98 protein-coding genes and 1 pseudogene (1 of these 99 running past the window's edge) are annotated in these 115,343 nt (G+C 65.5%); 44 read left to right on the forward strand and 55 right to left on the reverse strand.

Annotation, left to right across the window (positions count from 1 at the left end; genetic code table 11):
• Positions 1 to 186: 186 nt before the first annotated feature.
• Positions 187 to 597, reverse strand: coding sequence for an ArsR/SmtB family transcription factor (locus tag VYJ16_RS17810; RefSeq protein ID WP_336351667.1), 411 nt, complete (start codon positions 595 to 597; stop codon positions 187 to 189).
• Positions 598 to 816: 219 nt separating this feature from the next.
• Here VYJ16_RS17810 and VYJ16_RS17815 point away from each other — a divergent pair, with 219 nt between their 5' ends.
• The 3 genes from VYJ16_RS17815 (at position 817) to VYJ16_RS17825 (ending at position 3,768) form a co-directional block, all read left to right on the forward strand.
• A complete protein-coding gene (locus tag VYJ16_RS17815) occupies positions 817 to 1,713 on the forward strand; it encodes a metallophosphoesterase family protein (protein ID WP_336351668.1) in 897 nt (298 codons plus the stop codon).
• Positions 1,714 to 2,269: 556 nt separating this feature from the next.
• Entirely contained in the window at positions 2,270 to 3,163 is an 894-nt protein-coding gene (locus VYJ16_RS17820; RefSeq protein ID WP_336351669.1) for a ParA family protein, read from the forward strand.
• 2 nt (positions 3,164 to 3,165) lie between these two features.
• Positions 3,166 to 3,768 (forward strand): DUF7970 domain-containing protein, encoded by a 603-nt coding sequence (locus VYJ16_RS17825; protein ID WP_336351670.1) that lies wholly within the window; start codon positions 3,166 to 3,168, stop codon positions 3,766 to 3,768.
• Positions 3,769 to 3,910: 142 nt separating this feature from the next.
• Here the strand turns inward: VYJ16_RS17825 and VYJ16_RS17830 are convergent, their stop codons facing one another.
• The gene (locus VYJ16_RS17830; protein ID WP_336351671.1) at positions 3,911 to 4,675 is read right to left on the reverse strand and encodes a pirin family protein; all 765 of its coding nucleotides are present in this window, start codon (positions 4,673 to 4,675) and stop codon (positions 3,911 to 3,913) included.
• A 176-nt stretch (positions 4,676 to 4,851) separates the two neighbouring features.
• On the opposite strand from VYJ16_RS17830, the gene VYJ16_RS17835 reads away from it, so the two are divergent.
• Positions 4,852 to 5,997, forward strand: coding sequence for an oxidoreductase (locus tag VYJ16_RS17835; protein WP_379762807.1), 1,146 nt, complete (start codon positions 4,852 to 4,854; stop codon positions 5,995 to 5,997).
• A 701-nt stretch (positions 5,998 to 6,698) separates the two neighbouring features.
• Here VYJ16_RS17835 and VYJ16_RS17840 read toward each other — a convergent pair.
• The 5 genes from VYJ16_RS17840 to VYJ16_RS17860 form a co-directional block, all read right to left on the reverse strand.
• Positions 6,699 to 8,366, reverse strand: coding sequence for a thiamine pyrophosphate-binding protein (locus tag VYJ16_RS17840; protein ID WP_336351673.1), 1,668 nt, complete (start codon positions 8,364 to 8,366; stop codon positions 6,699 to 6,701).
• Between the two features lie 137 nt (positions 8,367 to 8,503).
• On the reverse strand, positions 8,504 to 8,986 hold the full coding sequence (locus tag VYJ16_RS17845; RefSeq protein ID WP_336351674.1) for a metal-sulfur cluster assembly factor: 483 nt from the start codon (positions 8,984 to 8,986) through the stop codon (positions 8,504 to 8,506).
• Complete coding sequence (locus tag VYJ16_RS17850) at positions 8,983 to 10,056, reverse strand: amidohydrolase family protein (RefSeq protein ID WP_336351675.1); 1,074 nt, start codon at positions 10,054 to 10,056, stop codon at positions 8,983 to 8,985. Before VYJ16_RS17850 ends, VYJ16_RS17845 begins: the two co-directional genes overlap by 4 nt.
• A 137-nt stretch (positions 10,057 to 10,193) precedes the next feature.
• A complete protein-coding gene (locus tag VYJ16_RS17855; protein ID WP_336351676.1) occupies positions 10,194 to 11,015 on the reverse strand; it encodes an enoyl-CoA hydratase/isomerase family protein in 822 nt (273 codons plus the stop codon).
• A 60-nt stretch (positions 11,016 to 11,075) separates the two neighbouring features.
• Positions 11,076 to 12,359, reverse strand: a complete 1,284-nt coding sequence (locus VYJ16_RS17860) for an MFS transporter (RefSeq protein ID WP_336351677.1) — start codon at positions 12,357 to 12,359, stop codon at positions 11,076 to 11,078.
• Positions 12,360 to 12,580: 221 nt separating this feature from the next.
• Between VYJ16_RS17860 and VYJ16_RS17865 the strand changes: the two genes are divergently transcribed.
• Complete coding sequence (locus tag VYJ16_RS17865) at positions 12,581 to 13,366, forward strand: IclR family transcriptional regulator (RefSeq protein WP_336351678.1); 786 nt, start codon at positions 12,581 to 12,583, stop codon at positions 13,364 to 13,366.
• A 36-nt stretch (positions 13,367 to 13,402) separates the two neighbouring features.
• Here VYJ16_RS17865 and VYJ16_RS17870 read toward each other — a convergent pair whose 3' ends face one another.
• The 5 genes from VYJ16_RS17870 to VYJ16_RS17890 form a co-directional block, all read right to left on the reverse strand.
• Positions 13,403 to 14,128, reverse strand: a complete 726-nt coding sequence (locus VYJ16_RS17870; RefSeq protein WP_336351679.1) for an ABC transporter ATP-binding protein — start codon at positions 14,126 to 14,128, stop codon at positions 13,403 to 13,405.
• Positions 14,128 to 14,835, reverse strand: coding sequence for an ABC transporter ATP-binding protein (locus VYJ16_RS17875; protein ID WP_336351680.1), 708 nt, complete (start codon positions 14,833 to 14,835; stop codon positions 14,128 to 14,130). Before VYJ16_RS17875 ends, VYJ16_RS17870 begins: the two co-directional genes overlap by 1 nt.
• Positions 14,836 to 15,073: 238 nt before the next feature.
• Positions 15,074 to 16,045: a branched-chain amino acid ABC transporter permease gene (locus VYJ16_RS17880; protein WP_336351681.1), complete on the reverse strand. Its 972-nt coding sequence runs from the start codon at positions 16,043 to 16,045 to the stop codon at positions 15,074 to 15,076.
• Positions 16,038 to 16,916 carry a branched-chain amino acid ABC transporter permease gene (locus VYJ16_RS17885; RefSeq protein ID WP_336351682.1) on the reverse strand — a complete coding sequence of 293 codons (879 nt, stop codon included), beginning with the start codon at positions 16,914 to 16,916 and terminating at the stop codon, positions 16,038 to 16,040. The genes VYJ16_RS17880 and VYJ16_RS17885 overlap by 8 nt, the downstream gene beginning before the upstream one ends.
• A gap of 10 nt (positions 16,917 to 16,926) precedes the next feature.
• Entirely contained in the window at positions 16,927 to 18,237 is a 1,311-nt protein-coding gene (locus VYJ16_RS17890) for an ABC transporter substrate-binding protein (protein ID WP_336351683.1), read from the reverse strand.
• Positions 18,238 to 19,164: 927 nt separating this feature from the next.
• Between VYJ16_RS17890 and VYJ16_RS17895 the strand changes: the two genes are divergently transcribed.
• From VYJ16_RS17895 to VYJ16_RS17920, 6 genes are all read left to right on the forward strand, one after another.
• Positions 19,165 to 20,196 carry an NAD(P)-dependent oxidoreductase gene (locus VYJ16_RS17895; RefSeq protein ID WP_336351684.1) on the forward strand — a complete coding sequence of 344 codons (1,032 nt, stop codon included), beginning with the start codon at positions 19,165 to 19,167 and terminating at the stop codon, positions 20,194 to 20,196.
• Positions 20,197 to 20,253: 57 nt separating this feature from the next.
• Positions 20,254 to 21,957 (forward strand): AMP-binding protein, encoded by a 1,704-nt coding sequence (locus VYJ16_RS17900; RefSeq protein WP_336351685.1) that lies wholly within the window; start codon positions 20,254 to 20,256, stop codon positions 21,955 to 21,957.
• A gap of 201 nt (positions 21,958 to 22,158) precedes the next feature.
• Positions 22,159 to 23,412, forward strand: a complete 1,254-nt coding sequence (locus VYJ16_RS17905) for an acyl-CoA dehydrogenase family protein (RefSeq protein ID WP_336351686.1) — start codon at positions 22,159 to 22,161, stop codon at positions 23,410 to 23,412.
• Between the two features lie 134 nt (positions 23,413 to 23,546).
• A complete protein-coding gene (locus tag VYJ16_RS17910) occupies positions 23,547 to 24,341 on the forward strand; it encodes an electron transfer flavoprotein subunit beta/FixA family protein (RefSeq protein WP_336351687.1) in 795 nt (264 codons plus the stop codon).
• A complete protein-coding gene (locus VYJ16_RS17915; RefSeq protein ID WP_336351688.1) occupies positions 24,338 to 25,294 on the forward strand; it encodes an electron transfer flavoprotein subunit alpha/FixB family protein in 957 nt (318 codons plus the stop codon). The genes VYJ16_RS17910 and VYJ16_RS17915 overlap by 4 nt, the downstream gene beginning before the upstream one ends.
• A gap of 78 nt (positions 25,295 to 25,372) precedes the next feature.
• Complete coding sequence (locus VYJ16_RS17920) at positions 25,373 to 25,786, forward strand: acyl-CoA thioesterase (protein WP_336351689.1); 414 nt, start codon at positions 25,373 to 25,375, stop codon at positions 25,784 to 25,786.
• 18 nt (positions 25,787 to 25,804) lie between these two features.
• On the opposite strand, the gene VYJ16_RS17925 is transcribed toward VYJ16_RS17920, so the two are convergent.
• The 9 genes from VYJ16_RS17925 to VYJ16_RS17965 form a co-directional block, all read right to left on the reverse strand.
• A complete protein-coding gene (locus tag VYJ16_RS17925) occupies positions 25,805 to 26,584 on the reverse strand; it encodes an enoyl-CoA hydratase/isomerase family protein (RefSeq protein ID WP_336351690.1) in 780 nt (259 codons plus the stop codon).
• A 66-nt stretch (positions 26,585 to 26,650) separates the two neighbouring features.
• On the reverse strand, positions 26,651 to 27,010 hold the full coding sequence (locus tag VYJ16_RS17930; RefSeq protein WP_336351691.1) for a nuclear transport factor 2 family protein: 360 nt from the start codon (positions 27,008 to 27,010) through the stop codon (positions 26,651 to 26,653).
• Between the two features lie 777 nt (positions 27,011 to 27,787).
• Positions 27,788 to 28,435, reverse strand: coding sequence for a helix-turn-helix domain-containing protein (locus VYJ16_RS17935; protein ID WP_336351692.1), 648 nt, complete (start codon positions 28,433 to 28,435; stop codon positions 27,788 to 27,790).
• An 85-nt stretch (positions 28,436 to 28,520) separates the two neighbouring features.
• Positions 28,521 to 28,775, reverse strand: a complete 255-nt coding sequence (locus tag VYJ16_RS17940) for a hypothetical protein (protein WP_336351693.1) — start codon at positions 28,773 to 28,775, stop codon at positions 28,521 to 28,523.
• Between the two features lie 338 nt (positions 28,776 to 29,113).
• On the reverse strand, positions 29,114 to 36,178 hold the full coding sequence (locus VYJ16_RS17945) for a 3-keto-alpha-glucoside-1,2-lyase-like domain-containing protein (RefSeq protein WP_336351694.1): 7,065 nt from the start codon (positions 36,176 to 36,178) through the stop codon (positions 29,114 to 29,116).
• Between the two features lie 2 nt (positions 36,179 to 36,180).
• A complete protein-coding gene (locus tag VYJ16_RS17950; RefSeq protein ID WP_336351695.1) occupies positions 36,181 to 38,271 on the reverse strand; it encodes a hypothetical protein in 2,091 nt (696 codons plus the stop codon).
• 1 nt (position 38,272) lies between these two features.
• Positions 38,273 to 43,021: a fibronectin type III domain-containing protein gene (locus tag VYJ16_RS17955; protein WP_336351696.1), complete on the reverse strand. Its 4,749-nt coding sequence runs from the start codon at positions 43,019 to 43,021 to the stop codon at positions 38,273 to 38,275.
• An 805-nt stretch (positions 43,022 to 43,826) separates the two neighbouring features.
• Positions 43,827 to 44,471, reverse strand: coding sequence for a helix-turn-helix domain-containing protein (locus tag VYJ16_RS17960; protein WP_336351697.1), 645 nt, complete (start codon positions 44,469 to 44,471; stop codon positions 43,827 to 43,829).
• 85 nt (positions 44,472 to 44,556) lie between these two features.
• Positions 44,557 to 45,021 (reverse strand): hypothetical protein, encoded by a 465-nt coding sequence (locus tag VYJ16_RS17965; protein WP_336351698.1) that lies wholly within the window; start codon positions 45,019 to 45,021, stop codon positions 44,557 to 44,559.
• A 428-nt stretch (positions 45,022 to 45,449) separates the two neighbouring features.
• On the opposite strand from VYJ16_RS17965, the gene VYJ16_RS17970 reads away from it, so the two are divergent.
• Positions 45,450 to 46,127, forward strand: coding sequence for a hypothetical protein (locus VYJ16_RS17970; protein ID WP_336351699.1), 678 nt, complete (start codon positions 45,450 to 45,452; stop codon positions 46,125 to 46,127).
• A gap of 158 nt (positions 46,128 to 46,285) precedes the next feature.
• Here the strand turns inward: VYJ16_RS17970 and VYJ16_RS17975 are convergent, their stop codons facing one another.
• On the reverse strand, positions 46,286 to 47,407 hold the full coding sequence (locus VYJ16_RS17975; RefSeq protein ID WP_336351700.1) for a PQQ-binding-like beta-propeller repeat protein: 1,122 nt from the start codon (positions 47,405 to 47,407) through the stop codon (positions 46,286 to 46,288).
• A 395-nt stretch (positions 47,408 to 47,802) separates the two neighbouring features.
• Between VYJ16_RS17975 and VYJ16_RS17980 the strand changes: the two genes are divergently transcribed.
• From VYJ16_RS17980 to VYJ16_RS17990, 3 genes are all read left to right on the forward strand, one after another.
• Entirely contained in the window at positions 47,803 to 48,324 is a 522-nt protein-coding gene (locus VYJ16_RS17980; RefSeq protein WP_336351701.1) for a DUF4188 domain-containing protein, read from the forward strand.
• A gap of 119 nt (positions 48,325 to 48,443) precedes the next feature.
• Positions 48,444 to 48,845, forward strand: coding sequence for an SHOCT domain-containing protein (locus tag VYJ16_RS17985; RefSeq protein ID WP_336351702.1), 402 nt, complete (start codon positions 48,444 to 48,446; stop codon positions 48,843 to 48,845).
• An 88-nt stretch (positions 48,846 to 48,933) separates the two neighbouring features.
• On the forward strand, positions 48,934 to 50,307 hold the full coding sequence (locus tag VYJ16_RS17990) for a restriction endonuclease (RefSeq protein WP_336351703.1): 1,374 nt from the start codon (positions 48,934 to 48,936) through the stop codon (positions 50,305 to 50,307).
• A 350-nt stretch (positions 50,308 to 50,657) separates the two neighbouring features.
• On the opposite strand, the gene VYJ16_RS17995 is transcribed toward VYJ16_RS17990, so the two are convergent.
• Complete coding sequence (locus VYJ16_RS17995) at positions 50,658 to 51,623, reverse strand: hypothetical protein (protein ID WP_336351704.1); 966 nt, start codon at positions 51,621 to 51,623, stop codon at positions 50,658 to 50,660.
• On the reverse strand, positions 51,620 to 51,970 hold the full coding sequence (locus VYJ16_RS18000; protein ID WP_336351705.1) for a hypothetical protein: 351 nt from the start codon (positions 51,968 to 51,970) through the stop codon (positions 51,620 to 51,622). Before VYJ16_RS18000 ends, VYJ16_RS17995 begins: the two co-directional genes overlap by 4 nt.
• Before the next feature lie 236 nt (positions 51,971 to 52,206).
• Here VYJ16_RS18000 and VYJ16_RS18005 point away from each other — a divergent pair, with 236 nt between their 5' ends.
• Positions 52,207 to 52,482 carry a winged helix-turn-helix domain-containing protein gene (locus tag VYJ16_RS18005; protein ID WP_336351706.1) on the forward strand — a complete coding sequence of 92 codons (276 nt, stop codon included), beginning with the start codon at positions 52,207 to 52,209 and terminating at the stop codon, positions 52,480 to 52,482.
• 8 nt (positions 52,483 to 52,490) lie between these two features.
• Here the strand turns inward: VYJ16_RS18005 and VYJ16_RS18010 are convergent, their stop codons facing one another.
• The gene (locus VYJ16_RS18010) at positions 52,491 to 52,616 is read right to left on the reverse strand and encodes a hypothetical protein (RefSeq protein WP_336351707.1); all 126 of its coding nucleotides are present in this window, start codon (positions 52,614 to 52,616) and stop codon (positions 52,491 to 52,493) included.
• Between the two features lie 385 nt (positions 52,617 to 53,001).
• Here VYJ16_RS18010 and VYJ16_RS18015 point away from each other — a divergent pair, with 385 nt between their 5' ends.
• On the forward strand, positions 53,002 to 53,409 hold the full coding sequence (locus VYJ16_RS18015) for a hypothetical protein (RefSeq protein WP_336351708.1): 408 nt from the start codon (positions 53,002 to 53,004) through the stop codon (positions 53,407 to 53,409).
• A gap of 50 nt (positions 53,410 to 53,459) precedes the next feature.
• On the opposite strand, the gene VYJ16_RS18020 is transcribed toward VYJ16_RS18015, so the two are convergent.
• Entirely contained in the window at positions 53,460 to 56,042 is a 2,583-nt protein-coding gene (locus VYJ16_RS18020; protein ID WP_336351709.1) for a DEAD/DEAH box helicase, read from the reverse strand.
• Positions 56,042 to 57,016 (reverse strand): HamA C-terminal domain-containing protein, encoded by a 975-nt coding sequence (locus tag VYJ16_RS18025; RefSeq protein ID WP_336351710.1) that lies wholly within the window; start codon positions 57,014 to 57,016, stop codon positions 56,042 to 56,044. Before VYJ16_RS18025 ends, VYJ16_RS18020 begins: the two co-directional genes overlap by 1 nt.
• Positions 57,017 to 57,297: 281 nt before the next feature.
• On the opposite strand from VYJ16_RS18025, the gene VYJ16_RS18030 reads away from it, so the two are divergent.
• Entirely contained in the window at positions 57,298 to 57,567 is a 270-nt protein-coding gene (locus VYJ16_RS18030; RefSeq protein WP_336351711.1) for a DUF7692 domain-containing protein, read from the forward strand.
• A 247-nt stretch (positions 57,568 to 57,814) separates the two neighbouring features.
• On the opposite strand, the gene VYJ16_RS18035 is transcribed toward VYJ16_RS18030, so the two are convergent.
• Together VYJ16_RS18035 and VYJ16_RS18040 are read right to left on the reverse strand one after the other, a co-directional pair.
• Complete coding sequence (locus VYJ16_RS18035) at positions 57,815 to 58,378, reverse strand: GIY-YIG nuclease family protein (protein WP_336351712.1); 564 nt, start codon at positions 58,376 to 58,378, stop codon at positions 57,815 to 57,817.
• Positions 58,379 to 58,562: 184 nt separating this feature from the next.
• On the reverse strand, positions 58,563 to 58,928 hold the full coding sequence (locus VYJ16_RS18040) for a PD-(D/E)XK family putative nuclease (RefSeq protein WP_336351713.1): 366 nt from the start codon (positions 58,926 to 58,928) through the stop codon (positions 58,563 to 58,565).
• A 270-nt stretch (positions 58,929 to 59,198) separates the two neighbouring features.
• Here VYJ16_RS18040 and VYJ16_RS18045 point away from each other — a divergent pair, with 270 nt between their 5' ends.
• A complete protein-coding gene (locus VYJ16_RS18045; RefSeq protein WP_336351714.1) occupies positions 59,199 to 59,732 on the forward strand; it encodes a hypothetical protein in 534 nt (177 codons plus the stop codon).
• A gap of 169 nt (positions 59,733 to 59,901) precedes the next feature.
• Here the strand turns inward: VYJ16_RS18045 and VYJ16_RS18050 are convergent, their stop codons facing one another.
• The gene (locus VYJ16_RS18050; RefSeq protein ID WP_336351715.1) at positions 59,902 to 61,182 is read right to left on the reverse strand and encodes an outer membrane protein assembly factor BamB family protein; all 1,281 of its coding nucleotides are present in this window, start codon (positions 61,180 to 61,182) and stop codon (positions 59,902 to 59,904) included.
• Positions 61,175 to 62,347, reverse strand: a complete 1,173-nt coding sequence (locus tag VYJ16_RS18055) for an outer membrane protein assembly factor BamB family protein (protein WP_336351716.1) — start codon at positions 62,345 to 62,347, stop codon at positions 61,175 to 61,177. The genes VYJ16_RS18050 and VYJ16_RS18055 overlap by 8 nt, the downstream gene beginning before the upstream one ends.
• 427 nt (positions 62,348 to 62,774) lie before the next feature.
• Between VYJ16_RS18055 and VYJ16_RS18060 the strand changes: the two genes are divergently transcribed.
• The 3 genes and pseudogenes from VYJ16_RS18060 (at position 62,775) to VYJ16_RS18070 (ending at position 64,038) form a co-directional block, all read left to right on the forward strand.
• Complete coding sequence (locus VYJ16_RS18060; RefSeq protein ID WP_336351717.1) at positions 62,775 to 63,086, forward strand: hypothetical protein; 312 nt, start codon at positions 62,775 to 62,777, stop codon at positions 63,084 to 63,086.
• Positions 63,087 to 63,248: 162 nt separating this feature from the next.
• Positions 63,249 to 63,392 (forward strand): annotated as a pseudogene (locus VYJ16_RS18065) (IS5/IS1182 family transposase); the annotation flags it as partial.
• A gap of 148 nt (positions 63,393 to 63,540) precedes the next feature.
• A complete protein-coding gene (locus VYJ16_RS18070; protein ID WP_336351718.1) occupies positions 63,541 to 64,038 on the forward strand; it encodes a hypothetical protein in 498 nt (165 codons plus the stop codon).
• A gap of 797 nt (positions 64,039 to 64,835) precedes the next feature.
• Here the strand turns inward: VYJ16_RS18070 and VYJ16_RS18075 are convergent.
• A complete protein-coding gene (locus VYJ16_RS18075) occupies positions 64,836 to 65,138 on the reverse strand; it encodes a hypothetical protein (RefSeq protein WP_336351719.1) in 303 nt (100 codons plus the stop codon).
• Positions 65,139 to 65,368: 230 nt separating this feature from the next.
• On the opposite strand from VYJ16_RS18075, the gene VYJ16_RS18080 reads away from it, so the two are divergent.
• On the forward strand, positions 65,369 to 65,518 hold the full coding sequence (locus tag VYJ16_RS18080) for a hypothetical protein (protein WP_336351720.1): 150 nt from the start codon (positions 65,369 to 65,371) through the stop codon (positions 65,516 to 65,518).
• A 153-nt stretch (positions 65,519 to 65,671) separates the two neighbouring features.
• On the opposite strand, the gene VYJ16_RS18085 is transcribed toward VYJ16_RS18080, so the two are convergent.
• From VYJ16_RS18085 to VYJ16_RS18105, 5 genes are all read right to left on the reverse strand, one after another.
• Positions 65,672 to 66,940: an outer membrane protein assembly factor BamB family protein gene (locus tag VYJ16_RS18085; RefSeq protein WP_336351721.1), complete on the reverse strand. Its 1,269-nt coding sequence runs from the start codon at positions 66,938 to 66,940 to the stop codon at positions 65,672 to 65,674.
• A 252-nt stretch (positions 66,941 to 67,192) separates the two neighbouring features.
• A complete protein-coding gene (locus VYJ16_RS18090) occupies positions 67,193 to 67,510 on the reverse strand; it encodes an RPA12/RPB9/RPC11 RNA polymerase family protein (protein WP_336351722.1) in 318 nt (105 codons plus the stop codon).
• A 54-nt stretch (positions 67,511 to 67,564) separates the two neighbouring features.
• Positions 67,565 to 68,881, reverse strand: a complete 1,317-nt coding sequence (locus tag VYJ16_RS18095) for a transposase (protein WP_336351723.1) — start codon at positions 68,879 to 68,881, stop codon at positions 67,565 to 67,567.
• 1 nt (position 68,882) lies between these two features.
• Positions 68,883 to 69,275 carry an IS200/IS605 family transposase gene (gene tnpA, locus VYJ16_RS18100; RefSeq protein ID WP_336351724.1) on the reverse strand — a complete coding sequence of 131 codons (393 nt, stop codon included), beginning with the start codon at positions 69,273 to 69,275 and terminating at the stop codon, positions 68,883 to 68,885.
• 332 nt (positions 69,276 to 69,607) lie between these two features.
• Complete coding sequence (locus tag VYJ16_RS18105) at positions 69,608 to 70,549, reverse strand: hypothetical protein (protein ID WP_336351725.1); 942 nt, start codon at positions 70,547 to 70,549, stop codon at positions 69,608 to 69,610.
• Between the two features lie 188 nt (positions 70,550 to 70,737).
• Here VYJ16_RS18105 and VYJ16_RS18110 point away from each other — a divergent pair, with 188 nt between their 5' ends.
• The 11 genes from VYJ16_RS18110 (at position 70,738) to VYJ16_RS18160 (ending at position 84,951) form a co-directional block, all read left to right on the forward strand.
• Positions 70,738 to 72,900 carry an ABC transporter ATP-binding protein gene (locus tag VYJ16_RS18110; protein WP_336351726.1) on the forward strand — a complete coding sequence of 721 codons (2,163 nt, stop codon included), beginning with the start codon at positions 70,738 to 70,740 and terminating at the stop codon, positions 72,898 to 72,900.
• A 222-nt stretch (positions 72,901 to 73,122) separates the two neighbouring features.
• Positions 73,123 to 75,360, forward strand: a complete 2,238-nt coding sequence (locus tag VYJ16_RS18115; protein WP_336351727.1) for an acetate--CoA ligase family protein — start codon at positions 73,123 to 73,125, stop codon at positions 75,358 to 75,360.
• A gap of 202 nt (positions 75,361 to 75,562) precedes the next feature.
• Entirely contained in the window at positions 75,563 to 76,249 is a 687-nt protein-coding gene (locus tag VYJ16_RS18120; RefSeq protein ID WP_336351728.1) for a helix-turn-helix domain-containing protein, read from the forward strand.
• 208 nt (positions 76,250 to 76,457) lie between these two features.
• The gene (locus VYJ16_RS18125; protein ID WP_336351729.1) at positions 76,458 to 78,374 is read left to right on the forward strand and encodes an ABC transporter substrate-binding protein; all 1,917 of its coding nucleotides are present in this window, start codon (positions 76,458 to 76,460) and stop codon (positions 78,372 to 78,374) included.
• A gap of 3 nt (positions 78,375 to 78,377) precedes the next feature.
• Complete coding sequence (locus VYJ16_RS18130; RefSeq protein WP_379762809.1) at positions 78,378 to 79,364, forward strand: ABC transporter permease; 987 nt, start codon at positions 78,378 to 78,380, stop codon at positions 79,362 to 79,364.
• Positions 79,364 to 80,284, forward strand: coding sequence for an ABC transporter permease (locus VYJ16_RS18135; protein ID WP_336351731.1), 921 nt, complete (start codon positions 79,364 to 79,366; stop codon positions 80,282 to 80,284). Before VYJ16_RS18130 ends, VYJ16_RS18135 begins: the two co-directional genes overlap by 1 nt.
• Positions 80,281 to 82,374, forward strand: a complete 2,094-nt coding sequence (locus tag VYJ16_RS18140) for an ABC transporter ATP-binding protein (RefSeq protein WP_336351732.1) — start codon at positions 80,281 to 80,283, stop codon at positions 82,372 to 82,374. The genes VYJ16_RS18135 and VYJ16_RS18140 overlap by 4 nt, the downstream gene beginning before the upstream one ends.
• A gap of 3 nt (positions 82,375 to 82,377) precedes the next feature.
• The gene (locus VYJ16_RS18145) at positions 82,378 to 82,683 is read left to right on the forward strand and encodes a hypothetical protein (protein ID WP_336351733.1); all 306 of its coding nucleotides are present in this window, start codon (positions 82,378 to 82,380) and stop codon (positions 82,681 to 82,683) included.
• A gap of 42 nt (positions 82,684 to 82,725) precedes the next feature.
• Positions 82,726 to 83,178, forward strand: a complete 453-nt coding sequence (locus tag VYJ16_RS18150) for a universal stress protein (RefSeq protein ID WP_336351734.1) — start codon at positions 82,726 to 82,728, stop codon at positions 83,176 to 83,178.
• A gap of 151 nt (positions 83,179 to 83,329) precedes the next feature.
• Positions 83,330 to 84,250: an AEC family transporter gene (locus VYJ16_RS18155; protein WP_336351735.1), complete on the forward strand. Its 921-nt coding sequence runs from the start codon at positions 83,330 to 83,332 to the stop codon at positions 84,248 to 84,250.
• 101 nt (positions 84,251 to 84,351) lie between these two features.
• Positions 84,352 to 84,951, forward strand: coding sequence for a hypothetical protein (locus VYJ16_RS18160; protein WP_336351736.1), 600 nt, complete (start codon positions 84,352 to 84,354; stop codon positions 84,949 to 84,951).
• Between the two features lie 9 nt (positions 84,952 to 84,960).
• On the opposite strand, the gene VYJ16_RS18165 is transcribed toward VYJ16_RS18160, so the two are convergent.
• The gene (locus tag VYJ16_RS18165; protein ID WP_336351737.1) at positions 84,961 to 85,116 is read right to left on the reverse strand and encodes a hypothetical protein; all 156 of its coding nucleotides are present in this window, start codon (positions 85,114 to 85,116) and stop codon (positions 84,961 to 84,963) included.
• A gap of 385 nt (positions 85,117 to 85,501) precedes the next feature.
• On the opposite strand from VYJ16_RS18165, the gene VYJ16_RS18170 reads away from it, so the two are divergent.
• The gene (locus tag VYJ16_RS18170; protein ID WP_336351738.1) at positions 85,502 to 85,990 is read left to right on the forward strand and encodes a cupin domain-containing protein; all 489 of its coding nucleotides are present in this window, start codon (positions 85,502 to 85,504) and stop codon (positions 85,988 to 85,990) included.
• A 99-nt stretch (positions 85,991 to 86,089) separates the two neighbouring features.
• On the opposite strand, the gene VYJ16_RS18175 is transcribed toward VYJ16_RS18170, so the two are convergent.
• The 9 genes from VYJ16_RS18175 to VYJ16_RS18215 all read right to left on the reverse strand — a co-directional run bounded on the left by VYJ16_RS18175 (position 86,090) and on the right by VYJ16_RS18215 (position 93,176).
• Positions 86,090 to 87,412 (reverse strand): YcaO-like family protein, encoded by a 1,323-nt coding sequence (locus tag VYJ16_RS18175; protein ID WP_336351739.1) that lies wholly within the window; start codon positions 87,410 to 87,412, stop codon positions 86,090 to 86,092.
• The gene (locus VYJ16_RS18180) at positions 87,409 to 88,548 is read right to left on the reverse strand and encodes a TOMM precursor leader peptide-binding protein (RefSeq protein WP_336351740.1); all 1,140 of its coding nucleotides are present in this window, start codon (positions 88,546 to 88,548) and stop codon (positions 87,409 to 87,411) included. The genes VYJ16_RS18175 and VYJ16_RS18180 overlap by 4 nt, the downstream gene beginning before the upstream one ends.
• Positions 88,545 to 89,561: a SagB/ThcOx family dehydrogenase gene (locus VYJ16_RS18185; protein ID WP_336351741.1), complete on the reverse strand. Its 1,017-nt coding sequence runs from the start codon at positions 89,559 to 89,561 to the stop codon at positions 88,545 to 88,547. Before VYJ16_RS18185 ends, VYJ16_RS18180 begins: the two co-directional genes overlap by 4 nt.
• Positions 89,558 to 90,460 carry a phytanoyl-CoA dioxygenase family protein gene (locus VYJ16_RS18190; RefSeq protein WP_336351742.1) on the reverse strand — a complete coding sequence of 301 codons (903 nt, stop codon included), beginning with the start codon at positions 90,458 to 90,460 and terminating at the stop codon, positions 89,558 to 89,560. The genes VYJ16_RS18185 and VYJ16_RS18190 overlap by 4 nt, the downstream gene beginning before the upstream one ends.
• A 145-nt stretch (positions 90,461 to 90,605) precedes the next feature.
• The gene (locus VYJ16_RS18195; protein ID WP_336351743.1) at positions 90,606 to 91,100 is read right to left on the reverse strand and encodes a DUF8154 family protein; all 495 of its coding nucleotides are present in this window, start codon (positions 91,098 to 91,100) and stop codon (positions 90,606 to 90,608) included.
• Between the two features lie 3 nt (positions 91,101 to 91,103).
• Positions 91,104 to 91,799, reverse strand: coding sequence for a nucleotidyltransferase domain-containing protein (locus VYJ16_RS18200; RefSeq protein ID WP_336351744.1), 696 nt, complete (start codon positions 91,797 to 91,799; stop codon positions 91,104 to 91,106).
• Between the two features lie 77 nt (positions 91,800 to 91,876).
• Positions 91,877 to 92,773, reverse strand: coding sequence for a radical SAM protein (locus tag VYJ16_RS18205; protein WP_336351745.1), 897 nt, complete (start codon positions 92,771 to 92,773; stop codon positions 91,877 to 91,879).
• Entirely contained in the window at positions 92,770 to 92,916 is a 147-nt protein-coding gene (locus VYJ16_RS18210; RefSeq protein ID WP_336351746.1) for a hypothetical protein, read from the reverse strand. The genes VYJ16_RS18205 and VYJ16_RS18210 overlap by 4 nt, the downstream gene beginning before the upstream one ends.
• 113 nt (positions 92,917 to 93,029) lie before the next feature.
• Positions 93,030 to 93,176: a hypothetical protein gene (locus VYJ16_RS18215; protein WP_336351747.1), complete on the reverse strand. Its 147-nt coding sequence runs from the start codon at positions 93,174 to 93,176 to the stop codon at positions 93,030 to 93,032.
• A 98-nt stretch (positions 93,177 to 93,274) separates the two neighbouring features.
• Between VYJ16_RS18215 and VYJ16_RS18220 the strand changes: the two genes are divergently transcribed.
• The 3 genes from VYJ16_RS18220 (at position 93,275) to VYJ16_RS18230 (ending at position 97,676) form a co-directional block, all read left to right on the forward strand.
• Positions 93,275 to 95,755 (forward strand): hypothetical protein, encoded by a 2,481-nt coding sequence (locus VYJ16_RS18220; RefSeq protein WP_336351748.1) that lies wholly within the window; start codon positions 93,275 to 93,277, stop codon positions 95,753 to 95,755.
• Between the two features lie 156 nt (positions 95,756 to 95,911).
• On the forward strand, positions 95,912 to 96,880 hold the full coding sequence (locus VYJ16_RS18225; RefSeq protein WP_336351749.1) for a biotin synthase BioB: 969 nt from the start codon (positions 95,912 to 95,914) through the stop codon (positions 96,878 to 96,880).
• A gap of 88 nt (positions 96,881 to 96,968) precedes the next feature.
• Complete coding sequence (locus tag VYJ16_RS18230; protein WP_336351750.1) at positions 96,969 to 97,676, forward strand: hypothetical protein; 708 nt, start codon at positions 96,969 to 96,971, stop codon at positions 97,674 to 97,676.
• Positions 97,677 to 97,743: 67 nt separating this feature from the next.
• On the opposite strand, the gene VYJ16_RS18235 is transcribed toward VYJ16_RS18230, so the two are convergent.
• Complete coding sequence (locus VYJ16_RS18235) at positions 97,744 to 98,514, reverse strand: creatininase family protein (RefSeq protein ID WP_336351751.1); 771 nt, start codon at positions 98,512 to 98,514, stop codon at positions 97,744 to 97,746.
• A 109-nt stretch (positions 98,515 to 98,623) separates the two neighbouring features.
• Between VYJ16_RS18235 and VYJ16_RS18240 the strand changes: the two genes are divergently transcribed.
• The 4 genes from VYJ16_RS18240 (at position 98,624) to VYJ16_RS18255 (ending at position 101,317) form a co-directional block, all read left to right on the forward strand.
• A complete protein-coding gene (locus tag VYJ16_RS18240) occupies positions 98,624 to 99,736 on the forward strand; it encodes an aminotransferase class V-fold PLP-dependent enzyme (RefSeq protein WP_336351752.1) in 1,113 nt (370 codons plus the stop codon).
• A gap of 120 nt (positions 99,737 to 99,856) precedes the next feature.
• Positions 99,857 to 100,429: a hypothetical protein gene (locus VYJ16_RS18245; protein ID WP_336351753.1), complete on the forward strand. Its 573-nt coding sequence runs from the start codon at positions 99,857 to 99,859 to the stop codon at positions 100,427 to 100,429.
• A 5-nt stretch (positions 100,430 to 100,434) separates the two neighbouring features.
• Positions 100,435 to 100,587: a hypothetical protein gene (locus VYJ16_RS18250; protein WP_336351754.1), complete on the forward strand. Its 153-nt coding sequence runs from the start codon at positions 100,435 to 100,437 to the stop codon at positions 100,585 to 100,587.
• Positions 100,588 to 100,657: 70 nt separating this feature from the next.
• A complete protein-coding gene (locus VYJ16_RS18255; protein WP_336351755.1) occupies positions 100,658 to 101,317 on the forward strand; it encodes a hypothetical protein in 660 nt (219 codons plus the stop codon).
• Between the two features lie 39 nt (positions 101,318 to 101,356).
• On the opposite strand, the gene VYJ16_RS18260 is transcribed toward VYJ16_RS18255, so the two are convergent.
• The 4 genes from VYJ16_RS18260 to VYJ16_RS18275 all read right to left on the reverse strand — a co-directional run bounded on the left by VYJ16_RS18260 (position 101,357) and on the right by VYJ16_RS18275 (position 110,914).
• Positions 101,357 to 106,069, reverse strand: a complete 4,713-nt coding sequence (locus tag VYJ16_RS18260; RefSeq protein WP_336351756.1) for a HEAT repeat domain-containing protein — start codon at positions 106,067 to 106,069, stop codon at positions 101,357 to 101,359.
• Positions 106,070 to 106,267: 198 nt separating this feature from the next.
• Positions 106,268 to 107,158: a DUF5794 domain-containing protein gene (locus tag VYJ16_RS18265; RefSeq protein WP_336351757.1), complete on the reverse strand. Its 891-nt coding sequence runs from the start codon at positions 107,156 to 107,158 to the stop codon at positions 106,268 to 106,270.
• Between the two features lie 207 nt (positions 107,159 to 107,365).
• Entirely contained in the window at positions 107,366 to 109,927 is a 2,562-nt protein-coding gene (locus VYJ16_RS18270) for a hypothetical protein (RefSeq protein WP_336351758.1), read from the reverse strand.
• A 135-nt stretch (positions 109,928 to 110,062) separates the two neighbouring features.
• Positions 110,063 to 110,914, reverse strand: coding sequence for a poly-gamma-glutamate hydrolase family protein (locus VYJ16_RS18275; protein ID WP_336351759.1), 852 nt, complete (start codon positions 110,912 to 110,914; stop codon positions 110,063 to 110,065).
• Between the two features lie 130 nt (positions 110,915 to 111,044).
• On the opposite strand from VYJ16_RS18275, the gene VYJ16_RS18280 reads away from it, so the two are divergent.
• Positions 111,045 to 112,160: a PQQ-binding-like beta-propeller repeat protein gene (locus VYJ16_RS18280; RefSeq protein WP_336351760.1), complete on the forward strand. Its 1,116-nt coding sequence runs from the start codon at positions 111,045 to 111,047 to the stop codon at positions 112,158 to 112,160.
• A gap of 16 nt (positions 112,161 to 112,176) precedes the next feature.
• On the opposite strand, the gene VYJ16_RS18285 is transcribed toward VYJ16_RS18280, so the two are convergent.
• The 3 genes from VYJ16_RS18285 to VYJ16_RS18295 form a co-directional block, all read right to left on the reverse strand.
• The gene (locus VYJ16_RS18285) at positions 112,177 to 113,505 is read right to left on the reverse strand and encodes a hypothetical protein (RefSeq protein ID WP_336351761.1); all 1,329 of its coding nucleotides are present in this window, start codon (positions 113,503 to 113,505) and stop codon (positions 112,177 to 112,179) included.
• A 127-nt stretch (positions 113,506 to 113,632) separates the two neighbouring features.
• Positions 113,633 to 114,259, reverse strand: coding sequence for an SIMPL domain-containing protein (locus tag VYJ16_RS18290; protein WP_336351762.1), 627 nt, complete (start codon positions 114,257 to 114,259; stop codon positions 113,633 to 113,635).
• Between the two features lie 76 nt (positions 114,260 to 114,335).
• Positions 114,336 to 114,782, reverse strand: coding sequence for a hypothetical protein (locus VYJ16_RS18295; protein WP_336351763.1), 447 nt, complete (start codon positions 114,780 to 114,782; stop codon positions 114,336 to 114,338).
• Positions 114,783 to 115,078: 296 nt separating this feature from the next.
• Here VYJ16_RS18295 and VYJ16_RS18300 point away from each other — a divergent pair, with 296 nt between their 5' ends.
• Positions 115,079 to 115,343 carry the 5' end (the start) of a hypothetical protein gene (locus VYJ16_RS18300; protein ID WP_336351764.1) on the forward strand. It continues 416 nt past the right edge of the window, so 265 of the gene's 681 nt are visible here — the first part of the coding sequence; the start codon lies at positions 115,079 to 115,081; the stop codon falls past the right edge of the window.

Below are 115,343 nucleotides of genomic sequence, written 5' to 3' on the forward strand. Positions count from 1 at the left end.
AGACGGCGGAGGCGGCCTTTTTCACCCATGTTTTTGCCGCGAGCGGTTCGCGCGGAGCGCGAACCCGAGCGGGAAAAAGATGGTCTGTCTCTACCACTTCGGAGCGCCGTGGTCGGGAGGGTTCTTGTGGCCGCTTCGTGCGCTGCATTCAGCACGGCTCCACCAACCGATCAGGACGGTGCCGAGTCAGTCGCCGACGGTCGACGTCGGCCCTGAGAGATCGAGGAGGTCGATGGCAGTGCGAGTCTGCTCGGTCTGGGCGGCGTCACCGCCGACGACGACGAGGGGGCCGTTGCTAGGTGCGTAGACGTCCATCTCGTTGCCCTTCTCGGAGTACCACTGGTCGACGACGGTGACGAGGCCCGCATTGTGGAGCTTGTCGACGTGGTACGTGACGTTCTGGATGGACGTCTCCACGCGGTCCGCGAGCTCGGATTGGGTGCCCGGCGATTCGTAGAGTTCGTTCAGAATCGAGCGGGCGGTATTGGACGACAGTGCCGCGAACACCGCGCTCGTATCGGTCTCCTCGAGCCCGACCACCTCGGGCTCGGTTGCCTCAGCGTCGGTCGGCACGTCCTGGGGCACCAGCTGGCTCATGTCTCGAGACACGAACGCTACCCGCTCAAGCGCTCTCACTATACGCATGGCCGTGCGGCGACGGTGAGGCTAGATAGATAGCCTCAGCGTCGAATTCGCAGGTTGAGAGGATGAGCGCGGCCTTCCAGAGCGCGTTCCGCCCCATCGCCATCGGAGAGCGAGTGGCGGGATGGCATACACCCGGTAGGCTCATGTCGACGTGTGTGGTGGATTGCAAGCATGCGGCTGCTCGTCTGCAACGACCTGCACCTGAAACCCGATGCGAGCGACCACGACGTCGACGCCATGTCGGTTCCCGACGGCCTCGACGCCGTGCTCGTCGTCGGCGACCTCACGCACCGAGACGGCCCCGACGACGTCCGGCTCGCGCGCGAGTTCGTCGAGCAGTTCGACACGGAGTGTCCGGTCTTCTACGTCCCGGGGAATCACGACCACGCGCCGATGCCGACCAAGGTCGTCGACGAGGTACCCACCGCCCAGTCCGGCCACGAAGCGATCCTCGAACTCGAGGGCCTGACCGTCGTCGGCTGGGGCTGCGAGCAGCGGTCGCTCACGGACGCGCTCGACCAGACCGAGTTCCCCGCTATCGACGCCCGGACCTCACCACGCGGCGAGCGCCGGTACGCGGCCGACCAGGCCGCCGCCGACATCGAAGCCGCCTGTTACGACGTCGTCACCGGCACCGAAACAGTGGCTGGCGTCGCCGAGCGACTGGGCATCGAGTCGGAGAATCACGGCGCGTTTCACCGTGCACTCGACGATATCGCGGAGACCTATAACTCACTCAGCGAACTCCTCGATGGCCGGAGGGACGTGCTATTGGCGTCCCATCTGTCGCCGTTCAACACGTCGTTCGACCGGCATCACTCCAAGGGGACGCGCGAGGAGGACCTCGAGGAACTCCACACCGGGTCGATCGCGCTCAAGCTCGCCGTGCGAACCCACGACGTCTACGGGACCGTCACCGGGCATTCCCACGCGTTCGGCTACGATACCGGCGGCGAGGACGGCGGCCGACCACACTACCTCAATCTCGGATATCGTGGGATGAGCGTGGTCGACGTCGACCCCGATGCAGGCGTGTTCTCGTTCACGCATCCCGACGCTATCCGCTGATACGTCGGAGCGTCGCGGTGTCGGTGCTGTGCGGTTGCCGTGTCGAGGCTGGTTTTGTTCCAGGTCGTCGTCCGTGGGACCGAGTTTGTTTGTGGCGACCGAGTGTCTCTGGCGCGTGCGGTCGTGCTGTCGCCGACTTCGATCATCTAGCTCCAATACCCCAACCAATTACAACCAGCCGTTTGCAACAGCCGTTTGAATCAGACGTTTGCAACAAAAGCAGGTGATAGCTGGAGTCTGCTCCAAAGCGGCCACGACAGCTTGCATCGCCGGTAGCTGCACGTTCCGCCGTTTCGTTCCTATCCAGCGTTCGAATCGTCCGTTCGAGTCATATGCGTGAATCAATCGCCGAAAACAACCGATTGAAGCACTTGCCACAAACTATTAGCACAAACCACCGATACAAACAGCGAGGACAAACAGCTGTTTGAAACAATTGAGCCAAACAACCGTTTGTACCGACTGTTACAAACAGCTATTGCAAGTAATTGGTTGCAGCAATTGGTTGGTTCGACTGAGTGAATTATTTGTAGCAGTAGTTTGTAACAGGTAGCAAATGCTCCCGTATACCGTCTACAGCGAAGCCGGCGGCGTCGGCAAGACGACGCTCGCCGCGAACCTCGCGGTCGCCCACGCCCGCGCGGGCCTCGACGTGCTCGTCATCCCGCTCGACCCGCAGGACGGCGACCTCAGTCACCTCTTCGACATCGACCACGACCGCGCCGACGCCGACGCGGATCACATCGTCCGCCACCTCGTCGAACGCGAGAAGGGGCCCTTCGACGAGCTCATCCACCACGACATCGACCACCCGGGCGTCGACATCATCCCCGAGCACAACATGCTCGACGACCTGGAGGACGTCCTCCAGCGCGAGGCCGACTCCCGGTCGGACTTCGGCGAGAGCTTCCCGAAGTACACCCAGCTCCTGCGGGTGCTTCGCGAGAACGAGGTGAACGAGGAGTACGACGTCGTGATCATGGACCCCCAGGCGTCCCCCGGTGCGGGCGTCTACAACGCCATCGCCGCCAGCGGGAACCTCGTCCTTCCCATCGAGCCGAGCGCGAAAGGCCAGGCGTCCGTGAACGGCCTGGAGGACCTCGTCAGTGGCCTCAGCGAGCAACTCGAGATCGGCGTCGGCGTCCTTGCCGCCGTGCCGAATGGGTTCAGCGGGACGAACGACCAGACAGAGATCCTCGAAGCGGTGCGCGAACTCGGGTACGACGTGCCGGTGGTGTTCCGGCAGCGGAGTTCGCTCTTCGAGGGCTGCTGGCGCCAGAACTGTAGCGCGTTCACGTACGTTCGCGAGCATCGGGACCGCCAGCGGGACCACGAGATGGATACGCTCGCGAAGTTCGACGAGCTCGCCCGGCACATCGAACGGCAGGGCGGCATCGAGGCGCCGAACCCGCCGGAGCCGGGTGAGATAGAGGAGCTCGCGGAGGTGTGACGATGGGGGGCATGAAATCCGGGACTGGTGACGTCTGGGGGAGCGACGACGAAGACGAGGATGAGTCCGTCGAGGACGCCGACGTGGCGGACGCCTCGACGGAGCGTGGTGCAGGTGAACGAGACGCCGAGGAGCGTGACGGAGAACCGGTCGCAGCGGATAGCAATGCATCGACGGACGCGCCGAGCGCGTCGTCGTCGGGCGATTCCGGGGAATCACGTTCGAAGACCACGGCCACCTCGGAAAATGATATAGCGACATCCAGTTCATCGAGGGGCGAGAGCGCCAGCGAGGGCACCACCGAGGGCACCAGCAAGGACACCACCGAGGGCACCAGCAAGGACACCACCGAGAGCGGACAGCCGTACGTGGTGCGGCGGATGCTCAAGGACAAGTCCGTGCAGTTCGAGCGCGACGAACGCCTCACGTTCTTCGTGCACGACGACGTCAAGACCGGCGAGCAGGAACTCGAAGCAGAGACTCAGGGTCGCTTCGGTCGCGACATCCCCGTCTTCGACATCCGCGAAGCCGTCTACCGCGCCGCCCTCCAGAACCGCGAGGACGTCATCAGCGAACTCGAGTCGATGGGCTACACCCGCGACTAGCAGCCCTGTTGTACGTTGGCGACGCCCTCGAACCGAGACCCCGTTCAGTATCCTGGTTCGATGCGGTCGACGAGACTATCGAAGATAAGTTCGAACCTCAATTCCGGATCGAGACCGCGTGATGGCGGCACCGAGTCGTCGGTCAGCGCCCGATGGTGCCCTGCCGCGTGATGGGGGCGTCGGGGTTGATGGTGAACGCGACGATGGTGGCGTCCTCGGTGGCGGTGACCGAGTGGTCCCGGGCGTCGGTGACGAGCGCGCTCTCGGTGTACCCCACGGGCTCGCCGTCGACCTCGACGGCACCGTCGAACACGTAGAGGTAGGTGTGCCAGCCGGGTCGCGACGGGAGTCTGGTCGAGGTACCTGCGTCGAGTCGACAGTCGTGGAGCTCGACGTCGTTGCGGACGTAAAGCGGTGCGTCGGTGCCTTCGGGGCCGAACAGGTGCCGCCATTCGCCGGCGACCGGGTCGGGGATCGGCTCGTGCTGGATGTTCGGTTCGAGGTCGAGCGTGTGCGGGCGGACGAATATCTGGAGCATCCGTAGCGGCGGGTCGTCGGCGAGCGTCTCCTCGGCGTGCCAGAACCCGCTCCCGGCGCCCATCACCATGAGGTGCTCGGGGTCGGTGACGAGGTCGTTGCCGTGGCGGTCGTCGTGCCGCATCACGCCCGCAGGGACCCACGAGATGATCTCCTCGTTGCGGTGCTGATGCATCCGTATCAGGGTCCCGGGGTCCATGAAGGACTCGACGACGGTTGCCAGAGGGCCGTACCCGTGGTCGTCGTGTCCCGGGAGGACGCGGCCGGGGAAGTTGAAGTGGATGCGGAACTGGCCCTGGTGCTGGGAGATATCCGTCCGTGGCGCCGTGTGCAGCCCCGACAGGGCCCCGGTGCGAGAAGCGTCGTCCATGGGGTCGGTACGGGGTGGACTCGTATGGCACCTCGCCTCCCGGCGAAGTCGTGTCAGTGCGCACGGACCCGGCCCGCGATGGAGCACGTCCCGTTCGCGTGGAGGTGCACTGACACGGAGCGCAAGCAGTGGCTTCGGCGGCGATGGGGGTGAGTGGCGTCTGAATCCGAGCGATTATTCGGGGTGGGCTCGTAGTTCGGCGTAACGTGCTATTCGATTCGACGTCTCTTGGGAAGTTGCAGTTCGATAACCGGGTCGGTCTGGCGCCGATGACGCGGGTGAGTGCGACCGAGGACGGCCGGGCGACCGAGCGGATGGCCCGATACTACGCGAAGTTCGCGGAAGGCGGGTTCTCGTTCCTCGTGACCGAGGGCGTCTACACGGACGACGCCTACAGCAAGGGGTACCGGAAGCAGCCCGGACTCGTCACGGACGACCACGTCGACGCGTGGACGGGGGTCACCGACGCCGTCCACGACGAGGGCGGCGCGATCTTCGCGCAGTTGATGCACAGCGGCGCCCAGAACCAGGGGATTCCATCGAGTGCCGAGCAACACACCATCGCGCCGTCGGCGGTCCAGCCCGAGGGCGAGAAGAACGAGGCGTACGGTGGCGACGGCTCGTACCCGAAGCCGAAGCAGGCGACCAAGGCGGACCTGGAGACGGCGCGCGAGGGGTTCGTCGCGTCGGCCCAGAACGCCGCCGAGGCCGGGTTCGACGGCGTGGAGTTGCACGCCGCGAACGGCTACCTCCTCAACGAGTTCCTCTCGGACAAGATGAACCGGCGCGACGACGAGTACGGCGGCGGGCCGGAGAACCGCGTGCGGTATCCCGCCGAGGTCGTCTCGGCCGTCGCCGACGCGGTGCCGGAGGACTTCGTGGTCGGCGTGCGGGTGTCGCAGTCGATGGTGACGGACTACGGCTACGTGTGGCCCGAGGGCGAGGAGGCGGCGGCGGTGTTCTTCGAGGCGCTCTCGGACGCTGGCGCGGACTACGTCCATACGACCGAGCGGTACGCCACGGAACCGACGTTCGGCGAGGACGGGCCGTCGCTGGCGGAGGCTGCCGTGGAGTACGTCACGGACGACACGGTCGTCATCGCCAACGGGTCCCTCGGGACGCCCGAGGCGGCGCGCAAGGTGCTCGCGGACGGCGCCGACCTCCTGACGCTCGGGACGAGCGCGCTCGCCAACCCGGACTGGCCGACGCGCGTCGCTGCAGGCGAGGCGCTCGCGGAGTTCGACCGGTCGACGCTGCTCAAACCGAAGGCCACCATCGGCGACGAGGAACTCTCGGTCGACGCGTCACCGTTCGACGACTGAATCGTTCACGCTTCACGGGGTTCGACGGTCCTTCTACGCAGGGTGACTGACCGCGTGTTCGGACTCCTGTTAAGCTCCAGTGAGTACCGGTGTATAACCGCCTGAGTGACATTTTATTGCTGTCCACACTAACGTGGTGGATCCCTCGAGGTCGGAGGCAGAGCCGATGGGATGTGGTTTTCGAATGGTCCGCACCATCGACGGATACGGCGACGTCGGTGAGACCCTGTCACTCCGTGCGGTCACGAAGGGACAGCACGGAGCGTGGCGTCGATAGCTCGAAGAGCGCCGTGCTGGAGGGGTTGGTTGGTGTAGGGATCGAGGGGCGCGTACCGCCAGTGGCACCGGGCGTTGACGCGAACACAGTGTCGTCGAAAGTGTTCTGGTTCGGGTCCACGTCGCTGTCAGGCTGTAGATCGGGTTGCTGCATCCAGTCGTGAGCCGGCGTTCGACTTCGCCCACCGTTCCGTGACAATATTCTGTACTGTGTTTAGATATGGTAATTCTGTGCGAGGAGGTTGGATGCCGATCTGAATCACGGACCCCTGGCCGTCCGTTCTTGCTCCACCCTGGTCGACCCACTCGATAGGTTCGCCTTGGCGTGATTGTCGGCGATTCTGTGTTCGGTCCGAACGGAACAGCGCCTGGTTCCGCGATCGACGCCCTTTCGGAGGTATCCGCTGGAGGTGGGAGTCGGTGTGTCAGTCCCAGCGTCGGTGTCTGACCTCGCGGTCGATCTTGCAGTCGAGGACAACTGGGGCGTCGGGGCGGTGGCTGATGCTGTCGAGGGCGTCGTCGAGGTCGTCGAGGGTGGTGACGGTGTGGCTCTGCGCGCCGAACGCGGTTGCGACGGCGGTGAAGTCGGGTGCGGGGACGATTCCCGAGTCGGTGTGGCCGCCTTTGCCGTGTAGTTGTGCGTATTCGGCGCCGAGCGCGTCGTCGTTCATGGCGACGAGGACGAGTGGGGCGTCGTGGCGGACGGCGGTCTCGAGTGCTTGAATGGACATCATGAGGCCGCCGTCGCCGCAGAACGCGACGGTGGTCTCGGCGTCGGTGGCGGCGAGTGCGGTGCCGATACCGGCGGGGAGGCCGAGGCCGATGGAGCCGAACTGGATTGGCCAGACGAGCGAGTCGGGGTCGGGGACGGTGATGCCGTCGAACACCCAGTACGCGAAGTGACCGGCGCCGACGACGACGTTGCGGTCGGCTGGGAGTGCGTCGTCGAGTCTGGGGAGGAGGTCGCGGGGGTCCATGCGTCCAGGGGTCTGTGGGTAGTCGCGGTCCGGGAACCGTGGGGCGTCGGCGATGCGACGGCGGAGATTCTGTGTCCAGAACGTCTCGGAGAAGTCGACGTCTAGCTCGGCGAGTGCGGTCTCGAATCGGTCGACGGTGAGGCGAGCGTCGCCGGGGATGGCGACGTCGACTGGCGTGTGCTTCCCGATGTGGCTGGGGTCGGCGTCGATGTGCGCGATGGTGGCGTCGTCCGCGAAGACGTGGCCGTCGTCGGTGGTGTAGTCGGTGAGGCTCGCGCCGACCGCTAGGACGAAGTCGCTCTCGACGACGAGTTCGTTCGCGAGCGGCGCGCCGATGTTCCCGACGAACCCGGGCGCGTAAGGGTGGTCGTCGAACGGTCCCTGGCCGCGGAGGGTGGTGGCGATGATGGCGCCCATGCGTTCGGCGAGCGTTTCGATGGCGTCGACGGCGTTCGCGGTGTACGCGCCGCGGCCGGCGAGGATGGTCGGTGGGTTCGTCGCGCCGGAGTCCAGGTACGCGTCGACGAGGGCGTCGACGTGCCCGGGGTCGGGAGCGAGCGGCGGCGCGGCGGTGCGTTCGCGTTCCCCGGGTGCGGGCGTCGTCGGCCAGTCTCCGTGGCCGACCGTGGCCTCGATGACGTCCCAGGCGATCTGGACGGCGATGGGGCCGTGGCCAGCCCGGAGGTCGTGGAAGGCGTCGTCCAGCGTCTCGACGACGGCGTCTGTGTCGCGGACGCTCCTGGCGTCGCCGACGGTCGCCTCGAGGAAGGACTGTTGACTGAACCCTTTGAGGTCGCTCGTGGCGGTCGTCGGCGTCTCGGCTGTGACGACGAGCAGGGGTGAGTCCTGTTTGGCGGCGGTGACGAGCGCGGTGCCGGTCTGGGCGAGTGCTGGCCCGCGGCCGACGACGGCGACGGCGACCTCGTTCGTGGTCTGCGCGTAGCCGTCCGCCATCGCTATCGCGAGCTGTTCGTGCCGGCACTCCACGACCTCGACGTCGTCGTACGTGGCCTGGATACCGGACGTGATGTCCATCACGTCTTCGGAGAGCAGCGTGAACACGGTGTCGACGCCCTGGGTGTGGAGGTACTCGCCGATACCGTCAGCGACGTGCATCTGACTCCCTCCTCGTCGCGGTCGGTTCGCTCAGAGACAGCATTCGTTGAGTGTGTGTCCCACACACGCTTAACGTTTGTAGTGCGGACGGGGGGCGAGAGCGGGTCGACCCCGTGTGGGTTTTGCGGGAGTCTCGCTCATTCGCTTTCGGACGAGTCACGATAGAGTGCCTTCTTTCGGTGTCGTTCCACGTACGCCTGGCGGACCTCGTCGCGGCGACGCTTCGCGGCGTCGGTCATCATCGTCTCGGTCCACTCGAACCCGTTGTCGGTGCGGACGTCGACGGTGTCGACGCCTTGGAGGTCGCCGACGTGGGTCTCGATCGCTTCGTGGAAGTACGCGACCATGTCACAGGCCGGTGTCGTCAGCATCAGGTCGACTATCACGTGGTCGCCTGCAACCTGGATGTCGTCGACGAGCCCCATCTCGACGACGTCGAGGTTCGACCCGTTCGCGCCACTGCACGGGTCGACGACCGCCCGGAGCGCCGCTTCGACGCGGGCAACGCGTGGCCTCTCGCTGCCGTCGAAGTCCGCGACCACCTCGATCGGGTCCTCCACGTCGACGGTAGAGGAATCGTTCGCGCCACCCCCGCCGTTGCGGTCGTCGAGCGTCGTCATGCGTCCACCTTCTCGAACGTCGTCGTCGAATACGGCTCCTCGGGGGCGCCGCGGTCGGCGAACTCGTCGTCGGCCTGCGCCGCCTGGATCGCGTCTATGTCGAGGCCGTGTGCGTCGGCGAGGTTCTCGCCGAGCATCTTCCGCTTGTCCTCGTCCGTGATCTGGTAGGTACCGCCCATCCACTCCATCTCCGGGAAGTCGAAGTTCCAGAACGCCTCCAGGAGGAGTTGCGGGTGGAACTGCGGGACGCCGCTCCCCCACATGATCTTCTCGATTGACTTCTTCCCGCCCATCCAGAGCAGGTCTCGCATCGTCTCGACGAACGAGTTCGGCGAGAGCGCCGCCTCGATGGCCGTAATCTCGAGGTTGACGTAGATGTTCGGGTGGAAGGCCAGTTGCGTGCCGGCCTCCTCGGCGAACGTCAGGCCGCCGTGGACGATCTCGAAGTTCAGGTCCGGGAAGCTCGACGCGGCCTCGTCGACGTCCTCGATGCGGTACGGGTCCATCGGGACGGAGCCGAGCGGCACCGACTTGTGGACGGCGATGACGTCGAGCCCGAGATCGGCGGCGTGCTCCCAGAGCGGGAACGCGAGGTCGGCGTCGTTCATCCTGAAGTCGCGGAGGCTGTCGCCCTCCCAGTAGGACGGGTAGACCTTCACGCCATTCGGGTCGAACTCCTCGACCTGCCGCGTGAGTTCGGCCTTCGGGTCCTCCATCCCGAAGAGGTCGACGCTCGCCATCGCACCCGTCCGTGTGGGGTGTGCGTCGTGGAACGCCCTGGCCTTGTCGAGGCCTGTGAGACCGTCGTGGAACACGGATATCGTCTGTGGGTGGAAGACGGTGTAGTCGACCTGGCTCTCGCGGAACAGCATGTTCGCGGAGTCCTCGGCGCTCATGTCCGTCTTCACGGACTCGGCGGTGCGTCGGTAGTCGACGGGCATCGAGGATTCGAGTGCAGCGATGTTGTCCGCGAGTTTCTCTGCGTGTCGTTCGATTCGGAAGTTCGATGGATGGAGGTTGTAGGCGTGCGACACACCGTCGGCTACGAACACCTCGTCCAGAGAGGCCATGCAAGAGACTCACAGGCAATGTGCATAAACCTTGACCCGGGCATACCAATCGCCGTGCACATCGCAGGCATACGTAGCCAACAGGTCGCTCGCCGACATACAGCCAACTGGTCACTCGCCGACACACGGTCGGCAGGTCAGTCGTCGTCATCGCGGGCGGACGGAAATTCGGGGTCGCGGTCCTCGATTATCGCCCGCACGCCCTCGGTGTGGTCGGGGTTGCTCGCCGCCATCGCCTCCAGCGCGTTCGCCTCGCCGCGGAACTGCGTCATCGAGAACTCCACCCACCGGTTCAGGACGAGCTTCGTGTACTGGATGGCGTACTGGGGGCCGCTCGCGAGCTTGTCGATCATCTCGTCGACCTTCGCGTCGAGCTCGTCGTGTGGAACGACGTGGTTGACGAGCCCGTACTCCTTGGCCTCCTCGGCGTCCAGCAGTTCGCCGGTCATGAGGAGTTCCTTGGCCTTGTAGAGGCTCATCGAGTGCGGCCAGAGGATGCTCGTCGTCGGGACCGACAGGCCGACGTTGACGTGCGTCGTCCCGATTCGGGCCTCCTCGCTCGCGATGATGATGTCGCCGAACCCCGCTATGACCGCGCCACCGCCCGCGGCGACGCCGTTCAGGCGGACGATGAGTGGCTGTCTGAGGTCGAGGATGCTCCGGTAGAGGAAGTCGCCGGGTTCGTTGTTCCACCAGTCGTGGGGGTCCTCGCGCTCGTCCTCCCAGTCGTCGAAGTCGCCGCCCGCGGAGAACGCCTTCCCGTTCCCGGTGAGGACGACGACGCGAGCGTCCGACTGGTTCGCGTCGATGAACGCCGACCGCATCTCCGCCATCAACTGGTGGTTCCACGCGTTGTACTTCTCGGGGCGGTCCATCGCGATGCGGTAGACGTCCGCGACCTGTTCGGCCTGGACGTGCTCGTACTCTCCCTCTACGTACTTCTGGGCGGGTCGAACCATACTGAGTCATCCCGCGATGCGATGTTAACTCTTTGGGAGATAATGACGCACAGGGTGCGTTCAGGCGTCGTCTCCCGGGACAGAGCTCGCTTCGTCGTCCCAAGCCTCGGCGTCGACTGGGGGCGAGCGACTCGCGACGAGGAGACACGCGACGCCGCCGAGGCCACCGACGACTGCGGTGCCGATGCCCGCGAGCCGTATCGCGCCGGTGAACCCGAGCGTCGGCGTCAGGAACGTGATGAGTGCCCCCATCGCGAGCGGCGTCGCGGTGTCCATCACCCGCCCGCCGCTCTCGGCGACGCTGACCAGGCCCGCTCTGAGTGATTCCGGGGCGACGCCCGTCAGGAGGCTCCGGTAGAGCGACAGCACCACGCCGAATCCGAGTCCGAGCGTCGCGATGCCGACGGCAGCGACGGCGAGCCCGGGGGCGTACAGGACCACCAGGAAGCCACCGCCCAGGGAGAGGTTCGCCACGATTAGCGGGACGAGGCGGCTGTCGTAGACGGAGGTGATGCGGCCGGCCTGGCTGGCCGCGGTGGCGAAGCAGACGCTCCCGATACCGGCCAACACGCCGGCCTGGACGGACGTCCCGCCGAGCAGTCGGACGACGATGAGCGAGTTGTAGGTGAGGAACGCGATCCAGACCATCGTCCCGAGGGCGCGGGCGACGACGAACATGAGGACGCGGCGTCGGCGGACGAGCGAGAGCATCTCGCTGGCGTACGCTCGCGCGGACTGCGAGGACTTGCCGACGGCGTCGGACGGTTCCGTGAAGTAACGGTGGACGAGCGCGGCGATGGGGATGGCGAGCGCGTACAGGAGGAACGGGAACTGCCACGCGATGGCGACGAGGACGCCCGCGGCGACGGGGGAGAGCGCAGAGCTGACCCCCGAGCCAGTGAACCGGAAGCCCTGGCCGGCTGCCTCGGTCGTTCCGTCGTAGAGGTCGCCGATGCTGGTGATGATTATCGGGATGAGGCCGCCCCACGCCGTCCCCTGGACGACGCGGAGGACGAGTGCGACCTCGAAGTCGGTCGTGAACGCGATCGCGGCCCCGGTGGTTCCGAAGAGCAGCAGGGAGTAGACGAGGACGCGCTTTCGGCCGATGCGGTCGGCGAGGACGCCCGCGACGACGATCATGACGATAGCGGGTGCGGTGAACGCGGACATCATCAGCCCGATGTTGCCCGGGGTGGCGCCGAGCGGGTCGATGAGGGATTCGAGGATGGCCGCCATGACGGCGACGCCGAGTGGCGCGGTGAGGTTCGCGAGGAGTAGCAACTGGAAGTCGGTCTCGCGAAGGAGGGTTGCCTCCTCGCCGAACAGCGTTCTGAGCGGTTCCACGTACTGTGGATAGTCGGTGCAGTTCGATTAAATACCTATGGTTTCGGCCGTCGGTTGCGAGCGCGGCCCGGCGGACGACCGAAGGGGGTGGTGAGGGACGGCCAGCCGGTGGGTCGCCGTCGCGTGGGCTACTGGCCGGTATCGAACCGGGATACGGTAGCGCCCTGAACGGGCGTTCACGAGACGCAAACGATAAGCCCGATGACGCCCATTGCTAGCGCATGTCGCAGCCAGGCCACATCCGGGGCGAGGGCGGGTCCGACGAGGTCCAGTCGGTGAAGACCATGTTCGACGTCCTCGAAGCCATCCAGGAGAACGGCCCGATGGGCGTCACCGAACTCAGCCGCGAACTGGACATGTCCAAGGGCGGCGTCCATCGCTACCTCAAGACGCTCGTCAGCGAGGGCTACGCGGTCAACGACGACGGCCGGTACGACCTCGGCCTCAGGTTCCTCATGCTCGCCGGGCACGTCCGCCAGAGCTTCCCCCACAACGACCTCATCGAGGAGAAGGTCAAGGAACTCGCGAACGACACCGGCCAGCGCGCGCAGTTCCTCGCCGAACAGCACGGCTACGGCATCTACCTGTACCGCGAGCGCGCCACCCGCGCCGCGAAGTTCGAGGCCGCCATCGGGAAGACCGTCCACCTCCACACGACCGCCGCCGGGAAAGCGATCCTCGCACACATGCCGCGCGAGGAGGTCGAGGCCATCATCGAGCGCCACGGATTGGTCGCGAAGACCGAGAACTCGATCACCGACCGCGAGACGCTGTTCGAATCGCTCGAGGAAGTCCGCGAGCAGGGGTACGCCCTGAACGAGGCCGAACACCTCACTGGACTGCACGCCGTCGGCGTCCCCGTCTTCGACTCCGACGACACAATCCTCGGGGGGATGAGCGTCTCCGGCCCCAGTCACCGCATCAAGGAGCTGATGACCGACGACTCCATCCAGCAGACCATCCTCTCCGTGGCCGAAGAGGTCGAACTCGGCATCAAGTACTCCTGATCAAGCCCAGACGGAATCCGGCCGCCGCGGGCTGGTTCAGACCTCCTGTTCGGACCCGCCGAGGTAGGCGGCACCGAGGTCCTCGTCCTCCAGGAGGCGGCGACTCTCGGCCTCCAGTCTGACGCCGCCGTCGCGGATGACGTACGCGCGGTCGCTGTTCTCCAGGAGCTTCGGGACGTTCTGTTCGATGATGAGCAGCGAGATGTCGCGCTCCTCCTGGATCTGGCGGACCTTCCTGAAGATGTCGTCGACGTACTTCGGCATCAGGCCCGCGCTCGGTTCGTCGAACAGGACGAGGTCGGGCGCGGTGACGAGCGCCCGGGCCACGGCGACCATCTTCTGCTCGCCGCCACTCATCTTGTACACCTTCTGCGACAGTCGCTCCTGGAGCTTCGGGAACAGTTCGAGGAGTGGCTCGACGTTGCGCTCGTACTCGTCGTCGGTGACCGTGAACGCGCCCATGCGGAGGTTCTCCTCGACGGTCATCTTCGGGAAGACGTTGTCGTTCTGGGGGACGTACCCGATACCCTCCTTCACGAGGTCCGAGGACGCGGTACCGCCAATCTCTCGGCCCTGGTAGCGGATCGAGCCGGACCACGGCTCCAGGTAGCCCATGATGGCTTTGAAGATGGTGGACTTACCCGCGCCGTTCGGGCCGACGACGCCGACGATCTCCTCGTCGGCGACCTCGAGGTCGACGCCTTCGAGGACGGGAACGTCGCCGTAGCCCGTGTGGAGGTCCTCGATCTCGAGGAGCGCCATCACATCGCACCTCCGAGGTAGGACTCGACGACGCGTTCGTCGGTCCTGACGTCGGCGGGTTCACCCCTGACGAGGAGTTTCCCTTCCGCCATGACGATGACGTCGTCGCAGAGCGCCGCGATCTCGTCGATCTCGTGGTCGATGAGGAACACGGTGGCTTCCTCCTCGTCGCGGAGTTGTCGGAGGAGTTTCGCGATGTCGCTCACGAGCCCCGGGTTGACGCCGGCGAACGGTTCGTCGAGCATGATGAGGTCGGGTTGGAGCATCAGCGTCCGTGCGATACCGAGGAGGACTTGCTGACCGCCCGAGAGTTCCTCACCGAACGCGTTGCGGTGCTCGTCGAGTTCGACGAGCGAGAGGAGTCTGTCGACCTCCGCGGCGGTGTCGGCCGCGGGGCTCGGGACGACCTCGAGGTTCTCCTGGACGGTCATCTTGTCGAAGATTCGAGCGTGCTGGAACGTCCGACCGATGCCGCGCTGGGCGACCTCGTAGGACTCCAGGCCCGTGATGTCGGTGTCGCGGAATCGGACCGTGCCGCCGTCCGGCCGTATCAGTCCCGTGATGAGGTTGAATGCGGTCGACTTCCCGGCGCCGTTCGGGCCGATCATTCCCGTGATCGAGCCCGCTTCGACGTCCATGGTGAGACCGTCGACTGCGACGACCGCCCCGAATGACTTCTTGAGGCCGTCGACTTCCAGGATGGGCATGTGTGGTATACACACCCACCAGTCACTTAAATTGAACGTATGGGACGTGTCACGTTCGCCACTGAACCGTCACCACCGAGTCCCGGGACACCCGGTCGACCACCAACATGCATCGCTAATCGGCCTGTGAGGGCGTCCGCTATCGGGGCGGGACGATCCGAAAGAAGGAGGTGGGAGACGACAGCACTGGCGGCGGGAATCGAGGCGCCGACCCGGAGTCGTCCGGGCCGGCACCCGCTCAGATCTGGCGTGTTCGAGGCAACACCTCCATGTCTTTGAGTTTGCTGATGATGCCCTCGGGCATCTGGACGATGACGAGGACGAGGAACAACCCGAGCAGTATCAGGTTGAGGTTCGGGAACTCCAGCCAGAGGAGTTCCTGCATGGGGATGAGGACGAGCGCGCCGAGCACCGGCCCCCAGACGGTCCCGATACCGCCGAGGATCGCGATCAGGATCAGCGTGATCGTGATGTCGACGGAGAAGACGGTTCCCGGAAAGACGAACCCGAGGCTCAGCGCGAACGCTCCGCCGGTGAGCGTCGTCAGGAGGCCGTGCACGCAGAACGCCGACATCTTGTACTTCAAGGGGTTCACGCCGACCGCCCGCAGCGCCTCCTCGTCCTCGCGGATCGCGAGCATCCGCAGCCCGAACGTCCGCGTCGCCGTCTCGTAGGTGACGACGATGCTCACGAGCGCGAGCGCCGCGAACAGCAGGTACGTGACAGTCAACGACGTCCCCGAGAGGTTGACACCACCGGATCCGCCGAGGAGGTTGTCCTCGATGAGGATGGCCTCGTGGACGGCCTCCGCGAACAGGAGCGTCCCGATCGCGAAGTAGATGCCGTTCAGTCTGAGGAGAATGAATCCAGTGATGGCGGCGGCGACGACGCCGACGATGGCCGCACCCGCGAGCGCGGCGTACCACGGGAAGTTCATGTGTATCGAGAAGAACACCGTCCCGTACGCGCCGATACCGATGAACATCATCGGCCCGAACGTCGGATAGCCGGTGTACCCGCTCAGGTAGTTCCAGGCCGCGGCGAGCGCGACGAACATGTAGAGGCTGTACAGGACCTTGATCCAGAACGTGTTGACGAGGAAGGTCACGCCCCAGATGAGGAGTGCGCCGACGACGATCGCTGCGTAGAACAGCGTCCGGTCGGTCGGGTTCCCGACCGCGTCCAGGACGGTCTCGGTGGAGCTAGCCATGGCGTGCCTCCGGTTCCCCGAGCAGTCCCTCCGGTCTGACGAGCAGTATCACGGCGACGCTGAGGTAGAGCACGAAGAACATCTCGTGCGACCCGACGTAGAATATGGTGAACACCTCGAACAGCGCGACGACGACGCTCGCTATCATGGTGCCCGCGAGACTCCCCATGCCACCGAGGACGATGATGACGAACAGGAGGAGCAAGATCGGTTGGGCACCGATGGGGGAGATGCTGTACACCATGAGGTACGCGACGCCGGCGATGCCCGCGAGCGTTGCGCCGATACCCATCGTGATGGCGCGGATCTGCTTCGTGTTGATACCGCAGGCTTCGGCGAGGTCGGGCTCCTGGGCGGTCGCGCGGATCGCGCGCCCGTACGTCGACCGGTCGAGGAACACGAGCAGGCCGACACCGAAGACGAGCCCGAGGACGCCGGCGACGAGCCGGTTCAGGCCGACGGTGGCCGTGAGGATCTCGATGGACTCGTTCAGGTACGGGATGGAGCGACTGATGCCAGTGAACTGCTGGAGGAGTGCGCCCTCAAGCATGAGTGCGATCCCGAACGTCAACAGGAGGCTGTATATCTCGTTGTCGCCGATGACGTACTCGACGGCGAGCACGTGCATCAGGTACCCGAGCACGAACATTGCGGGGATGACGGCGAAGATGCTGAGGACGGGGTCGACGCCGAATTCGGTGAACGCGTACCAGCTCATGTAGCCGCCGAGCATCACGAACCCGCCGTGGGCGATGTTGACGACCTCGAGCACCCCGAAGATGAGGGAGAGGCCGAGGGACGCGAGCACGTAGATGCCCGCCAGTAACAGGCCGCTTACGATGAGCGCGAACGTGGTGGTGGCGAGACTCATCAAGTCTCACCTACGGCCAGGGCTTGGGGTACTGGAGGTCCGTCTCTTTGACGTCCTCGGGTGCGACCAGCGGTTTCTCGTTGCCCTGCCACTGGGTCTCCTTCCAGTCGTATCCCTGCTGGATGCCTCTGTCGTTGAACTCGGAGGTCCCCAGGATGGTCTGGACGCTAGAGTCGAGGAGCCACTGGCGGAGCGTGTCGCCGTCCTTGGCGTCGTTCCCGAGGCTGCGAATGGCTTCGCCGAACACCTGGACGGACCCCCATCCCATCGCGGCGTGTTCCGCGAGGTTGAGGTCGGATTGCTCCTGGTACAGGCGCTTGAACTCGTCGTTGCCTTCGAGTTCGACGTTCGCGTTCCAGACGACGGGCACGCACGTCCAGTCGAGGAGTTCCTGCCCGAGTGCGTCCTGGACGTCCTGCACGCCCGCAGTGACGGAGGATACCAGGGTGGGTTCCCAGCTGGAGTTGTTGATGGCGCGCATCTGTGCGATCACGGAGTTCGGGTAGTTGAACGACACCAGCGCGTCTGCGCCCTGTTCTTCGGCGCGGAGGACGAACGAGGAGAAGTCCTGCTGGTCGTTCGAGTGGGTGTCGTTGTACACGATGTTCAGGTCGTGGTCGGGTGCGACCTCGTTCACGAAGTTCCCCTTGCTCTGGCTGGTCCAGTCGAGGTCGACGCCCCAGGTTGCGACGTCGGTGACGCCGGCCTGGTTGAGGAGGCTCGCGGTGGTGTTGCGTGCGAGCGTCGGCTGGAACTGGAACGCGTAGTCGAACGAGCCGTGCATCTCGAAGTTGACGCCCGAGGAGTTGATGATGGGGATGCCGGCGTCCTCGGCGGGGGGTGCGGCGGCGCGCATCATCGGGGAGCTGTACGCGCTGATGATGAAGTCCTTCTCGTCGCTGACGAACCGGCTGGCGAGCCGGTTCGCACGGGCTTCGTCGGACTCGTTGTCCTCTATCTGGAAGTTCACCATGTGGCCGTTGATGCCGCCAGCGTCGTTGACCTTCTTCTCCCAGGCCCTGTAGGACGGGACGAACAGCGAGCCGGCGCCGGAGAAGCGGCCGGAGAGCGGGACCGAGACACCGATGTTGAACTCTTCGGGCTCTTGTTCGGTGGTATCCGTTCCGTCGCCGCCGTTGCCGCCGTTGCCGCCGTTGCCGCCGTCGCCGCCGTCGCCGCCGTCGCCGCCGTCGCCGCCATCACCGTCGTTGCCTTCGTTGATGCCGGTACATCCCGCGAGACCGATCGCGACGCCCGTGCCGCCGATGGTACGGAGTATCGTCCGTCGGTCCGTTCCCTTACTGTGGCTGTGTCTCGTCATACGCTAACCTGACCCATGCCCCCCAAGTATTAAACGTTAAGGTTAGCTCTCGGCCGGCATACATTTTCAGCGTCGCGTGCGCCGGTCGTCGACGGCGCTACCCGGATGGAACTGCGGCGCGCGGTGCGCTTTGGCGGTATCCCTTAGCTCTGGGATGCGAGTACCAGGAAAGCTGACGTTTTACCCCGAACGGACGTTCGCGATGCATGAACACATCGGCCACGATACTTCCGTTACAGCACTATGGGTGTAACGTATGGCAGTCTCTCGACCCTCGACCGGACTCACAGGAAGGGCCAACCGGCTGCAGAGACCGCCCTTCAGGCGCAGGGACGGCAGAGAAGCGCCCTGACGCAGCGATACCGGGTGCAAACAACGAGAGAGCTGTTCGGGTATCGCGAACGGACGCGACCGTCCACGACACAACCACCTTATACGGGACACCACGGTCGAAGGCGTGAAACCTCCGCTAGCGGGTTCTCCACCGGGCCAGGGGCCATCGTTCGCATCTCGTGAACGCAACGGCCTCCTATCGCAGGCCATCCATCTCGCGTCTTCCACTGGCAGCACCTCGGCGCCCGTCGAATCCACGCATCATCAAGGCTTCCTGACAGCAAGCGCCTGGCGACACTCTGTCACTACCTAGCACACCTCGTTCTGGAATCGTGAACCGCTGAGAACCACGACCTCACACCAATCAGCGCCCCAAACACCACCACCGCCGCCGGCGCGCGCACCCAACCCCCGGCCCGCCGAACGCGCTCTCAGCCGACACAGCACCGACGCATCACCACCGGCCCACAACCGCCAACAACTCACAACCGCCACCGACTCACAGCCACCACCCTCACCATCGGTCTATTGCAGCGACACTGATAGCCTGGCAGGCGAACTACTATGCGCGAGCCAACCGAACGCTCCTCCCGGATGCCATCCTATACCGTCTACGTTCCACGGGCAGACGATAGCGTTCCCGAACGCGACTTCCGACGCGGATTGGACCCACTCCTCGACCACCCCGACGTCGAAGTCACCTACTGCCCGGGACGCGACTACGACGCCATCGAACCCGACGAGGTCCCCGGCGCGAACGCCATCATCGCCATCCAGGAACGCGTGACCGCCGACCTCGTCGCAGCACTCCCCACGCTCGAGATCGTCGCCGCGTTCGGTGCCGGTCTCGACCACATCGACGTCCCGGCTTGCACCGAGCACGGCGTGACCGTCGTGAACGCCCCACAGCCCGTCCGGGACGCCGTCGCCCAATCGACGCTCGGGATGCTCCTCTCGTGCGCGAGCAACCTCCACGGGTTCGACGCGCGCATCCGCCGGGACGGCTTCGACGGCCGATACGAGAACATGGGCGTCACGCTCTACGAGAAGACCGTCGGCATCGTCGGAATGGGGCTCATCGGCACGCGCCTCCTCGACCTCCTCGACCCGTTCGACGTCGACGTCCTCGTACACGACCCCTACCTCGAGGAGCGCAACGCGGACCGCCTCGGCGTCGACCGCGTCTCGCTCGACGCGCTCCTGGCGCGCGCGGACTTCGTCTCCCTGCACTGCCCGCTCACGGACGAGACCCGCGGCATGCTCGGCCCGGACGAGTTCGAACGCATGCAGGACACCGCGTACCTCGTCAACGCCGCCCGCGGCGGCCTCTACGCGGACGCGGACCTGACGGCCGCCCTCCGGGCCGGGGAGATAGCGGGCGCCGCGATCGACGTGTTCGAGGACGAACCCGACGTCGACGACAATCCACTGCTGGCCGTGGAGGACTGTCTCCTCACGCCGCACACGTCCGGCCTCCTCATCGAGACGACCACCGAACAGGGGAACCTCGTCAGCGAGTCGATACTCCAACGGTCCCGGGGGGAACCCCCGAACAACATCGTGAATCCGGAAGCCTACGACGGTCCCGTTGCCGGATCCCTGCACTCTCCGACCTACCGGTCGTGAACGGCGAGTTCACCCCTCAGGCGTAGGTTTAAATAACTGGGCGCGGTTTCAGATGCTATGGCCGAGCAGTCCGTCGTAGACCCCCCTGGGCCGCTCAAAGAGCGCACCATCAACGACTTCCTCACCCATCGGGCGACACACCAGGCGACCACTCCCTACGTCATCTACGGGAACGCGGGGCGGACCGTCACCTATCGGGAGATGAACGACGTCGCGAACACCATCGGGCACAACCTACGGGCGCTCGTCGACGGCACCGACCAGCGGAACGTCGCCGTCATGATGCAGAGCCAGCTGCCGATACTCCAGGCGTTCCACGGGATCCTGAAGGCCGGAATGGTGTACGCGCCGGTCCACCACGAGTACAAGGGCGAGAACCTCAGCTACCAGCTCACGGACTCCTCGGCCGCCGTCGTCGTCATCGACGACCGCTACGTCCACCGCCTGAACGAGGTCCAGGCAGACCTCAGGGACGACCTCCGAGTCATCGTGCGGACGACCGACGACGAGAGCGAACCGCTCGCGGACGGGTTCGACCGACTGTCCTTCGACGAACTCACGACGGGACCAACGGCCGAGCCGGACGCGGACGTCGCGTGGGAGGACATCGCGACGATCATCTACACGTCGGGTACGACCGGTCGACCGAAGGGCGTCCTTCACTCGCACCGGCAGGTTCTCGTGTTGTTCGGTGCGCTCAAGGCGACGTTCATGTCCGCCGAGGACATCGTCCACAACAACCTGCCGTTGTTCCACGTCGGCGGCCTGTACGGGAACGTCGTCGCGACGCTACTGGCCGGGGCGACGGTCGTCTGCTGGGACAAGTTCAGCACGAGCGAGTTCTGGAACCGCGTCGACGAGTACGGGGCGACGCGGGCGGTCATCTTCTCGTCGATGATAACGTGGCTCGACAACCAGCCGCGGACGGACACCGACCACCACAACACGCTCAACAAGGTCACGTTCGTCCCGCTCGTCGACGAGTACGAGGCCATCGCGGAACGGTTCGGGTTCGACATCGTCGATACCTACTACGGGCAGACCGAGATCGGATTGAGCGTTGCGGGCGCCATCCGTGCGGCGACGGGCGAGCACGCGACGCCGGCCGAGTACAGGCAGGGACGGTCGCCGGATGCGGTCGTCCGGGCGGCCGAGTCGAAGGGCATCCCAGTGGTCGACGAGGCACCGGGGACGAACTGGGCGGGGAAGCCGGCGAGTCCGGTGGAGGTCGCGCTCCTGAACGAGCACGACGAGCGACTCGGGGCCGGGGAGGTCGGCGAACTCGCCGCCCGTCCGGAGGAGCCGTCGATGATATTCCAGGGGTACGTGAACAGTCCGGCGGAGACGCTCGAGACCTGGGGGAACCTCTGGCATCACACCGGGGACGCGCTCGAACGGGACGCCGACGGTCACTACTACTTCGTGGACCGCATCGACGACGTGATCCGGCGGCGCGGCGAGAACATCGCGACCGCGCAGATCGAGGAGCCCCTGAAGAAGCACGCGTCCATCGAGAACGTCGCCGCGTTCTCGGTGCCGGCGGTCGACGGGGCGGAGGACGAGGTGGCCATCGGCGTCGTGCTCGCCGACGGCGTCGCGCTCGACGAGGCAGCCATCCGTGCCATCGCTGCGGACCGTCTGCCGCGGTTCATGGTGCCGCGGTACGTCGAGATCGTCGACGAGATGCCGAAGACGGACACGGCGAAGATAGAGAAGTACAAGCTCAGGGACCAACTGATAGCGCGAGAGGGCCTCGAGTGAGGGGGTGTCGCGGTCGCGAGTGCGAGACCGCCGAGGCGGCGAGTCGCAGTCCGCGTCGTGCGCGGACCGCTCGTATTGGCATGCGTTGAGAGGCGAGCGGGTTGCGCTGGGACGCGGGGCGGACCTGTCAGGTCCGCGTCTTGTGGTGAGGTATCGCACCCCAACGTATATCGTGATGGTCCCGCAAGTGAAGGTAGAGCTATGAGTGACAGCGCTGCGCAGGGAATGCATTTCGAACCTTCTTCCGAGTACAACATCATTCGGAAGCAGCTGGACGAGTTCATCAAACAAGAGGTCGAACCGCTCGAGGACGAGTACGAGCACTTCCTCGGCGCGGACGGCGAGGAGAACCGGGCGGCGGAGGACGGCCGGATGGACCCGGAGTTCTTCGAGTTGACGAAGGAGATCAGGAAGAAGTCCGCTGAGGCCGGCTACCTGACGATGCACATCCCCGAGGAGGCGGGTGGTGGTGGCGTCAGCACCCTCCACTACTGCATGCTCCTGGACCACGTCTACGACCGGCACCCGGACGGGTTCCACGGGTACGTGCTCGCGCACGGCCCGGAGGGATTCCAGGGTCCGAACCCGTCGCTGATGAGCGCGTACCACGACGAGTACCAGCGCGAGAAGTACTTCGAGCCGATGATGAACGTCGACAAGGAGTTCTCGTTCGCGCTCACCGAACCCGGGCACGGGAGCGACGTGACGTGGATGGACTCCAACGCCGAGCAGGACGGCGACGAGTGGGTTCTCAACGGGTCGAAGTGCTTCATCTCGAACGCGCCGATGGCGGACTTCTTCGTGGTGAGCGTGCGGACGTCCGGCGAGGACGGGAGCGCGTACGGCATCTCGTCGTTCTTCGTCGACGCCGACAATCCCGGTATCGAGGTCGGGAAGTACCAGCACAACATGGGCGAGGCGCTCGCCGAGCACGCGTTCGTGCACCTCGACGACTGTCGGGTGCCCGATAGCCAGATGATCGGCGAGGAGGGGAAGGGGTTCTTCGAGACCGCGATCAACTACGTGGGCGTGGCGCGGTTGACGCTCGCGGCGTTCTGCTGTGGGTACGCGCAGTGGATGTTCGACGCGAGCATCGAGTACGCGGAGGACCGGAAGACGTTCGGCGAGCCCATCGGGTCGAACCAGTTCGTGCAGGGGATGCTCTCCGAGCTCCGTATCGACCTTGAGTTCGTGCGGTGGCTCTACCGGCACGCGGCCTGGAAGATCGATCAGGGCGAGAGCGAGCGGTGGTTGGCGAGTGCCGCGAAGTGGAAGGGGTCGGAGCTCTGGAACGACGCGGCCGACACCGCCGTCCAGATTCACGGTGGCTCCGGCGTCATGGACTCGCTGCCGTTCGCGTACCAGTACAAGAAGTCGCGGGCGCCGCGCATCTACGACGGGACCAACGAGATACAGAAGCGCAACATCGCGCGCCAGTTCCTCGACCTCGACTGAGGGTCGAACGTGGGCAGCGTCGTCGCCGCGAGCACCCCCGGTGTCGCGGTGGGGACGTCAGCGGTGCGTAGGCCGCCACCACCGGTGTGTGCATTGGGAACGCTTATCGAGGATGCGATGAAACTAGTTGCCTGATGAAGATACTCACGACGGTCAGCGAGGTCCGCATCCTCGACGACCAGTTCGAGGTAGACGGACTCGACGTCAAGAACCGCTACCTCACGTACGAGTTGAACGAATGGGACGACTACGCGCTCGAGGAGGCGGTGCAGTACGCGGAGGCGAGCGACGAGGACGTGGAGGTCGTGACGGTGACCGTCGGTCCCCAACGCGCTGAGGAGACGATCCGGCAGGGACTCGCGAAGGGCGCTGACCGCGCGATCCGCGTCTGGGACGACGCACTCGACGCCGAGTCGGTGCTCGGTCCGCGTTCGAAGGCACAGGTGCTCGCTGCGGTCGTGGCCGACGAGGACCCCGACCTCGTGCTGACGGGCGTGCAGACGGGCGACGCGGCGTGGGGCGCGACCGGCGTCGCGCTCGCCGCCGCGGTCGACTACGCGTGGGCGGCCGTCGTGAACGACCTCGACCTGGACGCGAGCACCGGACAGGCGTCCGTTCACCGCGAACTCGAGGGCGGACTCGCGGAGCTCACCGACGTCGACCTGCCCGCGGTCCTCACCATCCAGACCGGTATCAACCAGCCGCGGTACGCGAGCCTCAGAGGTATCCGGCAGGCACAGCAGAAGCCACTCGACGTCGAGACCCTCGACGATATCGGCGTTGACGCAAGCGTGCTCGACGACGGGCTCGAACTCACGGCGCTCTACGAACCGGAGTCCGAGGGCGAGGCGACCGTGTTCGAGGGGAGCACGGAGGAGATGACCGCGGAACTCGCCGCGCTCCTCCGCGAGAAGGGGGTGGGGGCATGAGCGACGTGCTCGCCGTCGCCGAACACCGCCGCGGCGAACTGCGGGACGTGAGCCTGGAGGTCGTCACCGCCGGGATCGAACTCGCGGCCGCGGTCGGCGGCGACCTCCACGTCGCCGTCGTCGGCGGCGACGTCGACGCGTTCGCCGGCGAACTCGCCGTCGAGGGGGTCGCGACCGTGCACACGGTCGCGTTCGGCGAGGACTACAATCACGACGTGCACGTCCAGGCGCTGGGCGCGCTCGTCGACGCGCTCGACCCGGGGTACGTTCTCGCGGCGAACTCCGTGAGCGCGCTCGACTACGCGCCCGCGCTGGCGGAAGCCCTCGACGCACCCCTGGTGACGGATGCCATCGCGTTCGACGCGGCCGACGACGGCATCGCGGTCACGCGCGAGTTCTACGGCGGGAAGACCGAGGGCACCCTCCACGTGACCGGGACTCCAGCCGTGGTGACGACCCGCCCGACCGAGTGGCCAGCCACGACGGCGACGGGCGACGCCGACGTCGAGGCGTTCGACGCCACCATCGACAGGGACGCGATCAGGACGGACGTCACGGGCTACGAGGAGGTCCTCGCGGGCGACGTGGACATCACCGACGCGGACGTCATCGTCTCCATCGGGCGCGGCATCAAGGAAGAAGAGAACCTCGACCTCGTCGAGGAACTCGCGGACGCCCTGGACGCGACGCTCGCGGCGTCCCGCCCCATCGTCGACAACGAGTGGCTCCCGAAGAACCGCCAGGTCGGCCAGAGCGGGAAGGTCGTCACGCCCGAGATCTACATCGCCATCGGCATCTCCGGTGCCACCCAACACATCGCCGGCATGAAAGGCGCCGACACCATCATCGCCATCAACGACGACCCGTCCGCGCCCATCTTCGACATCGCGGACTACGGTATCGTCGACGACCTCTTCGACGTCGTTCCACTACTGACGGAGGCGTTCAGCTAGAGGCAGTCCGACGCCGCCGAACCCACGTCACACGCGGGCGAGGACAACAATCAAGGCTGTGCCGGTCGTGTGTGTCGTATGGCTTTCGAGTTCGAGACCATCGTCAGAGCCGGCGATACGGACGTCACCGGGTCGATATACACGCCGCAGGTCGTCGACTGGCTCGCCCGCGGCCTCCACGACATCCGGTCGGCCGCCGGGTACTCCTACGGCGCGTACGAGGAGATGGGTATCGCGTCCGCGGCCGTGAACGTGAACGTCGACTACCTCGCCCCGATACGCATGGAGGACACCGTCACGGTCGCGATGACGCCCGACGTCGGCGAGACGTCCATCAGGTTCGACTCGACCGGCACCGTCGAGGACACCCGCGTCTTCCAGGGCTCGATCACGCTCGCGTTCATCGACGCGGAGACCCGCGACGCCGTCCGCATCCCCGACGACCTCCGGGCGGCGTTCGAAACCTTCGCGGCCGACACCACGACCGACTGACTCACGACGGGATCTGCCTCACTCGTCTTCGCTGAACGAGCGGAGTCCCTCCTTGCCCTCGTCGGTGAAGAAGTGCGCGGTGGAGACGAACTTCTCGAGTTCGATCCCCGTGTCGAGGTCCGCGGACTGACTCTGTTCGACGAGGTACTTCGCGGTCTTCAGCGTCCGCCGGCCCTTGCTGGTTATGTCCTCCGTCCAGCTGTCCCGCGTCGCCTCCAGCTCGTCGGCAGTCACCGCTTCGGTCGCGAGTCCCCAGTCCGCGGCCTCAGTGCCGGAGATGCGTTTCCCGGTGAATATGAGTTCCTTCGCGCGCTGCTGGCCGATGCGTCGCGGGAGCCGCTGGGTGGACCCACCGCCCGGCACGAGGTTGCGGTTGATGTGCTGGTCGCCGATCTGTGCGTCCTCGACGGCGATGATGAAGTCCGTGAGCAACAGCACTTCGAGCCCACCGGCGAGCGCGTATCCCTCGACGAGACTGAGCGAGGGCAGCGAGCAGTCCGCGAGCGTCTCGAAGCAGTCCTCGATCTGTGCTTCGGCGTCCCGGAGGTCGTCCATCTTGCTGTCCTTGACGAACTCGTGGATGCCGTCGATGTCGACGCCGGCACAGAAGTTCCCGCCCGCTCCGCGGATGGTGAGCAGGCGGACGGTGTCGTCCCGTTCGAGTTCCTCGACGACGGCCGCGAGCTCGCTCGCCATCTCGGGGTTGATGGCGTTGAGCTTGTTCGGTCGGTTCAGCGTGACGTGTGCGGCCTTATCGTCGTGACTACGCGTCACCGTTACGAGTGACTCCTCGGACATACTACTACACTCGACAGGTGGTGAGTTAAACGTTCGCACGCCCCGTCGAGACGGGCCCTGAATGCGCTACTTCTCGTTGATGTAGACAGTGAGCGCCGCGAGCGTTCCGTCCTCCTCGTCGAACTCGAAGACGTCACAGAACCCGACCGCGATCTTGTCGCCGCCGGGGCCGGTCCCCGAGACGGTGCCCTCGGCGAACGACGCCGAGTCGCCGTGAGCGAGATGCTCGATCTCGTGGTGAGTGTCGGCGAGACTCCGCACCTCCTCGATGTACCGGTCGATCGCGTCCTCGCCCACGAACGTCGTTCCATCGCCCGCGACGTACGTGAACTCGGCCGCGAGCAGGTCCCTGACCTCGCTCGTGTCGGTGGTATCCATCGCGTCGAAGTACGTGTCGATGACTCTCTCTCGCTCTGCGTGCTCCATGTAACGTCCTGTGACGCGGACGCACAAATATCTAGCTGGCTCCGTCGGTCCCCGCTCGGCTGAACAGGTCACCCTCGAGAGCATCCATACCAGGAGGACCAATCAATATTCTGTGTATATATAGTATCAGTCAGTTTCGTGTTTGTGGATGCAGGTGGGTGAATCGGGTGTCGCTCGAGTGGCGACACCAGCGAACCGAAGCGGGTGATCTCGTATCGGCCACAACGCGACGATGTGGGCGGTTCTCGCGTCCGGGTGGGTTTCGAACGCGAACCCTGGTGGCCAACGAACGACGTCGACCCAGCCTGCGCTCTCAAACTATTCGTGGTGCGAATCATCAGTTCCTCGCCGATGGCGACAACGCCGTCGAAAGCCAGGTTCCCGCCGGCGGGCCGGGGTTTTCTATGCGAATCACAACTGCAACGGCGTCAAACCGGAGAGATAGAGTCACTTCGAAGGAGGTCGGGACGAGACGATATCGAAACACCCAAAATAATTACAACTATTCCATCATTCTCGCTAATAGTTCAGTCTTCATATAATTATCGTTGCGTCCGTGAGAATCCTTCGTCGAGGGGTACGCTCACTGAGACCCGCAGTACATCAGCCAACCGAATGCTCGGCTCGGCTCGGAGAGGTCTCCGTCGACACGCTCCGACTCCCCGAGAGAGACGGTGCGGGTGTCGGGATGGGTGGCTGGCCGCTGCTCACTCTCTGGATTGGGGCGGGAAGTTTACTGAACGAGCACATCAGACTGGTGTCCACCCAGCGGGACGGTCAGGAGTCGAGCGGGCGGTCGTCGGTGGCGAGCAGGAACCAGTCGACGATACGGTTCGTCGCTCGTCGCAGCGTCACGCTCACCGTGGATTTGCCGACGCCGAGTTCGTCGGCGATGTCGGCGAGCGTGGACTCCCGAGGCACCTCGAAGTACCCGCCACGGAGTGCGACGTCCAGGCACTCGCGCTGGCGCGCCGTCAGGACGCCGTCGGCGGACTCGCTGTGCGTGACCGAGAGCAACTCGTAGCGGAGCGGGCTCGCGTCGAGTCGCTCGCCGAGCGCGGTGAACTGCTCGCGGGACGCAGTGACGTTGAATTCCATGGCGCCCTGCTGAACGGTCAACGGGAACTCCGGCGGGAGCGACGTCTCCCCGAGGAACGTGAACAGACCCTGCTCGGTGGTCTCGTACTTCGTCAGGCCGCGGTCCGCGTCGACGTACAGTCGCTCGAGGGAGACGATGCTGTCGTGGGCGGCGAGCGCCTCCAGCGCCGCCTCCGGGTTCGGCCCGACGACCTCGCCTAGCTCAAGCGTCCGCGACTCCAGGGGTGCGCCAGCGAGCAGCCGGAACGTGGTGTCGGGGAGCGATTGCGAGACCTCCGCGACCCAGATATCGCTCGGGCCTTCCATCCGGAACCGCGGCCGAATCATCGCCCACCACTCTGTCCGTGGCTACTACCGACACCTTGGTGGCTCATGCCCGGACCTTCGCGAGTGTGTGACTCAATCGTTCGGGTCACTGCAGTGTCGTCGACCGCTGGTACCAGAGTGCGAGCGAGTAGGCGGCGCCGGCGAAGACGACGGCGATGAGGGCGAGCAGGACGGCGAAGGCGACGTACCCGAACGCGTGGTTCGCGTAGGGGAGGCTGACGTCGCCCGGTGGTTCGGCCGCCCACGGGCTGAGGTGGACATTTCTTTGTCCAACGTGTTGGACGTATGTGTCTGGGCGGCCACGTTCCTCATGGCGACTGGAAACCGAACGGCTCAGCATCGCTACGAGAGGAGCCCAGTCTGTGGGTGTTGGCGAATAGCCTCGTTTCTGGTGGTTCAGTTCTGAGAAAGCCACAGATTTCGATACGAATCTTCCGAACGCTGGTAGTCACACAACGATACGACTAGCCTTCAGCAAGCGACGAGCGCGGTAACCGGTCAGAACGCCAGTAGGGAGTGGTCTCGCTCGGCAACGCCACTTTCGGCGGCGTTCCCTCTCTTGTGCTCAACAGAGTTCGTCGAGAGACGTTACTAAACTCATCACGAAACCGATCAAATGGAGAGGTTCAGCTCCGAGAACGATTTGATTCGGCGTCTATCATAAAGGGCGGGGGGATGTCACTCTTGGAGATCCCAGGGGAGGTCGAGCGTGACGGGGCTCTCCAAGGTGTTGTCGGTGCTCGTGGGCGCCACGGTGAGCCGGTACGCGCCGGGGGTGAGGCCGGTCGCGTCGTACAGGAGGAGGCCCGTGCCGTCGCCGCGCCGTAGCGCATCGAGAGTCTCCGTTCCGTAGCGTGCGTCTCGGAACTGTCGGACGTGCTCGACGGCGTCCTCCCGAGAGCGAACCCGGAGGAGGACCGACTCCGACGGGAGATCGGTTCCGGAGCTGGGCTGGCGGTGCGCCGCCAGCGCGTCCTGCGCCCACGACGGAGTGGTGTCCGCGAGTGAGAGGCGCGTCCCGGCGGGGAGCGGTGGTTCGTCGGCGAACTCGTGGTAGGGCTGCCAGGTCGTCGCCGGCGCCGTCACTCGGAGGTCGTGGAAGTTCGCGTCGCGGTTGGCGCGCGTGTAGGTTCCGACGCGACCGGTCCGGTGGGTGTCGTCGGTCACGTCGAACAGTAGCTCGCCGTCGAGGTACCCTCGGATGCGGTCGTCGACGCATTCGATGGTGACGAGGTACTGTTGCCCGGCCTGGAACCCGGTCGTTTCGTCGCTCCAGAGGAGCTCGACGTCGCCATCGGTCCGGGCGACGAGTCGGCGGTAGCTCCGCTGGTCGTCCATGGAGAACCGATAGCAGTTCCCGTCGGACTGATAGCGGAACATGAGACCGATCGCGTCGTCGTCTCCCGCGGCGACCCGAGCGGTCAGGCGGTAGTCGGTCCAGTCGTCGCCGGTGATGGCGTACGTGCCGGGTGCGTTCACGTCCCCGCCGACGAACCCGTAGATGTTGCTCGTCTGCCGGAGCCGGCCATCCTCGATACGCCAGTCGGACTCCTGGGTCGTGTACGGTGGCTCGTCGACGATGGTCCAGTCGTCGACGTCCCCGCTCTCGAACGCCCAGTGGTCGAGTTGCGTCTCGACTGCGCCCCCGGCGGCCTGTAATCGCTCGACTTCCGTTCGGCCGTCGGTGACGACGACGCCCGTGCGGCCGAGTGACTCGCCCGCGTCCGGGTCAGGCACGTCGAACGCGGGCACGGTATCGATGGCGCCGCGGAGTCGCCCGTCGGCGACTTCGACGCGGAGCGTCCGCTCTTCGTCCGTGGGGAGTCCAGCAGCGTTCGACCAGAGGACGGTCTCGGTGCCGTCCGCGCGGACGAGCTGGAGGCCGTCCGCGTCGCCGACGAGACGGTAGTGCGTGTCCGCGTCCTGATAGCGGAACGTCAGCCCGACGGTTCCGTCGCGTCTGGCGAGGTCGGCCACGAGGACGGTGGCGTCTGCGTCCGCGCCAACCAGCGCGCTCGTCGTGTCACTCGCCCCCTCGATGGCGTCGTCGACGGTCCACTGCCCCGGGCCGTCGCGCCGCAGGCTGTCCCGTAGGGATTCCCGACCGTCGGTCAGGGTCGGCGCGAAACCGTCGCCGGGGCGGCGGTACTCGACGGCGGTCCCGCTGAGGTCGGTGGTCTCGCGGAGCAACGCCGTCACGTTCGCGCTGCCAGGGGTGGCGTCGGTGAGCTTCAGTGCGCTCGGTGGCGAAGGCTGGTGGTCGAAGTGTGGCCCTCGTTCGACGTCGATGTCGACGGTCGACCAGTCGATTGGCTCCGGTGCGTTCACGGCGAACCCGTAGGGGGTGCCGTCGGCGTCGAGGCGGCTGACTTCGAGACGGTCGACGTCGCCCGTGGGAAGGTCGTCGACGAGCGACCGGAACGCGCGGAACTCGGCGTCGTCCGGGGCGTTCCCGAGCGCACCAGGGGTGACGTCAGCCATCGAGCCCGCCGGGTAGGTGGCGGCCCAGACCACGTCGTCGTAGCTCTGGAGGTGGTGTCTGGCGTCCGCGAACAGCGACGTCGTGAACGAGAAGCGGTAGGCGGTCGGGGCACCGGCTCGGAAGTCGTCGATGCGGACGTCGTCGAACTGGGCGTCCGGGTTCTCTCGAGTGTAGAGAGCGACGGTTCCTGCATCGGGTCCGTCGGGGTCGGTGACGGAGAAGACCACTTCGTCGTCGACGAGCACCTGGAGGTCGTCGCCGACGGCTTCGACGGCCAGCCGGTAGTCGCGGCCGGCGTCGACGGCGCCCTGGGTGGTCCAGCGTTCGTCGACCGTGCCGTCGCGGACTCGTTCGATTCGTCGCGTCCCGTCGGTGTCGAGTTCGATCCGGTAGTAGCTGTCGCCGTCGTCTCGGACGGTGAGGCCGACGCCACCGGAGCCGCCGGTACGGGTGCGGACCGTCGCTGCGAGGCGGTAGTCCGTCCACGTCGTCGGCTGGTCGCCACCGAAGTCCGGGTAGTCGGTCAGCCGCCAGCGGGCGCGTCCGCCGGGGGCGCCGGTCTGGACGGCGACCGACCGCGGCGGGATCGCCCAGGCGGTGGTGCCGCTGGCGGTCGGCTGTCTGGCGAGCGTGAGTTCGTCGGCGGTCGCGTCGATGGCGTCGATGCCGACCGTCTCTGCGTCGTCGCCGGTGCCGAGTGTCACGGTGTCCAGTCCCGCGCGGAGTGCGTCGACGACGCCGCTTCGAACGTCGAGGGTGGCACCGTGCAGCGTGCCGTTCTCGCCGCTGAAGCCGTCGTGGTGGTCGAGCGTCCAGTCGCCACCGTCGGCCGTCCAGGTGGCGTCGCGGGACGTCCAAGAGCCGTTCGACCACGTCCACGCCCCAAGGTCGGGGGTGAACCGCTCTCGGTAGAGGAGCGGCTTCAGGCGCGCCTCGTGAATCGTGTCCGGGGCGAGGACGCGCTCGTCGGCGTCGCGCAACAGCTGCTTCGTCGCTTCCATCCGCCAGTCATCGAGGTCGAGACAGGAGCTCTCGCCCGCAGTGGCGATCCAGCGGGCGGTCGCCCGGTCGAGCAACTGGGTGGGCGTCGTCCCCCACTCGTCGTCGACCGTGACGATGCGGCCGCGGGCGTCCCGGACCGGCCGGTCGTTGTCGTCGTAGAGATGGAGCGTGAGGTCGCGGCGCGCCAGCCGGTACTGGAGGTCGACGTAGTCGACGTCGAAGTCCGCACCGATCGGGTCGGTCCGATAGACGGGTCGGGGGCGCGTTGGGCGTTCGCCGTCCGCCGGCACCGTCGCGGGCGTGGTCTGGTCGACGTAGCGCGCCAGCGTCTCCACCCCGGAGGCCTCCTTCGATGGGTCGTCGGCATCACTCGACGCCTCCCCGGTCGTGGGCGTGTCCGGCGTCTCCAGGCCAGGTGGGCCGGCAGTGTGGAAGTCGTAGTAGCGACCGGTGTACGAGGTGTCCTCGTACCAGTCGAACTCGCCCTGCCCTCTGGCGTCGGTCTTGGTGACGACCTCGAGTCGATAGTCGGTGTCCGGTTCGAGGACGCGCCCGCGCTGGGAGAGCGCCTCGAGGTGGTCTCGAGCGCGCTCCAGGCGCTCGTCGGACTCCGGCGGGGGGCCCGCGAGGTCGACGTCGGACCCACAGATCTCCGAGATACCGAGCTTGCGCTTGCCGGTCGCGTCGGTGTCGCTGAACTTGAATCGGATCGTGAGGAAGGTGATGGCGTTGTCGCCCTTGGCGGTGACGACGACGGGGTCTTCGTCGCGGAACGTCTCGGTCCACTCCACGGTCACCGGCTCCTGATCGATCAGCGTCTCGATCTCGCCCTCCACGTCGTACTTCGGCGTGAAGAAGTCGAGGCTGACGGAGCGCGGCGCGTGCGGCAGCGCCAGCTGGATCTCGTAGGGGTAGCCGTCCGTGGTCTTCGCTGGCTCTTGGTCGGTCTCCTCAAAGAGGAGGGCCGCGTCGTCGAGGCGGTCCGGGCGGTCGATGGACACCGAGAGCGTCTGCGGGTTCATGACGTCACCCGGCTCGGAGAGGAAGACTCGTGGCCAGGGCTCCTCGCCGCGGTGCTCGTAGGTGAACGTGGTCCGCTCGGTCTGGTAGCGGTAGCTTCGCTCGCGCGTGAAGTCTTCGGCGAGGGTCTTGCCGTCGAAGTCGTGGCAGTGCCGCGTCGTCGGACACGGGTAGTGGGGGCGGCTCCGAGAGAGCCAGTCCTCCCAGGCGCCGCCGGTGTGCCGGCCGTACGAGAACGGCGTGCGAGCGAACAGCTCGAGTTTCGTCTGGTCGAGATCCGGGTCGGTCCCCTGCCGGCCCTCCGCGGTGCCCTGGCCCGTCGACAGGGGCGCCCAAGCACCGTCGATGTCGACCCCGTCGCCCCAGGACCCGTCCTCGTACTTCCGGAGGCGGAGTCGCTCGAGGCCGTAGCGGACTTTCACGGGGCCCTCGTTCTTCGCCGGGTCGCCGATCACTTCGCGGCTCGGGTTCGGTGGGTGCGGGTTCCCGATGGCGTCGTTTTCGTCGTGGACGGGCTTGGCGAACGAGATGTTGGGTCGGGCGTCCATCGGGACGACCGGCGCGTCCGCGGCAGGGGGGTCGCTCGGCTTCGAGACCGCGGAAACCGAGTTACCGTCGTCCGCCTCGAGTGCGGTCGGTTGCCAGTTCGACGCCAGTTTCTGGTGGCCGACGCCGACGTCGTCGACGACCGCGGGCGTCGTCGGCGGGTCCTTCGTCGGCCCCCACTCCAGCGTGATCGTCGCGGATGGGTCCGGGAGCGGCCACGGCGTCGAGATCGACGCGCTGAACGACGCCTTGAGGTGGAACGGGTCGAACACCTCGCCCGATATCTTGACGTCGAGCGAGCGCGAGAGGCCGACGCCGAACGCCGACACGCCGACCTCGCCGTGGACGTGGACGTTCCCCGTGAAGTGTGCGGGCTCGAAGCTGACGACGGCGTCGCTGTCGACCCAGGACTCGAGAGTGACCGACAGCGGCCCGACACCCCACTCCTTGTCGTAGCCGTACCAGAAGCCGATGCCGAGTCGGTCCTGGTTCAGCATGAAGTAGCCGTTCGCCGTGAACACGGAGAGCGCCTCGGCCCGGACGCGAGCGTCCTTCGGCTGCTTCTTGCCGATGTGGACGTACCACGCGCTCGGGTCGGAGAAGCTGTAATAGGCCGCCGCGGACGCGGCGATGTCCAGGAGTTTGCCGTCGGGGCCCTCGCGGTACTGCGCGTCGATGCCGAACGTGAGCGAGCCGGCGCGGCCGTCGAACAGCGCCATCGCCTGGAGCGTCGCCTCCTTGTCGACCTCGGTCCCGGGCTTGAGGAACTCGCCACGTCCCTGGAGCGTGACTATCGGTCCGGGGAAGACGACAGCGAGGAGCATGTCCGTCGCCCACGAGGTGCCAGCGTCGGGGAGCGTCCCGATGCGGGTGCCGAGACCGAACCCCATCGCGCCCGCGGCGGGCTCCCACTTGTCGCCCAACGGCTGGACGCCCTTCGTGCCGTGGGAGTGATACCAGCTCTCGTCGGTGTCGACGGAGTACCACTTCTGCTCGCCCGTCTTGTCGGGCTCCATCTGGCTGGCGAACAGCCCACGGAACCCGTACACCGCGAGGCCAGTGATGTAGATCGGTATCCCCCCGGGGAGGCCGACGTCCACGTAGATCCCCATGAACCGGACGTCCTCGCCGTCGATGGTCGTCTTCCCGAAGATCACCTCCGCGTCGATAGTCATGTCGAGCGTGACCAACCGGAGGTCGATGGCGCCACGGAAGACCTCGCCCTCGAGCGACACCTCGCCCTTGAACTCCAACGTCCCGGGGATGGTGAACTCGAGCCCGATGCCGTCGAGCGAGACCCCGACACCGCTCTCGCCGCCCCACTCGAACCGCAGTCCATCCACCGAAGCGCCGGCCGCGATCTCGTCGGTGAGCTTCACGCCACCACTGAACCCGACCCACCGACCGCCGTCGTCCGTCTTCCCGAACCCGACCTGCGTGATCTCGAGGGTGGCGACACCGATCTTCGCCTGGTACTGGTCACCGAGGTCGATCCACCCGCCGTCGACGGAGACGTTCCCCTCCGCGTCGACCGTCAGCGCCTCGACCTCGACCGGTGGCAGGTCGATGTCGGCCTCGATGTTGTCCGGCCGAGGTTCGATACGACCGCCGACGGTGACCGCCGGGACGTCGCTGATCTCGATCCCGATACGCTGGAGCTTCATCCTGAAGTGCTCCTTCTCGACCGTCTGCAGCGAGCCGTCGTCGTCGGCGAGCGAGACGGTGAGGCTCCCTTCAGGGTCGATTCCGATATCGACGTCGACCGGTTCGTCGAAGAAGGGCACGAGGATCTGGCCGGTGATTGAGCCACCGGCCGGGACGTTCTGGACCAGTTCGAGCGAGAGATTCGAGATGCCGCCCTCGAACTCGGAGACGCCGCCCGACAGCGGCCCGCTGAACGTCTGCGAGTTCTCGTCGTAGTCGAGCTGGAGGTCAGCGCCGATCGTTCCCGTGACGCCGCCGGTCCCCAACCCCAGGCCGTCGATGTTGATTGACCCTTCGAAGACATCGGGAATCTGTACCGATGCGCCCTTGAACAGCAGTCCCTGCCAACCCTGCTGGGCGGACTCGGGTTTGATCGGAGTGCCGCTTTGATCGGTCTGGTCACCCGAGATGTTGAACCGGATGTCGGCACCGTCGATGACGACACCCGTATCACCGATCTCGCAAGTCGGGAGCTGGATCCCTGTACTGCCCGAGGCAGGCGTCTGGAATTCGACCGACCACTCTTGATCGTGATGGATGTTGACGCCGAACTGAAGCGGGACCCCAACTGTCCCGTCTTTGGGTTTGATCTCGGTGTCACCGTCGTTCGTAACGAGCTCGACCGGTTTGAGGAGTGATCGATTGACGGCCAGGCTCAGGACGGTCGTATTGAGGGAGAAGTCGACGATTGGCGGCTGATCGTCCCGCCATTCGATGTGCCCTTCAACCTCAACGATGCCCGTGTTCGATCCACTGCCACGCCCCAAGACGAGTTCGACACCCGAGAGGAACGGCAGGGACAGACTGGCTTCTGCCATCACCTTCCCAACGAGGCGAAATCGCCCATCATCGGGGGTTGCAACAGTATCGTACTCGACCAGGGCGACGTTATCGAGCACGTTCTGGCCGTCCGAGGCGAACAACTCCTGTGGAATTGCTTCCTGCGGTAACAGCGCCGACAGCGGCGTGTACGTGGTTATGTCCGCCATGATCAGATCCCCCACAGTCGCAGTGCCGGATCAGGGTCAATACTGTTCGATCCGCTCTGGTTGAACAGGTCGACGGCCGCGTTCCAGTACTTCGGGAAATGGTCCACGTAGTTCTGGTGCATGACCATCCCGTAGCGCGTGTTCGCATCCGGTTGTAAGCGGTCGTTGTACGCACTCGCAATAGTCGGCGGGTCGTAATCTACAATGCGATTCTGTCCGCCCCCAGTGGTATAGTTGTACGTCCGGCGAATGTACGCCCCGCCGATGACAAAGCCATGGAATGCCCGTTGTTTCTTCGAGAGTTCCTCGTTCGCTGAATAGGGCGGATTTGGCGGGGAGTTGCCGTTGGCGTCGGCAATCGCGCCGAACCAGTCTTCGAGCGTGTTCTGGATATTTCCGGGATTCTTCACCGAGAGGGTCACACTGTTCCCGTCGTGATCGACCGTCGCCGAAATGTTGCTGACAAAGTCGTTGCCATACATCGAATCGACCCAATTGAGAACCCCATCGGCGGTCGAGACCAGGGTCTGGGTGACCCCCGGCGACGCCAGCACGGCGTCATAATTGTTGATGAGCCGAACCAGTACGTCCCAAGTGAGATTGTTCCCGCTCGAAGTGGCGTGGATGACCTGACTGCCTTCCCATGGAACCGGGATGTTTTCGTTGGCTCCGTTCGAGGACGTCAGGTTGTCGTAGAGCTGTCCGTAATGGCCGTCGTTAGGGTCGTTGAGAAGCCGCTGGGTGGCGGCTGTGCCGGCGTCGAGTGGTTCCAAGCGGACCGTGTTCATCTCGTCGGAGTCAGCGAAGTTGTTCGGGTCGTACCACAGCAACGAGGCACTTTCCTTGCAGGCGATCGCCAGAATGCTCTCACACGGCAAGCGAAAGGCCTCCGCGACTGCGTTGATGAGCTCGCCGTACCGGTTCCAGTACACTTCGACGGATTTTCTGCGTGCGCCCGACGAACCGTATTCGACGTCGATGTCGTTGCCGCTGGCGCTGTCTCTGACGAGCAGTTTCCCCATGTCGTCACTACTCTGGGCCGGATCGGCCACGATCTGCCACTCGGCGTTGGCGGTCGTCGTCGGATCGTGAAGCGATTGATGCCAATTGCGCAACGAGCCGACCGCCAGCGCACCACCGTTTGTGCTCGTCGTGATGGTCCGATGTCTCGGCGGTGGTGGCTGGTCGGCGTCGAGATCCAGCGGGACGTACGATTCCTGTTGGGCCGTCTGGCCGGTTAGTATCGTCAACAGGGGGTGGGTCTGTGCCAGCGATGGGTTCGAGCTACGGTCGACCGCAGTCTGGAGATCCACCACAGGATTAGTCCCCGTGGCGTTGGGGCCGAGGAGTTGATAGAGGAAATAAGAGGGATTGAGTGGCCGGCCGACCGGCTCGTTCGGTTCGTCATCCGTCGCGTCCTGATTGCGGGTATACGAGGAGTCACGGAAGACGATGTTAACCGACGAATCGAAACTGCTGATCGGATCGCCGGCAGTGACCAACAGTTCGAATTCGCCGTCGATGAAGCCATCGAGTACGGCACCGACCGGGTCGGAGACGGAACTCGGCGGGTTCGAGAGGTACTCGCCGACCGTCGGTGTCCGACCGATAGCTCTCGCCGGGACATCCTCACCTTCGAACACTCTCGTCCATTCTCGAACCGGGTGGGAGGTCTGCTGTAGCAGGGACCCAATGTAGGCCCGGACGACCGTGTCGGTCGACTGTTGGGTGTCGAGTTCGTAGACGACGTGACGGAGATTCGGGCCGCTCGGCGAGAGGTCGAGGTACTGTTCTCCGGAGTTGTGTGCCGAAAGCTGGACGAGTTCCAGCGGCAGTCGCAACACGAGCTTCCGCGGCCCGTTGGTGGGTTTGCGATACGAGAGATACCCGCTCGTAACCGCATACAGCTCGGTCGGCGATCCCTGCGGGTCGCTGGCCGAGAACGAACTGTTGGTCCCGATACAGAGCCCGGTACAGCCGTTGGTATCGAAGTGGTTCGACAGCTCGAAATAGCAGTTGTCCTGGCTGTCGTAGTAGTCGCCGTAATTCGAATTCGTCCTGTGAACGATCGGTGTGGCACAATGTAGTGACATGTCAGTTGTCCTCCGGCGGAGAAACCGTACGGGCAGGTCCTGTCGCGATGTTCCCGGCCCTGTCGCGTATCTTGACTCTGAATTCGTGGGTCTGGCTCGGCTGGACATCCCGGACTAGATAGCCCGTATCTCTGTCACTCCAAGAGCTCAGCGTCTGCCAGAGCCCGCTGTCGCTGGCCTGCTGGAGCAGGACGGCCGGGGGCTGACTGCCGGGCGACTGGAGCGACCACGCCAGTTCGATCGCAGGCTCGGCAGTCGCCGGGGCGCTCGCCCAGTCGTGGACGGTGCCATCGGCTTCGATTGCGACCCACTCAGCCCGATCCCAGGTCGGTTCCGGGGGCGGAGAGGTCGCGTATGCCTGCCCGGCACATCGTTTCGATGAGTCCGAGACGTTGCCGGCCTCGTCGACCGCGACGACCCGATAATAGTACGTCCTGGCAACGTCGACCCCAGTATCGGTGATCGAAACGCTCGACGGACGCCCGGTAGTCGAAGACGTACCGGCCACAGGGGGCCGGTCCTCGCTCAGCGTGGCGACTTGTATCATACGCCGAATGTCTGTTGCCTTCGATTTGTCCGTCGTCCGATAGAGCTGATACTCCGAGAGGTCCGGTTCCCGGTTCGAGGCGAGCGTGAGTTCGATCGAGCGATCACCGCCCGTGACATCGGTGACTGACGGGGCTGTGGGCGGAACAGTGTCGACCGCCTGCACGGGTCGCGTCGGGTAGCTCAGTTCCTCGCTCTCGATGCCGGCTTCGTTCACGGTGCTGGTGCGGTAGAAGTACCGGCGTCGGGTCTTGCCGTCGAACGCGTCCACCCACGCGCAGAGGTCGCTCCCGGGGACGGCGCCGGGGGGTGGGTTGGCGCCCAATGTGTACCCTGGGCCGGGGTCGCCGGACTCGAAGTCCGGGCCGCGGACGTTGGGGTGCTCGTCGGGGTCGAGTGCCTCGATCGTCCGTTTGGCGTAGGCCTCCCGAGTCCCGTCGAGCCCAGCTAAGGTCTGGAGGACGTCCGGTTCGAGGTCGCGATAGTGCTCGAGTGCAGCCTGGAACGACCCCGCTGCGGTGACGGCGTCGTGGAGCGATTCGATGGTGTCGCGGATCTGCTTCCGGCGAGCGACCGAGCTGTCGTCTCGACGATACGGTGGGAAGTGGTCGGGGTTCGTGGGGTCGAGTGACCGCGTCGCGTCCCCGGCGTTCCGTTTCGCGTAGTCCGCGCGGAAGATCGCCTTGTCCATCGCGCGGTAAACGTGTACCGTCCGGTGCTCGCCCGGGTGGGCGAAGCGGACGGTGTACTTCGATTGGCCGTCGTAGTCCGGGGGCGTCGCGTAGTCGATCGCGCTCTCGAAGGAGGGCTGCGTCGGCGGGACCGGGGCCTCCTCCAGGACGCGACTGACCGTCACCGGCGCGCTCACGTCGCCGACGTTGCCCTGGCGGTCGTGGGTGTTGACGCCGACGTGCGCGTAGGTGACCGGCTCGGCCTCGCTGGTCGCGAACGGATCGCGCGGCGGGTCGTCCACGCGCGGAATCGGTACCGTCGTCTCGTACGCGCGATAGCTCGTGTCAAGTGGGTTGTCGGGGTCGCTCGCGGCGACCTCCTCGACGGCGTCCTCGATACTGATAGTGGCGTGGGTCGACCGCCAATCCGATGGCTCGGTTGCACTCGCCCACGCGTCGGGGTCGTCGTAGTCGACGCGAACGGGGTGCTCGATGGCGTACGCGAAGCGCGTCCGCTCGGATTCGTTGGGGTCGGGGACGACGTACGGTTCGTCGAGCGTGAGTTCGTCGTGGCCGTCGACCGCCGTGACGGTGTACTCGTTGCCGTCCGGGGTGGTGAACGCCTGGCCGACGAGCGCCCGCGACCAGTCAGTGTCGTAGCCGTATACGGTGCGGTCGCCGTCCGCGACGGCGATCGTCCCGCCGCTGACCGTCGGCGGAATCGAGATCGTGCACGCGCTACCGGACTCCGGACGGTCCCGCCGGATCGCCGATTCGACGCTCTCCGCGGGCGTTGCGCCCGTGGTCGCATTGGGTCTGCTATCGGTAATCTCGACGGGCGTGCTCCCGTCCGTGGTCTCGACGGTCGTCGGCGGGCTGGGGCGTTCGTCGCGGACCGTGACCGAGAGGGTGCCGTCGCGGGCGGCGTCGCTCTCGACGATATCGTAGCTCGCGTCCCCGACCTGTAACGTCGCACCGACGTACCCGTCTGCTGGGTCGATGGCGGGCACGTCGGTCTCGATCTCGAGGTAGTCGTCGTACGGTTCGGCGACGCTCGTGATCTCGCCGAACTGTTCGTTCAGCTGGCCGGGATAGTACTGGACGGTGAACTCGACGGCGTCGGGCGCCTGCGCGGCCAGGGTTTCCGGCCATATCCACGACACCTCGAGTTCGCCGGTGCCCGCCGTCGGCTGGTCGACGTCCAGCAACTGCGCGTCGACCTGTCGCGGCGGCGGTGGCGCTTGGTCGTCGACGAGGTGGATCGCCGACGGATGTTTGGTCGTCCCGTCGTCGATCCAGTCGGCGGGTTCGCCGAGGTCGCTCGCGCGCCCGAAGAGGTCGACGCCGTTGAGCCGGTAGCTGTACCAGCCGTCGAGCAGGCCGCGGTCGACGGTGTCGATGGACTGGTTCGGCCACCCGGGCGCGTTCGTGGTGTCCGCGTCGCTCACGGCGATGGGGTCGTCGCGGTCGGTGTCGGCGACAGCGGGCGCTGTCAGCGGGTCGTACGCGGCCGGTGGCGGTGCCGTCGACGGGCGCTCATCGCTCTGGTAGTCGTGTCGCCAGAGGTGGTACTGGACCGGGTCGTCCGGAAGCATCGCGCCGCGCGCACCGGCGCCCTCGTCCCATCGAAGGCCGGCCGTGTTCGTCCCGTACCGTTCGCCGCTGGGGGTCGAATGCGATTCGGGTGGGCTCGGTGGGAGGTCGTGGGCGGCGGCGCCGGTCGGGCGTTCGACTGGCGGAGCCGCGCCGCGCTCGACGTCGAACGTGATGTAGCCGTCGACCGCCTCGACGCCGTCCGCGAACAGTTCCAGGTTCCGCGGGTCGAACGGCTCGTCTTCGCCGTAGGCGTCCTCGAGCACACCGTCGTGGTCGGCGACGAGCAGGTAGTCGTAGCTCCTGTCGCGGTCGGCGTCGGTGTCGATCCAGTAGAGGCCGAGCGCCTGTGCGATGGCCGGCTCGACGCTCCCCAGGAGCGTCGTCTCCAGGGGATTCTGCCAGGGGCTCGTCGCCGTCTCGCCCTGGCTGCCGAACGCGCCCGTGACGAGGTACTCCGAGACGCCCCGTGGGTTGCGGTAGGGAGCGTCCAGTCGGAGGTACTGGCCCGAGACGGCCGTCCGTTCGATGCCGTAGCGCTTCGCTTCGAAGACGGCGAACGAAGCGTTCGCGAGGTCCGGGCCGCTGTAGGGGCGGTCGAGTTCGAGCGTCCGCCCGCTCGCCGTGTCGACGCTCTCGATGGTGTAGACCGCGCGCTGGTCCTCGAAGCGGATCGGTAACCCCTCCAGGCCGGCGTGCCACTCGGGACTGGCGGTGCTGCCCGGGTCGCGCTCGACGGTCGTCGACCCCTGGGTGACCGATATCGTGCCAGTGGTCTCCGTCGCGAACTGGACGTACAGCCCCTCGACGTCCCGTGTGGGGCCGCCGCCGAAGTCGTAGATCCAGGTGCCACCCGTCCAGTGGGCGGCCTGCCCGGTCTCGAGTGGCGTAGGGATGGTTCGCCCGAGCTGGCCCCCGCTGCCCGGGCTGTCGTCCAGGAGATGGACGAGGTAGTCGTGGAGCGCGCCGAAGCGGTCGTCGGCGAGTTCGTACGCCGTGTTGGTCTGGGATTGACCCTCGTATGGGCGGCTGAGGAGGAGTTCGTCAGGGGCGTCGTCGCCGGGGCGGACCTCGGTGACGACGTAGGCGGTGTCGTCGCCGGCGACGCTGAATCGGCGCCCCGTGAGCGAGTGGTCCCAGTTCGTATTGGTCCCGGTGACGACGAGCGAGTCGGTGTCGACGCTGATGTGGCCGTCGTCGTGGACGGCCGTCGTCGCGGTGTAGTGGTTCGGGTCGCCATACTCGATGCGGGTCTGGGCGATGCTGCGCGCCGACGCGAGGTCCTGCTGGTGGCCGCCCGTCGCTGGATAGTCCCCGTGGTAGAGCGGGAGGCCGAGCGGTTCGTCGAACGCCGGGACGGGCGTCCAGCCCTGGCCGTACTCGCGGCTGACAGGGAAGAAGGCGACGTCCTCTACCGTTGCCGGGCCGCCCTCGAGTTCGACGGCCTCGATGCGGTCGAACGAGAGCGTGACCGTCCCGTCGGCGTCCAGGTCGGTGCTGTCGACCGTGACGCCGCCGGCGAGGGCTCGAACGGTCGTCGGGGCGGTCACGTGGAGGGTTGCGCGGACCTCGAAGACCGGTTCGGGGAACCGGACTGTCACCGGGCCGGGGTCGACGGGGATGGCGAGCTGGCCGTTGGAGACGATGGATGCGGGGGCGTCTAAGTCGACGTCGACGGAGCCAGCGGGCGTCGTGATGGTGTGGGTGCGGCGTGTCCCTGTCGAGCCCCCGACGTAGTCTGCGAGTGGGGTGGGGTCGATCCTGTCGCCGACGTGTTCGCGCCGGAAGAGGTGGTAGCCGTGCCTGGCGAAGCCGACTGTGGGGTCGAAGCTCCATCGGAGGTGGTTGCCGTTCGGGACTTCCGGGAACTGGTCGTGTGGTTGTTCGTGGTCGTCGATGCCGCGGCCGATCATGACGAGGCGGCTGCCCTGCAGGGTCATCGGTCCGTCAGCCTCGGTTCGTGTCGGGCGCGTCGTCTGGGTGTGGCGATTGCGTGCATGGATGGTGGGTGCGTGTGGTGGCGCGAGCCTCGGGTGCGGTCTCCGTCACGGGTCAGTCCGGACCTGCAGCTCTCCATCGTCGGGTCGACACGGCCTCGGCTATCCGGACGACCGGCGTTCGGTCGGTCTGCTCCCCCCTCGTCCAGTGGTCACCTCAGCGTCGAGGTGGTAACGAGGATAGTCAACAACTATCGTACAAGATATTAAATATTATCCATCATTTCGGCCCTGGTGAATTCTAGTAGAATTCTACAATAACCGAGCGCTATTGCCAGCTTCAGCAGGTATTACCCGCCCAAAAGACCCTATTCGAATTTGGTCCGGCAAAGCATAAACTAGCTCTTTGTTTACTGTGTACGCCAGGAACTGTCGAAGATAGCTCTTCAAATTGATGTAGCACAGCACTTACAGAACCCCCAGACAGCCCACCGATACCCATTCCAAACGAAGACAACCCACCTCCACGCACTTCGCTCGCGCGCACACTCAGCCCATCCCAACCAAGACACGCACTTCGCTCGCGCGCACACCCAGCTCATCCCACCCGAGACTCGCACTTCCCACGCTCCACCGCGGCACCCAACCGAGCAGTCGGGCCCGCAAGTCACGCCGTCGTACCGTGACCACGACCTGGAACGTGACGCACGAGTACTCGGTCAGCACTCGTCGAATCCCAATCCCGGACGAGTCCACGCATCCTACGTAGTCGACGCTTGCGTTAAATACGGATACCGAGCGAGGAGTGTCAAGGGGTTCCGTTGTCGTTGGTGGTGAGGAGGAACCATTCGACGATCCGGTTGGTCGCTCGGCGCAGCGTCACGCTAGCCGTGGACTTGTCCACGTCGAGAGCCTCGGCGACCTCTGCGAGCGTCGCCCTCCGCGGCACTTCGAAGTAGCCGCTGTGCAGCGCCACGTCCAGGCACTCGCGCTGCCGAGCCGTCAGGACGCCGTCGGCGGACTCGCTCTGAACGACTGAGAGAAGTTCGTAGTACATGGGGCTGTCGTCGAGGCGGTCGCCGAAGGCGTCGAACTGGTCGCGGGACGCGGTGACGTCGAACTCCATGATGCCGTTCTCGACAGTCACGGGAAACTCCGGCGTGAGCGACGTCTCGCCGAGGAACGTGAAGAGGCCCTGTTCGGTCGTCTCGTACCTCGTCAGCCCGCGGTCGTCGTCGACGTACAGCCGGTCGAGGGACACGATGCTGTCGTGGGCGGCGAGCGCGTCCAGCGCCGCGGCGGGGTCCGGGCCGACGACCTCGCCGAGTTCGAGCGTCCGCGACTCCAGGGGTGCGCCTGCGAGCAGCCGGAACGTGGTGTCGGGGAGCGATTGGGAGACCTCCGCGACCCAGATATCGCTCGGGACCGCCATCCGGAACCGCGCCCGGATCATCCACTGCCCCCACGTTCGCGGTCCGGGACGACACAGCGCTGCATCATGCCTCGTCGTTCGCACGTGGGCGACTCAATCCTTCGGGTCACTGCGCCCTACTCGTAGCCCGGTACCAGAGTGCGAGCGAGTAGGCGGCGCCGGCGAAGACGACGCCGATGAGTGCCAGGAGAACGGCGAAGGCGACGTACCCGAACAGGGGGTTCGCGTAGGGGAGGATGACGTCGCCTGGTGGTTCGACCGCCCACGGACTGAGGTGGAAGAAGAGGAGCATGCCGCCGCCGACGAGCATGACGACCGACCAGTAGCGTTCGCCGGTCCGACCCGTGAGCGACCCGACGAATCCCGTCACGACGAGCGGGTAGATGAGAAGGCTGTACGTGAACGGATTGACCTCCGGCGTGATGGGCCAACCGACGTGATTCCCGCGGATGACGTGGTCGACGTGGTGGGCAAGACCGAGCAGCGTCGCGAGCGCGAAGAGCACGTACGCGAACTGCGGGAGTCCGCTGTCGGAGTCGTCCTGATCCGCATCGCGAGTATCGTTCGTCATGGACGGATGAACGCTCGCCGGACGGACGCATCTTCGTCCAACATGTTGGACGTATGTGCCTGGGCGGCCACGTTCCTCTTGGCGACTGGAAACCGACCGACTCAGCATCGCTACGAGAGGAAGCACGAATGGGTGGCGGATCTCAGCCCCGAAAGTTCGTTGTGCGGCTCGGTGTCCCAAGTAGGACCGATAGAGCGCGTCTGTATCACTGCCACGGACCACTTGATGGACAGCTATCAGAACAGGCGTGCCGGATAGAGCGATACCTCTCGACATTTTACCATCCGCATAAGCATCGGAGACGACGTGAAAGAGAGAAGGTTCAGCATCATCGTCCGATGGGACGACTAAGCGGGTGCTGACGCGATTATAGAGGCGGCTTGTAGCGCGGCCCGTAATTTTACGTACCGATACGCCATGTTGTGGCCGTGATAGGACTCATCCCCAACGCCTCCCGTGTCCGCAACGACCTCACAGCACTCACAAAACGGGCATTCCAGCGCTTCGAAGCCGACTTCGGCCTGATTGGCGACCAGCCCTTTCCGGCAACCTACACCTCTGTAGCCCGCTATCTCGCGGCGCGTATCGCGGTTCCTCACTGGTTCGTGCGCACGCACGTCGGTAGCGCAGAGAGCGACCAACGAGTGAACCGGACCCCCAAAGAGACGGTGGCGGATGGCGGCAACTGCGTCGACCAGTGTGTACTCCTGGGTTCGATCTGGGCGACCATGTCCGTCCCGTCCGAACTGCTGTCGATAAACTCGCAAGAGCGGAACGCCTCCCATCTGACCGCAGTAGCCACGGTCCCACCGACCGACAACCGACCGTCGTCAGAGGCGTTGACCGACGAACTCGTTCGACTCTACGACGCCCTCCCCTCCCGCACTGTCGACCCCGACGATGTCCACGTCTGGACGGATGACGGTGACCTGCGCGTGATTGCAGACCCGGTATTCTGCGATTACGCAGGTGACGTCGAATCGATGGCCAACCAGGGGTTCCTGACCGTCGAAGACCAGAAACCCGAGTGGGCGTACCACAACGTCATCCACGACGTACTCATCCCCCTGGAAGCGCCCGCTCATCGTCGACACGAATCGACATAACGATGGTGAAGAATTGTGCCCAGCCGTGCTGGATAGAGAGCGCGCATCAGTCACGTTGCGAGTCACCCGATTGACCCCTGAGGCGGCCAAAGAGAGACGTTTCGGTCTGGGCTTCGGCGACCGAAAGTCGGGAGGAGATCGCGGAGGGAACTGGTCGTCTATCGCACGGTGTACACGGTCTTGTCGTTCCCTGGCACGTACAACGTGTCGTCGAGGAGGATTGGGGTTTGAGCGCCTCGAATGGTCGTCGTCTGCCACTGTTCAGCACCGGTGTCTCGGTCGAATCCGCGAAGGACACCCGCTCCGAGGTAGAGCATCTCGTCAGTGACGAGCGGGCGAGCATCGCCCGAATGGGGAACGTCGACCGACCACTGCTCGGAGCCACTATCTGCGCTGACGGAGTACAGTTCGTCACCAGCGGTTGCGAAGTACACAGCTCCGTCAGCGACTGCCGGCGAAGAGGTGATAGCTGGAACGCCGGAGGTGGTGTTGACTTTCGCGGGCTGGAAGTGCCAGTCTACAGTCCCGGTCTGTGCATCGAGCGCGTACAAGAGCCCGTCGCCGGAGCCAACGTATGCAGTGCCATCGGTGACGGCGATCGCGTTCCGCGTTGCACTGGCGGGCGGTGCGTCAAACAGGTCGTGGTCGTTCGTTTCGAACCACCACTTGCGCGTCCCATCTGCCGCATCGATGGCGTAGACGTACTTCCCTCCGCCGACGTAGACTGTCTCGTCGGCGACTGCCGGCGGCGAGAAGATGTCGCCGAGCGTCTCGTAGCTCCATCTGATGTCGCCGGAGTACACGTCGATAGCGTACAGTGTCTGGTCGTGACACCCCACGTAGACGGTATCGTCGACCACCGTTGGAGCGGCGAGGATGCAATCCGAGGTTTCCGTTTGCCACTGGATGGCGCCGGTCCGCCGGTTGAGTGCGGTGACGGCGCCAGCGTTCTCGCTATCGGTGTCGAAGGGGTCGTGGCTCTCGACGACGATCAGTTTGTCATCGGCGATGGCGAGCGAATGTGCGTCGATCGAGTCGACGGCTGCGTTCCATCGCTCACTGCCGTCGCTCGTCGCGATGGCATACACGTACGTATCGTCCCTAGGCAAGCCACGTTCGCCGAAATACAGTGTCCCGTCAGCGGAGACTGGACCCGAGAGTCGGTGCTCGGATTCGAATAGCGACGAGACGACGACCGTCTCAGATGGTCCCGAACCGTCTACTGCGGATGTCTGAGCTGCGTCGGGTCCGTACATTAGCCACGCTGGGTGGTCGGTCATCGTGGGTCACCTCGATGGAAGCTGACCGGCGAGTGGGAGCCGTATGTACTGTAGCTCTCGCTGTGTGGCATTGCAACACACTCGATATGGTTGGGGATTAAACCTTTTGCCCACGTTCGGAATCGGCTGTCCGACTACTCCTGGCCGTGGACGACGTCGACGAAGCCTCCACCCTGCTTGCAAGCGAGGAATCCGCTAGCGTATCCCTCGAGGTCGGGGATTCGCATCGCTCACGTCCACGACCCAGACCGACGCCGATCGAGGTGAACGAACCACTAGAGCAACCGGAACACCCGTGGCCCGCTCTGCAGCGTCTCGTGGAGCCCCAGCGAGCTGCCTCCGAGACCGAACATGTTGGTGGAACGCGCTTGGCGACGTCGACCCTCGCCGATTCCATGTGCGAACGACGCATGACTGCGGGGCTGGACGAACCGTTCGTCGTGTTCTGCATCGGGATGCGCGTGAACAGCTTCTGGAAGCTCCACCGCTGGCTCCCCGTCGCCATCGCGATGCCGCGGATGCTCCGCGAGCTCGACGCCGACGACGATTCTGGACTCCTCGGCTACGAGACCACCGTCAACACGCGGATGGTCGTGATGAGACAGTACTGGGCGTCCTTCGAGCACCTTCGGGCCTATGCTCGAGATATCGAGCAGGAGCACCTGCCGGCGTGGGCAGCCTACACCGAATCAGGTGGCCGGACGGGCGACGTTGGTATCTTCCACGAGACGTACCGCATCGACCGGGACGACTACGAAACCGTCTACAACAACATGCCGGCGTTCGGGCTCGGTGGCGCGGGCAGGCTCCAGCCCGCGGCGGGCTCGCTCGAGACGGCCGCGAGACGCTTGGGGGTGGAGGACGACGACCCCGCGGTCGGACCAGACGGAAGCCGGGTTGGGGACCGGTCGACGTGAGCGCGAGCGAGGCCGCTTACTGGGAGTCGACGCACGTGAGGGCGGTGTCGCGGAGTCGGGCACCCCTTTCACCAACACGTTGGACAAAGCCTCCTGCCCGCAGGCGCCGACGTTCAGGTATGTTCACCGACAGGCGCAACCGCCAGCGTACAGAGACGACGGGAGTCGGCGTGCACGCAGTCAGTTCACTGGTCGCAGCGGGCGTGACTGCACTCACCCTCACCGTCGCCTTCGGGCTGCTCGCACTCGACGTCAGCGTGTTCTGGGTGGCGTTCCCCATCGGGTTCGGCGTCGTCCTCCCCGCAGCCATCGGTATCGCCAGAGCCCGACACGCCGAGGACCGGCGAGCCACCGACGCCAGACAGACGTCGGACGCTCACGCGGGACTGCAGATCCTCCGAGAGCGGTACGCCACCGGCGAACTCTCCGAAGCGGAGTTCGAACAACGCGTCGAACGCCTCCTCGAAAGCGAATCCGAAGACCACCCACGCGACCACGCCCGCAACGAGACCCGACGATAATTCCCCGGTGGCACCTCGTTCGATGGTCGGGGTCGAGTCGCCCAGAACACCTTTGCTTGCTCGGAGATATCGTTCGAGGACATACCACATGGCGATTCTCGACGACCTCTCCGGGTTCGAGTTCGAGGACCTCATGGAGGACGTCTTCCGGAACCTCGGGTACGAGAACGTCCGGCAGGCCGCGAAGACGGCCGACGAAGGCCGCGACGTCGTCATGGAGGAGGTCGTCGACGGCACGCGTCGGGCGGTCGTCGTCGAATGCAAGCACACCGCGACCGTCGGGCGGCCGGTCATCCAGAAGCTTCACTCGGCGATCGCGACGTTCGACTTCGCGGGCCCGAAGCGTGGCATCGTCGTCACGACCGGGCGATTCACCAACCCAGCTCGAGAGTACGCCGAAAGCCTCCAGGAGAACGACGACCCGTACCCCATCCGGTTGCTCGACGGCACGGACCTCAGGGAGATCGCCGACGACATCGGCCTCGACCTCTACAACGGCCGCATCGAGATACTGTGCGACGAGGCACTGCGGCCGTACGACCACGCCACGGACGCCACGGCACCCGTCACTGCAGCGTTCCGCGACATCGAGAACATCGACGCCACCAACCTCCCCGAACCCCGCTCGGCGGTCGCGTTCCGTCCGGTCGTCACGATAACTGCAACGACGAACGCCGTCTTCGAGACGTCCGTCGGCGTCGTCCACCGCATCGACGACCGGACGCGGTTCGTCGTGAACGCGGACCGCGGCAACCCGAGCGTCGCACCGGCGGGCGTCACCGAGTTGATCCAGGAGAACAGGCACGCGACCGTCCCCGTCGACGACGACCGGTTCGACTCGGTGTTCGATTCGGTGACGAAACACCGCTTCGGGCAGACCCAGACCGAGTACAAGGAGTGGGCGGTCGAAACGCTGCGAGCGCGCAAGACGACGACGGTCAAGTACACGGGCGGCAACAACGTCACGTACACGAAGACCTGCGAGCCGAAGCGGTCGGACATCTCCGTGCAGTCCATCGACGCAGTGTACCTCCCCGAGATCAGACACACCACCGACCTCCGCGAGTACTCGTATCCGCTCGAGTACTACGCGGCAGGGCCTTCGCGCGTCACGCTCACGGACGGCATCCACGACTGCGTGCACTGCGAGACGACCGGCAGCGAGGACTACACGTACTGTGACAACTGTGGCGCGATCGCCTGCGCGACCCACATCAAGACCGAGCGACTCGAACGGGAACCGGTCTGCACGGGGTGCGCGGTCACCGAGCGCTTCGCACTGAAGACGAAGTACTTCTACGACACCGCGAACCGCGACGCATTCCGCCAGGAGTACGCCGCGATGCCGTACCACGAGAAGGCCATGGAGAACAAACCTCTCGCCGCCGGCGGCATCCTCGTCACGTTGTCACTGCTCTTCTTCCTGCTCCTCGGACTCCTGACTGCCGGCGGCGTCATCTGACTCACATCTGGAACGCCGCCCAGAGATCAACACTGGTCCGTCGTCGTCCAGGACCCCCGACGGCTTGCCCGTCGACCGGTGGGACGAACGCGAGCACGACGCAACTGAGGTGGCTGCGAGGTCGCATCCGGTTTGGCGGTTACGCCGTCGTAACACGGTCGTCACCCAGGTCGTAACGCACAATCACTCGTCGGGGAATCGCCGCAACCCGGACGAGTCCCGGACGAGTCCACGGACCCCACGCTAACCGAGTGTTGCTTGCAGCGGCGGCGTGCGTGGAAGCGCTCGGGTTCGTGATATGTTGGGGCTATCGCCCACGTGGGTGTGTTACGGCCGTCGTCGTGGGTGGGTTACGACACCGTAACGTCACCCGCGCCGTCCGTGAGCCCCTGCTGGCCGTCGGCCCCGCTATTCGCGGTGGTGGTCATCGCGTCGACGTCGCTGTCCGCGCTGAACTGCTCGGTGTACTCGCACCAGGCGTCGCGGTCGATGACGATGAGGTTCCGGTCGTTCCGCCGGTCGGTGCTGCTGGCGGGGGCGAACTCCAGGAGGTCCTTCCCGAAGCGACCGACGAACTCCATCACGCGCCGGACCGTGTTCCGGTTCGGCTGCCGGACGTCGAGGCGTTTCGCGAGCTCGGGCGTGGCGATCTCGCGCTCGATGACGTCCTGGAGCTTGTTCGACGACAAGTGCAACTCGTCGCCGTGTGGGGTGGCGTACTGCGCGAGGTGCGGGAAGAGCCGCGCGGCGATCTCCTGGTTCGAGGAGAGGTCGTGCTCGAACGGTTCCAGATTGGTGGCGGTCGTGTAGAGCTGGTGGAGCGGCGTGAGGTCCTCGACGCACGGCCCGCCCTGTTGGGCGGCGAGTTCGGCGGCGTCGACCTCGCCGTGCGCGACCTCCTCGACGCGCGTCTCGAGCTGTTCGAGTCGCGTGAAGACGTCCCCGTCGTTCTGAACGTGCACATCGGCGGCCGCACCGTCGAGGTCGCCGTAGACGACGTCCTCTAAGTCCCAGACGTCGGTTCGGAGAAAGTCGATGGCGTCGGTGAGATGGCGGTCGACGGCGGCGAGTGCGCGTTCGGCGTGCTGGCGCCGGCCGCGCTCGTCGTCGAGCTCGCGTTCGAGCGCGTCGACCTCGGTTTCGAGGGTTTCGACGTCGCGTTCGAGTGCGTCGACCTCGGCTTCGAGCGACTGCACTTCGGTCTCGAGGGCTTGAACTTCGGTCTCGAGTTCGGTGATACGGGCTTCGAGGGCTTCCGTGTCGGCGACGCGCTCGCGGAGGGCTCGGAGTTCGGCGTCGAGGTCGCTGTGAGTCATGAGCGATCACCGCCGAGCGTGTGCGGGCCGGGGTGTGAGTGAGTGGTTGGTGGGGTGGTGGTGTGGTGTTCGATAGTGATGGTCTGGTCGAGTCTGGCGGCGAGGCTCCCCTGATTGAAGCCGCCCGGGTGCCCGCGCTCCCGACCTTCGAGGTCGTCGAAGCCCTGCTGGCAGTCGCGGCGGTACCAGCCCTTGTCGGGGTCGACCGAGCGTTGGGACCTGGAGAAGCCGGGGGCGCGCCGGTAGAGCGCCTCCGGACCCGCGTCGTAAAGCGAGCAGGCGTCAGTGAGTGATGCGTCTCGGGTCGTAGCGGGGGAATTATGCCCCGCGAGGTCGTCTTCCGACATGGTTTCCGTAGTGTGGTTACGGAAGCCCGCGCGGGCCGGTGCCATCACACCGGGTCCGCATCTCCTCAGCGACCCATCTATCAGCGACGGGTCCGCGAAGAGCTTCCGTTGCTACCACAAGAGAGGTCCGGGTACTTAGTAGTAGCTGACGAATTCGTAAGCTGTGGATTACGTTTTCGTCTCCTTCTGTCTTCACCCGAACATGATAAGACCCGCTTGCCCGGTTGTAGAAGCAGATGTACCGGAAAGTGGACTGGATGAAGGCGGCCGACCAGTCCATACTGCAACTTCTCGGTTCACCCAGAAAGCTCGAACTCACACCGAGCAATATCGCCCGGAACACGGGTCTGAGCCGTGGATACACTAGCGAGCGATTGTCGGCCCTTGTCAAGCACGGCCTCGTGGAGGTCGACGAAGAATCGGGTTCCCATCCCTACTACGCTATCACCAAACTTGGAGAAGACGTTCTGGAGGGAAGCGTTGACCCGACTGAACTCAGCTCCGAGGACTGAGGCGCGAATCACGGCGCACCCTCCTTCCCGTAGACGTTCCGGTACGGACCCGCATCCGTGAGCAACACGAGCTCCTCACAACCGACCGTCTCGTCGTTCGAGAGATCGTGCAACTCGTGGAACTCACCAGCCACCCCATCGCGACGCGCACACAGGTGACACCAGAAATGGTTATTCGTCGGTTCACATGACCAACGACCGTTCGGACAACACCACCGCCACCGGTCCAACTCGTCGTCGATATTGACCTCAATTCCCATCTGCGAACAGGGATTCAACGGGTACTTATAGAACGGTTTTCTTACCCGGAGTGAAAGTGAAAGTGAAAGTGAAAGTAGACCGCAGGCAGCCGAATCAGTCGAATATCTCACGGAGGACGCTCGTCGTGGTCGAATCGGTCACTAGCGGGCCAGTGAAAGTGAAACACCATGTCTGCTTTCATTGTCAAGCCACCACCAATATCGGGGTCCAACGAATCGACGGTCGCATGGCGAGTTTCCTCGAAGGCGAAGACACGCAGTGGTCGACAAACGCGACACTCGACGGCTCCCGAGGCGACCTGAAGGTCACAACAAGCGGGTGTGTTTCGACGGTCACTCCGGCAATACACGCGCCGACGTCACCATCGACGACATCATCGGCGTCGAGAAACGACGCGAACCCATCGACTGGGGATTCGTGATGGTCAGCCTCGCATCCTGGATTGGAACCATGAGCGGAATCATACTCGGAATCGTAACATCCCAGACCGACCTCCCTGCGATTCTAACAGCTGGGTGTGGAATCGTCGCCGTCGTCCTACTCGCGGTCGCCCTGGACCGAAACAAAGTCGTGACCATTCGCACCGCGAACACCGCCTACAACTTCCAGAAGACGGAGTCGAATACCGCGAACAAGCTCGCGAACGCCGTCGCCCACTACTCCTAATCAGTCCGATATGGTGTGATTTCCGCCACGGTTATGTCGTAACAGTTTTTCTACAATATATTCTGCTTTTCTAGATGTCGGCGGATGAAAGGCGCAAATCCTCTGCGGTTCTCCCTGAGATATTGAATTGGATCAGTTGTTCCTTGGGGGAATACTAAATCCACTGCAACAGAGCGATCAACCCCTTCTGACATCAGTCGTAACTCTGCAAAGTTCTTTGACCCCATCTCAAGCATCTTATCCAATTGTACCATCCAGTCGGGGAACTCGTATTCTACTTCTTCCAGTATGGTCGTGAGGACACCAAAGTATTTCACCAGAACAAAGCAGATGTCCTTATCGACCATCTTCATTACTTCTCGAATAGACTTGTTTATATCTTCATCTGGAACAGCGTCAGCTTCTTGACGACTCTTTATCATCGCTTGGTATGTGCTTCCTTGTAACCACTGATTTGCATATACAGTGATAGGGACCAGTCCCTTATAACCGGTTTCAACATGCTCTGGCGAAACACCTTCCTCACTGTCATTGGTGAACTTAAATATAGAGTTTAATTTCCTTGCTAAGTAACGAAGTCTCTCCCAGTCCATTTGGTATTGTGTTTCCCCAACAACCCAAGATTCTGGATCGTCTCTCACCGACTCATACAACTCATTCTGACTGATTGGATCGACTGTTGGATTCTTACGTAGCAATTCTTCTGGGATATCGATTTCTGCGAGACTTTCCGATAACGCTTCTTTGGCTTCAGACCGGTCGTTTTTGTCCATCCCTTTCTCTTCGAGATATTTATCTACACTCCCCGGCTCTTTTAGATACCTGCCCCTGAGCAATATTGTTGTGTACTTTACGGAAGCTTCTTCGACAGAGCTCAGGTCTTTCTGACGCAGTGCGTCAATCAATTCCTCTGAGTCACTTACCGCTTTACTCGTTGCCGATTCAACTTCTTTCTCACCAGCCTCTTCGAGCTTGTCATCAGCCCATTCATCCTCCGCTTCGATGCAGTATATGGCACCATACAGCTTAGTGTCGACACGACCAACTCGTCCAATCAAGTTGTTAAATTCGAAGCCGGTCAGGTCTTCCTTTCCACGCTTAGCACCGACTAAAAATATCTTCTCAGCCGGCAGGTTCACCCCCTGCATCAAGGTGGGTGTGGTAACAATCGTGTCTAACTCATCTGTATTACTGTATATTTCTTCAATTTCTTCTCGAGCGATCTTCGGTACCATACCATGATGGAACGCTATCCCTCTTTCTAAGCAGTAAATCAACGAGTAGTCCTCATGGATGGTGCGTGCAAGAAAGTCTTTCAGGCCTTCTAGGTCAGGGGATAAGCTTCTCTTTTGTTTATTTTCGGCTATTGCCTTCGCTCTCCGCTCGGCGTAGTCCTTTCGTCCAGAGTAGACTAGATTCTTACTTCCTGCTCCGAATTCTTCGAGTATCTCTGGTATAGCTTGGGTTTTACTCGATTTTACATCGGAAAAGGTGAGGTTCTCTGGTTCCGGCACCTCCAGCTGTCGTTGCTCACCTGACGGGCTGTGAATGTTCACTTTCATCTGCCGATTCGACGAGCTAGGCTGGCTAACAAATTTCAAACTAACCTTCAGCTGTAGCACGGGGGTAAAGGCACTCTTGACCTCCTTGACTCTCTTGTTCGTGAGAGACTTGAGTGTCTCTCCTGGGTTTTCGAGATATGGCCCTGCAGCAACAATCTGCGCAGATGGATAAAACTCGGCGAGGGAATTGACTATTCCTTCAAATAAAACACCCCTCTCTTCGTCCTCAACGTTCTGTACTTCGTCAAGGAACACCAAATCTGGAGAGATTTTATTCCTAACCTCTGGGTCTACTAATTTTCGGCATCGTTCTGGAGTGACGACCAAGAATGTATGTGATTCTTCATCCTCCTCTGCATCTGGATCTTGAGAAAAGTGAGCCCCGGTACGGACCGATATGTCTTCGTGCAAGTTTGAGAGCTTGCGACTCACCTCCGATATCAAAGCTCTAGTTGGGACTACGTAGATTCCCTCGAACTCCTCTTGCGACTCAACCTTGTGCTCAATGTAGCGTCGAAGGATGAAGGACTTACCAGCCGAAGTTGGCCCCGAGATAGCCACGTTCTTTCCATCTTGAAGATACTCGTAAATCTCCTTCTGAAATCGGGAAAGGATCCAGCCGTCTCGAATTTCGCTATCTTTTTTGTTTGTAGCTAGCTCTAAGCCGAGAACCGAATCTAAAGAGCTAATCAACGCAGACTCATAGTCCTGTTTTTCGTCCTCCGTGTCGACGTTATCAAACGCAGGAAGGTTGCCGACCCGAGAAAGGATTACGTAGAGGTATTTTTCATATAACTGCTCTTTCTCGCCGTCCTTATGATTTAGATAAGACAGTATTCCGAACGCCAATGCCTTTTTTATATCCTCATCATCCTGGCTTGAGGCTAATACCGATGCTATCCATGCGCTTTTCCGAATTTCTTCTTCAGATGGATTTGACTGCCAAGATGGATTACCCCACATATACCGATGACTGCCAACATCGAGATCATCCTTGACGAGATCCACCGCGAGCGCGTCAAGACAGTCATTAAAGAACTCAATCTCAGAGATCTCAGGTTGTTCTGACATCAGTCTTTAGTACTATGGGGGAAGATTGCCTCTTGAAGATTCTGTCTGAATTTATCAACGTCCTCTAATGGGAACATAAAAAAGACTAGCCAGCTCTTTTGTAGCTCCTCATAATCCGAACGAATTTTTGAAAGGACATCGTCCTCAATTCCTGCTTCGGTGATTCGGTGTTTAATCTCTTGTTCCAATTCTTCCGACGACGTTGCTGAATACTGAATCTCTTCCATCCACTCTTCTTCATAGCCAAGAAAAATCGGGAATACCCTACGGTAGGAGCCGGGGTTTTCATACATCGCGTCTGCTACCCGTATGGCATCTTCCGCTGACAAGTCCTCACTGAGTCCTTTACGGGCTACACGAAGCTCATGATTTGTCTTGGTAGTCGCGTAGCTTTCTTCAAACCGGCTGGTACTTTCTAGAGCATCACCTAGTCCAGAGTTGCGGTTGGTATAGATTTTCGATTCTCCAAAGGCAATTGACTCCTCTCCTTGGAATTCTCCGAAAAATAAGCCATCGGATCCCTTTACTGGTTGAACCGGTTCTTGAGTGAGTGAGATCTTATGACTAACCATCGGAAGATCTAAGATTGCATCAACTAAGACGAATAGAACCAATTCCCCTAACTTTGCGTCGTATCTCGAATCGTCGGTGAAATCCGAGCGTCTAATTGCTTCATGGAACGGCCATTCGTACTCCTGGCGCTCTTTCTTCGAGAAGACGTATTTCGGATAATTGTCTTTCAGAAATTCTACGAACCCACGAATGTTCAATGTATCTACCCCGGGTCGGATACAGTAAGAACTAACGCGAAGCTTGTTATTTTCCCACTCATCTACTTTAAATACATATTCGAGTAGGTCTTCCTGGTCAATTACAGTATAATCGTTCCAAGAGGCATCACTCATATTGATGGTGACAATTGCTTGCGGGTTTCTAGCCCAGTACTTCGGAGGACATATTAGTGTTTTGCCCATATCTCGGTTCTGTCATTCCTCTCTCTTTTTCAAGAAGCGGTGTCCCGAGGTGAGCACTTCTCCACCCTGGCCCCTGCGGTCGCACGTCGACAAACCGGTTCGCCCGGATATGAACACGAGTCGCACCTCCAGGACGACCGCCGTGTTCACGAGCGCGAGGGTCGCGCCAAGATCGTGCCCGACTCGAGCTCGTCGACGACCCACTTCGACGCCGCTCTTTATACGTTGACCCGCATGGGCTGACCGCAGAAAACGAGGAATAGCAGCTCGTGTTCACGAGCATGGCACACCGAGACGTCCCCGGCGGCGTCCGCATCCGCACCGACGACGGCAACGAATGGCGATACGACGCCATCCAGGCCGCCGCCGACTACTACGACTGGAACCGCTCCGACGCCGTCGCGTACGCCTGTGAGGACATGACGGGCGCCGTCGAGTTCGTCCGTGCCGTCCTTGGCGCGAGGATCTCACAGTCTCTCAGCGGCGCGACCTCGCCGACCTCGCCTCACGGAAGCTTCGCGGCGTCGACGTCGACGTCGTCGACGATGTGACCGTCGTTCCAGACTGACGGAAACGCTGACTGACCTCGATAATTCGCGTATTCCCATGCTGAAACACTAAGCCTGTGAGATCTTCATTCGATATTCACCATCACCGTTTCTGACTATACCCCCTATATCTCGTACGCCGGCACTGACAAATCTCGAGTAGTTTCTATCGGACGTGCTGCACACACAGACCTAAGCAGCGATCAATTCGATACCCAACCTGAGCTAACTGAGTCAGTAGTACACCATCCTATTCGTCGAAGGAATACTCAAAATTGACTTGCTCTGATTCATCAAGATCGAGAAATTCAGCGATATTCGTCTGTAGAATCCGTTGATGTTCGTACAGGGTTCGCTTTGTCGATGCACTATGTCCGGCTAATTTAATCTTGTCGAGCATACGGGATATGTGCTCAAGCTTCTGTTTGGAACGTGTATACGGTTCCTCCCGAAATTCCTGCTCCTCCTGAGAAAGTAACCTGACCTCCCCATCTGGGTGTTCTAGTGAGATAGGGGCATTTTGAACGGCCGATTTTGAACCATCTCCGAAGTTCAGATATGGGGCACGTTCGTGTAACAGGGCCTCTTCCGAGACATCTTTATCTGAAGTCTCCCACCACTCTAGTCGGCTGATATCCCACACATCAAGCCGACCATAGCTCACAACGCTCGAATCTTGTCGGACTAAGTGCTGGCGTAAGCGACTCCGGATGTCACTACTCTGTCCAGCATACGCCGGTGTGTCATCGAGGTCGTAGAAACAGTACACACCAGGGGTGCCAGTCGGCACATCGCGTAATTTCTTACCAAGCACACTATTGATACACAAACAGAACAGAAAACTATTCTGCCCGTTCGCTTGACCTGTAGAAGAATTTTAGGCACACAGGTGGATCGCCATTCATTCCGCCACACACTCGTCGACCTTCCAAACTTCGTACAGCACCAGAACCACCGCCAACACCGAGGAGCGGAGTCAACTCTGTACACCGATACCGTCACGACCGCATAACTCTCGAGACATCCACCTTCGTCTTCCGACTGTCGCGATGCCCGCCTGTGGACGACCACTGCATCGGCGGCATCTTCGACGCCCTCCGCATCCAGACCTTCAGCACGCGCATCCCGCTCCTGGTGTACGGCGCGAACGCGTACCAGCCGTCGTGCTCGAGGAGCTGGTCGTGCGCTCGTTCGTAGATCTGGAAGTACCCCGTCGAGGCGACGTCGCAGCTCTTGATCTCGACCGGCATCCCGTTCCGGAACGTCGCGTCGTGCCAGTAGCACCGTGCCGCCACCAGGTCGCGCTCCTCAATCATGTGGTGCTCGGCCGGGGTTCCGTACTTGTTCGCTTTCTTCGACAGCATCGTTACCCTCCGGGAACCGCGAACTCGACCGTGCTGGGTGGGCGTCGCGACGCGCCGCTCGTCCCACGCACGCGACTGAAGATGCACGGAACAGTATTCGCGTCCCGATGCGTCACTACGCTCTCGACCCCAGTGTCCTCTGAGAGGGTCTCCGAGAGGAAGGCCGCGTTCCAGCGTCGGTTGGCAAGTGCAGCAGCCTGACCACGGCAAGATGCTGGCTTGAATATCACTGCATTTGTATCAAGACCTCGCCGGGTGGTTTCTGGGGTAGTGTCTGAAACCGCTGGCAGGCAGATACCTAAGTCGCACAAAGATGCGCTCGAGCCCTACATCGCGAGTGGCGAATCCGTTCGGGATGCGCTCGCGCTCGGCGCGAAGACCTACGTCCTGACCGACGAGCGTCTCTGCTCGGTCTGGCATGGCGCCGAATCCACGTCCGGCCGCAGCCGCCGCAAGGTCGAGACCTACCCGCTCGAACACGTCACGAGCACGACCGTCGACTTCCACGGCGAGGAACCCGTCGACAAGGAGGCACTCACCGCCGGTGGCGGTGCCGCCGGCGTGGGCGCCCTCATGCTCTTCGGTGCATTCCTCCCGAAAGAGCAACTCGCCCAGCTCGGTCTCATCGGCATCGGCCTCGTGTTCGTCCTCGTCGGCGCCTACTACATTCTGCAAGCGTACGACACCGACTCCGCGTACGTCCAGCTCCGCCTCGACCTCGCCGACGGGTCCACGAAGAACCTGAGCTACGGCGAATCCGGCGTCGAGTTCATCGAAGCCGTCGCTGAAGCAGTCGGGTCCTAAGCGTAGGTATCCCGATTCGAGGTGCTTCCAGTTTCTAGTACAGCGTCGTTCTCACAATCGCCAGGACGGGTTCCAGCAGAACCGTAGACGCCTTGGAGCATCCGAGCGTGCGGGTGATTCTCGGCTCGACGTCAGGGCTAGCTCGTCCTCTCAAACTGGGAAGATGTTGCTATGAGGTTGGGAGCCGCGCGATTTTGCCGGTGCTTTCGTGGCTGGCGTAGAGTGCGTCGGTGGTTCCGGTGAGTGCGATGTTGTAGGAGTCGGGGTCGTGGTGCCAGCGGCGGTTGCCGGTCGTGGGGTCGTAGGCGCCGCCGGCGGTGTCGCCGGCGGCGTAGAGGATGCTTCCGGTGCGGCCGAAGGCGTCGACGTAGCCGCCGATTGGGATGTCGGTGGTGGTCTGCCAGCGGCGGGTGCCGTCGTGTTCGAAGGCGTCGAGTCGGATGACGATACCGCCGTCGGGGTCGTCGACCGAGCTCGCCGCGAACACGGCCTCGTCGGTCGGCTGGACGCAATCGAGTTCGTAGCCGACAGGTTGCCGCCACGTGATGCGGCCGTCGCTGCGGTCGAGCGCGACCAGTTCGTCGGGTTGGTCGCGGCGTTCGACGTGCACGTAGACGTGCTCGCCGAGCCAGAGCTCCGGCCCCCACCCGTAGTCGAGTTCGCCCGGGACCTCGGTCGCCCACAGCTCGCTGGCGTCCGCGACGTCGTGGAGGCGGACGACTGACCCTACGGCGGTCGCGAACTCGCTGTCACCGAGTACGACGCTGGGGCTGTCGTCGAAAGTGGGGCCGGTCCAGCGGAAGTCGCCGGTGACTGGGTCGATCGCGCACAGTTGGGTGCCGCCACTCATTGCCTCGCGGCGAAGCAACCCCACGTCGTCGGTGAGCGCTGGGAGGCTGTTCTCGTGGAGTGCGTACTGGAAGCGCTGGGTGCCGTCGCTGGCGTCGTAGCCGGTGATGGTGTCGGAGTCACGGTCGCTACCGACCAGGAGCGAGCCCTGGCGGGTCAGCCACCGGTGCTTTGTCTCCCCCGACTCCAGCCACTCGCGCTCGCCGTCCAGACTTATCGTGTAGAGGTCGCCGTCCGTGCTCTGGACGTGCACGGGGCCGCCCGTCTCGGGGACTGCGGGCTGGGTGTCGATGGGGCCGCCGGTCTCGTAGCTGAACGCGCGGTCGCCGTCCGCGGTGAACGCGTGGAGGTGTTTGTCCTGCGCGCCGACGACGACGTGGTCGTCGGTGGCGGCTGGCGGCCCCGCCTGCGCGGCAGCCTCGAGCTCCCGCGTCCACACCGGCTGCATCCCGAGTGAGAGACTCGGGAGAGTACAGCCCGCGGTGGCGGCGACGCCGGCGGTGGCGAGCGCGCCGAGCGCCCCACGGCGCGACATCCCACGCGGACGCGGCGTGCGCTCGTCCTCGGGCGTGCTGTCCTGGTGCGGGGTGTCCTCAGGCATCGGTGATCGCCTCCGGGGCGACCTTACTGAGGGCGAACGTCTGGCCGAGATACACGGCGTCCCCAGCGGGTTGGAGCCACAAGAGCTGCCCGCCATCGACGTAGCCGGCGTCGAGCCGGACCTCGCGGACGCGAGTGCCGTCGCGCTCGTGGACGTACAGCGTCGTCGGCGAGAACGGGATCGTCCCGCTGTGCCCGCGAACGCGTCGGTCGCCCCCGACGAGCGTGACGAGTCGGTCGCCGACCAGGAAGGGGCCGTGGGTGATGGCGTTCGCGAGTTCGTCCCGCCACAGCTCGCGGCCGGACGCCGCGTCGAACGCTCGCAGCACGTAGTCGGCGCCACCAGCGTACACCCGCTGGGACGTCACGAGTGGCGGCGCGAACACGGTGTTCTGGAGTGAGCCACGCCACGTCACCTGGCCGGCGTCGGCGTCGAACGCCAGTAGCTCCTCGGTAGCGGCGCCGACCACGGCCAGGCCGTCCGTTGCGGAGACGCCGGAGAGCGGTGCACCGACCTCGTGCGTCCACTGGACGCGGCCGGTCGCGTCGAGTGCGACGACGCGACCGTCGACCAGGGGCGCGATAACGCCCGAGTCGGCGCGGGCGGGTGGCCCGGAGAGGGACGCTGCGAGGTCGTGCGTGAAGCGTTCCTCGCCGGTGTCGCGCTCGAGCGCCAGCAGGCGGTCGGGGACGTCGTCTTCCGTGCCGGAGATGGGAAGGACGACGCTGTCGTCGAGCGGGATAGGGGCGAAGTCGGCGACGCCGGGGTCGGCGGCGTCGACCGCCTGGAGCGGGGTTTGCCAGACGACGTCGCCACTCGTGGCATCGACGGCGACGGCTGTCTCGGCCATCGAGAAAGCGTAGGCGCGCTGGTCGGCGACAGCGACCGGCGATTTCAAGCCTTTCTCGACGGTGACGGTCCACGTGATGTCGCCGGTGGTGGCGTCGAGCGCGGCGACGAGTGGATCGTCAGTGAACGGGCTCGTGGAGCCGGCGAGGAGCTGGCCACCGTCGGTCGTGGCGACGCCGGCTGGTTCGTCGAGCCCGCTCCGCCACGCTCGTTCGACGGGGAACTCGTCATCGTCCGTGAGCGCCGTGCAGCCGGCGGTGCCGGTGGCGACACCGACGGCTGCGGCGAGGGCGCGACGCCGCGTCATGGAGGGCATACACCCCGGCGTTCCAACACCAGCGGTATCAGTCTTGTCTCAGCGGCCGCCACTTTACCAATCGAGAGGCAATCCAGTAGGGCACGACGAGAATGGAGATTGTTACGGTGATGACGATCCACCCGAGTTCTTGCCTGAGTCGGTCGAGGGCTGATTCTCTCTCCGGTGAGGTGATCGAATACCGGGAAAGCATTTACCGCCACAACTGGAATCGACTCGGCGTGCCCTCCCTGCCATCCCGCAGACGCCTGCTCCGAGTTTCGGGGGCGGTCGTCAGCGCGTCCCTCACTGGCTGTAGCGCCTCCGCACTTCCCCCCAGCGACGACAGTTCACGCCCAGCGTACGTCGACGGGACGGATGTGGTCTACGACCACGACCAGGTCTCCCTCTCGGTCGCCCCGGAGACGGTGCGCATGGGGAGGACGTCGTGTTCGACATCCGGAACCAGAACCCATCTGACGTCACCCTCGGCTGTCACAACCCGTGGGCGCTACAGCAACACACTGACGACGGCTGGGCGCACCGCACGTGGACCGCGGACGGCTATCACGGTCTCTGCGCGAGGATACTTCCTGCCGGTGAACGCACCACGGTCGAGTTCACGCTCGCCGCGGGCGCCCTCCCAGAGCGAGCCACGGCACTCGATGACGCGTTGCAGCCCGGGCGCTACAGGCTCTTGCTGCTCGGAGTGACGCCGTATCTCGGCGTCGAGTTCACCATCACTGACGGCGCACAGTGAGCAGGTGGCTCCATCAGGGGCAACAATGCTACGACGTCCGGGTAGTCTGGACTGATGAGTCAATTGGAACCGAAGGGAACACGAGAGCCAAGCGGGACGGCTAGTCTCTCCCGTACTTCCGGATGACGAGTTCGCCCGTTAGTACGGCGACCTCGATCGAGTCACAGTCAGCGTAGTCAGAACGAGACGGTGAACTTCCGACTCCAACGCAAGTACGGTGCGTTCGTCCGGTCACGGCACTGGTGGAAGCAGTTTCGAGAACTCGCTAGCGCCTGCCTTGCTCACAATATCGACCGATCACTCTAATCGGTAGATACAGACAAGGCACTTATCACTTCAAACAGCATTCAGTCGTGTGTTCCACCCCCGCTCACTCCTTGCGAGCTGTTCAATAGCTGGTGGTTGTATCTGGCTGTTATCGCCTCTCGTCCTCAGCTTTCCTCGGTTACATCAGGTGGTTCAGTACGAGTACCTTCTCCTCATCGCACCGCTATTCCTCGTTTGTGGAGTTATCGGCTTCTACAGAGCCTATGCTCCGGAATACTCATTTGCTGGTCGAGGAGGACTGTGGCTACTTGGAGTAGGGGTTCTCGGGTTCGTTCCGCTAGGGACTCACCGGACACTGTTTGTTTACACGTTGGGGCCTGGATTTCTGTTACTCATCGCTGCGATGATAGGCGCGGTTCTCGTAGAACTGGGGACGGTCGGGATTGCGATCGACGCTTGGCGAACCAGCACCCCGTCGCGGTGGCTAGCACTGTGGCTGCCGTTAGCACTCCCTGCAACAGCAGCGACGAACTACCTCGGGGATACGGTTCTTGGCATCTTTCCGGTCGGGATGCACTACTATTCGGGCGTTTCCGGGCTCATGTGGATTGGTCTCGGTTACTTCCTCTGGCGCTCTACGGACGCCAACCAAGCATCGAGACTTGACGATGAAACGATTCAATAAGCACACCTACTGAGCAGATGGTTCACTAGGTACCAACTGGTGAGACCTATCTTAATGCGTTGAGCCCTTCTGGTAGCCACAGAGTCTGAATTGTCGTCCTGTGTAGATATTTTAGCAAGATCCAAAATCTCGAACGATGGGTGAGATTGATTATGGATGACTGATATTCGAAGACAAGGGCCCGCACTATCGGATTCGCCCGCCCCGATTTTACCAGAATCAAATGAACAGGATAATTCGACTCTTTCCCGGCTTGAAAAACCCGATGCAGGCTGTCAGTTTCGTTATACTCCGTCTGATTGTTAACATCGGGTTGACCGCCCTAACTGTACGAATAACTGGATGGAGTGACTTCTCATATCTCGCCATCCTACTTACTATGGTATCGGGCGTGATCCCGATTATAGTGCTTCGAAGAACCGTTTCAGCGGGATTCAGTCTAATCGACTACCTGACACAGATCGGGCTGGTTGTTACTGTCGCCGTCGTCGTGTTTCTTTATCCATCTCCACTAAGAATCCTACTTGCTGTCATTGGCTCAGTAATTGCTTTTGTCGGGTTGCTAATTTCAATTCCGTGGTACGGCGCAGTCGAAGCCCCGTAAGGTAGTGAGTCACACCCCTCGTTCGTTCCAAGTCAGAGCCGGTGATCTGACTGTTGGATTCGCACACCTACCTAACAGTAGTTTCATCAGATGAGATGTTTAACGAATGGGATTTCAACAGAGCCGCCTGCATATATTTCGAGAATAGGAAGCGCTTGTCGAACTGAACCTCTCGATGAGGACGGGAGGTTCCTCACGACACTGGGATGGCTTCTTGGCGGAGAAACCAACGGTAGAGCGTCGCCAGAGTCACCGCCAGACCGTAGAGGTAGATGGCGACGCCGACGATCACGTACGGGCCACAGGCTAACGAGACGCAACCAGTGACGAATCCAGAGAACTGGAGGATGACGGTCATAACTGGCTCGACGAGTGGCGCCGCAAGGGGCGATTCCCTGAAGAGTTCGCTCCAGACGCCCAAGGCAACGGCTTCGAGCAGAAGCACCAACAGAACCACCTTGTTCGAGAGTCGCGCTCGAAGGGACCGAGAGGGCATGGTTACTCAGCCGAAAGGGAGTATCAAGAAGGTTCGGTCACACCTCGTCGCAGCTCATTCTGCCGTGCCCCGAGCTCCGAGGTTATCTCGAACACTCCGGTTGCTGGTAGTTTGGAGACGCTGAGCTGAATACGGGCCGCTACCCGGTCACCGTTCATCGCGCTAATCGTGGTCCGTTGGTTCGGTTGAATCAGAAAACCATATCATATGTAGGTAGACAAGTCCCGTGTATGTCTGAATCCCCACAGAAATCAATGATAGGTCTGAAGCTGATGGTTTTAGGCATTCAAATGGCTGTCTTTGCTCGTTTCCTGTTCCAGAGCGCGCTGCTGATGATTCTGGGTGGCGTGGTGACTGTGAGTGGACTGTTCGTTCGGTAGGAGGCCTCTGCCTGCCAACATATTCGGGGACGACCGGTGGAGTGACCGAACATCGCTTGCTGACTCAGTTCTCTCCATTCGGCTCCGTCGAAATCCTCTCGGTTCGACACCACCCTCTGGAATAGTCGTCAGGGAGGTGTGCGTATCGCGAAGTCAGTCTGATAGCACGACGAGTGTCCCGCCACGCTCGTCGGTACTCCAGTAGACGGGAACGTATATCCGGCCGTTGGCAGCAACGGCGTCGAAGCCGACGTTGCCCGGTTGAGCAACCGTCCACCGTGTCTCGCCAGTTCGACGGTCGACAGCGTAGGTCGTCACACGCTCGTCCAGCTGGGGTTTGTCCGTCGTCACGATGACCGATCGGTCGGTTACGAGTGGACGCGTTCGAAGGTATACGCTGTCGCCGGCAGCGAGGGTCGTGCGCCACGTTTCGCTTCCGTCTGCCGTTTCGTAGGCGACGAGGTCGCCTCCTGCAGTAGTGACGAACAGTCGGCTGCCGTCGGTCGCAACGCCGGACGATGCGGTTACCTCCGTCGTCCAGACACCCTCGCCGGTATCGACGTCGACGGCATGAAGTTCGTTACTGCCGGGGACGTATGTCCTCCCATTCGCCACGGTTGGTGTCCGGAAGGTACTATCAGATTGGTATCTCCACTCCGAGATGCCACTGCCCTCCCGGGGGTCGATTGCGACGATGCTCCCGAGGACGCCCGTCGTGTAGAGGACGGAGCCACCGCCGATCGCTGGTGGAGCGAAAGCAGCGCGGTCGTCACCGGTCTGGTAGACCCACTGGTCGTGGCCGCGTTCGTCGAACGACAGCAGTTCGTCGCCGGTGGAGGCGACGATTCCGTTCCGAAAGCCGACGGCGGCTTCGTTGATCGAATTCCCCGTCTCGTGTCGCCACCTTGGACTGCCGTCGCGAGCGTCGAGCGCGTATAGCCCGCTCTCGCCAGCGTGTCCGACGTACACCGAACCGCGATAGACGATCGGCCGACACCCGGAGTAGCCACCGCCGAGGCTTGGGAGGTCGCGCCGCCACTCCTGGCGTCCGTCGTCCGTCCGAAGTGAGAAGACCGCGCCACCAGTGAATCCGTTGCCCCCTTCTGATTCCGGTGTGACTCCGCCATGGACGATGACGCGGTTGCCGACGATCGCCGGTGGGGCCATGCTTCCCGAGAGCGTGAACGTCCAGTCTTCGCTCGGGTCGTCGACGCGGACGTCGGGAGAGAATCCAGTATGGCGCGTGTTGCGGCCGTACTGAGGCCAGCCACCAGATTCGGTGGATAACGGCTCGGTCGTGTCGTCCGCAGTCGTCGGCCACTCGTCCCCGAGGAGTCCGTCGACGGTCGCACAGCCTGCAAGCGATACAACACTTACCGTTCCGGCGGTGGCGAGAAAGTCTCGGCGGGAATGGAGGGACACACCGTAATTTGCACCAGTCAAAACTTGAATAGCTTGTCTTAACGAGATCCTAGGATCGTCAGAATGTACCGCCCGTTGCAGTGATCGGTCGAGGTCGCGAACGAGGCAGGCGATGGCGAGTTCCCAGCGGAGCGTCCACCAGTGCCGGAGCTCTCAACGGGTTTCGACGGAGCCAAAATCGACACTGACCGGAGCGTCGAGCGTCCGGATTGGGAGTCCCGGTATCTGCACCCGGCAGTTGCGAGGTCGCTGTCAGGTATCGCGCCACTTGTGGCCGCACTCGACGCACGTGAACAGTCGAACCTCGTAGGAGCCGCCCGGCTTCGGCATCATCTGGGAGTAAGCTTCGTCGCTGTCGCAGTCATCGGCCGGACAGGGCTCCTGCACCGTCTCCGTCGAGTCGTCGGTCGCATCCGCGACGTCGGGCGCCCCCGCATCCTGCTGTCCATCCTGTGTCGCCATCGCCGCTTCCGCCTGCGAGTCCCGCGCCGCCTCGTTCTCACAGGACCGACACACCCACGTCTCGCCCTCCGTGTGCATCAGCGACCCGCACTCGTCACAGAACTTCATGTGACATCCTCCTCGCCGTAAACGGCGAGGCTTCCCACACATGGGGAATACCAGTCAGTCGTCGTCTCTAGAACCGTCGGTTCTGGCGGGCTGCACGAGACCTTCGGTCTCGTGAACGCTGGCAGAGGGTTCCGACTCTTCGTAGGCCGTGAGCGTCATCTGCGAGGGTGTCTCGCTCTGTTCACCGTGAGTCGTGGCGGTGTCACAACCGCTCCCATCCCGTGGCGAGTCATCGCGTCCGGCCTTGTCAAGCGGGACGCTCTCTCCCCACGGGTCTACCCGTCGTGCGATGTTCGCGGACGCGTTGATGTCGGCCTGAAACGTCGAAACGTGGCAGTCGTCGTTCGCGCACCGGAACTCGGCTTGGGAGTCCCGCTGGCCGATGCGGTGGCACGAGTGGCACGTCTGCGAGGTGTACGCTGGATTCACGTACTCGACTGGAATGCCTGCTTCCGTCGCCTTGTCCTCGATGCGCCCTTGGAGTCGAGCGAACGCCCACGAGTGCAGGCGACGATTCATGTACTTCCCGTAGTCGAGCCGTTCTCGGATGTACGTCAAGTCCTCCATCACCAACACCGGGTTCTCGTACTGTTTGGCGTACTCGACAGCCTGTCGAGACGCCTTCTCCACGATGTCGGTGAGCGCGTTCTGGTAGTGCTCGAACCGCTCATCGGTCCGCCACTCGGATGCGTCACGCTCTTGGAGTCGTTTCAGGGTGGTGTGCATCTCTTTGCGGAGATGCTTCGCCCTGCTTCCGCTACACACGAACGGGTCAGTCGGAGAACCGTCCTTGAGGGCACAGCCCGTGATGAGGGCGGTTTCTCCGATGTCTAAGCCGATGTGCGTGGCGTCACCGTCCGTCGTTGGTTCGTCGACCGGGTACTCGACGGTGACGTGCAGTACCCAGTTCTTCCGGTGCTTCTGGAGCTGTATCTCGCCCGCCTTTGCGTCCTCCGATACGAGATCGTGCCAGAGCTCTTCCTGTTCAGGGTTGATGCGGAGTGGTATCCAGAAGTTCGTTCCGCGACCAGGACGGGGAACCCACCACGTGAACTCATACTCACGATCATCGGAGTGATCGAACTTCGCAGCCTGATTCGTGAGCCGTATCGGATGTTCATCGTCCAACTCCTTGGTGTTGTACGTCTTGCGGAGTTTCGGAATGTAGTTGCAGAGCGCAGCCTTCGCTTGATACGGGAGGTCGTAGGGCGTCACGATGTCGCTCACCGACGACATGGTACTCGCTCCGGCGTCGAACGCTTCTTGCAGACCGTCACGGTACGTTTCGAGCAGGTCGTTCAGTTTCGACTGCTTGTGCGCGGTGGGTGGCGCGAACGTCGCCTGCAACGTCTTCGTGACGGTCGTGGACACGCTACTGGTCCTCCACGTAGTCCATCAGCACGTCGATGCTCACCTGGCCGGTGGTAGCAAGGAAGTATCCGGGTTGCCAGAATGCCTTGTCGAGCGCCTCCCGAACCTCTGGATTCTCGTCACGGACTTTGCGGGACGTGACGCCCTTGAGCGAGTTGATGAACTTGGTGAGGTTGGTCGTAGGCTTCGCCGTGAACAGGATGTGAACGTGGTCGGAACCGCCGTTGACGTTCTGGATATCCACGCCGAAGTCCTCGGAGAGGTCGTTGGCGATCTCACCGATGCGTTCGGCTATCTCGTCGGTGAGGATGTCCGTGCGGTACTTTGTGACGGTCACAAAGTGATATTGGAGCGCGTAGACGGTGTGCGACCCGGTTTCGAGGTTGTACTCCATTTGGCCGTACTAATTTCTATACGTCCAATTCTGATAAAGGTTTGCAGTCGTGAGGTATTCGGCCTGCAACCGACGGTGGAACATGAGACAGTTCTCGGCTTCACGCCCGCCGTGAACGGCGGCATTCTCGCCTTGAAAAAGATAGAGCGTGACTACAGGGTTGTCGGATATATGTCTTAACTTCCGATTCGTCGTGGCGTTCGGTGCCTATCGATGCGGACAGCACTGCGATATTCGAGAGGTTTCCTCGGCATGTCGTAGTCGCAGGAGGCGACCTCGTCGAGTGGGCAGCAGATTCGGAGGGCTGGAAGGGACGACCGTTAGGGGCGTTCTCAGTCGCTCGTAGTCGTTCGGAAGGCCGGGCCGTGTACGAGGAGGACCGTCCAGTACACGTCCTCGTTGTACTGGACGAGGTACGGGCCGTTCAGGTCGTCTTCGGCGGTGTCGTCGAGGGCGTGGGCTTGTTCTTCGTCGCGGAACTGGTCGGTGAGTGCGACGAACGCGTCCGGTGGTGACTCGTCGGGCGCGACGGTGTAGTACTCGTCCGTGATGGCGGTCTCGACGAATTCCCTTTGTTCCGCTGAGAGGTCCGTGAGTGGGAACGCGAAGCGCTCGCGCATGCGGCGGCCGTACTCGCTGGCTGACGCGACCGTCGTTGCAGTGTATCGATAGGTGTGAACGGGTGCGTCGTGGGCGTCGTCGACGACCCATTCGGCTTCCGCCCCGTCGGCCCACGTGATGTAGTCGTACTCGGATTCGGGGACGAGGACGCTGTTGTCGCGTTCTGTGTCGGTGTAGTGGAAGCTGGTGCCGATGCCGACGGGGTCGCCGTCGGCGAGCCCCTTTGCAGCGAACTGTGCTTGGTCGACGTCGGGGAGGTCCGAGAACTGGATTGCCGCGTCGTCGTTCACGGAGCCGGTGACGACGTCGACCTTGACGGAGTAGCTGGTTCCGGGTGTCGTGTCGACGACGTCGGCTGCGAGCTCGTAGACGTGGCCGTCGTAGAGCAGGTGCTGCTGGGGTGGGAGCGGTTCTCGAAGGGCCTTCGTGGTGGTTCCGCCGTCGAGAATCCGGTCCATCAGTTGCGCGTCCGCGTCGGTGCCTTCGGCGGGGTCGATCGTGTAGAGGACTTCGCCGGGGAGTGCCGCGTCGGGGAGCGCGTCGAGACTGAATCGGACCGTGGGGGCTTCGGCAACGGCTGGGTTGCCCGTACAGCCGGCGAGGAGGCCGGTGGTGGTCGCTCCGGCGGCGGTGAGGAGGACGCGACGGCGCATATGGGGAACGTCTACGAGAGCCGTCAAGTGCCTTGTGCAGACCACGGCACTGCGCTCGCAACTCTTCCATCTGCGTCGTGAGCGAGCGGCTGGTGGAACGTCGAGTGCGCCATCCCGTGCTTACTTGACCCCTCAGGCTGAGACCGTACTATAGCTATCGTGACCGTCTTCATCGAGGGTGACCGGCGATGACGCTTCTCGACGTCGACGACCTGACGGTCAGGTACGATACGGAGGATGGGCCGCTCCACAGCGTCAACGGCGTCTCGTTCACGATCGACGACGGCGTCAACTACGCGTTGTCGGGCGAATCGGCGTCCGGGAAGTCGACGATCGCGAAGGCGATACTCGGGCTGTTACCGGAGCACGCCGTCGTCGAGTCGGGAGACATCGCGTTCGAGGGCCGCGATATACGGGCGATGACGCCGGGGGAGCGACAGGACCTCCGCTGGGAGGAGATCGCGTTCATCCCGCAGACGGCGATCGACGCGCTCGACCCGACGCTGACCGTCGGCGGCCAGATCCGGCAAGCAGTCCAGACGCATCGGACGGTCTCCGAGGAGAGTGCACGGCGGCGAGCCCGCGAGCTGTTCGAGACCGTCGGGTTGAACCCGGAGCGCACCGAGGACTACCCGCATCAGTTCTCGGACGGGATGCGACAGCGGGTCGTCATCGCGATGGCGCTCGCGCTCGACCCGAAGCTCATCATCGCGGACGAGCCGACGACGGGCCTCGACGTGGTCGTGCAGGACGAGATCATCGACAACATCCTGAAGATACAGGAGGAGACGGACAGTTCGCTGTTGTTGATCACGCACGACCTCAGCGTCATCGCCGAGACGTGCGAGGAGATGTCGGTGCTGTACGGGGGAACGGTCATGGAGCAGGGCCGTATCCAGAACCTCTTGCTGAACCCGTCGAACCCGTACACGATGGGGCTCAGGAACGCGTATCCGTCCCTCGGCGGTGATAGCGAGGGGGCGTTGGTCTCGGTGCCCGGTGAGCCGCCGAGTCTGGAGTCGAAGCCGACTGGGTGCGTGTTCGAGTCGCGGTGTCCGTTCGCGACGGACGCGTGCTCGGAGTCGGTGCCGGATTTGGACGAGCTTCCGTACCGGAACCATCGGGTCGCGTGCCATCACGTCGAGCAGTCGAAGCGGATGCGGTCCGAGGCGGCGGACCCGGCGACGTGGGGTGGTGTCGCTTCGGGAACGCCCACACCCGATGGGGAGGTCCTGTTGGAGGTGGAAGGGTTACGGAAGTGGTACGAGCGCGACGACTCGCTCCTGGAGCGACTGCCGCTCGACGGGCTGACGCCGTCGGTCACCGGACTGACGGGGAACATCCGGGATTGGTACGACCGGCGTGGCGAGGTGCTCAGGGGGATGTTCGGGAACGAGGAGTCGCACGTCCGCGCGGTCGACGACGTCTCGTTACGCGTCTCTCGCGGGGAGATCCTCGGCGTCGTCGGCGAGTCGGGGTGTGGGAAGTCGACGCTCGCGGAGACGCTCGCACTCCTCGAGGAACCCTCCGTGGAGCGGTTCGAGTTCGACGGGCGCTCGCACGAGTACTACCGGGAGCACCTCCAGGAGTTCCGGCGGAAGCTCCAGATCATCTTCCAGAACCCCTACGAGTCACTGAATCCGCGACAGACGGTCGACCAGCTGGTCGGTGAACCGCTGTCGATCCACGACTATCGGTTGGACGAACGCGAGACGGTGGTCGCGGAGACCCTAGAGAAGGTCGGGTTGGCGCCCGCCGAGCGGTATCTGGACATGTACCCGAACGAGCTGTCGGGCGGCGAGCGCCAGCGCGTCGCCATCGCGCAGGCGCTCGTGCTCGACCCCGAACTACTCATCTGCGACGAGCCCGCGTCGATGCTGGACGTCTCGCTGCAAGCGGAGGTCCTGAACCTGCTCCGTGGACTCGTCAATACGGAGGACATCGGCGTGCTGTACATCTCGCACGAGCTCGCGAGCCTCTCCCAGATCGCGGACCGGATGGCGATCATGTATCTCGGGACGTTCGTCGAGCGCGGCCGGACCGACCGGATCGTCTCCGACCCCCAGCATCCCTACACGGAGGCGTTGCTCGGGGCGGTCCCGGAGACCGACCCGAGCGGGGACCGCGAGCGGATATCGCTCGACGGGAAGCCCGCGTTGCCGTCGCGGGCGACGGCTGGGTGTCGGTTCGCGCCGCGGTGTCCGAAGGCCGCCGACGACTGCTGGGGGGAGCCGCCCGAGCTCACCGAGTGGACGGGCGAATCGCACGTCGCTGCGTGTTTCCACCCGAGTCGCGACGCAGGTGACGGGGCGGGTGATGGCGGGGCGGTCGACGCTCGTGGCGACGACTGACGGCGGAGCGGTCGACGTTCGCGGCGACGACTGACGGCGGGGCGGTCGAGACTGTGGGCGGGTGGGACCGACCGACGCGACTCGTGGCGTCTTGGATGCCACGGACGGCCTGCTTGCAGCGCGGTTTCGCCGTCGTCTCATCCGCCCCCATTTGAATGTCGAAGTGTATCGCTGGGGTTCGGGGGCAGGTTGACGCGGGTACTGTGGGACACTTCGCGTATCATGACGCCGACCGCTGCCGAGCGCAGAGCGACACGAGGCGCGCCGCCGGAACTGGACCCGCTGTTCGACCCCGACTCGGTCGCGGTCGTCGGCGCGAGTCCGGATTCGTTCTACGCCGGGAACCTCGTCGACAACCTCCTCGACTACGGGTTCGACGGCGCCCTGTATCCCGTCAATCCGAACCGAGAGGAGGCGTGGGGGCGCAGCTGTTACGACAGCATCGAGGCGGTCCCGGAGACCGTCGACCTCGCGGTCGTGAGCGTCCCCCGCGAGTACGTCGTCGAGGTCGTTCGCGCCGCCGGCGACCGCGGGGTTCCCGTCGCGCTCGTCATCACCGCCGGGTTCAGCGAGGCCGACGACGCCGGCGCGGCACTCGAACGAGACCTCGCAGAGACGGCAGACGAGACGGGCATCAGGGTCGTCGGGCCGAACTGCATCGGCGTGATGGCGGCTCGCGGGGCGACGCTCACGTCGACGTGTTCGCGAGAACCGGAACCGGGCGGCATCGGGCTCGTCAGTCAGTCGGGCGCTCTCGCGTTCACGACGTTCTTCGAGCGAGCGGCCGACCGGGACCTGCACTTCAGTCACGTCGTCTCGACGGGGAACGAGACCGACCTCGCGCTCACGGACTACGTCGCGTATCTCGCAGCGCAGGATGACGTGGACGTCGTCTGTGCGTACGTCGAGGGGGTCGACGACCCGGACCGGTTCATGCGGGTGGCGGAGGAGGCGGTACGGAACGGCACGCCCGTCCTGACGGTGAAGATCGGGCAGTCCGAGCTCGCGGAGGCGGCGACGCTCTCGCACACGGGGTCGCTCACTGGCGACGACGACGCCTGGCGGGCCGCGTTCGACCAGGCGGGCGTCCAGCGCGTCCCCGACATCCCGGACCTCCTCGCGAGCGCCAGCGCGCACACCGCGTACGACGTCCCGGACGGCGACCGGGTCTGTATCGCGTCCACCAGCGGCGGGCTCGCGAGCTTGCTCGCCGACATGGCAGCCGAGCGCGACCTCGCACTCCCCGACATCGACGGCGCCACCGAGCAGTCCCTGCTGGACCTCGACGAACTCCTGACGTACGGCGAACTCAGGAATCCCGCGGACATCCGGGGATACGGTGCGGACGCCCTCCCCGAGATCGCCGACGTCCTCCTCGGCGACGACGAGTTCGACGCGTACGTGTTCGCGATCGGGCTCTCCGGGGTCGACGACCGCGCAGCGAGTATCGCTGCGGACCTGGAAGCCATCGTCGAGACGGCCGATAAGCCGGTGTACGTCCTCTGGACGGGCCGGAAAGCACCCGAACGTACTGGGGAGACGCCGCCGGTCGCTCGCCTGCGCGAGTCGGTGCCCGTCTACGAGGACCCGGGGCGGTGTCTGGACGCCGTCGCGTCCACGTGCGACTACGCCGCTGACCGCGACCGACTCCTCGACCAGGCACCACGCGCCCAGCAACCAGCTACGGCCGAGTCAGGGACGACCGAGCCAGGGACGGCCAAATCAGGGACGGCCGAGGCAGGGACGACCAAGCCGGCCGCACCGGGCGGTCGACTCGCCGATGCCAGCGAGCTGGCGTTGCCGCGAGGACGCGTGCTGACGTGGCGGGAGGCCGAAAGTCTCCTGGACGCGTTCGACGTGCCGATGGTCGAGACGCGGGTGGTGACGGCTGCCGACGAGGCGGCCGCGGCCGTGGACTCGATGGCGGGAGCGGCAGTGCTCAAGGTGGATTCGTCGGCGCTCCCGCACCGCACCGACGCCGGAGCGGTCCGGTTGGGCGTCGAGTCCGCCGCGGAGGCACGCGCGGCGTACGAGGACGTCGTCTCGGCAGCACGCGAGCACGTCGCGGCAGGCGAGGTGGCGGGCGTGCTGGTGCAGCCGATGGTCGAGGACGGCGTCGAGGCGATGGTCGGCGTCGCGCCGGGGGACGTGTTCGACTCGCTCGTCACGGTCGGTCCGGGCGGCGTGCTCGTCGAGGCGCTGGACGAGAGCGCGACGCTCGTCCCGCCGTTCTCGCGGACGGAAGCGCGTCGCGCCGTGGAGCGTACGGTGCTCGTGGACCTGCTCAAGGACCGACGAGACGGTGCGCCACTTCGCGTCGAGGGCGTCGTCGACCTCCTCGTGAACGTCGGGCGACTGGCGGACGCGGTCGACGACGTCGCGGAACTCGACCTCAATCCCGTCGTCGTCACCGAGGACGGCCCCGTTGCCGTCGACGCACTCGTTCGCACGGATGACTGACCCGAGTGAGCGACCGGTGTCGATGACGGCCGGGGCGTCGACGAGGGTGACCCGACCGGGCTCGCAGTGCGTGGTGGGTATCGGAGGCGAATCTTCGACGAGGGAGTACGCTTTAATACGGTACTCGCTTAGGCGGCGTGTACTCTGGACCTGGTGATTCACTATTCTACGCATCGAATTCCAAACGAACCCGTCCGGCGTCGTGAACGACCTGAAGACGGAGTTCCCCGAGGTTCGGCGAATCGAGTTCGAGAACGCGTTCTACGCGGACGATGGGGACTGGATCGAATCGCTCCTCATCACGGCGAGCCGGGACTTCGACCCCGAAGCGGCAGTGACGTCGCTGTCCCGTGCGACGCTGTTCCATCACGAGCAGGTGTCTCCCGATACGGCCGAGCAGCCGACGTATCGGTTGACGATCGTCGCGCACGAGCCGTACCCGTTCATCCTCGGAGTGATCCTCCGCCAGCAGGCGATGCCGAATCGGCTGAAGCTGCACGGCGACTACTTCGATGGGGTCGTCACGGTGGACGTGTGGGAGGACTTCCGGGCGCTCGCGGACCGGATCCAGGAGCGGTTCGGGCGGTTCGAGCTGTTGAGTGTGAATCAGGTGGAGACGACGGGCGAGCCGCTCGGGAGCGGCCAGCTCGGGCGAGTGTTGGTGAACGAGCTCTCGCAGCAGCAGATGGACGTGTTGCGGACGGCGCACTCGATGGGGTACTTCGAGACGCCGCGGCGGGCGTCGGCCGACGACATCGCGGCCGAGTTGGACATCGCGCAGTCGACGTTGAGCGAGCGGTTGCGGCGCGCCGAGAAGCAGCTCTTCGATCTCGTGTTCTCCGAGGCAGAGGACGGCGACGTGCTGGCGGCCGATTCTGAGGAGTCGTGAGTTCGGGGGTTCGGGGCCGGTATCCACCCCCGCCATAGACCACCCCAGTGATTTATGAATATACGCTGATAGCACGGGTTCTGGATTAGTTCCCGAAGGAATCGAGGGCCAGACCCCCGGTTTACAGGAACCCCCATATAAACAATGATGATGATTGGGGGGTATCGGGAGTACCTTCACACCAGTAAGCGGGAAACGCCGGGGTGTAATGACGCAGGAGAAACCGTTCGACATCGAGAAAGGTACGACCTCTCGCCGCCGGTTCATCCGCATCGCGAGCGTCGCAGGGCTCGCGGGACTGGCCGGCTGTCAGGGCAACGGAGACAACGACGACAGCGGAAGCAGCGGCGACGGCCGCAGCATCCAGACCAAGTTCTGGGAGGAATGGCCCGTCGAGACCAAGGGCAAGTCCGTCAACGACGACGCCGTCCAGTTCGAGTACGACGCGGTCGAAGGCCAGTCCGTGTCCGCCCTCGACATGCACTTCGCGCAGTCCGAGACGCCGTGGATGCGCGAACACGCACTCATGATCAAGGACGCGTTCAAGTCCGTCGGCGTCCCCACGAACCTCGTCAACGTCCAGCCGAGCACCCGATACGGCGAGTACTGGCGCGCGGACATCGGTCACCCCGCGCCCATCGTCATGAACCTCCACGGGCCCGACCCGCAGCGCGGCCTCGACCCGAACCCGTTCCTGATGCGCGCACACCCCGAGACCGGCGGGAACTACTACAACTACAAGAACGACGAGATCACGGAACTCCTCGACGAGCAGGCCGCGACGATCGGCGACGTCGAGGCGCGCGCCGACATCTGCAAGGAGATCCAGAAGAAACTCAGCCAGGACGCGTACGTCATCTCCTCGAACTTCCCGGACGTCATCACGGTCGCGAACACCGCCGACTGGGAAGGCTACGTGCCGACGCCCGGGAACGGGACGACCCGCGACTCGTTCATCTGGACGCAGGTCAACCTCCAGCCGAAGGACGACTCGACCACGTGGGTCAAGGGCGTCCTCAGCGGGATGCAGGGCACGAACCTCCCCTGGTCGACCGGCGGGATGGAGGAGAAACGCCTCCTGAACGTCTACGACGGCCTCTACGACGCCTCGCCCGAACTGGAGATCGTTCCCGGGCTCGCGACCGGGCACGAGGTCGTTGACGACACCACCGTCGAGATGGACCTCCGCGAGGGCGTCACCTGGCACGACGGCGAGTCCTTCGGTCCGGACGACGTGAAGTTCAGCGTCGAAGCGTACAAGCAGCACACGGCCCCCCAGCAGGGCCCGTTCTACCGGACCATCGACAGCGTCGAGGTCGTCGAGGAGAGCGGCGGCGGCCGCGTCCGGTTCAACCTCACCGAACCCGACGCGTCCTTCCTCACGCAGCGCGCGGTCCGGAGCGTCATCATCCCCAAGCACCGCTGGAAGGACATCGACGCACCCGGCGAGCACAACCCGGACAACCCGATCGGGACCGGGCCGTTCAAGTTCGTCAACTGGGAGCAAGGCACCGAACTCCGCCTCGAGAAGCACGCGGACCACTGGCTGTGGAACGAGGACATCCGCGAGGAGATCCTCGGGGACTACTTCGTCCCCGGTGACGGCATCGAGACGATGGTCGAATCGAACGTCGGGAACGTCTCGACGCTCATCGGCGCGATGCAGTCCGGCGACATCGACGCCATCGGCACGACCGTCTCCAACCAGCAAGCCGACCGCGCCGCCAAGAGCGACGGCGTCGAGAAACAGACCTCGGAGAACTACGTCCCGACGGACGTTCACCTCAACCACATCGTCCCGCTGTTCCGCGACAAGACGTTCCGCGTCGCGCTCAGTCACACGGTCGACAAGGAAGGCTTCGTCGAGAACGTCCTCGGTGGCCGCGGCACGGCCGTCGAAGGCCAGCGCCTCATCACGAGCCTCCTCACGCCGTTCGCCGCCGAGACGGAACCGTACGAGTACGACGTCGAGAAGGCGAAGACGATGCTCAAGCAGGCCGGGTACACGTTCGACGGCGAAGGGATGCTCGTCTGGCCGCAGGGCGACGCCTGGGAGGCATTCGCCGAGCGCGTCGAGCACGGCCACGCAACCCGCTCCGAGCTCGACCAGAACGACTTCTCCTGAATACTGATGAGCTTTCGTCGATTCCTCGTCAAACGAACCGTAATCGCGGCGCTACTGACGCTGGTGTCGGTCAGTATCATCTTCGCGACGCTCCGGCTCCTGCCGAGCGACCCGTTCAGCGGCCTGGTCGCATCGGGGTCGTTGACCCCCGAGCAAGTGACGGAGCTGCGCGCGATGTACGGCCTCGACGAACCGATCTACGTGCAGTACGTGAAGTACGTCAGGAACCTGTTCACGCTCCAGTTCGGCGTGTCGCTCACCCAGCAGCGGCCCGTCGGCCAGATCGTCATCCCGGCGCTCGTGAACACGCTCGTGCTCCTGTTACCGGCGCTCATCGTCACGTCGATCGTCAGCTCGATCGCCGGGATGTACGCCGGCTGGAACCGCGGGTCCTGGTTCGAGCAGTGGTCGATCGTGGTCACCACGTTCTTCCGTGCAACCCCGATCTTCGTGACGGGGATCTTCCTGCTCATCATCTTCTCGTACGGCCTGAACTGGCTCCCGGCGTTCGGGATGCGGAGTCCGCTCGCGAACCCACAGGGGTACGTGGCGACGTATCTCTCCGTGGACTTCCTGAAACACTACATCCTCCCGTTCACCGCGTCGGTGTTGTTCTTCAGCGGGGACTTCCTGATGCTCGCGCGGAACTCCATCGTCGAACGGAAGGGCTCTGAGTTCCTCAAACTCCATCGCGCCAAGGGGCTCTCCGAGCGGGAACAGCTCGCTCGCGCCGGCCGGAACTCGCTGCTCCCGCTCGTGACGTACTTCGCGCTGCGGACCGGGATGATCTTCCAGGGCGTCATCACGCTCGAGGTCGTCTTCGCGTGGCCCGGTATCGGCCGGGCGCTCGTGCAGGCGATCCTCCAGCAGGACTACCCGACCGTCCAGGCGGCCGTGTTCATCATGGCGGTCGCGGTCATCGTGATGAACCTCACCGCGGACCTCGCGTACGCGAAACTCGACCCGACCATCGAAGCAGGTGACGTCTGATGTCCGAATACTCGCTCGACGTCGATACCGTCAGAGACCGACTGTACAACGAGTTCGAACGCCTCTACGAGATACTCGCGGTTATCTGGGACGACACGGCCGCGAAGATCGGGCTCGTCGTCCTCACGGTGTTCGTGTTCATGGGGCTGTTCGGGCCGTACCTCGCGCCCCACCACCCCATCGAGGACACGCTCCGGCAGGACTACTCGATCATGAAGCTCGCCAGCCCGACCGCGAAGGCACCGATGGGGACGACGTCCTTCGGGAAGGACGTCCTGAGCCAGTTCCTCGCGGGCGCTCGCCCGACCCTCATCATGGGGTTCTTCGGGGGCGTCGGCGTCGGCGTCCTCGGCTTCCTCGTCGGCCTCACGAGCGGCTACTTCGGTGGCCGCGTCGACGAGACCCTGATGCGGTTGACGGACCTCACGTTCGCGCTCCCGCTCCTCCCGATGGCGCTCCTGATCCTGTCGTTCGTGACGCCGAACGTCTGGCTCATCACCGCCATCATGGTCGTCTTCCTCTGGAAGATGCCCGCGCGAGTCATCCGCTCGGAAGTGATGACCGTCAAAGAGCGGACGTTCGTGAAGTCCGCTCGTGCGAGAGGCGCCGGGCACTTCCGGACGATGTTCCTGCACGTCGCACCGAACGTCCTCGGCATCGGGTTCCTCTACACCGCGTACGCCGTCGGCTGGTCCATCGTCGTCGGCGCGTCGCTGGCGTTCCTCGGCTTCGGCGACCCGACGACGACGTCCTGGGGGCGGATGCTCCAGCAGGTGTTCCGGTCGGGCGCCATCCGCGTCGCCTGGTGGTGGGTCATCCCGCCAGCGTTCGGTATCGCTGCCGTGACAACCTCGGTCTTCCTCGTCGGGCGCGCCCTCGAGGAGATCGTCAACCCCGAACTCAAGACCGAGACCGAATGAGTCTACTCGAAGTCAACGACGTCAAGATCACGTACCAGACGCCCGATAGCGAAGTGCACGCGGTGAACGACGTCTCGTTCTCCATCGAGGAGGGAGACAACTACGGGCTCGTCGGCGAGTCCGGGTCGGGGAAGTCGACCATCGCGAAGTCGGTGCTCGGGCTCCTCGACGACAACGGCGCCGTCCGGTCCGGGAGTGTCACGTTCAAGGGACGCGAACTCTCCGGCCTCTCAGAGGAGGAGTGGCGGGACGTGCGCTGGGAGGAGATCGCGTACATCCCCCAGAGCGCGATGGATTCGCTCGACCCCGTGATGAGCGTCGGCGCGCAGATACGGCAGTCGATCCGCAAGCACCGGGACGTCTCGAAGGCCGAGGCGGACGACCGCGTCGACGAGGTGTTCGAGATCGTCGGCCTGGACCCGGCGCGGACCGGCGAGTACCCCCACGAGTTCTCCGGGGGGATGCGGCAGCGCGTCACCATCGCGATGGCGCTCGCGCTCGACCCGGACCTCATCATCGCGGACGAGCCGACGACGGGCCTGGACGTCATCGTCCAGGACAAGATCGTTCACAAGCTCCTGGAGATCCAGGAGGAGATCGATAGTTCGCTCCTGTTGATCACGCACGAGGTCGGCGTCGTCGCGGAGACCTGCGACAAGGTCTCCGTGCTGTACGGCGGGAAGGTCATGGAGCAAGGGGACACCGACGACGTGTTCGGTAACCCACAGAACCCCTACTCGATGGGGTTGAAGAACGCGTTCCCGGAGGTGGACGAGTTCGACCAGCAGGCCATCTCCATCCCGGGGTCGCTCCCGGAGCTCACGGAGCCGCCGACGGGGTGCGTGTTCCGGAACCGGTGTCCGTTCGCGACGGAGGCCTGCGAGAGCGAGCATCCGGACCTCGTCGAGAGCGCCGACCAGGTGTCCGCCTGTCACCACGTCGAGGACGCCTCAGAGATGCAGACGGACGCGACCGACCCCCTGACGTGGGGGATCGACGCGCCGTCGGACGCCGGGTCGCGCGACCACGGCGACGTCATCGTCGAGACCGATGGCTTGGAGAAGTGGTTCGAGCAGTCCCAACCCATCATCGACGACCTCCTCGGGGGCGAACCGGACTACGTCAAGGCCGTCAACGGCGTCGACCTCGACGTGCACGAGGGCGAGATCGTCGGTGTCGCCGGCGAGTCCGGGTGCGGGAAGTCGACGCTCGGCGAAGTGATTTCGGCGCTGCAGTCCCAGTCCGGTGGGGAGATACTCATCGACGACGAACCCGTCGAGGACCTGCTCGAGGAGAGCACCCAGCAGTTCCGCTCGCAGGTCCAGTTCATCTTCCAGGACCCGTTCGACTCGCTGAATCCGCGTCAGCGCGTCCGGGCGGCGGTCGCCGAACCGCTGAAGATACAGGGGTGTCCCGCGGACGAGATCGACCGTCGCGTCCGCCAGACGCTCGCGGACGTCGGCCTGAACCCGCCGGAGAAGTACCTCGACGTCCACCCCGACCAGCTCTCGGGCGGCGAGCGCCAGCGCGTCGCCATCGCGCAGGCGCTCGTGCTCGAACCCGAACTGCTCATCTGCGACGAGCCCGCGTCGATGCTGGACGTCTCGCTGAAGGCGAACATCCTCAACATCCTTCGCGACATGGCCGACCGGCGCGACATCGGAATCGTCTACATCTCGCACGACCTGGCGAGCCTCTCCCAGATCACCGACCGGCTCGCGGTGATGTATCTCGGGGAAGTGGTCGAACTCGGCCCCACCGCCGAGGTCGTGGAGAACCCCAAGCATCCGTATGCCGCGTCGCTCCTCTCGGCGTCCCCGAAGACGGACCCGGGAATCGACCGGCAGCGGGTGCTGCTCCCCGGCGAACCGCCGAACCCGATCGAGCTCCCGGGCGGGTGTAACTTCGCGCCACGGTGCCCGAAAGCCTCCGAGGAGTGCCACGACGAGGACCCCGCGCGCTCGGCGTTCGAGGACGGCGCGCACGAGGCGGCGTGTCACTTCCCGGTCGAGGACATCGAGAGCGAACTCCTCTCGCAGTACGCGCGGGAACGCGACCGCGTCGAGGGCGAATCCATCGAGGAGGTCTGAGCGATGCTGGACGTCCCGGCCTGTGACGTGGCGCTCGACGCGCCTCGCCTGACCGCCACGGTCGATGGCGTTGCGCTCCCCGATAGCGCGAGCGCCATCGGCGGGGTCGTCCTCGCCGGCATCCTCATCGGGTCGGCGGCGTTGTTCTCCCCGTCGACGTTCGCGACGTTGTCGCTGCCCGCGCATCGAGTCGAGCAACACGCCAACGACGAGGTGCCGGACGCGCAGACGCCCCGCATCGCGCGGGTTCGAATCACCGAACAGGGCGACCAACCAACCGGGACCGGGTCGGTAGCGGCACGGACCTGATCACGCCAGGGTCCCACCACGCGATCAGCTACGAGATACCACATGACGATACTCACCGCGGTCGGCGAGGAACTGCACTCGAACAAGGCGCTCACGGTCGGCTACGACCTGGCGAGGAGTTACGACGAACAGCTCGTCGTCCTGCACGTCATCCCCAAAGAGGACTTCAAGAAACACAAGGCCGCGGTCAAGGGAACGCCAGCGCACGACAACTTCGCTATCAGTCAGGAGGAACAGAGTGCCGCCGAGATCGCTCGAACGGCCGTGCACGAGACGCTCGAGGACTACGACCAGGACCACATCGAGACCCGGGGACGCGTCGGCGACCCCGCCGACAAGATACTCGCAGAGGTCGAGTACAGCGACCCGAACTACCTCGTGATCGGCGGTCGCCAGCGGTCACCGGTCGGGAAAGCGCTCTTCGGGAGCACGGCCCAGAAGCTGCTATTGAACGCGTCCTGTCCCGTCGTATCGACGATCGACGACACCGACTGACCCCGACGACTCACGCTCCACTTGGCATGCTTCGCACGACCCTCACCTCGATGGCCGGACGCCGACGCTCCGCGTCGATAGTCACTGCTGTCGAGTCGTCGTCCACGCGTAGTCCCGTCACTTTGAGGGCGTTCCAGCGTCGAACGGACGCATGAGTGTCGCGACGCAACTCGGGTACATGGTCGCCCTGCTCGCGGTGGGCGCCGGGCTGCGGGCGGCCGGCGTCCTGACGGCGACGCGTCGGGACCGATTGACGTCGGTGGCGTTCTACGTCGCGTTGCCCGCACTGGTGTTCACGTCGACGGTCACCCGGTCGCTCTCGGAGGTCATCGTCTGGCAGCTGTTCGTCGGCGTCGTCGTCGTTCTCGTGGCCGTCGCCGGCATCGGGTGGGTGATCCACCGCCAGCACTCGAACCCCGGCCAGCGCGCCGTTGCGGTCGTCCAGTCGTACCACTGCAACATGGGGTTCCTCGGGTTGCCGTTCGTCGCAGCGACGTTCGGCGGCGTCACCGCCGGGAAGGCCAGTATCGTCCTCGGCATCGGTTCGCTCGTGCAGGTGCCCCTCACCGTCCTCTTGCTGACCCGCATCACCAGCGCGGACGCCGACGTCGTCGCAGAGCTCCGGAGTCTCGCCCGCAACCCGGTCCTGATTGCGCTCGCACTCGGACTGGCCGGAGGCGCGGTCGGCGTGGAACTACCCGGCCTGGTCGCGGACGGACTCGGCGTGCTCGGAGCGCTCGCGCTCCCCATCGCACTGCCGGCCGTCGGCGCCGCGATCACGGCCGACGGCGGGCTCGTCGACCCACCGAAGGTCGGCGCTATCGCCGCCGTGAAGCTCCTCCTCATGCCCCTCGTCGCGTTCGGGGTGTTCAGCGCGCTCGCAGCGTCTCCGACGACGCTCCGCGCCGGCGTCCTCATGCTCGCGATGCCCACCGCCGTCTCGACGTACATCTACTCGAGCGAACTCGGCGGCGACGGCGACCTCGCCTCGGCAACGATTCTCACGACGACGGTGGTCGCTGCTGCAACATTGTTCGCCATCGTCCAACTCCTCGGGGTACTGACGCCCTAGCCCTCCCGAGGCGACCGGACCGACGGGTCGGCGTCTCGCAGGGTACGGGCCTCGTAGGCGGGCCCGGGCGGTATTTGTGGGTGCCGTGAGCGGCGTCTAGCATGACGCCGGACACGCCGAAGGAGGCCGTGGAGGAGAGCAAGGACCGGTTCGAGCGACTGGAGACGCTCGTTCGACGGGCGAGTCGCGTAGCGGGCCGGGTCGACGCGGTCGAGACACAGTTGGCGAACGCACGCGGTGGGATGGAGGCGGAGACGGCGGACGCGGTCGCGGCGCTATGCGAGGGGATCCGGTCGGACGTCGAGACCCTGGACGGCGTGGCGTCGGAGTTCCTCGACGCCGAGGCGGACTCCCGAGCGCTGTACTCGATGACGTCCGTGTTTACGTCGGACCTCTCTGAGGTGGCGGCGCACCTCCCGGAGGGCGGCGAGCTGGGGCAAGACGTCGAGCCGCTGGCGGAGACGTTCGACGAGGTGTGTGGGCTCTTCGAGCGCGAACTCGAACTCCTGCAGGTCGCTATCCACCTCGAAGCAGGGACCGGGAAGCCGTCGGTCGACGGAGACGTCGAGCTGACGAGCGAGGCGGTCGTCTCGCGAGTCGAGGAGCTCCAGGCGGAGCGCAAGTCGGTGTCGGCCCAGCTCGACGACGAGACGGGGATGGCGGGGGTCGAGCTCACGGAGACGGCGTTCTTCGGGGAGTGACCGCGTTCTTTAGACGGCGGTTGGGGAGTCGAGGGGGAGGAGGGCGTCGATGGCGGGGAAGGTGACGTCGACGTCGGTGTCGGTGGCGCGTTCGCGGAGGACGGCGCGGGCGGCGTCGTGGTCGTCGGCCTCGGTCGCGGTGACTGTCTCTCGTGCTCGCGACATTCCGCGAACGTATCGAGGCCGATTTCAAAAGCCTGCCTGTGGTTCTGGTTTCGAAACCAAGGCGTGTGGTGATGGCCGAGAGCGTCGACTGGCGACGCCGGGGACCGGACGGCTGTCGCGGCGAGGAGTGCCGGCCGGGCCGCTGCCCGGCGCGACGGCAGTTCGGCGTGGTTACTCGCGGCTGGAGCCCGCGCGAGCACAGCCGGCGCGGGCGCAGCCGGCCCGCGAGTCGTTGCTGGTCGAGTCGTCGTTCGAACGGTCGTCGATGTGCAGGTTCATACTGCACTCGTGACTGGTGGCGCGGCCTGCATAAACCGGGAGTCGGAGGTACGAGGCGTGTAGGCCGCGAGCGGCCTTCAGGTGGTGAGCGCCAGAGAGCCGTGGTATGGAACGCGTTGCTGTCGACGCGGTCGATGCGGCACCGGAGGGCGACCTGACGGTCGCGAGACACCCGCTGGGCGAGGTGCTCGGAACGTCCGACGTCGCGGTGAATCACTATCGGGTGGCGCCCGGCGAGGCGCTCGTCGGCGGCCTGCACGCGCATCTCGATCAGGAGGAGGTATTCTACGTGCTCGACGGGGTCGTGACGTTCGCGACGATGCAGGATCCGAGCGAGCCACCGGAATCGGTGCGGGTCACGGCCGGGGAGGCGATTCGGTTCGGGCGCGGCGAGTACCAGCACGGCCGGAACGAGAGCGACGAACCCGCCGAGGTCCTCGCACTCGGGGCGCCGCCCGACTCGACCTCGGGCCGCGAACCCCGGACGTGCGACGCGTGCGGCGAGAGCGAGTACCTCGACACCGCGATGGTCGACGGCGAACTCAAGGCCCGCTGCCCGACCTGCGGCACCGTCCACGACAGCGGCCTCCACTGACCGGCGGCGGACGCTCCTTCTTGCACGGTCGCGACCCCCCGACCAGCGACGGCTGGCGGTGGCGGCCCGGGAGAAGCGGGTCGGAGCAAGGAGTCCGGGTCAGGGGAAGGGATGCGTCGCGCGGGTCGCGACCTCGTCGAGCGCGGGGTGGTGGACCGGTGCGAGCGCGGGTGGCGTGACGTCGACGAGTTCGGGGACGTGGACGGCGGCGACGTACATGCCGAGGTCGCGGACGTCCCCGGGCGTGAGGTCGACGGCGATCGGCGTCACGTCCTCGTTGGCGGTGACGGCGTCGAGCGCGCGCTCGAGCTCGCGACGCGGGTCGTCCCCGATCGAGTCCTCGCCCTCGAGACCGTCGGTGGCTGCGTTCTCGTGGCCGGCGAGGTCGGTGGGGTCGACGGCCCGGACGTCGCCGGCGGTGAGGTGTGCGACCTCGGGGTAGTTCTCGGGGCGCATGTAGTACTGGACGTTCCGGTCGAAGTCGTACACGGCGTCGATGTCAATGTCGGGGTCGGGCGCGTCGCCGGCGGCGAGCCTGTATCGCGTCTGGAGGAGGCCCTCGGCGGTCTCGGCGAGCGCGTCGCGGACCGCGTCGGGGAGCGTTCGGGCGGCGCCCGCGAACAGCCGGAACTTCGGGACGCGGTCGGCGTCGGCGACGACGGCGGTCGCGACGACGCGGCAGTCGGTCGGCGTCGGCAACTCGAGGAGTTCGATGCGGGAGCCGCGTGGCGTGATCCGTTCGCGGAACGCGTCGAGCGCGCCGAGCGCGGCGATGTCCAGGCGCGTGGGCGTCCGGCGTTCGTACCAGGTCCGCATGACGGCGTCGCGTTCGACCTGCTCGTAGAGCGCTCTCGCTAGCGCGCCGGCGAGCGTACTCCCGCAGGCGGTGCCGCTCGTCGAGGCGGGGAGCGTGGCGCCGTCGCGGTGAGCGTGCGTGAACGACACGCAGTCCACCGGCACGAGCGCGTCCGCGCCGCCGGTGAGCGTCGTCCCCCGAACCCACTCGGTGGAGGTGTCCGCGTCGAAGGGCTCGTAGCCGGCGGCGGCGAGCGCCGCTGGCGCGTAGACCTGTAGGGACGCGAGGTCGACGACCCGCCGGCTCTCGGCCACCAGTTTGGCGTGCGTGCTCCCGACGGTGTCACCGAGCGGCCAGTACATCGCGTAGCGTTCGAGGAACTCGCCGACCGCGGACAGCGTCGCCGCCGATGTCGTGGTGCCACCGCCGCCGACGGTGAGTTCGATGGGGTCGTCGCGGGCGTTCGGGACGACCCGTTCGATGTCGGCCACGGTGGGGTCGGCGATGGCGAAGTCGCCGGTCCCGCGGTCGGGTTGCTGGAACGCGAGGTTCGTGACGGGACTGGTGAGGCGACCGAGGGCGCGTTCGGCCCGCGCCGCCGGGTGGTCGGTCGTCTCCACGTTCATCGGTCGCCCTCCGTGGCGCTCCGTGCGAGGTGGTCGACGGTGACGTGCCGGGGTGCGTCGAGACGGTCGGCGTCGCGCCCGCACGTCTCGCAGTGCGGGATGCGGAGGACGTCGTCGGCGGCGACCGCGAAGTCGTCGAACGCGACGTCGACGACGCTCCCGGTCGTGACCCCGAACCCGCCGGTCACTTGCTCGACGACGTCGGCGGCGAGCAGGCCGGCGACGACCGTCGCGAACGCCGGCACCCCGACGTTCGACCGTCCCTCAGCGTGCGACCGTCCCTCAGCGTGCGACCGGTTGGCGGCGGCCGCTTCGTACCGGGTGTACGCGGCGCCGGTGGCGGCGTCCGCGCGCTCGCGGAAGCACTCGTAGCACGCCGTCTCGCCCGGGTAGACCGTGGGCCCGACCTGGGCGTCGACGCCGTTGACGACGCCGAGCGTCCACGGCGTCCCCGCGTCGTGCGCGGCCTCGTTCAGCGTCGACGCGACGGCCGGCCGCGGCCGGTCGACAGCCATCGCAGCGAACGTCGCATCCTCGAGGAGGGCGCGGAGGTCCGGGTCGTCTCGCTGCGTGACGCGCTCCGAGTCGAGCGGGGCGTCTACGGCGGGGGCGTCGGCCAGCTCGGCGTCCCCGGTCGTCTCGGACGAGCCACCGGCGTGGTCGAGGGGGACGTACTCGACGGCGCCGACGCCGGAGTCGAGGAGCGCCCGCGTGAACGCGCGGCCGGCGCGGCCCCCGGCGAGGACGGCGACCGTCGCCTCCGCGAGTTCCTGCTCGCGATCACGCGCGTCGTCGCCGTCGAGCGCGAGGTAGCCGCCGACGCGAGCGCGGTCGCCGCTCACGGCGCGGCCAGCGTCGCGAACGATGCTCTTGGATTGGAGCGCCCGGAGGACGTCCCGGAGGTCGTCCCGGACCGCGGGGTCGAACGCGTCGAGGACGTCGTCGACGTGCCTGGTGCCGTCGAGCGCCGCGACGAAGTCGGCGAGAACGCCCTCGCCGTCCTCGTCTTCGACGTCGAAGACCGGCCCGCTCCACGGGCCCGCGGTGAACGTCACGGCGTCGTCGCTCTCGACGACCACCGCGAACGCCGGATTGATGCGCGGATACGATGCCAGGGGATGGGTCGTGTCAGTCATGAGTCTGCGAACTGGGTCTCGTCGCGGGTGTCTGCGTCGCCGGTGCTCTGGTCGCTACTGGCGGGGTGGCCGAGTGCGAGCGGGTAGAGGGCGGCTTCGTCGGTGCCGTCGACGCCGAGGAACGCGTCGAGGGCGTCGTCGAGGAAGCTCCCGAGCGGGACGCCACCGAGGTCGAGCGCGGTCGCGGCGAGCAGGAGGTTCTGGGCGACGTGCCCGGCTTCCTCCAGGGCGAACCGGTAGCCGACGGGGCCGTACTTCGCGGCGACGCGACTCAGACACCCCGAGAGCACGACCGTCACGGGCGCGCCGCGGACGACGCCAGCGGCGAACGGTTCGTCCATGAAGCACTCGGTGAACCCCTCGCCGCTCCCGCCGCGTTCGAGGACGCGGAGGGCGTGCTCGCGGGGCGCGTAGTAGTACGTCCCCGCGTCGAGGTCCACGCCGTCGCGCACGACGACGTACGCCTCGATGGGGAACAAGCCACCCGCAGAGGGATACGGACGCGACGTCTCGGTGACGACCCCGGTATCGCGCTCGCGGGTCGGCGCCATCGCGTGCCCGAGTAGCGTCGACAGCGTTTGCAGGGAGATGCCGCGGTCCGCGAACTCGCGGACGCTCCGCCGCCGCGCGAGCGCAGCGCCGAGACCGCAGTCCAGCGCGTCGGGCGCCGGGAGCGACACCGTCTCCCTCCCGGGGTAATCCTGCTCGATAGCGCCGAACCCGTCGGGGAGGTCGCTCGACGTCATCGCGGACCGCGCGAGGTGCGCGCGGTCGAACTTCGAGTTCTCGTGGAACAGCGCCGCGACGCTCCCCTCGCGGAACCCGCGCTCGCGGAACGATTCGACCTGGGACGTCGTCCCCGCCAGGTCCACGCGGCCCGCCGGATGCTCCTGAGCCGCCAGCGACAACCGCGCCTCGCGCTCGGCTCGGTCGGCGCGGCCCCCACGCCCACCGTGCTCGCCGCCGGGGTCGCTGCCGCGGTGCTCCTCGCGCTCGCTGCTATCGCCCGTCATAGCCCCCACTCCGCGCGACGTTCGGCGATCGGTTCGAGGTCCGCGGGCGCCCAGTCGTCGAGGTTGTACTGGCCGACGGGGTCGGCGCCGACCCACCGCGGGTCCGCGGGCTCCTCGATGGACTGGTAGCGCGTGTCCACGCTGATGCGGAACCTATCAGTGCGGTTCGTCAGCGACCCGTGGAGGAGGTACGTGTCGAAGATGAGCGCGTCCCCGGGCCGGAAGTTCGCGGTCGCGAGCGGCCCGCCGATGGTGTCGATGACGTCGCGTGCGTCCCGCGAGAAGAACGGCTCCACCTTGTCCCGGTCGACGTCGAGCTGGCCGTACGTCTCGCGGAGGCGGTCGTGGCGATGCGACCCGGGCGCGACGACGAGCGGCCCCATCTCCACCGGGCACGCGCCCACCGGCCGCCAGCACGTGTACAGCGACTCCGTGCCGCGCCCCATGAAGATGCGGTCCACGTGGAACCCCGTGAAGTACCCCGTCGCCTTCGCCCGCCCGCGCTTGCGGTCGAGCACGAACGGCTTCGCGTCCAGGAACCGCTCGAAGAACCGCATCACGCCCTCGCCCGCGATGAGACGCTCGAGGTTCGGGTACATCGTCCAGTCCGCCCCGCTCATGTCGAACTCCTCGGTCCCCCACTCCGGATGCACCTTTCCCGCCTCCACCGGCGCGTCCGGGTCGAGCAATCCCTCCGCGTCGAGATGCGCGAGGACGTCCCGGCGCGCTCGCTGTACGAGGTCCTCGTCGTGGAACCCCCGGATGAAGAGGTAGCCGTCCTCCGCCAGACGCTCCCGGAGCGTCTCGACGTCGTCCAGGCAATCGCTGCTGTCCCGGAGCGCGACCAGCTCGCTACCACCGAACTCGAACTCGCGCTCGCCGATCTGAACCGTCGTCATCACCACCAGCTACCCCACCACCACACAAAGCCCCCGTCGAGCGATTACGAGACGTGTAAACGACGATACGAACGGGAGAATTAACGGAGCGAGCTGCGTTTCAGAGATTGTAGGAAAACGCCCACGACTTCAGGCGCGGGAATGGTCAGTTGCAGAGATATTCATGACGAACCCCAGTCAAGTTGATAATTTGATGATGGATTCGGTTCGCGAGTGCGATAATAGCCGTCGCTCGTTCTTCGGTGGCGATACCGTCTTGGTAGTACGTCTGGGCTCGGTTCTCGACCCAGAGTTCTTCCAGTCGCGTTGCCACTGGTTGGCTGAGGAATCCGACTTCCTCACTCCGTTTGATTGCCGTCGTGTGTGACTGTGGCGGGTTCGACGGGTCTTGATGCCCTTCGTCGATCAGCCAGAAGAGGAACGTCTTCTCGATGGAGGTGAACGCAGCTTCGATTGTCAGCGTGTAGTAGCCGCTTTCGAGTAGTTGGTCAGCCCCGGTCAACGACCGGCAGGCCTTCCGGAGTTGCACGAGTCCAGCATCGGCAACGTCCAGGCCCGTTTCTGCGGTCTGCCCACCGAATCGAAACGCGTCTTCAGCTGCTTCGAGTTCCGACTCGATGTCGTCGATATCGATTGGCATCGGTCAGGAACCCTCCTCCTCGTGTTCTTGCTCTTCGAAGAACAACCCATCACGAACCTGTTTCAGTCCGTCAGTGCGTTTCAACACGATACCGTCTCGGAACAGCTCTCTAAGTTGGTCGCCGTGTGATAGTGCAGAGTCGGGAGTCTCGACGAGTACTTCGAATTCGTACCGTTCACCCTCGAACTTGCGGTCTTCGAGCTCTCGTGCGGTCTTAGTGCCGAGCCGGCGGGCGAGCGTCAGATCACCGTCCACGACGAGGAGGAGGTCGATGTCACTGCTTCTGTCCGCAGTCCCGCGAGCGACGCTCCCGAAGAGGACGACACCGAGGAGTTCTGCGATCTCATCGGCTTCCCCGATCTCTGATTCGAGTTCGTCCAGAAACGCCTGAAGCGGCGCCCGGAATTCTTCTTGCGGGACCGAGAACAGCGGGTCTTCGCGTTCGAGGTGGTCCTGACTGATCCGGATTCGTGTTGGAACGCCTTCTTTGATCTCGAGGACGCCGAGTTTTTCGATGAGGTCGACAGCGCGGGAGACTGAAGAGATATCAGCGCCGGTCATGCCTGCGAGTTCCTTCTGCGTGAACCACTCTGTGGGGTTGTTCACGAGGTGATGCAAGATGTCTTGCATCGCCTGATACCGGAACACCCGCTCCTCGGGGAACGGCAACTCGAGCAACAATCGCGCCTTGGTTTGCATGATATGCAACTTATTGTGTGATATGCAAAAGGATGCCGGTCGGTGTTCTTCACCCCACACTCACCGAGACCCCACCTTCACTCGAAGAAGCAGACGCAGGAGGCGTTGAAGCACTCTTCGTTCCGGATGGTGGCGCCGCGGTCGACGACGCGGTCGAGGACCTTGCGGGGTGGATGGTCGGTGACGTTGCCGGCGGCGAGGTCGGGGCGGTCGAAGCACGGTTGGACGCGGCCGTCGTGATAGAGGACGAATCGGCTCTCGCCCATCACGCAGCGCTCCTCGGGGATGCCGCCGTCGAGGAGGCTGTCGGCCATGATCTCGAGGTTGCGTTGGCAGTCGAACTCCTGGGCCCACGGTTCGAGCGCGTCGAGGAGTTCGTGCGTTTCGGCGTCGGGGAGGTCGGTGATGGCGAGGTCGCCGTCGTCGTGGGGGATGTACGCGGGCTGGAAGAACATGCCGTCGACGTCGAGTTCGAGGAGTGTGTCGAAGATTTCGCCGACGTCCTCGTAGTTGTTCTGCGTGAGGACGCACGTGACGCGGACGTCGACGTCGCGGTCGACGAGGTCCTCGAGGGTGTCGATGACGGCGCCGAACCCGCCGCGCTGGCCGTCGTGCTGTTCGGCGTGGACGTGGTCGATGGACGTGTTCACTTGTGCGACGTGGTCCTCGAGGAGCCCGTACTGGTCCTCGCGGATGGGGATGAGGTTCGAGTTCACGACCGGGGTGGCGCCCTGGGCGTCGAGGTACCGGATGATCGCCTCGATGTCGGGGTGGAGGAACGGTTCGCCGCCCGTGATGCTCGGGCGGTCCCCGAGCTGGCTCCACCCGGACTCGTACACGGCCTCGATGACGTCGAGGTCGATGTACTCGGGCTGGAAGTCGGGGAACTCGTCCATCTGGTCGGTGTAGTAGCAGTAGCTACACCGGAGGTTGCACTCCGGGGTGACCTCGATGAGCGGCGAGAACTCGGTCATGTGAACGCGAGCACCTCGCCGCAGTCCGGGCATTGCTTGATCGCGGTGGCGGTGCTGAGCGGGTGGGCGCCCCCGGCGTCGATGACCTGGAAGTCGGGGACGACCCGCACCTGGCAGCGGTCGCACGTGAAGTCGTCTGACATACCTCGACCGACGCCTTCGGCCCTCTAAATCCACCAGTAGCGGTTACAGAGCTCGTGAACCGGGTCTAGGAGTGTTCTGCGTGCCTGGGCTCGGATGGCGATGGAGCGATGGTTCACGTCGCGATGCCACTGGTTCCGACGTCCCTGAAGCGGGCTGTGGAGCGCTTCGAGGGAATCGTCGCGATCTCCTCCAGGACCACGAACGGCAGGTCGAACGCGCGATGCACGAGCGTTACCCGGCTCCACTCGGCTAGCTTCACGACGAACCGGCGTGTGTGGAGAGGCGGTGAGTGCCACGCCGACGCAACCCCAGTAGTGAAACCGGCTCCGGCCGTGGAGGGTCGCTAGAGGAGAAGCCATGACTGGTTCGACGCCCGACTGGGAGAGTTCGCTGGCGGACCTACCCGCTGCCCTCGAGGGAGAACTGTCGGAGCGAGAGCGAGCGGCGCTCCTCGCACCGGAAGGTGGCGACCTGGCTGGGCCGTCAGTCGTATTGTATCGACGTCAGGCGACTGCGACGCTGCTGGCTATGCTTGAGCGGGACGGAGCGCCGGTCGGTCGGCTGGTTCCGGTTCTGGCGTCGGTACTGGCTCGAGAGTTCGACCAGTCACGCCAGCAGCGTGTCACGGACCTGTTCAATGTCGGGACGGTGTCTCGGCAAATCTGTACGGAGATCGTGGAGTCGTTGGCCGGCCTGGACCCTGATGCAGTGATTTCGACGGTGCAGCGACGACACGCGGAACAGCTCTTTTTGGCGCTCGTTCCCGGGACGGCGCCGGACAGGTGCAGCGCCCTCAGGCGGGCAACCATGGAGGTCCTGGTCGCACTGACGAGGCAGCATCCCGACCTGATAGCGGAGGTATCGGTCACCCGGCGGCGCGAGGTCCTGCAGAATGCCGTCGAGCAACTGACGGCTATCGGGGAGCTGCCCGAGGTGACGGCGAACGAGGCGCAGCGACCGACCGACTACTTCGTCGTCAAACTCGTCGGCGGCGTCGCCGTCCGCTCTCCCGAGCGCGTGCTCACAGAAGCGGAGCGAGACCGAGTGCTCTCCATCGCGTCGGACGTGAACTCCATCGAAGTGCAGGCGTGGGGGCTGTTGAGCAGACTCGGAGCGACAGCGGGCGACGCCACGACTGATTCAGCGACGGTCGAGCGGGTACTCGTCGGTCTCTGCCCGCCAGCACCAGGCCGAGACGTCTCGTACTACGACGCCTCGCTTCGTGTCTTCCACGAACTACTGCAACTGGACGTGGTCCCACCCCAGTACGTCGATGCGATCGTGAGCGCCGTTCGGACGAGCGTGGTCGACCGACCAATCGGTAGCTACGGGATCGTCCGCGTGCAGTGGGCGCTTACCGTTCTGGTCGAGCTCGCCACGCACGAGGAGGCGACCGCCGGTCACGTCGACGTGATGCGGTCGTTCATGCTCGAACTGGCGAGGGAGTCCGGGGACTCGGACGGTGACACGACCCGCGAGGTCGTGGCCTCGAAACTCGAAGCGCTCGAGGCGGCGACAGACGGTGGTGACGCGTGGTACGCAGACACCGTCGACTCGATACTCCAGGAGCTTCGGGTCGACGATGGCGAGCGCCAGCGGCGCGCTCTCAGGGCGGGGAGCGTGCTCGCGCGCGTCCAGTGCCTCGACGACGAGAGCCGAACCAGGCTATTGGAGCGGTACTGCGGGCTATTGGAGCTTCCAGACGCCCCCAGAGCGGCTGTCGCGGTCGGGATTCGGGAGGTGGTCGGGTCGGGCGCGCTCAGGGCCGCGCAGTTCCGGCTGGTATTCGATGTGGTCCGAACGACCGTTCACTCGCTGCCAGCGGACGTGGCGGAGCACCTCTTCGCGGTCTATCAGCGAGCAGAGCAACTCACGGACGAACAGGCGAGTGCCGCGTTCGACGACCTCATCGAAGCCATGGAGCGCGAAAGCCAAGCGCTCCGGGACGTCGCGGTCACCACTCTCAGGACGCTCGTCGACCACGGACGAGTCCCGGTGGAATCTCTCGGCCCGCACATCGAGGCCCTGTGCACCGCATCGCGTGATGGCATCCGGAAGCCCGCCCGGTTCGACCTCGTCGACCGGTTCGTCGCTACGGTCACGCTCGAGACCGACACCGTCGAGACCATCGAGCATGCGGTCTGGCAGACGATACGGCCAGCCACGCAGGACGAAGCGTCCGCAGCAACCCATATCGAGGTCAGGGACGGTGCGGGGCAAGCGTGTAGTATCCTGTCGAGGCTACTGCTCGCGGAGCACTCACTGACGGTCCCGAGAAGCGAACTCGTCCGGGGCATCGCAGCGGTCTGCGCTCATGCCAACGATCAGCGGGGCGACGACGCCGCCTCGCACGCGATCGACGCGGCGAACCGACTGCTGTGCGCCGGTAGCCTCTCCGAGTCCGAGTGCAGGGAGGTGGTCTCGGGGCTCGTCGCTGCCCTCCGTGCTGGCGGCGCACGAAAAGCAGGGGCCGCCGCCGAGGCACTACGAGCCGCCGTCGATTCGGGGGTCGATACGACCACGATCGTAACCGACCTGCTGCCCCTCGACACGTACCACTTCACCGATTACGCCTCGCACACGAATGCGCTCCTCGTCTCGAACCGACCACGGGGACGTGACAGCCCGCCAGATCCGCCACAGGAAGACTCCGAGAAGTGGGATGCAGTCGTCCCGTTGCTCGAGACACTGACGCGAGAGGACGGAGAGCTCGCAGCCGACCTCGACGACGACCTCCGCGGGGTGCTCGCCGACGTCGGTGTCGCGCCGAGCACTCGACTGGACTGCGTCTCGGTTCTCTCCAGGACGCCTGCTGGCGCCGCTGGACACCGACCGTGACGAGCCGCCGCGGCCGCTCGATGGCCCCTGGCCGACGGCGACAGTCGACGGCCTTCGGCAGACCACGGAGTCGAGGACTGTAGCGACGGGAGTAGGCCTTACAGGGTCTGTGGAGGCGTGCGGATGCCCTTTACGACCGATGCCATCCGTACTGGTATGTCCCAGTGGACGGGTAACGAGACGGTCGACGAAGCGGTCGCACGAACGCTCGCGGGCGAGGCCCTGACTCGCGAGGAGTGCCTGGCGCTCCTCGACGAGTCGGTGGACGCGCTCACCGAGGGCGCGGCGGTCGTCCGCGACGAACTGGCGGGGGAGGGCGTGACGACGCGCGGCCTCGGGTACGTGACCCGTGGTATCTGCAGTCAGGACTGCGGATTCTGCGCGTACTCGGCGCGGCACGACGCGGACGTCGAGCAGCACGGCGTCATCGAGCGCGAGAAGCTCCGGGACGCGGCGAAGCGCGCCGAGCGCAAGGGCGCGGAGCGGTTCAATATCGTGTCGACGCGCCGGGGCGCGGACAGCGCGCTCCGCACCGACGAGTGGCAGGAGGTCCTGGGCGCTATCGAGACCATCCGCGAGGAGACCGACCTCGAGGTCGACGCGTGCCTCGGGTTCCTCGAGCCCGACGAGGCCGAGCGCCTCGCGGGCGAGGGCGTAAAGCACTACGTGCACATGGTGGAGACGTCGCCGCGGTACTTCGAGGAGATCACGAGCACGCACACGTTCGAGGAGCGCCGGCGGACGCTCGAGGTCGCGCGCGAGGCCGGCATCGACCTCATCTCCGGCATCATCGTCGGCATGGGCGAGACCCCAGTGGACCGCGTGGACGCGGCGCGCGAGCTCCGCGACATCGGCATCGACGTGTTCTCGCTGAACGTCCTCTCCCCGGTCGCCGGCACGCCCGTCGCCGAGGAGGTCGGGACGACGCCCGACATCACGCGCGAGGGCATCCTCCAGACGCTCGCGGTCGTCCGGTTCGTCCACCCCGAGATCCGCATCGACACGAACACCGCTCGCGCCCCCATCACGCGCGAGGAGTTCCTCGAGGCCAGCGGGAACAGCATCCAGCTCGGCGACATGATCCACTACGGCGACTACCCCGTGAGCGAGCGCGAAAGCGCCTGAATCGCGACGTCGTCATCGACCGATGGCGGTGCGGTACAGGTCCTGTAGGCCTCGAATCTCCTTTTTGCGTCGGTGCTGCGTGCTACCGATGAAGATGTTCGCGAGGACGCTCTCGACGATGCAGGCGCGACTGTTCGGGGACGCCGACGGCGTGGACGACCTGAGTGACGTCGATAGGGAGACGGTCGCGCGGCGACTCCGCGAGGTCGAGCGCGAGAAACGCGAGGTACGCGAGGAACTCGAGTCCCTGCACGCTCGCTACCAGCGGGTCGTGGCCAGGGCCGAACGCGCCGACGAGACGGCGCTGGACGTGGTCCGCGGTGACCTGTCGCGGGTCGTCGAGGCGGCCGCGGTGGCGCGAGCGAGGCACCGGCGGACGAGGCTGCAGCATCGGTTCCTGTTGTTAGTCGCAGCTCCCGACCGCTCGCCGCGCTCGCTCGCGGACTTGGACGTCGACCTCCACGACGAGTCCACGGGCGTTCGCGCCCCGCTCTGGGTGGCACCGGGGCACCTGGACCCACCCCGAGTCAGGAACGACGACCCAATCGACGGCGACGACCTGGCCGCTCGCGTTCGTGGCGAACTCGGCGACGTCGACGCCGCGGTCGAAGCCGTAGTGACGGCCGGGCGGACCGACGCGCCGGTGCCGACGCTTCCCGAGCTCCTCGACGCGGACGCCGGCGACGACTGCGACGAGTACCTGATTACGGAAGCAGCCGGGAGCGTCGACGACGAGGAAACCGAGGGGGCGCCGAGTCGCGTGCTGGCGTCGCGTCAGGACGAACGCGAGTCGTAGGTGGCCCAGACTCCGAGTCCTGGGACGTCGGTGACGAGCGTTCTGGCGGTGAGCGGGAGCCGAGCTCTCAGCGGTGCGGTTCGGGCATGAGCGCCTGGAACTCCTGGGCGGCGAGCCAGTCGCAGAGGTCGACGAGTTGCTCGGTCGCGGCCTCGAACAGCTGTTCGCCTTTGGCGGCGGTGGCGTCGGTCTGGTCGCCGATGACGCCGTTGGGGGTGTTGTCGATGGCGTCGTAGTACGTGCGGGCGCCGTTGACGATGGTGTCGTTGGTGGTGACGTCGACGACGCCGCCGTCGCGGGCGTCCGCGAGGCGGTCGTCGTGGACGAGGTCGGGGGCGAGGTGCTGGACGAGCGCGGTCTCCTTCGGGCCGCCGTGCGGGCCGGGGTGCTCGAACAGGTCGTCGACGAGGTCGGGGATGCTCTCGTTCCACATCCACTCGATGGCGTAGAGGGCGTGGTCGTCGCGGAGGCGGCGACCGACCTCGCGGAGCGGGTCGACGTTGCTCCCGTGGGCGTTCACGTAGACGACGCGGTCGACGCCGTGCTCGGTGAGGTTGCGCGTGATGGATTCGACGTAGTCGCGGAACGCGGGGGCGTCGGCCCACATCGTCCCGTGGAACTGGCGGTGGTGCGTGCTGACGCCGACCGTGACGGGGGGCGTGCAGAGGTAGCCGGCGCGGTCGGCGGCCTCGCGAGCGAACGCCTCCGCGATCAGGTGGTCGGTCGACTCGGGGAGGTGCGGGCCGTGCTGTTCGGTCGAGCCGACCGGCACGAGCGCGAGCGATTCCGTCTCGAAGTACGACTCCAAATCCGGCCACGCCTCGTCACCCAGGTACATACACGGAGCACGCGTCGGCGTCGGCTTCAACACCGCCCGGCGGGTACAGGTCGTGTACGCGGCGTCGGGCGTCCTTGTGGGCTGACGTCCTGCGTGCGGTCGAGAGACGATGGACACAGCGGAACTGCGGGAGTCGATTCCGGCGGTGGAGGCGGCGACGTACCTGAACACCGGCGCGAGCGGGCCGTCGCCGCGACCCGTCGTCGACGCCGCCGTCGACGCGCTCCGCGAGCACGCCTACCGGGCGCCCGCCGAGGACGGAATGTACGCGTTCGGCGAGCGCGTGTTCGACGCGGCGCGCGAAGCGGTGGCCGACCACCTGGGGACGGTCCCGGGGAACGTCGCGCTCACGAACAGTACGGGCGACGGGCTCGCGCGAATCGCGGCGGCCGTGGACTGGGCGCCCGGCGACGTCGTGGTCCGCCTCGACCACGAGCACGCCGCGAACGTCCTGCCGTGGGCGCGCCTCGAACGCGAGGCCGACGTCGAGGTCCGAGTTGTGGAGACGCACGGCGGGCGCGTCGACCGCGGCGCGTTCGCGGACGCGGTCGCCGACGCCCGACTGGTCGCGTTCAGCTCTCTCTGCTGGACGAACGGCGTCCACCTCGACGTCCCCGAGCTGACAGCTATCGCGCAGGCGTCGGGGACGCGGGTGGTCGTGGACGCGGTGCAGTCGGTCGGCCAGCACGCGGTCGACGTCACCGAGTGGGGCGCGGACGCGGTCGTCGCGTCGGGCCACAAGTGGCTGCTCGGGGACTGGGGGAGCGGGTTCGTCTACGTCGACCCCGGGTTCGCCGACGAACTCCACCCCGCGGTCCTCGGGTACTTCGGCGTCGAGTACCCGCCGACGGCGGACTACGACCTGAAATCGGGCGCGCAGCGCTTCGAGACGGGGACGCGATCGGTCGCGCCGTACGCCGCGCTCACCGAGGCCATCGCGACCATCGAAGCCGTCGGTATCGACACCATTGAGGCCGAGATCGAGCGCCTCACCGACCACCTCAAGGCCGCAGTCCCCGTGGACGCGCTGCACTCGCCGCCGCCGTTCGAGTCCGGGCTCGTCGCGCTCAGCGTCGACGACCCCGCCGCGACCGTCGCGCGACTCGCCGCGAACGACGTCCACGTCAAGACCGTCCCCGGCCCACGCGGCGAACTCGTCCGCGTCTCGCTGCACGCGTTCAACACCATTCACGACGTGAACCAACTCCTCGCCGCGCTCTGAGCGTGATATCTGACCGCAACCGACGGGAGCACCCCCGCTGGCGAGGATGGAAACATCTCCGACCTACACGCGTCGGCAGCCGCCCCGAACGGTTTAGTCCGTCTCTCCGGACGTCGACGTATGGTCGACTATCTCGTCTCGGACCTCCACCTCGATCATCGGAACATCGTCGAGTACTGCAATCGCCCGTTCGACTCCGTCGAGGAGATGAACGACCAGCTCGTGTCGAACTGGCAGGCCGTCGTCGACCCCGACGACGTCGTGCTGTTCGGTGGCGACCTCACCATCCGCGAGTCCGCGAGCGCGCTCCTCAACTGGCTCGAGGCGCTCCCCGGCGAGATCGTGTTCGTCATCGGGAACCACGACGGCACGCTCCTCAGCGAACGCGATGACGTCTACTTCGTGGAGGAGTACCGCTTCGAGCACCGGAACGTCCCGTTCCGCGTCGTCCACGACCCCGCCGACGGCCCGTCGAACCAGACCGGCTGGCTCCTGCACGGCCACCACCACAACAACCACCCCGAGCAGTACCCGCTCGTCGCGCACGACACCAGGCGCGTGAACTTCTCCGTGGAACTCATCGACTACCGCCCGCTCGCGATGGACCGCCTCGTCGACTACCTCGTCTGCGGCGAACGCTTCGCGGACAAGGCCGCAGCCGAGCGCGCGCTCGACGCCCAAGACGAGGCGTAATCTGGATGGGGATTCCGACGCTTCACTGCCCGGAGTGCGGCGCGTACGTGCCGTGCTACAGCCAGATACCGGCCGACGTCGGCGACCCGACGGCCGAGGAGATAGAGAAGCGATGCGGCGACTGCGGGAACCGATTCACGGTCGCCGAGGGCATGTAGCCCGACGACTGCCAGGACGGCTACAATCGACGTGAGGCGGCTCCCGGTTTCAATACCGTCGCGTCCGTCGATGGCGGTACCTGGAGACATCTGGATGGCGACGAAACGCGAGTTGCAGGATATCTGCGTCGACGCGGCCGAACAGTTCCTCGAAACGTACGACGTCCAAGAGCGCCTCGCGGACTGGGAGGTGACCGACAATTTCCCGGTCGCCGCCATCGACGCGGGCGCCGACGAGCGGTTCCAGACGCGCTTCACGGTCGGCTCCGCGACCGACTCCGAGCCGCTATCGTTTTCTGCGAGGCGGTCGCGGGCCGACTTCGCGGTGTGGCTCGACACCGGCCACACGTACGGCGAGTTCGACGACGGCGCGTTCCAGCCTGACCGGGACGCTCCGGTCAGGGAGCCACTGCTGGTCGCGGAGATACTTGGCGATGACTACGTACAACGGAACTTCCAGTCGGCGGACGCGGACCCATTCGACGAGGCGGAGTCCCCGTACAGCCGTCGCACGAGCCTCCCACACTTCCAGCACCGGACGTCGTCGGCCGGCCTGCTCTTCATCAGCGACTTCGAGGTCGAGTTCGTGCCGGCGCACGCCGAGGCCGCCATCCTGGCGTCCGACGACGACATCACCGAACCGGACGTCAGGGACACCATCCGATTCTCGCTCTCAGAGGTCCTGTTCCGGGTCAGCGGCCGGGAGTTCGACGTCAGAGACGACGCGTAGCGGTGGTTCCGGGAGCGGATAGGGCGCGGCGGTTCCTCGTCACTGCGGCGTGGTGGCTGCGGTCGTGTCGGTGGCTGCGAGGAGGTCGATACCGACGACCCTCGTGCGCTGGTCGGCCTCGGTGGATAGCGTCTCCTGAACGACTGCGCGCTCGCCGGCGGTCAAGTCCACTGCGTCCTTGCGGGCTTGGAGGCAGTGGATGGCGGACCCGGCGGTCGTGTAGTCGTCCGCGGTGAGCAGGTCCCGGATGGGCTCAATCGGGACTGCGTCGGGGGTGTCCTTGGCGATGGCAGCGAGCGCCGCGGTTGCCTCGCCCCGGCGGTCGGGGTCGCCGGACTGGGTGGCGTCGAGGAGGACCGGCACCGTCTCCTCCGGTCTAGTGGCTTCGGTGTGGTAGACGGCGCCTTCGAGGAAGTCGGCCGCGGCTTCGCCGACGTCGGGGTCGTCGTCCGCGACGAGTGCCGTGGCGGTCGGGCGGACCGCTTGGATGGGGACGACGTCCGCGTAGACGAGCGCGGCGAGGAGGTCAAGTCCGCGCTTTCGACGGGTCGCGTCGACGGATTCGAGCGCGGTGACGGCCTCCTCGACGGTGCTGGCAACCGCGTCGGGGCGTTCGGTGGCAATCGTCTGCAGCGCGCCGCGGGCAGCGTGCACGGCGAGGGGCATCTCGTCGGCCGCCGTCTCGAAGAACACCTCGGCCAGCTCGGGGACGACGTCGACGGCGGCTGTTGGCTTCTCCTCGGCGATGGATTCGAGTATCGACGAGGTCACCCGGTTGGGATGACGGAGCCCGAGCTCCGTATTCTCGAGGCGGTTCCGGTGAAGTCGCATCCCCAGGGCCGGAACTAGCGATTGAAGCGCCGCCGGGACGTGCTCGGCGAGTTCGTCGACGACCCGGAGTGCGTCACCTGCCGAGTCGGTGTCGGGTCGCTGCAACTCGTCGCGGATGGGGTCCAGGCCGGCGTCGACGACGTCCTGCGGTCGGTTCCGAGCGATGACGGCAAGCAAGGAGAGCGCGGGGGCCGTGACGGCGTCGTCGGCGTTCGCGACGGCGTCGATGAGCGCCGCGGCGTCGAGGTCGCGGTCTGATGGCTCCGAGTGGAACTCGAGGGCGTCGGTCGCTGCCTGCCGAACGGTCTCGTCGTCGCTGGCGAGCGCTCGCGCGAGCCCTGGGAGCGCCGGGTCGAGCGGGTCCAGCTGGCGGGGCGCGTGCCCGATCGCTCGTGCGGCTTCCTCGCGGACGTCGGACGCGGGGTCGGTCAGGACCTTGCCGACTGCGGCGGTCGCCCGCTCGTTGCCCGTGGTTCGTGCTATCGCCCCAAGCCCGCCCACGGCTCCGGCGCGGACCGCTGAGTCCTGATGGTCGGCGCCGGCGAGGAGCGCCTCCACGCTCCCGGGGGTCGCGGCGAGCGTCTGAGTGCTGTCGTGAGTGACGAGGGTGAGCATCTCGATCGTCTCCTCGGCGAACGGGTGGGCCGGCTGCTCCAGGATCTCTCGTAGTACGGGTAGGGTGTCGGGGAGAGCTGTCTGGAGGCCCGTGAGTGCGAAGGCGGCGATCTGGCGTTCGAGGTCGGTGCCGTCGAGGAGCGACCGGAGCGCGGGTTCGGCGTCCTCGAGTGCGTTCGCGAGGCCGTCGTGGTCGGGCGCTTCGGTCCGTGCGACGGCGACCATGGCGAGGTAGGGGGCGCTTTGAACCCGTTCGCCGCGTGTCGGCGCGTCGAGCCCGTAGTGGACCCGGTCGACGAGCGGGATGACGCGTTCGGGCCTGGCGATGGTCGCTTCGACGAGCGCGTCGACGAGTGGGAACGCGAGGGCGTCGGTGAACCCCGACTCGGCGACGGTCGGCGTCGGACCCGTCGTGAGGACGCCGTCGACCAGTGCCGGGAGCGCCTCGGAGACGGGGTCGGGGTGAGATTCGGCGAGCATGTCGACGGCGCCGTAGAGCTGGAGGCGCGTCAGTCGCGGTTCGGTCTCGACGTGTGCGACGACGGCGTCGAGGAGCGAGACGGCGGCGTCCGGGTCGTCGGCTGCGAGCGTCCGGTACGCGAACGCGGCCTCGAAGCGCTCGGTGGCGTCGGTGGCGGCGAGGCCGCGCCGGACGGCGTCCGACGCGACGTCGGCGGTGAGGTCGACGTCGAGAAGGTCGACCGGGGAGTCGGTCGCCGAGGTCGGCAGCGCCGCTCGCGTCGCCGCCGGGTGGGCGGCGACGAGGTCCGCGAGGGCCTCAACCGCGGCGGTCGCGGCGGGTGTTTCGGTGGTCTCGAACAGGACTTCGACGGCGACCGGGACGACCGACTGGACGGCCGATTCGTCCGCAGCGGCGACGGCAGAGAGGGCGTCGAGTGCTCGAGCGACGAGCGCCGTGCGTTCGTCGAGGTCTTCAGTCGCAGCCACGTCGCGGAGCGCGGGCACGGCGACGGATACCGCCGCTGGGCGGCGCTTCGCGCACGCCGCGAGGGCATCGATGCGGTCGGTGGTCTCGAGGTCGCGCTCGCAGAGGCGTGGGACGAGTGCGTCCGCGGCCGCCGGCGCCTCCTCGACGACGGTCCGGACGTAGGTGGCAGCGGCGTTCGCCGCCATCGGCGTGCCGCGCTCGTAGACGGTCAGGAGGGCATCGCGAGCGGCCTGGGACTCCGTTGCGGCGACGCCAAGCGCCTCGAGCGCGTCCGAAGCGGTCTGGTCGAACTGGTGAGTCATCGTTCGACCGAGCGCCGCGAGCTCCTCGGTCACTGGCACGACGACCGTCGGGTCCGCGTCGACGACGTTCGACAGGACCGCCGCGAGGTGCCGGGTCACGTCGAGGGTGTCGTCGGGGTCGGCCGTCGGGGTGGTGTCGGCGAACGCTGTCAGGATGGCCTCGCGTTCGTCCAGGACTGCCGACGGCGCGTCCGTCGAGACGTTCGATAGGACCTGGGCGGCGGTGCGTCGCGTGTCGTCGTCATCAAGGCAGGCGGCGACGGCGGGCAGGAGCGGCGTCACGGCTTCGTGGTGTTCTGGCGTGACCTCGCTGGCGACCTCGAGCGCTGCGTTCACGACGACCGGGTCGTCGTCTGCGAGGCCGCGCTCGATGGCGTCCTCGAACGCGAGGACGGTGGTCGAGCCCTCGCTGGCGGCGGCGGTCACGACCTCGTAGCCGGCGACCCGGACGTGGGATTCGGTCGCGGTCAGTGCGTCCTCGACGTCGTCGTGGACGAACCGGAGTGCGTCCGGGTTGCGACCGAGTGTCGATGTGAGCGTGTCGACGGTGAGCTTGTGTGTCGACGACCCGAGCGCGTCGACGAGCGCGTGAAGGAGGCGTCGGTACGCGGGCGCCTCCTGGCGAGCGAGGTCCGTGCTGCTGGGAGCGTTGAGTATCGAATCGATCGCCTCGAGCGCGCCGACGCGGCGTTCGACGGGGTCCGCGTCGAGTCGGTCGACGAGTGCGTCCAGGATAGCGTCGAGGCGACCGGGGTCCCACTCGAGGACTGCTCGGAGGACTCGAGTGGCGTGGAGTTGCGTGAGTCCACCGGGGTCGCGGGTCGCGAGGTCGACGAGGGCCTCGACGGTGTCGGGGGCTGCGAGGGCGGGCGCGTGGTCGAGCGCGGCGTCGGTGTCCGCGACGGTCTCGAGGAACCCGGTCGCCGGCTCGAGGATGTCCGCGTCGGTCGCGTCGAGGACTGCGGTGACGCTGTCGACGACGTCGAGTACCGCGTCCGGGACCGCATCGGGGGAGTAGGCATCGCCCTTCGCGGCACTCGAGAGGACCTCGAGTGCGGGCGCCGTCCCTCGCAGGTCGTCGATGACGACGGCTGCGACGGCTGGGAGGATTTCCAGGACCGCCCCTTGCTCGCGGTATGCGACTGCCGACAGCGCTTCACCCGCGGTCTCTCTGACCCGCTCGTCGGAGTCGGTGAGGGCGTCGACGAGCGTCGACCGGTATGACGTGAGCGCTGCCGGTCGAGCAGTGGCGAGCGCGGCGAGCGCGTTCAGGAGCGGGGCACGCAGGTCGGCGTCCGAGGCCGTCCGGACGGCGTGAGCGACCCAGGGCGTTCCGGGGAGTGCGGCGTCCGGCGCCGCCCGCGCGACGGTGGCGTAGGCGCGTGCGGCGGCCTGACTGTCGGGGGCGTCGGCGTCGACGGCACTCACGGCGGCGGTGGCGACCGCGTCGACCGCCGCTGCGTCGCGGACGGCCGGTGGGGTCTCGGGCACTGATTCGGCGTCGCCGGCGTACGCGGCGGAGGGCTCCGTGGCGGCGTCCGACGGGAGCCAGGTCGTCGTCAGCTCGACGAGGTCTGCGACGAACGTGAATGCCGCGCTGCGCGCCTCGGCCTCTCCGTCGTCGACGACCTCGGCAGTGGCGCGACAGCAAGCCGCGAAGGCTGCGGGGTGCTCGCGCGCGAGGCTAGAGAGCGCCATCGCGGCGTCGTTCAGCGACCCGTCCTGCTCGATGGCGACCGCGGCCAAATCGCGTGCGTGGTCGAGAACGAACGACGGGCGCGAAAGAGAGATTTGCTCCAGCAACCTCGCTATCTGGTACTCGATGGCGTTCGCCCGCGACGTGTCGTGGACGAGCGCGTCCGCCGTACTCACCTCGCGGACCTGTCCAGCAAGCACGTCGACGAGAGCGCCGACGAGCGCTTCGGCCTCGTTGGCGTCGGCGCCGATACGGTCCGCCGCGGCCTCGACGGCGGCCTCGAGGTCGTCGTACTCGCCTCTCCTCGTCGCCGCCGCGTTCGCACGCAGCCGCTTCGCGATGTCGTCCGTCGCCGTCATCGACGAGTCGTCCTCCGGTTCATGGATGCATGTGTCGCGCGGTCGCTGGCGTTTCTGTGAGGCGTCTTGGTTGGAGCGTCCGCGAGCGCTCGCAAAAAAGCACCCGGCCGCTGGCTCGATTCGTAGGTCGCCCCACGGGCGTCGCCGTCGTCGTGCGACGACGACCGCTTCGACCGTGGACGACCCCGGTGGCTGGGGTCAGGTGTCGTCGCCGGTGTCGATGGCGAACGCGAGGGCGAGTGCGAAGACGGCGAGCGACGAGAGGCTGGGGAGGACGCCGGCGATGCTGAGCGGGACGAGCGCGAGCGCGATGCCGGCGCCGGTGCGGAAGGCGTCGCGGTCGAGGTGGTCGTCGACGCGCGGGCCGACGAACGCGCCGACGAGGGCGAGCGTGGTCGCGATTCCGGCGGCGCCCATCGCCTGCGCGACCACGAATGGCTCGACGATGACCGTGAGCGTAATCGGGGCTGGTTCGAGGAGCCGTGCGGCGACGCTCGCGACGAGTCCGGCGGCGAGGAGGTACTTCGGGGCGACGAGTTTCGCGGCGAGGACGTCGTTGGCGATGCTGGCGCCGACGGTGAGGACGATGAGCGCGCTGAAGACGTGGAAGACGCTCATGTCGAGGAGGCTCGCGAGCGTCGGCGCGGCGACCGCCTCGAGGCCCGCCGCGGGGACGACGAGGGCGGCGACCTTGAGGACGCGGAGGAGGCGAGTGCGGCGGTCGTCGCCCGCCATCTCCTCGAAGATGATGGTGAGCATCCACGGGCCGCCGAAGATGGTGCCGCCGACGACGAGCAGCCCGGGGACGGTGTCGAGGGCGCCGCCGAGGACGAGCGCGGGGAACACGCCGTCGACGAGCGGCAGCCCCATCGCGAGGAGGAGTGCGCGCGTCGCCGCGTTGCGCTCGGAGTCGGTGTAGTAGCCGTACGCCGCAAGGAGCGGCGCGATGAGTGCGAGGAGCCCGCGATACCCGCGACCGACCGCTTCCTCCGTGCCGCGATAGGCGCTCGCCGCGACCGCGACCGGGAACGGCGGCGTCTGGTCGGTCGACGATTCCGCCCGCGTCTGGAGTGGGTCTTGTTGACTCATACCAAGACGATGGACCCGACACTCCGGAGTGGCGGTGTTGGCAGATACCTAATCTCTCTGTTTATACCAGGGAAGATACTTGGAACGCGCGAGGGAACGACGGCTTCCCACAGCGCCCCACGTGCAGCGTGCTCCGCCCACGGACTGGGCGGACTCGTGGAGTCTGGAAGCCCGGTAGCTACGAGGGAGTCACGTTCGCGAACGCCGTCAGCGCTCGTGGCGCTCTCCGTCCCGAGTGCTGGTCGCCGCCAGGGTCTGCGTCGTCGCGAGACGGTCGACGACGTCCACGCGTCGTCGCCGGTTCGATGGCAAGCGCGCTCGCTCTATCAGGGACTCCCGCCAGGCCTCGACCGGATCCGCAGTGGTCCCAGCGAGACCCCCGAGGGCATCGAAGACGGTCTCGTACGTGTCGCGCTCCCACTCGTCGATGACGCGAGTGCTCGCCGCCGTGTGCCAATCGAGCGAGGGACGTATCGCGTCGGGGTCGTGGAAGCGATCCAGGGCTCCTGGCGTGCTCTCGCAGCCGGCCAGTTCGTCCTGGTTCGCGGCGTACCCCGCAGTGACGAGCGCGTGCAGCGCCGTCGCCGCAGCGGGAGCGGCACCGTCCGACCGACCGCGGACGAACTTCTCGACGCCCATCCGAGCCTCGGGTGGCGACTCCAGGAGGAGAACCCCGAGAAGCTCCCAGAACGCGGTGGGACCGGCCTCTCGGGGCAGGAGCGAGCCGGAAGCCAGTGCCTCGATCGCCTCGACTGCTGCCGTTCGCACGTCCAAGTGCGTGGCCCGAGACCCGTACACGAGGACTGGAACGAACTCGCGCACCGACGCCTCGGACATCCCGCCTGCACGGGCACAGGCAGCGAGCGTCCGGAACGCCGTCGCCCTGTGCTCGGGGTTTGGACTTCGGACGCTCCAGGCCAGCGGCGACCGGAGTCGCCGGGTGTCGACGGGCACGTCCGCGGCGTCGTCGAGGAGTGCCGAGAGCGTCTCGAATGCCCGTACTCGCGACGCTCCACGGGTCTCGACAGCGGCGCGCTCGAGAGCGGCGACGACCGCCCGTATCCTCACCTGGCTGCATCGAGCGTCCCCGTGGAGGACCGTGAGACACGTCGCGACGCCGTCGGGCACGTACGCGTCCCCGTCGTCGATGGCGCGTTCGAGCGACCGGAGCACGGCCTCGAAGAGCGCGTCGGTCGGCATCCCCGCATCGATGAGCGCCTCGATTGCCGCGTCGAGGAATCGCATCGCGAAGCCGTTGAGGCCGTCCTCATTGACGATCAGGGCTTCGACCAGGTCGACGACCGAATCAGTGCATTCGGCTATCGTCGCCGGCGGGGTCGTCTTCGCGAACGTCTCGAAGGCCTCGGCGGTGACGTCGGAGTACTCCGTCGACGCGGCCACTTCGGTCAGGATATCGAGAACGTCCCGGATTCGGGGTATCGAGAGGTCGACGGCCGACAGGAGACCCTCGGCGGCGACGGCCACCTTCACCGGTGCGCGGGTGTCGTGCGCGGTGACGGCTTCCGCGAGGAGGTCGACGACGCGCGACCCGTGTCCGGGAGCGAGTGCCTCGTTCGAGACGACGTCCACGAGCAATCTGGCGACGTAGAACGCGTCTTTCTCGGGCTCCTCGGTCTCGAAGGCGTCGAGGTCTTCGAGAATGGCCGAGAGGTGTGCGACGGTCAACTGCTCGGATTCGAGGAGCGTCGTATAGCACTCCTGGACGGCCCGTCGGTCCCGCTTCGTCGAGTTCGCGAACCCGAACGAGGGCGTCTCGAGTATCGTATCGACCACGGTCGGCGGAAGGATGCCCGCCGCGAGCAGGCTCTCCAGTCCGGTCGCTGCGACCCACTGGTCGCCGTCGTCCCGGCCGCCGCTCCCCTCGAGGAGCGAAGTGGCGACGCCTCGCAACGTCTCCGCTGAGACGTCGTTCAGCGACTCCAGGTCCGACAGGACCCCGACGGCACCCTCGCGGATGCGCGGGTCGGGACTCGTCGAGGCGCGCTCCGCGAGCAACGCGACGACCTCGTCGGTTCCTTCCGGGACGGGTGCGTCGGACGGGCGCGCGTCGACGCCCGTGCAGCGAGTCAGGAGCGCCCACGCGTATAGTTGCGGGTACTTCGACTCGGCCGCCGCCGAAAGCAGCGGCGAGAGGTCGTCGAGCGGCGGGAGCTTCTCGGGCGCTTTCCGGGCGACGATTGCCAGCAGTCGGACGACCGCCGAGCCCGTGGACGTGTGCTCGTCGGGGTCGATTCGCGCCCAGCATTCGAGCGTCCGCGCGAGCACGTCGGGGCTGACCGCGGTGGCCGTTTCGGTCGGTGCCGCGACGGCGAGGTCGGCGAGCCCTCGAATCCCGACGTGGTCCACGCGATGCCGCGACACGGTACCCTCGACGTTCACGCTAACCGCGAACGCTCGCACGAGCGCCCGCACCGCGTCTGCGTCCGCGGGAGTGTCGAGGAATCTCGGGAAGTCGAGCGCCGCCAACGCCCGGGTCGCGTCGAGTTGTACCTGGCGGACAGCCGACCCGACGCCGAACACGTCCGTCCCCGTGCTCCGAGAGAACGCTGCCGTGTCGATGAGGACGCCCGCGAGCGACGGAACGAGGCGTCCGGCAGCAGTCGGTTCGTCCTCGACGACTGAGCGGGCGTCCGAGACGGCGCGTCTGGTCTGCAGCGTCGCCGAGGGCGTCGTACCGACGGCTGGCAACGCCGCTAATCGCTCGCGAACGTCCGCGACTCGGTCCTCGTTCCTCGCGTTCGCGGTCATGGCACGATTGTCAGCAGGGTCACGACCATCGCCGTCCAAGCCACGTCCGTACCTACGGAACCCATGGACAAGTATCCGTGCGACGGACGATGGGACGGCCGGTACTCGGTGAGGCGTCCCCGATGTCGCGGAGCGTCAGTCAACATAGACGTCGAGGATGGCGCGGGCGACGCGCTTCCGATACCGGTAGCACGTGACGGGGGTGAGTTCGAGGTGGAGGCCTCCCGATTGGGCGAGGTAGTTGACGGAGTTGGTCGTGCTACGGCCGGCGAGTTTCATCTCGTCGAGGTCGGTGACGACGCGCTTGGAGTCGGGGAGGCGCTCGCGGAGTGCGTCGCCGACGGCGTGCCGGACGTCGTCGTCGACGCGCCCGCCGACCCCGACGTGGTCGGCGTTCTGCATGTGGACGCTGACGGCGTGCTCGAACCGTCGGTCGATAATCTCCGAGAGTCCCGGATAGGACTCGGGCGACTGGCAGGGTTCGGGGACGTGCCAGCGGTCGAACGCGTCCGGCTGGAAGCCCTGGCACGCCCAGAGCGTGCACGGCAAGCCGGCGTCTCGGAGGCCGCGGTACACGCGGATACCGGCGTCGACGGTCCCGAACTCGACGTCGCCGCCGTGGCACGCGGACACGAGGAAGCGGTCGCTGTCGCCGTCGTCCCAGAGGGTCTCCGCGAACCCGCCGACGCGACGCGCGGTCATCACGTCCTCGCGGGGCACCAGCCCCGAGACGTACACCGGACTGCGCTCGCGGACCTGTAGGCGGTCGCGCCCCGGTTCGGCGAGCGCGAGCGTCGGCCGCTCCCCGCGGTAGATGTCCTCGACGACGACGAACGCCCGCGTCGCCTCGCTCTCCACCCGCAGATGGCGGTCCGTCGAGACGTCCAGGCGGTCCGCGAGCGCAGTCGAAACCGCACACCGATACGCCGGGTCCGCGAGCGACGCCTCGAGCGCGTCCGGCGGGGCCCGTACGACCGCTCCGATCACGGCTGGTTCACCGACATACCCCTCCCGGGGCGTCGAACGCGCAAAAGGGAGCGCGTTGACCTACACGCGTTGGAGACAGTCACTCGCGGAAAGATATTTAATAGCGACAGTCCAGTGTGGTTACAGGACTATGGATGGAGACCAGTGGCCGATGTTCGGACCCGATCCGTCGAACACCGGCTACACAGATTCGACAGCGCCGACGGCTCCGGTGACCGAACGCTGGCGGTTCGAGACCGACTACCGCATCAGTTCGTCGCCAGCAGTGGTCGACGGCACCGTCTACCTCGCTGACGACGCCGACACTGCCCTCCCGGAGCGCGAGCAGAGTCATCTCCACGCGCTGGACGCCGAAACCGGAACCGAGCAGTGGCGCTACCCGTCTGGGTCAGTGACGTTCTCGTCGCCGGCGGTCGTCGACGACAAGGTCTTCCTGGGGGAGAGCTTCGGCCCGCACGGCGAAGAGACGGGGTCGCTCACCGCACTCGATCGTGCGGACGGATCGGTCGTCTGGCAGTTCGACGTCGACGGCGTCGTCTTCGGTGCGCCGAAGGTCGTCGACGGAACGGTGTATTTCGGTAGTCACGACAGGCGACTGTACGCCGTGGACGCCGAATCAGGTACCGAGAGGTGGCGGTTCCAGACCGGCTCAGAAGTCTGGACCGCCCCAGCAGTGGCAGATGGCACGGTCTACATCGGCAGCGGGTTCCAGGACGGGCACGTCTATGCCGTGAGCGCAGACGACGGCGAGGAACAGTGGCGGTTCAAGACAGCGGACCACGACGGATACGATCAGTTCGATGAGGGCGGCGTCTTCGACGGTATCGCCGTCTCCGACGGCACCGTCTACGCCGGGAGTCACGACGGGCGGTTGTACGCGCTCGATGCGACGGACGGAACGGAGCGCTGGCACTTCGAGAACGAAGGCGTCCCCGCGTCACCGGCCGTCCACGACGGAACGGTGTACGTGGCAACCTGGGACGACGCTCTCTTCGCGCTCGACGCCGCCGACGGGACCGAGAAGTGGCAAGTGTCGGTCGGCCGCGTCGACCACACGCACCCCGTCATCGCCGAGCATACCGTGTACATCGGGACGAGGAAGTTGTACGCGTTCGACGCTGCGACCGGCACCGAACGATGGTCCGCCGACATCGATAGCAACGCGAAATCCGCTCCCGTCATCGTGGACGGTACCGCGTACATCGGCACGATAGGCAAGACCCTGCACGCGTTCGAAGCGGAGTGAGACGGTCGGTTCCCGGTCAGCGACCCACGGTCTGGACGGCGTCGACGAGTGCGGGTGCGCGGTCGCGGAACGCGGCGAGTTGGTCGGCGAACGCGCAGTCGTCGCCGCCGCAGCGGTCGGTCGAGAGCGCGCACAGCGGACAGGTGAGGCGTTCGTTGCCGCGGCCGATGTCGGCGGCGCGGTCGAGGAGGCGCGCGGTGAGGCGGTCGGTGACGAACGCGCGCTCCCAGACGGCCGCGTAGGACTCGCCGCCGTGGACGGCGTCGCTGGCGACGTAGGGGCTGACGAGCCAGTTCGGGTCGCCGCCGCGGCGCTGGTAGAGGACGGCGCCGAACCCGGCGGCCTCGTACGCTTGCGCGAACAGCCACGCTTGTCCGGTGGGGTAGCCGACGCTGTCCTGGTGGTCGCGCGCGGTCCGGTCGTCGGGGCGAGCGCGGTGCGGTTCGGCGAGCAGCGGGAGGTCCGCGACGGCGGTCTGGGTCGCCCAGCTCCCCGCCGCAGTGGCCGGTGCGAGGCCGCCGTCGGCGGGATCCCCGATGGCCTCGCGGAGGCCGGTGTGGAAGGCGGCGAGTGCGCGGTCGGCGCCCGTCTCGGTGTCCAGATCGGCGACCGCGTCGAGCACGCGATGGGCGCGCGCCTCGAGGTCGTGCGTCGAGAGGACCCTGGGAGCGCCGGGGCCCTCGCGGTCGTGGCTCGCGCGTCGTCCGTCCGCCGGCGGGTGCTCGAGGCCGGTGGTGGACAGCGGTGGGTCGAGCGCGACGTCGATGGCGGTCTCGAACGCGCCGAGACCGTGGCGGTCGAGGACGTCGCGGTACTCGCCGGCGAGCGTGGCGACGGCGCCGCCGCGGCCCGCGCCGCGGCCGAGGGTCTCGATGGCGTCGCGGAGCGCGTCAGGTTCGGCGAACGAGTCGTTCTCTGCGTAGCTGTCGACGTACCAGTCGACGTACGCCTCGTCCTCGACGAGCCAGGAGAGGAACGCGTGGAGGCCGGCGCGCGTCACCGTACTGAACCCGGCCTGGAGGTCGGTGAGCGCGCGGTCGTGGCCGACGAGTCGCCGCGCCCCCGAGTCGAGCGGTTCGTCGCCGTCGACCACGGCGCGGGCGGTCCGGCAGAGGTCGCGCTTGTGAACGCGGAACGCAGCGCCCGCGGCGGTACGCGACCGATACCCCGCGAAGACGACGGGGAACTGGAGGACGCCGACGGTGTTCCCGAGCACGTCCTGGACGCGCGGCGGGACGCTGAGCGCGTTCAGTCCGGGACTCACCTGGACGCGCGCGTCGGTCTCGGTACTCGCCTGCGGGAGCGGGAAGCCATGCCGGTCGTGGAACGGATACTCGAAGCTCATATTGATTGGTGCCGTCAGAGCGACGGCCCGTTCGACACCTGGACGGCCGACCGCCCAGCGGCGGCGTTGCCGTCGCGACCGAACGGTGGATTCAAGTATGGAACGAGGACGCCCGCGGCGGGCGGCGTCAGGCGTCGTCGCCGGTCGGGGTGATGGCGTACGTCACGTCGACGGCGACGCCGATCTCGACCACCCCCGCCTCGTGCTCGAAGCCCCCGTCGAAGAAGCCGTCGTCCCCGCCGAGCGCGTCGAACGGCCCCGACTCGCGCGTCTCCATGGCGTCCAGGCCGGCGATCTCGTGGCCGGCGGCCGCCGCGGTGCGTTCGGCGTCCTCGCGAGCGCGCTCGGTCGCCGCCTCGAGGAGGTCGCCGCGGACCGCCGCTCGCGTCGTGCTCGACGCGGCCGGGTCGACGTCCTCGAGGAGCGCGCCCGACTGCACGCCCGCCGCGACGACGTCCTCGACGACGTCGGTCGGGCAATGCACCTCGACGGTGCGTCGCGCCACGAACGCCGCGTCCTCGTCCGCGTCGAACATGCTCGCTGACTCCCCCACGAACCCCGAGCGGAGGTCGACCGACACCGCGTCCGAGACCGCCTCGATGGCGTCGGTCACCGTCCCCTGCCGGTCGTTCGCGCGAGCCCGCGCGTCGTTCGCCCGGTCGGCTTCGGCCTCTATCTCGAACTCCAACTCGTACGACTCCGCCTCGACGTCCTTGCGCGCACGTCCAGTCACCTCGATGGTCGGATTCGACATACACCACACCCCGAACCCGGGGCGTAAAAACACCTACACCCACCTACAAGACCCGGAGGCGACCGCAGCGAGGCCCTCAGATCTCGTTCGACCCGGCGCCGTTGCACGTGTTGCAGCGGTGCTTGCGCTTACTGTGCGTCTTGCCGTACCCGGGGTACTTCTGGCCGGTACCGTCGCAGTTCCCGCACTCGAGGCGGCCGGTGGCGAGCGCGAGCACGCCGTGCCCGCTACACGTCGGACACTGGTACTCGCGCTTGCTATGCGTGCCGCTGTACCCGGGGTACTTCTGGCCGCTCGCCCGGCAATGCTGGCACTTGAACAGGCCCTCGCCGCTGCCGACCGAGATGCGGTTCGCGCCCTTCCCACCGCACGTCGGGCACTCGTACTTCGACTTGCTGTGCGTGTCGCTGTACCCCGGGTACTTCTGGCCGCTCCCCCGACAGTGCTGGCACTCGACGATCCAGTCCGTCGACCCCTTCTCGATGACGACCTTCGTGTACGTCGTGACCTTCCGTTTTCCCATTGCACTCGATCAGTCTCCCAGTACCACAATGGGTCGAGCGTTGGGCTACAGTCCCTGTAGCCCGCGATTTCGTTCGTGGCGCTCGCTGCAGGGGCATTCGAGAGAGGGGACTGCCCTGTGACCGCGCCGGACTGGCGTCGCGTCGGTCCCGTTGTCACTCGGTTTGACGTCGGTGAACGAGAAGGCGCATACCCGGACCCTGACGGCGCACCCGCCGATAGGTGCCGGCGGCGAGTTACACGTTCGGTACCTCGGGGTCGCCGTTCATACTCGCTCGACGAACTGGAACGACTAGGATGCTCGCTTCGATACTCTCGAAGGCGAAGGCGTGGCTGTTCGACGACCCCGAGGACACCGACGACCTCACCGATCTCGGCGAGATGGAGCTCCAGCAGCGGATCAGGGAGCTCGAGCGACGGACGACCGGCCGCCGCGAACAGCTCGAGTCGCTCCGGGACCGCTACCGGTCGGCCGTCGACAGGGCCGGGCGCGTCGAGGAGCCCGAACTCGTTTCGGTTCGCGCGGACCTGACGGCGGTCCTCGAGCGGACCGCGTTCACGC

Source organism: Halorubellus litoreus (genome assembly GCF_037081675.1).
Lineage (GTDB): Archaea > Halobacteriota > Halobacteria > Halobacteriales > Natrialbaceae > Halorubellus > Halorubellus litoreus.

Coding starts and splice junctions, on each gene's coding strand:
- VYJ16_RS17920 (WP_336351689.1), top strand. CDS start 25,373: ATGGCTTTCGAGTTCGAGACCATCGTCAGAGCCGGCGATACGGACGTC.
- VYJ16_RS17945 (WP_336351694.1), bottom strand. CDS start 36,178: ATGGCGGACATAACCACGTACACGCCGCTGTCGGCGCTGTTACCGCAG.
- VYJ16_RS18270 (WP_336351758.1), bottom strand. CDS start 109,927: ATGACCGCGAACGCGAGGAACGAGGACCGAGTCGCGGACGTTCGCGAG.
- VYJ16_RS18165 (WP_336351737.1), bottom strand. CDS start 85,116: ATGTCGCGAGCACGAGAGACAGTCACCGCGACCGAGGCCGACGACCAC.
- VYJ16_RS18200 (WP_336351744.1), bottom strand. CDS start 91,799: ATGCAAACCAAGGCGCGATTGTTGCTCGAGTTGCCGTTCCCCGAGGAG.
- VYJ16_RS17905 (WP_336351686.1), top strand. CDS start 22,159: ATGAGTGACAGCGCTGCGCAGGGAATGCATTTCGAACCTTCTTCCGAG.
- VYJ16_RS18125 (WP_336351729.1), top strand. CDS start 76,458: ATGACGCAGGAGAAACCGTTCGACATCGAGAAAGGTACGACCTCTCGC.
- VYJ16_RS17825 (WP_336351670.1), top strand. CDS start 3,166: ATGGGGGGCATGAAATCCGGGACTGGTGACGTCTGGGGGAGCGACGAC.
- VYJ16_RS18250 (WP_336351754.1), top strand. CDS start 100,435: ATGGGGATTCCGACGCTTCACTGCCCGGAGTGCGGCGCGTACGTGCCG.
- VYJ16_RS17865 (WP_336351678.1), top strand. CDS start 12,581: ATGTCGCAGCCAGGCCACATCCGGGGCGAGGGCGGGTCCGACGAGGTC.
- VYJ16_RS18080 (WP_336351720.1), top strand. CDS start 65,369: ATGTCTGAATCCCCACAGAAATCAATGATAGGTCTGAAGCTGATGGTT.
- VYJ16_RS18190 (WP_336351742.1), bottom strand. CDS start 90,460: ATGACGACGGTTCAGATCGGCGAGCGCGAGTTCGAGTTCGGTGGTAGC.
- VYJ16_RS17820 (WP_336351669.1), top strand. CDS start 2,270: ATGCTCCCGTATACCGTCTACAGCGAAGCCGGCGGCGTCGGCAAGACG.
- VYJ16_RS18290 (WP_336351762.1), bottom strand. CDS start 114,259: ATGTCGAATCCGACCATCGAGGTGACTGGACGTGCGCGCAAGGACGTC.
- VYJ16_RS18090 (WP_336351722.1), bottom strand. CDS start 67,510: ATGAAGTTCTGTGACGAGTGCGGGTCGCTGATGCACACGGAGGGCGAG.
- VYJ16_RS17880 (WP_336351681.1), bottom strand. CDS start 16,045: ATGGCTAGCTCCACCGAGACCGTCCTGGACGCGGTCGGGAACCCGACC.
- VYJ16_RS18170 (WP_336351738.1), top strand. CDS start 85,502: ATGGAACGCGTTGCTGTCGACGCGGTCGATGCGGCACCGGAGGGCGAC.
- VYJ16_RS18150 (WP_336351734.1), top strand. CDS start 82,726: ATGACGATACTCACCGCGGTCGGCGAGGAACTGCACTCGAACAAGGCG.
- VYJ16_RS18025 (WP_336351710.1), bottom strand. CDS start 57,016: ATGGGCAAAACACTAATATGTCCTCCGAAGTACTGGGCTAGAAACCCG.
- VYJ16_RS17950 (WP_336351695.1), bottom strand. CDS start 38,271: ATGTCACTACATTGTGCCACACCGATCGTTCACAGGACGAATTCGAAT.
- VYJ16_RS18020 (WP_336351709.1), bottom strand. CDS start 56,042: ATGTCAGAACAACCTGAGATCTCTGAGATTGAGTTCTTTAATGACTGT.
- VYJ16_RS18160 (WP_336351736.1), top strand. CDS start 84,352: ATGACGCCGGACACGCCGAAGGAGGCCGTGGAGGAGAGCAAGGACCGG.
- VYJ16_RS18295 (WP_336351763.1), bottom strand. CDS start 114,782: ATGGGAAAACGGAAGGTCACGACGTACACGAAGGTCGTCATCGAGAAG.
- VYJ16_RS18195 (WP_336351743.1), bottom strand. CDS start 91,100: ATGCCAATCGATATCGACGACATCGAGTCGGAACTCGAAGCAGCTGAA.
- VYJ16_RS17985 (WP_336351702.1), top strand. CDS start 48,444: ATGTTCACCGACAGGCGCAACCGCCAGCGTACAGAGACGACGGGAGTC.
- VYJ16_RS18205 (WP_336351745.1), bottom strand. CDS start 92,773: ATGACCGAGTTCTCGCCGCTCATCGAGGTCACCCCGGAGTGCAACCTC.
- VYJ16_RS18155 (WP_336351735.1), top strand. CDS start 83,330: ATGAGTGTCGCGACGCAACTCGGGTACATGGTCGCCCTGCTCGCGGTG.
- VYJ16_RS17940 (WP_336351693.1), bottom strand. CDS start 28,775: ATGCTGAGCCGTTCGGTTTCCAGTCGCCATGAGGAACGTGGCCGCCCA.
- VYJ16_RS18210 (WP_336351746.1), bottom strand. CDS start 92,916: ATGTCAGACGACTTCACGTGCGACCGCTGCCAGGTGCGGGTCGTCCCC.
- VYJ16_RS18030 (WP_336351711.1), top strand. CDS start 57,298: ATGGCACACCGAGACGTCCCCGGCGGCGTCCGCATCCGCACCGACGAC.
- VYJ16_RS17955 (WP_336351696.1), bottom strand. CDS start 43,021: ATGACCCTGCAGGGCAGCCGCCTCGTCATGATCGGCCGCGGCATCGAC.
- VYJ16_RS17990 (WP_336351703.1), top strand. CDS start 48,934: ATGGCGATTCTCGACGACCTCTCCGGGTTCGAGTTCGAGGACCTCATG.
- VYJ16_RS18240 (WP_336351752.1), top strand. CDS start 98,624: ATGGACACAGCGGAACTGCGGGAGTCGATTCCGGCGGTGGAGGCGGCG.
- VYJ16_RS17890 (WP_336351683.1), bottom strand. CDS start 18,237: ATGACGAGACACAGCCACAGTAAGGGAACGGACCGACGGACGATACTC.
- VYJ16_RS17810 (WP_336351667.1), bottom strand. CDS start 597: ATGAGCCAGCTGGTGCCCCAGGACGTGCCGACCGACGCTGAGGCAACC.
- VYJ16_RS17885 (WP_336351682.1), bottom strand. CDS start 16,916: ATGAGTCTCGCCACCACCACGTTCGCGCTCATCGTAAGCGGCCTGTTA.
- VYJ16_RS18050 (WP_336351715.1), bottom strand. CDS start 61,182: ATGCCTGAGGACACCCCGCACCAGGACAGCACGCCCGAGGACGAGCGC.
- tnpA (WP_336351724.1), bottom strand. CDS start 69,275: ATGGAGTACAACCTCGAAACCGGGTCGCACACCGTCTACGCGCTCCAA.
- VYJ16_RS18280 (WP_336351760.1), top strand. CDS start 111,045: ATGGATGGAGACCAGTGGCCGATGTTCGGACCCGATCCGTCGAACACC.
- VYJ16_RS18185 (WP_336351741.1), bottom strand. CDS start 89,561: ATGACGGGCGATAGCAGCGAGCGCGAGGAGCACCGCGGCAGCGACCCC.
- VYJ16_RS18235 (WP_336351751.1), bottom strand. CDS start 98,514: ATGTACCTGGGTGACGAGGCGTGGCCGGATTTGGAGTCGTACTTCGAG.
- VYJ16_RS17895 (WP_336351684.1), top strand. CDS start 19,165: ATGCCATCCTATACCGTCTACGTTCCACGGGCAGACGATAGCGTTCCC.
- VYJ16_RS18105 (WP_336351725.1), bottom strand. CDS start 70,549: ATGCGCCGTCGCGTCCTCCTCACCGCCGCCGGAGCGACCACCACCGGC.
- VYJ16_RS18260 (WP_336351756.1), bottom strand. CDS start 106,069: ATGACGGCGACGGACGACATCGCGAAGCGGCTGCGTGCGAACGCGGCG.
- VYJ16_RS18175 (WP_336351739.1), bottom strand. CDS start 87,412: ATGAACGTGGAGACGACCGACCACCCGGCGGCGCGGGCCGAACGCGCC.
- VYJ16_RS18000 (WP_336351705.1), bottom strand. CDS start 51,970: ATGTCGGAAGACGACCTCGCGGGGCATAATTCCCCCGCTACGACCCGA.
- VYJ16_RS17910 (WP_336351687.1), top strand. CDS start 23,547: ATGAAGATACTCACGACGGTCAGCGAGGTCCGCATCCTCGACGACCAG.
- VYJ16_RS17980 (WP_336351701.1), top strand. CDS start 47,803: ATGTGCGAACGACGCATGACTGCGGGGCTGGACGAACCGTTCGTCGTG.
- VYJ16_RS17975 (WP_336351700.1), bottom strand. CDS start 47,407: ATGACCGACCACCCAGCGTGGCTAATGTACGGACCCGACGCAGCTCAG.
- VYJ16_RS17815 (WP_336351668.1), top strand. CDS start 817: ATGCGGCTGCTCGTCTGCAACGACCTGCACCTGAAACCCGATGCGAGC.
- VYJ16_RS18225 (WP_336351749.1), top strand. CDS start 95,912: ATGTCCCAGTGGACGGGTAACGAGACGGTCGACGAAGCGGTCGCACGA.
- VYJ16_RS18180 (WP_336351740.1), bottom strand. CDS start 88,548: ATGACTGACACGACCCATCCCCTGGCATCGTATCCGCGCATCAATCCG.
- VYJ16_RS18145 (WP_336351733.1), top strand. CDS start 82,378: ATGCTGGACGTCCCGGCCTGTGACGTGGCGCTCGACGCGCCTCGCCTG.
- VYJ16_RS17845 (WP_336351674.1), bottom strand. CDS start 8,986: ATGACGACGCTCGACGACCGCAACGGCGGGGGTGGCGCGAACGATTCC.
- VYJ16_RS18140 (WP_336351732.1), top strand. CDS start 80,281: ATGAGTCTACTCGAAGTCAACGACGTCAAGATCACGTACCAGACGCCC.
- VYJ16_RS17965 (WP_336351698.1), bottom strand. CDS start 45,021: ATGACGAACGATACTCGCGATGCGGATCAGGACGACTCCGACAGCGGA.
- VYJ16_RS18110 (WP_336351726.1), top strand. CDS start 70,738: ATGACGCTTCTCGACGTCGACGACCTGACGGTCAGGTACGATACGGAG.
- VYJ16_RS17855 (WP_336351676.1), bottom strand. CDS start 11,015: ATGGTTCGACCCGCCCAGAAGTACGTAGAGGGAGAGTACGAGCACGTC.
- VYJ16_RS17960 (WP_336351697.1), bottom strand. CDS start 44,471: ATGATCCGGGCGCGGTTCCGGATGGCGGTCCCGAGCGATATCTGGGTC.
- VYJ16_RS18255 (WP_336351755.1), top strand. CDS start 100,658: ATGGCGGTACCTGGAGACATCTGGATGGCGACGAAACGCGAGTTGCAG.
- VYJ16_RS17900 (WP_336351685.1), top strand. CDS start 20,254: ATGGCCGAGCAGTCCGTCGTAGACCCCCCTGGGCCGCTCAAAGAGCGC.
- VYJ16_RS17930 (WP_336351691.1), bottom strand. CDS start 27,010: ATGGAGCACGCAGAGCGAGAGAGAGTCATCGACACGTACTTCGACGCG.
- VYJ16_RS17875 (WP_336351680.1), bottom strand. CDS start 14,835: ATGCCCATCCTGGAAGTCGACGGCCTCAAGAAGTCATTCGGGGCGGTC.
- VYJ16_RS17915 (WP_336351688.1), top strand. CDS start 24,338: ATGAGCGACGTGCTCGCCGTCGCCGAACACCGCCGCGGCGAACTGCGG.
- VYJ16_RS18230 (WP_336351750.1), top strand. CDS start 96,969: ATGAAGATGTTCGCGAGGACGCTCTCGACGATGCAGGCGCGACTGTTC.
- VYJ16_RS18265 (WP_336351757.1), bottom strand. CDS start 107,158: ATGAGTCAACAAGACCCACTCCAGACGCGGGCGGAATCGTCGACCGAC.
- VYJ16_RS18285 (WP_336351761.1), bottom strand. CDS start 113,505: ATGAGCTTCGAGTATCCGTTCCACGACCGGCATGGCTTCCCGCTCCCG.
- VYJ16_RS18245 (WP_336351753.1), top strand. CDS start 99,857: ATGGTCGACTATCTCGTCTCGGACCTCCACCTCGATCATCGGAACATC.
- VYJ16_RS18220 (WP_336351748.1), top strand. CDS start 93,275: ATGACTGGTTCGACGCCCGACTGGGAGAGTTCGCTGGCGGACCTACCC.
- VYJ16_RS17830 (WP_336351671.1), bottom strand. CDS start 4,675: ATGGACGACGCTTCTCGCACCGGGGCCCTGTCGGGGCTGCACACGGCG.
- VYJ16_RS18040 (WP_336351713.1), bottom strand. CDS start 58,928: ATGCTGTCGAAGAAAGCGAACAAGTACGGAACCCCGGCCGAGCACCAC.
- VYJ16_RS18135 (WP_336351731.1), top strand. CDS start 79,364: ATGTCCGAATACTCGCTCGACGTCGATACCGTCAGAGACCGACTGTAC.
- VYJ16_RS18075 (WP_336351719.1), bottom strand. CDS start 65,138: ATGCCCTCTCGGTCCCTTCGAGCGCGACTCTCGAACAAGGTGGTTCTG.
- VYJ16_RS17840 (WP_336351673.1), bottom strand. CDS start 8,366: ATGCACGTCGCTGACGGTATCGGCGAGTACCTCCACACCCAGGGCGTC.
- VYJ16_RS17870 (WP_336351679.1), bottom strand. CDS start 14,128: ATGGCGCTCCTCGAGATCGAGGACCTCCACACGGGCTACGGCGACGTT.
- VYJ16_RS17995 (WP_336351704.1), bottom strand. CDS start 51,623: ATGACTCACAGCGACCTCGACGCCGAACTCCGAGCCCTCCGCGAGCGC.
- VYJ16_RS17935 (WP_336351692.1), bottom strand. CDS start 28,435: ATGATTCGGCCGCGGTTCCGGATGGAAGGCCCGAGCGATATCTGGGTC.
- VYJ16_RS17925 (WP_336351690.1), bottom strand. CDS start 26,584: ATGTCCGAGGAGTCACTCGTAACGGTGACGCGTAGTCACGACGATAAG.
- VYJ16_RS18055 (WP_336351716.1), bottom strand. CDS start 62,347: ATGCCCTCCATGACGCGGCGTCGCGCCCTCGCCGCAGCCGTCGGTGTC.
- VYJ16_RS18005 (WP_336351706.1), top strand. CDS start 52,207: ATGTACCGGAAAGTGGACTGGATGAAGGCGGCCGACCAGTCCATACTG.
- VYJ16_RS17850 (WP_336351675.1), bottom strand. CDS start 10,056: ATGGCCTCTCTGGACGAGGTGTTCGTAGCCGACGGTGTGTCGCACGCC.
- VYJ16_RS18115 (WP_336351727.1), top strand. CDS start 73,123: ATGACGCCGACCGCTGCCGAGCGCAGAGCGACACGAGGCGCGCCGCCG.